Source organism: Colwellia sp. MB02u-9 (assembly GCF_014077085.1).
Lineage (GTDB): Bacteria > Pseudomonadota > Gammaproteobacteria > Enterobacterales > Alteromonadaceae > Cognaticolwellia.
Map to the genome: position 1 here is coordinate 57,672 of NZ_JACGVF010000073.1, position 115,343 is coordinate 173,014.

Below are 115,343 nucleotides of genomic sequence, written 5' to 3' on the forward strand. Positions count from 1 at the left end.
TGATAATTTAGTCATCGTCATTGAACAGTCTTCTTTTGGTGGCATGTTAGCTATGGTAGGTGGCACTGAAGCACTACAACCTATGCGAGAGCCCTTTATTGAAAAAATGCGCGCATCGGTCATTGAAATTAGCCAAAGTGAAGAATTTAATGCCATTCTTCGGGAAGAGTTAGAACAACCTAGTATCATGGCTGGCATGCGCGATAAGGTAAGCGATATTATTGAAAAGCGCCTTAATGAATTAACGCCACAACTCGTCAAAGAAATTGTGCAAAAAATGATCCAAGAGCACTTAGGTTGGTTAGTGGTTTGGGGTGGCGTATTTGGGGGTATTATTGGCTTTATTGCCGCCATAGCAACCAAGTTCTAAAGCATGTGCTTTGCTCATCAGCAGTCAGTAACCAGATAATTGTTACTGACTGTTTTACTCTAACCTGCTGATTTATTACTCAGGTCGCTTGCAAGCTCATTCACCCGTTTCGTCAAGAAGTTAATGTCGCTAATGACATAGCTTAATTACAAGCTTAAAAAAGTAACTCATAAAGTAACTCATAAAGTCACTAAAACTTTCATTATATGAAATTTTAGCTCGTCTAGCGTTTAAATCTAAACCAATAAATAGACAGCTAAAATCTTGCCGTAATCACAACCGATTCAATCCCCTAGCTATATTTGTTTATTAATTAACCGGCGATAACTATCCGTTATCAACGAGACTTTTTTCGGCTATTTACGGTGGAAATTTTTAATCTTTATGCTTTAATTTTCACCTGATAGCCGTTATGCTAGCGCTTTAATAACAGGGATTAATGCCACAACTCCAAGCTCGGAGTTCAACCGCTCAGCTCCCTCTCTTGTAAAAGGTACACCCAAAATGTTTGGTCGCTTATCAGCGTTGCCTGCCGATCCTATTTTAGGCTTGTTGGCTAAATATCGTGAAGATTCAAATCCTAAAAAAATTGACTTAGGTGTTGGCGTTTACAAAAATGAAGCCGGTCACACGGCAGTTTTACAATGTGTAAAAGCCGCTGAAAAACATCGACTCGATACTGAAGATACCAAGGTTTATATTGGTCCAACAGGTTCAGCACTTTTTAACGAAGAAATGGCTAAATTAATTTTTGGTCATCATAAAGTGTTGCTAGAAAATCGTACACGCACCATTTCTACTCCGGGTGGCACAGGGGCATTACGTGTAGCAGCTGAATTTATTAATTCATGTAAAGCGGGTGCAACTATTTGGGTAAGTAACCCAACATGGGCGAATCATACTGGTGTATTTCAAGCCGCAGGGTTAAATGTTAAAACTTATCCTTATTATGACTATGAAAACAAAACCCTTGATTTTGATGGCATGCTAGCGGCATTAAAAGAAGTTAAAGCCGATGATACGGTATTACTACATGCTTGTTGTCATAACCCAAGTGGTATGGATTTAAGCAACGAGCAATGGCAACAAATTGTTGAAGTGGCAAAAGATATTGGCTTTTTACCGCTGATTGATATGGCTTACCAAGGTTTTGGTGAAGGCTTAGACGAAGACGCTTACGGTCTACGATTAATGGCTGAAAGCGTTAAAGAAATGATCGTTTGTAGCTCATGTTCAAAAAACTTTGGTTTGTATCGTGAGCGTATTGGCGCTTGTTCTATTATTGGTGAAAGCTCACACAGTGTTGATATCGCTAATTCAGTATTGCTCAGTGTTGTGCGCTGTATTTATTCAATGCCGCCAGCACATGGTGCGGCCTTAGTAGAAACTATTCTGCATTCAGACGAGTTACGCGCCCAATGGCACAGTGAACTACAAGAAATGCGTGACCGCATTAACGGCAATCGTCAGCTACTAGTAGATAAACTTATTGAAAATGGCGTAACGCGCGACTTTAGCTTTATTCCACGTCAAAAAGGCATGTTTTCTTTCTTAGGCATAACCCCTGAGCAAGTACAACAATTGCAAGACGAATACAGTATTTATATGGTGGGTTCAAGCCGTATGAGTATTGCTGGCATTGCTAATCGCAACGTTGACTACTTAGCGCAATCAATCGCGAAAGTGCTATAAGTTATGATTAAAGCACTCCATGCATTAAGATAATGTGTGGAGTTCTTTTCGATTTTATTCGCAACCGACCACTCTCAACCGGCCACTCTCAACCGAGCACTAGCATAACGCCCAAAGATAACTGCATTTTTAAACATTGCTTGCCAAGTATTTTTCAGATTCACCTCATCTCCATAACAAACCATTTCACTAAGCTAAAGTTAACTCCAGCAGCAGTATATTTAAAAAAGAAAAACAAGAAAGAGAATGCGTATATAATATGTTGAGCTAGAAATTTATCGCGTCATGAAAAACCTAACATGAGTCTAAGGTAATGAGTGCCGCAAGTTTTATCAAAGGATATATGGATGATTAAACCCAAAGCAATAGATCATATCGTATTACGCACAGTACAATATCAGGCGCTTATTGACTTCTACTGCGAGGTTTTAGGTTGTGTTGTAGAGCGCACATTGCCAGACGATATCGGTTTAACTCAACTCCGTGCTGGCTCTGCTCTTATCGATATAGTTGATGTAAATGCCGCCTTAGGTAAAGCTGGCGGTCAAGCGCCACAAGCCACCGGCAACAACCTTGAGCACTTCTGCCTGCAAATAGAAAAATTTGATGAAAACGAATTAAAATCTTATCTCCAAGGTAAGGGAGTTGAGGTGGGTGAATTTGAAGAAAGATATGGCGCGCAAGGTATGGGCCGTTCACTCTATTTAAAAGATATTGCCGGCAATAACATTGAACTGTGTGCCGCTAGATAAAATAAAGCGTTAAGAGGGATTAAGGTGCTAGCCTCTGTTGTATTGACGTTTCATCACCAATGAACAACGGCAAGATTAACGCTAAGACTGTCACTTTTATTATTGCAGCACGCGTTACTTTGTTAAATTTAGCGGCCAGACAAAAGTCGCGTACTCATCAAAGTAAAATGATGACAGATTAAATTTCGGCATCATTAAGACCCTTCTCTTTATATCGATATAACTAATAACAATGCAGTTTTTTCACCTTCGATGACTCATTCGTCTGTACATTGAATATCCCAGTGCTAAGCTCATTACATAACGAATGATGAGCTCATACCTGAGCGATTAACTGATTGTAGAAGGTTGAGGTTGAGGTTTAGTCGCGAGTTGAGCACAAACAATAAAAGCAAATTAAGTATTTGAAACCAGGTGAAGTAAGGCTTGAACATTTGCCATTCCAAGCCTAGCTGATGATAAATCAAATACTATGATAAGTTTGCATGCTGTTTATCCCAAATTAGCAACATTTGAATATGTCTTACATGTAACCAACTTGGTATAGTGCAAATGATAAATTTTCAAGGCTACAAGGTTGTAAAGGAACAGCAAGAGGTTTCAAGCTCTGTACAAGTATTTATTGTAAAAAATGATAAAGAACAAAAATTTTTAGTTAAGTGCTTAAAAAAAACAACGAATAACCAAGCGCTTGTTCGTTTTAAACATTGTTTAGCTTTACAAAGTCAATTGCCCGTCGAGCAACTAATCGCGCCGCTTGAAATTTACGACGAAGCACAATATTGCTACGCGTTACTACCTTTCTCGCCTCACACACGAACGCTGGCGGAATTGTCATTAACCCCCCTTTCATTAGCCAGTAAGTTACAGATTTCTATCAATATTTGTCAGCTTTATGCCCAGTTACATCAACTCGGTTTTATTGTGAATAACATTTGCCCTGAACATATTTATATCGATGAAAATTTTCAGCCGCTATTATACGATTTAAGTTTTGCGACAAAAATTTCTGCACTGCATAAAAAGACCGCTAACCTTAGTGTTGAACGACCTTATTTAGCCACATTAGCGCCTGAAGCTAGTGGCAGAATGAATCATGTTATTGAAGTTTACTCTGACTTTTACTCTATCGGTGCGAGCTTATTCAACTTATTTACTGGTCGCTTACCTTTTATTTATGCGGATGAAATGGAGCTGGTGCATGCCCATATTGCCAAAACCCCCGCACTTGCCAACCAATACAATCAAGACCTACCCGCAGCCATCGCCAAGATATTAGCGCGCTTATTAGAAAAAGAACCTTCTCAACGTTATCAAAGCGCGATTGGGCTTAAAGCAGATTTTGTTCATTGCGCTACCGACTTAAAAAAATTGGCCAAGGTTCGAGAGTTTACGTTGGGTGAAAAAGACTTCAGCAATAAACTCATTTTTTCAGCGGCTATTTTTGGCCGTGAACAAGAACAAGCTAGGTTACTACAAGCTTTTAACTTTGTTGAGCAACATAAAAGTAGTCAAGTCTGTTTGATCAGCGGCCACTCTGGATCAGGAAAGTCACGTCTTATTAAAGAGTTACATCGACCTATTATTGAAAGAAAAGGCTATTGTGTTCAAGGTAAATACGAACAATATAAAAAAAACATTCCCTATTTTGCACTGATTCAAGCAACGACAGAACTTATCGAGCAACTGCTGGGCGAGAGTGCAGCCAGCCTAAGCAACTGGAAAAAGATCTTTCTTAGCGCTTTACAAGGTAAGGGGCAATTATTGGTAGAATTGGTGCCAGAACTAGCACTTATTATTGGCGTGCAACCCACTCTTGCGGAATTGCCAGCAGAAGAAACTCGCAACCGTTTTAACGCGACACTGGTCAATTTTTTACAAGCCTTTGGCCAGCAAAATAGCATTGTGACTATTTTTATTGATGATATGCAATGGGCTGATATCGCCAGTATCCAATTATTGCAGCATCTAGTCAGGGCTAAATATAGTACTAATTTACTGCTGATTATTGCGTTTCGAGACAATGAGATAATTGCTACCCAACCATTAAATTCACTGTTAGAAGCGATAAAGCAAACACAGGCTTTTAATACCCAGGTTAATTTATTAGCACTCGATGCTAACGCAATCAAAAAATTTATTGCCGCGTCGCTGGCACTTAAGCCTGAAAAAACACAACAGTTAGTTGATATCGTTATTGAAAAAACGGCCGGTAATCCTTTCTATATTAAAGAATTTATTAAGTCTTTAAATCAACAAGGCATATTAACTAAAAATAAACAAAATTATTGGCATTGGGATGAGCAACTAACACACACACTTGCGGCAACCGACAACGTGATTGAAATAATGGCGTTGCGGTTAACCCATGTTTCAAAAGCAGGTCAAAATATATTATACCATGCGGCATGTATTGGTAACCTTGTCCCTGTGAGGTTATTAACCCAAGTGCTTGACGTAACCGAGCAAGAGATTGAACGAGAGTTACGGCCTTTAATTGCCGATGGTTTATTCATTGCTTATTCACAAGACCTGCAAATCGAAAGCTTAGAACAAGTTAAGTTTTCGCATGATAAAATACAACAAAGCGCTTATTTGCTCACCAACCCGGTCGAAAAAGCACTGATCCATTACAAAGTTGCCCAGTATTTTATCGCAGAGATAGCGACCAAAGCGTCAAAAAAATTAACCACTGAAGAGAACATTTTTGCTTACATTGAGCATCTAAACTTAGCCTCATCTTTGTATATTGAACAGGGTAATGAAAAGTTATTAGCGCATTTTAATAATATTGCTGGCGAAAAATCTTTAGAAATAAACGACTACAATAGTGCACTTTATTACTTTGATCAGGCTGAAGACTATTTAGGTAAACTGCATTGGCAGCAAGCATATGCTTTAAGCCTTCGCATCGTATTAGGCAAAGCTAATGCGCTATACTTCCTGCAAGCTTATGCCCAAGGTAATTTACATTTTCAACAACAGCATACGCTGATTCACGACGTGATTGATCAAGCAGGTTTTGCCAACATTCAAGTGCTATCACTGATTGCACAAAACGAAATGCAAAAAGCCTTAGATTTAGGTATGAGCACATTAGCAAGTATCGCTATTACACTGCCTCAAGCTAGCGAACCGCTGAATTACTTAGCCATAGAGCAACAATATCAAGATGGCAAGATTCCTGACCTGATTAACTTGCCCGCCATGACCGACAAGCGTAAGTTGTTGGCCTTAGATATCCTTAACGCCATTCAAACACCGGCTTATTTATTAAGCCCTGTAGCCTATATGCGTATGGCTTATACGGCACTTGAGCTATGTTTAACAGCGGGGATTTCTGCGCTAAGTGCGAAAGTATTTGCTAGCCATGGTTTAATATTATGTGGTGTATTCAGTCGTTTTGAAGCCGGCTCAGCTTTTGCCGCTTTAGCAAAAGAGGTTAATCAACAATATCCTTCTGAGCCTATTTATGTCGAGGTTGAATTCATCCATAAAGTCTCTATTGCTCATTGGACATCGCCACTGAGTATGACCTTAAAGCCATTAGAGGAAAACTTTTATCGTGGTATTGAGTGTGGCAGCATTGAGTATGCTTTTCACAGTGCATTACTGTATAGCATGCACTGTTTATTCAGTGGTAAAAACCTTGTTACCTGTCAAAAAACAATGGCGCGATATGCTGAGTTAATGCAAAGTAAACAACAGCATTATCAACGGGTGATAATGCAAGTGTGGCGACAGTTAATTAGCAATTTACAAGATGAAAATGCCGAGGTGAAAAACTTACAAGGTGAGCACTTTGATGAGGCATTACAACTACCGATTTTAATGGCAACGCAAAATATTACCACGCTGTTTTGCTATCATTTAGCGGTGATGATCCAAGCTTATTTATTTAATAATATGACTCAAGCGCATGCACAAATGCTGCGGGCACAAGCTTATCTACATTCAGTTATTTCTTTATATCATTTTGGTGAGTTTCATTTTTATGCTGCCTTAATTCGTGCTCAATATTGTCGTAATAAAACCACTGAGCAACAAGACAGTAGTTATCATGAAAATATCGTAGAGATTAATACTAGCCTTGATTTAATGGCGCAATGGGCCAACAGTAGCCCAGACAATTATCGCCATAAAGAAAAACTTATCCGTGCTGAATTACAGTTTTTGTTACAAGACAGTGCTGCATGGCAAAGTTATGATCAAGCTATTGCGCTGGCCAAGCAGTACTTAGCGCCTCATCATATTGCCTTAGCTAATGAACTGGCCGGCAATTACTGGTTAGCCGCCAATAAAAAGTCGCTAGCAACAGAATATTATCAGCAAGCTTTTAATGGTTATCAAGTTTGGGGAGCCAAGCATAAAGCGCAACAATTATTAACCTTGCGCCAATCACTGTTAAGTGCACAAGGTTATGACCGCGATAACCTGCCCAGTGCTCAACAGCACAATAGTGCCCAAGTGTTTGATCTGGCCTCAGTGCTAAAAGCCTCTGAAACCTTAAGTGGTGAAGTCGACTTATCCGCATTTTTACATCGAATGATGGCTATCATTATTGAAAACGCTGGCGCACAAAGTGGCGCTTTATTATTGCAAAGTGATGGTATTTTAAATATCGAAGTCGCCTTGTCTCGTGATGGTATTGCCAATACCCAACAGCAACTGTTGCCTTACTCGATTATTAACTTGGTTTCTCGCACCCTAAAAGCGCAAGTATTAACGCATCTCAATGTTCAAGAGCATTTTTTATCGGATCCTTACTTTACAGCGCATCAGCCAAAATCAATGCTCTGTTTTCCCAGTATAGTCAAAGGCAATTTACAAGGTATTGTCTACCTTGAACATTACGATATTGCAGGTGTATTTAATGATGAACGGGTTAATGTCCTGCAGCTGCTTGCTAATCAAACCGCTATTTCGTTTGATAATGCCAAACTGTACCAGCTAATACTCAATTACAGTCGCAATCTTGAAGATCAAATTTATCAACGTACCAAAGAATTGGCCGCAGAAAAAATTAAAGCAGAACAAGCCAGCCAGGCTAAATCTAATTTTTTAGCCAATATGAGCCACGAGATCAGAACACCCATGAACGCGGTCATTGGTTTAAGTCAATTAGCTTTGCGCACCCAACTGTCAGTAACACAACAAGATTATTTAGAGAAAATACAAGACTCCTCCACATCATTATTAGCTTTAATTAACGACATTTTAGATTTTTCAAAAATAGAAGCCGAAAAACTCACCCTAGAGTGCATTGCGTTTTCTCTACCCGAAATACTGCAACGTGTGGTTAATATTTGTAGCCTAAAAGTACATGAAAAAGGTGTAGAGTTTGTTATTGATATCGCCGCCAACGTCCCAAAAATAGTTAAAGGTGATCCACTGCGTTTACAACAGGTGATCGTTAATTTGGCTAATAATGCTTTGAAGTTTACTCATGTGGGCTCTATTAATATCTGCATTGAAAAGCACAGTGAAAATAGTCAAACAACCTGCCTAAAATTTTCGGTACACGACACAGGCATAGGCATGAGCCAACAACAGCAACAAGGCTTATTTCAATCATTTAGCCAAGCCGACGATTCAGTCACCCGTAAATACGGTGGTACAGGTTTAGGTTTAGCTATAAGTAAACAATTAACTGAGCTAATGCATGGCGAAATTTCACTGAAGAGTGAACTCAATGTTGGCTCAACCTTCAGCTTTACCGCACGCTTTGAACATGCTCAACAAGTGGCTGACATTATGCCAACCATCAATCGACAAGTGCTATCTAAGTTAAAAGTTTTAGTGGCCGATGATAACGATATCGCCAGAAAAGTATTAATCAAAGCGTTAGCTGATATTGAAATTGCTGCCGATGGGGTCGAAAACGGTGCACAAGCATTAGCGGCGGTATGCTCTGCACAACAAACTAACACCCCCTATGATATGGTAATGATGGATTGGAAGATGCCTAATATGGACGGCATCCAAGCAGCAAAGCATATTCAAGCACAAATAAAGAAAAAATTGCCTCATATATTAATGGTTTCTGCCTTTGATAAAGACGAAGCAAAAGCTTTAGCCGTTAATACGGGGATTGAACAATTTCTTGAAAAACCGATTAATCCATCGGCATTAACTAAGGTCATTGTTGAATTATTAAACACAGAGAGCGAACATATTCTTGTGGAAAAAATCCAGCCAGAACTCATAGTCCCCAATTTAAGTGCCTATAGCGTCTTATTGGTTGAAGATAATATGATCAACCAACAAGTGGCAAAAGAGTTTCTAGCCGACACAAAAATCACCGTAGCATGTGCCGAAAATGGTCTTGTTGCCTTAGAAAAAGTGGCTACTCAAAGATTTGACTTAATCTTGATGGATATTCAAATGCCAGAAATGGATGGTTTAACCGCAACGAAAGAAATTCGTCGAACGCTAACATTACAAGACTTGCCGATTATTGCGATGACCGCACACGCGATGAAAGGCGATATAGAAAAAAGTATCGCTGCCGGCATGAACCTACACCTGACCAAACCTATTGATCCTGAATTATTATACCAAACACTCAAGCAGTATTTAGTTAAGCCAAACGCTGCTATCAAGCATAAGCTGGCTAACTCAGTGCAATCGAGTAACACTCAGGAAAAATTAGCTAAACTTCGTCAAACTACTATTTTAGCGGTTGATGACGCGGTTAAAAAGCTGCAAGGCAAAGAAAGTCTTTATACTGAATTGATCTATGACTTTTGGTTAAATTATCAAGTACTGGCAAAAGTCATGGTGCAATTTTATCACTTGGAGCAAACAGACGTTCTTTATCGCAGTGCGCACTCGTTAAAATCAACCGCACGATATATTGGTGCGGTTGCATTGGCGGCAAGTGCTAATGCCTTGGAAAACGAAATTCATCATCAAGGCCAAGATATTAAATTAAAGCTCAACCAAGTTACTGCAGATTTAGACGTTATTATTGGACAATTAAATGGTATTTATCATCCGTTAATATTAGCGAAAAATGACCAGCCCCTTAATCACCAAAAAGTGAAGGAAATTATAGTAAAATTAAAGCCTTACTTAATATCTGCTAACATTAAATCACAAGACATTAGCCAACAGTTAATGGAGCTTAGCGATCAAACACCTTACTATCAGCAGACAGTTAACATTCAAACATTAGTCAACAACTTTGACTTTGATGAAGCTTTAGCGGCATTATTAACATTAGAGCAAAAAATAAGCAACGCCAACTAGCTTAGGTATAGAAATATAATGCAATCACTCAACAAGGAAGAAGGCCGTAGGGCGCATGAACAAAGCTATACGCTATTGTGTATTGACGATGAGAGCGTTAACTTAAAAGTATTAGCATCAATCTTCAAAGATCACTACAACGTGGTGGCTTGCAAAAGTGCTAAACAAGGTTTTCAACTCGCTTTGCAGGAAAACCCTGATATTATTTTGCTTGATGTACTGATGCCAGAAGAAAACGGTTTTGAGCTCATGGCAAAGCTAAAAAAACACCCTCAGTTAGCCAGTATTCCCGTTATTTTTATTACCGGTTTACAAGAGGTAGAAGATGAAGAAAAAGCTTTAATGCTCGGCGCTTGTGACTATATTCAAAAGCCCTTTAACTACAGTATTGTGAGGGCAAGGGTTAACACGCATTTAGAAATTATTCGTCAACGTAATTTATTGCAAAGATTTGCATTATTCGACAGTTTGACCGAGTTACCCAATCGCCGAAAATGGCTGCAAGACAGCACTGAAAGTTGGCTAACTGCTCAGCATGCTCAAACTGCTATGGTGTATGGCATTATCGATGTTGACCACTTTAAAAAATACAATGATCATTATGGTCACCAACAAGGTGATGTGGTTTTACGTAAAATTGCTCAAACCATTAAACGCAACTTATACCATTATAATGGCGCTATTTTTCGCTGTGGTGGTGAAGAGTTTTATTTTTATTTTCCTGTGGTTCTAAACTGTAAAGCCTCAACCGTGCTGGCTGTTTGTCTTAACAGCATAACTGAGCTCGCTATTGAACATCTTGCGGTGAACACGATTGGCCATGTTTCGGTAAGTATTGGCGCTATACAAGTCATTCCTCATAAAAATACCAGCATTGAGCAAATTATGCAGCAAGCTGATGAAAGGCTATATTTAGTTAAAAAAGACACTCGAAATGCTTTTAACCTGCTCGCACTTGATCAAAGCAATTAGTAAATACCGCTCGACATTGCCTGATTCAAGCAAAAAACATCAGGCATTGCCAAGACAAATTAATGGGCAACCCGCCAGATTTTAGTTATAGTGCGCGTCATTAACACTGACTACGCCAATTGAAATAGTGCGCAATTCATGACAGTAATTGGCCTTACTAGTAGCTGTTACTTACTCAGCTACCAAGGATAAATTGTGACAACTAAAGGCAACCTTTTCATTCTATCTGCCCCTAGTGGCGCAGGTAAATCGAGTTTAATCTCCGCTTTACTTAAACAAACATCAGCAAGACCCATGCAAGTGTCTGTTTCACACACAACACGCGATCCTCGTCCCGGTGAAGTCGATGGTCAACACTATCACTTTGTGAGCGAAGAGCAATTTAAAGGTGCTATTGCGGATAAACACTTTTACGAATACGCCGCCGTGTTTGGTAACTGCTATGGCACCAGTGAAATAGCGATAGATCAACAGCTTGCACAAGGCATTGATGTTTTTCTTGATATTGACTGGCAAGGTGCACAGCAAGTTAGAATAAAGAAACCAGACGTAACCACCATCTTTATTAGCCCACCATCAAAACAAGCATTAGAAGAGCGCTTGCGTGGCCGTGGCCAAGACAGTGAAGAGGTTATTCAAGCACGTATGGCGCAAGCAAAAGCAGAATGTTCACACTATCAAGAATTTGACTACATTATTATCAATGATGATTTTCAGCAAGCCTTAACGGACCTGACTACAGTAGTAAACAATCAGCGTTTAAAGCGCAGTCAACAAGTTTGCCAGCATCAAGGCTTATTTGCAGAATTATTAGCGTAGAGCGCTTGCTTACTTACCATTAGATCAAGTAAACTACGCGACTATTTTATAAATTTAATTGCTGGAGTGACCAAATGGCTCGCGTAACTGTTGAAGATGCCGTAGAAAAAGTCGGTAACCGTTTTGATTTGGTGCTAATTGCATCTCGTCGTGCTCGTCAAATTGCTACGGGCGGAAAAGACCCATTGGTTGATCCTGAAAATGACAAACCAACAGTAATAGCTTTGCGTGAAATCGAAGCCGGTCTTATCACCACTGCAGTAATGGACAAGTCTGATCGTCATGAACAAGTACAACAAGATGATGAAGAATTAGACAAGATTGCAGCCATTGTTGGTGGCAATCAATAATATTCGCTTACGTTTAACGTTAATTGCGACATAAAAAACGCGTAAATTACCTCACAGTAATTTACGCGTTTTTTATTATCTGTTAAGTTTGAGTAAATTAATAATAAAAATTCGTGCTAGCGCGCTTAAACATTGGCATAGCGGCAAAATAATCGTATTCTAAACCTATTGCTAAAAGCTGAGCCACTCTCATCATTAAGGAATTACTGAGTGTACCTTTTTGAACCACTAAAAAAACACGTATCAAGTTATCTATCCAAGGTACAAATTGACCTACTAAAGCAGGCCTATATTGTTGCGCGTGAAGCACATGACGGTCAAATGCGCTCAAGTGGTGAACCCTATATAACGCACCCAGTGGCCGTTGCCCTTAATCTTGCGAAAATGCATTTAGACCACGAAACCTTAATGGCTGCTTTGCTACATGACGTGATTGAAGATACCGCGACCACTAAAGACCAGTTAGCTGAATTATTTGGCCATACGGTGGCAGAGCTGGTTGAAGGTGTGAGTAAACTCGACAAGCTCAAATTTGATAATAAAGAAGAAATGCAAGCGGAAAACTTTCGCAAAATGGTTTTGGCCATGGTGCAAGATATTCGTGTTATTTTAATCAAACTTGCCGATCGCACCCACAATATGCGAACTTTAGGGGCATTGCGACCTGATAAACGTCGACGAATAGCCCGTGAAACATTAGATATCTATGCGCCAATCGCCAATCGCTTGGGTATTCATGATATTAAAAATGAACTGGAGACTTTAGGTTTTGAAGCCCTCTATCCTATGCGGTCACGAGCATTAAAGTCAGCGGTAAAACAAGCACGTGGCAACCGTAAAGAAATTATCAACAATATCCAAGCAGAGTTGACCAGCCGCCTAGCGGAAAATGGTATTAAAGCTCAAGTTATTGGCCGAGAAAAACACCTTTATTCCATCTATAAAAAAATGCAAAATAAAGAATTAATGTTCAATGAAGTCATGGACATTTATGCCTTTAGAATTATTGTTGGTGACAAAATTGATGACTGCTATCGCGCTTTAGGCGCCGCCCATAATTTGTATAAGCCGATTGAATCACGCTTTAAAGACTATGTGGCGATTCCAAAAACTAACGGCTATCAATCACTGCATACGTCTTTAATTGGCCCTCATGGTATTCCTGTTGAAATTCAAATTCGTACCCACGATATGGATCAAATGGCCGATAAAGGTGTTGCCGCTCACTGGTTATATAAACAAGACGGCAAAGACACCGGCACTACAGCGCAAATGAAAGCCCGTCGCTGGATGCAAAGTTTATTAGAATTACAACAAAGTGCGGGTAGCTCATTTGAGTTTATCGAAAATGTAAAATCAGATCTTTTTCCAGAAGAAATTTACGTTTTTACTCCCGACGGCCGTATTATCGAATTGCCTATGGGGGCAACAGCGGTCGATTTTGCTTATGCAGTGCATACCGACGTTGGTAACGCATGCGTGGGCGTAAAAGTTGAACGTAAACCTTATCCATTAAGCCAACCCTTAGATTCAGGCCAGACTATCGAAGTGGTGACCTCTTCTGCTGCCCGACCTAACGCGACTTGGCTTAACTTTGTCGTTACCGCAAAAGCGCGCTTGCAAATTCGTACCTACTTGCGCTCACAAGAAAAAACTGAGTCTCTTGCTTTAGGTCGACGCTTACTAAGCCACGCGCTTGGGGCAACAAAACTCGCAGACATTGCCGAAGAAAAATTGTGCCAAGTGGTTAAAGACACCGGCAATAAAACCACTGAAGAATTACTGATCAATATAGGTCTTGGTAATGCATTAAGCATAGGTATCGCTAAACGTTTAAAAGACGAATTTACTGACGAGTCTGATATACAACCAAAGACTAAAAATAAAATGCCGATTAAGGGCACCGAAGGTATGATGGTCAGTTATGGTAAATGCTGTAGACCTATTCCTGGTGATTCTATTCTGGCTTATTTAAGTCCTGGTAAAGGCTTAATGGTACACCAACATGGCTGTAGAAATAATAAAGGTCATGAACAAGGTAGTTTGTTCCCGGTTCGATGGGATACAGATATTGACCGCGATTTTATTGCCAAATTACGTATCGATATTCTCAATCATAAAGGTGCTCTTGCCGCCTTAACCAGTGTGGTTGCCCGTTGTGGCTCAAATGTTCACACACTAAATTCTGGTGAGAAAGAGTCCGGACTGTACCTGATTGATATAGAAATTACCTGTCGGAACAGGGTTCACCTTGCCAAAATCATCCGAAAAATTAAAGTCATGGGCGACGTTCAACGCGTTGTGCGTAACAAATAGGAAAGCTTAGGAACACTATGAAAACAATTATTAATACAGAAAACGCGCCCAGTGCAATCGGTACTTATAGCCAAGCGGTAAAAGTCAATAATACCGTCTATCTATCAGGCCAAATTCCCTTAGTACCTGAAACAATGGAAATTATTTCTGAAGATTTTGCTGAGCAAACACAACAGGTATTTAAAAATATTGTCGCCGTATGCGAAGCGGCCGGCGGCAATATCAATGACATGGTAAAAGTGAATATATTTTTACAAGATTTAGCCAACTTCGCTACGGTTAACGAAATTATGAGCCAATATTTTCAACAACCTTATCCAGCAAGAGCCGCGGTACAGGTAGCACGTTTGCCAAAAGACGTTGCCATCGAAATTGACGGTATTATGGAATTACCCAATTACAGTTAACATTAAGCCATAACACTACTTGCCGGCAAGCAACACTGATAAAAGCTTGCCAATATTTTACTCAACGTTAGAACCAGTATATGACTCCGGATAGACTACAAAGAATTAACAGCATGTTAGATCAACGCCAACCTGATTTAACCGTATGTATGGAAGGTGTGCACAAAACTCATAACCTAGCTGCTGTAGTTCGCACAGCAGATGCGGTTGGTGTTAGCGATGTACATGCCGTATGGAAAAATGAAACCATGCGTATCTCTGGCGGCAGTGCGGCAGGTAGTCAAAACTGGATAGAAGTGCATAATTATAACCGCACCGAAGACGCAATTACCGAGTTAAAAAAGCAAGGTATGCAGGTGCTGGTAACTAACTTGTCAGCTACAGCTGTCGACTTTCGTGAGATTGACTATACCAAGCCAACCGCTATTATTCTTGGACAAGAAAAGTTTGGCGCCTCGGCTAAAGCACTTGAAATGGCTGACCAAGACATTGTGATTCCTATGGTAGGCATGGTGCAGTCATTAAATGTTTCTGTTGCTTGTTCAGTGGTGTTATATGAAGCCCAACGCCAGCGTCAAGCGGCGGGGTTATATCAACAACCCAGAATAAGCCAACAACGCCGTCAACGGATATTATTTGAAGGTGGCCATCCTATTTTTGCTACCGCCTGCCAACGTAAAGGCTTAGCCTATCCAGAGATTGATGAAGCTGGACAAATTGTGGCATCAGAGCAATGGTGGCAGCAAATGCAAATGACCCAAGCTGCTTGGCAAGATATTGATAACGAATAAATTTCAAACTGATATCAAAGGAGTCAGCGGTGCCTCGCGCAATGGAAGCCTTAACTAATTTAGCCCAAATCCCGGTCACTACCCTCAAAGGTGTCGGACCCGGTATGGCGACTAAGTTGGAAAAAATTGGTCTAGTGTCACTACAAGACTTACTTTTTCATTTACCGTTGCGTTATGAAGACCGCACACGTGTTACCGCGGTGCGTGATCTTATGCCCGGTCTCTTCACCAATATTATTGGCGAAGTTACCCAAAATGAGATAATACAAGGCAAGCGTAGAATGATGTTAGTCACCATCAATGATGGCACTGGCAGTATTAATCTACGTTTTTTTCACTTTTCAGCTAGTCAAAAAAATAGCCTAGCTGTCGGGCTCAATATCCGCTGCTATGGTGAAATTAATCGTGGCATGCGTGGCTTTGAAATAGTACACCCAGAATATAAAGCCCTAGATCAAGATCAGGCCTTAACCGCCGCTGAAGAAACCCTAACACCGGTTTATTCTACCACCGACGGTTTGCGACAAATTTCTTTACGCAACCTAACCGAACAAGCATTAAAGCACTTGCAGAGCGGCAAAGTAGAAGAATTATTGCCGGTTGAAATTAGTCATCAACAATATAGCTTAGCTGAAGCACTCGCCTTAATTCACCGGCCACCCCCAGAGACCTCAGTGGTTTTAATGGAAGATGGCAAACACCCAGCACAGCTTAGGCTGATCAAAGAAGAATTATTAGCCCATAACCTCAGCATGTTAAAATTACGTGCCGCCAATGATCATCACCCCGCGGTTGTTCTGGCTATAGATACTCAACTAGAGAAAAACTTTTTAGCGTCACTGCCTTTTTCACCGACAGGCGCACAAGCAAAAGTGACGGCAGAAATACGCACTGACCTGTTAAAACCTATGCCCATGATGCGTCTAGTACAAGGTGACGTAGGCTCAGGCAAAACACTCGTTGCCGCATTAGCTGCATTAACCGCGATTGGCCAAGGTTTTCAGGTGGCCTTAATGGCGCCAACAGAAATATTGGCAGAGCAACATGCGATTAATTTTGAAAAATGGTTTGGGCCACTGAGTATTTCAGTTGGCTGGCTGGTAGGTAAAACCAAAGCCAAAGCAAGACGCCATGCCTTAGAGCAGATCGAAAATGGTAATATGCAAATGGTTATTGGCACGCATGCTTTGTTTCAAGAGCAAGTGATATTTAACAAACTAGCCCTGATTATTATTGATGAACAACATAAGTTTGGCGTCCACCAGCGTTTATCTTTACGTGAAAAAGGCGCATGGCAAGGCCATTACCCCCATCAGTTAATCATGACAGCTACGCCTATTCCGCGTACTTTAGCCATGACAGCTTATGCAGATTTAGACACTTCAGTGATTGACGAATTGCCACCGGGACGAACCCCTATTACCACAGTCGCCTTGCCGGACAGTCGCCGAGATGATGTTGTTGAACGCATTCGTCAAGGTTGCACCAAGGATAACCGTCAAGTTTATTGGGTGTGTACGCTCATTGAAGAGTCCGAGGTATTACAATGCCAAGCCGCGGAAGATACGGCGGTGTATTTGCAAGCACAATTATCCGCCTTAAAAATTGGTTTAGTGCATGGCCGAATGAAAGCAGATGAAAAACAAGCCGTGATGGAGCGTTTTAAGCTTGGCGAACTGGACGTCTTAGTAGCAACAACCGTTATTGAGGTGGGTGTGGATGTGCCAAATGCGAGCTTAATGGTGATTGAAAATCCCGAACGTTTAGGCTTAGCACAACTACATCAATTACGCGGCCGTGTTGGCCGTGGCTTAGTGGCTTCTCATTGTGTATTAATGTACAAAGCACCTTTGACTAAAACCGCCACCAAGCGCTTAAAAGTACTCAGAGAAAGTAACGATGGCTTTGTTATCGCACAAAAAGATCTCGAAATTCGCGGGCCGGGTGAATTACTTGGCACCAAACAAACCGGTTTGGCGGATCTAAAAATTGCTGACCTGCAACGCGATGCCCACTTAATACCAGAAGTACAACAAGATGCTCACCTGATATGGCAAAAATACCCAGACCAAGCCAACGCGCTCATTAATCGCTGGTTAGCCAACCGTGAAAAATATTCTAATGCCTAAGACTTAGAGCTGATCACTTGGGTAAATGACACTATTTACTCATGACCTTTGAACAGCAAAAAATAGCGGTAAAAATCACTTCTTGATAAGCTTCTTTGAGCCTGATTTATCTTCTATCCATTCGGTTAACTCAGTGTGCTACTTTTTCCTGCAAAAAAAGGGCTCAATTTAAGCCATACAATTCAATCAGTCGTCATGTGACGTATCAAGTTTATAACGCCGTATTTTTTGATTTTAACCGTTAAAAATGAACAGCTAATTAATCAACTTGCTATTAATAACTGCTGCCGTGATCTCAAGTGTTAATTAATCTAAAAAAATGCGGTAAACTAAGTCTAATTATAGTTAACAGCGAAATCATGATGTCTTCACACGATCAAAATCATCCGATTAATAATGACACTAGTGACGAAAACACGACCCATTTTGGCTTTCAAACGGTCGAAAAAAATGAAAAAGAGTCGAAAGTTGCCAGCGTGTTTCATTCTGTTGCTCAGCAATATGACGTGATGAATGATTTAATGTCATTTGGCATTCATCGCTTATGGAAACGTTTTACTATCGATGCCAGTGGCGTACGCCCGGGTAATAAAGTACTAGACTTAGCCGGTGGTACCGGCGATTTAACGGCAAAGTTTTCTCAACTTGTTGGCCGTGAAGGTAAAGTCATCTTAGCCGATATCAATAGCTCAATGCTCAATGTTGGACGCGATAAATTGCGTGACCTGGGTTTAGTGCAAAATATTGAATACGTGCAAGCCAACGCGCAATATTTACCGTTTGAAGATAATACCTTTGATATTATCACGATAGCGTTTGGTTTACGTAATGTGACCGATAAAGACATGGCATTGCGCTCTATGTATCGTGTGCTCAAACCAGGTGGCCGTTTATTAGTTTTAGAGTTTTCAAAACCAGAACATGAGTTAGTCAATAAGGCCTACGATTTCTATTCTTTTAACATCTTACCTAAAATAGGTGAGATAGTGGCAAAAGACGGTGATAGTTACCAATATTTAGCCGAGTCTATTCGCATGCACCCTGATCAAGAAACCCTGAAAACCATGATGGATACCGCTGGCTTTGAACAAACCAGTTTCAAAAATTTAACCGGTGGGGTAGTGGCACTGCATAAAGGTTATAAGTTTTAGCCTTATGCCTCAAACTATTAGTCAGCAACTCATGTTTGCTCAAGCCCTAAGTGCGATACTTGAAACCGTTATCAATCAGTTTCTGGGCTATAATTTGCACGGTATTCGGGCTTTAAAGCCATTGTCTGAGAAAACACTCACCATTAAATTGGCAGAATTACCGTTTCCTTTAAGCTTTACCGTTAGTGATGAAAAAATTCATGTTAGCAGTAATGATGCACATAACGATTGCTGTTTAATCACCAGTATCAGCAGCTTAATTGAGTTAAAAAAAGAGCAACAACTGACGGATTTAATTAAAAAAGATAAACTCGATATTCAAGGTGATTTAAAAGTAGCTCAGCGCTTTGCTGACATTGCTCAAACACTTGATATTGATTGGCAAAGTGAGTTAGCCAAACGTATTGGTGATATTCCTGCTTACAAATTAGGCCAACTGGGTCGCAAGCTATTAAAGACCTTAAACTTTGCGGGGACAAAAATTCAAGCAGATGCCAGCGAGTGGCTCATACATCAGAAGCGACTAATCATAACAGCCACTGAAATGTCTTATTTTAATCAGGATGTTGAAGATGTAGAACAACAAGTTAGTGCTTTAAGCCAACGACTTGAACAATTAACTAAACACATAAGCAAATTATCATAAGGGTCTGTGGTGAGTAGTAAACGTTTATACAAAATAGTAAAAACCTTTCTTCAGTTTGGGCTTGATGAGCTTCTACCTGAAAAGTACCTGCCATGGTATATAAAAATATTGCGCAGCTCATTGTTTTGGCTGAAAAACAAACACCAAGACAAAACTCAGGCGCAGCGCTTTCGCATGGCGATAGAGTCATTGGGCCCGGTATTTGTTAAGTTTGGCCAAATGCTCTCCACCCGTCGAGATTTATTGTCAGACGACTTCGCCAATGAATTAACTTTATTGCAAGATAAAGTGGCTGCGTTTGCTGGTGAAGATGCCGAAAAAATTATTATCGCGGCCATTGGCGCCGAAATTTTTGCAGAACAATTTAAAGATTTTGATCTAACGCCTTTAGCATCAGCCTCTATTGCCCAAGTGCACACGGCTACCTTGTTACAACCAGAGGGCGAGCAAGAGGTGGTGTTAAAAGTATTACGACCTAATATTACAGCAACCATCATCGCTGACCTGAACGTCATGTCACTTTTTGCCAACATTGTTGCTCGTTGGTTACCCGATGGCAAACGTTTACATCCTCTAGAAGTTGTCGCTGAATATAAAAAAACCATGTTAGAAGAATTAGATTTAAACCGTGAAGCGGCTAATGCGATGCAATTAAAGCGTAATTTTAGTCAAGGGCGAGATAGCGACAAGGTGCTTTATGTGCCTGAAGTCTACAGCGAATATTGTTCGAAAAATGTTATGGTAATGGAACGTATTTATGGCGTAGGTGTTGGGGAAGTTGAGACTTTACTAGCAAAAAACGTTAACATGAAGTTACTCGCTGAACGTGGTGTTGAAGTCTTTTTCACTCAAGTATTTCGAGACAGTTTTTTTCATGCTGACATGCACCCAGGCAATGTATTTGTTGATGCAACAAAGCCAAATGACCCCACTTGGATTGCCATTGATTACGGTATTGTTGGTACCTTAAACCGCGAAGATAAACGCTATTTAGCGGAAAATTTTGTGGCTTTTTTTAACCGTGACTACCGTAAAGTGGCACAATTACATGTCGATTCAGGCTGGGTACCCAGTGACACTAGTGTTGATGAATTTGAGTTTGCCATACGAACCGTATGTGAGCCCATCTTCAACAAACCTTTGTCTGAAATTTCTTTTGGTCAGGTATTAGTCAATCTTTTTAATACCGCACGTCGCTTTAATATGGAATTACAACCCCAGCTAGTTTTACTGCAAAAAACCCTACTTTATATCGAGGGCTTAGGCCGACAGCTTTACCCGGCTTTAGATCTTTGGCAAACCGCCAAGCCATTTTTAGAAAAATGGGTCAAAGAACAAATGGGCATCAAAGCGGTTATTAAGAAAGTAAAAGACAACTTACCCTTTTGGAACGAAAAACTGCCCGAGATACCTGACTTAGTCTACGATTACTTAAAAACTAATCGAGCAGCACAACGTCAACAATTAATAACATTGAAACAAATACAGTTGCAACAACAGCAACACAGCAAGCAAATAACCAAACTGGTCGTTATAGCCACGCTGGTTATTTGCTTGACCATTAGCTTTACTTAATAACCATTTAAGAGTGACTAGATACATGGCTAGAACCCAGTACTTTAGGTTAAGTCTTAAGTCTAAGTAATAAAAAACAAATTAATTCAACAGGATCAAACATGACTAACAACGAAGTTTTACATCACATTCGTTATATCTTTAGCTTAAACAATGAAAAAATATCCGCTATTTTTCAATTGGCCTCATGCCCACAAAGCGATGAAGAAATTAATAATTTTTTCCGCAAAAATGGTGAACAAGCCTTTGCTCGTATTGCTGATAATATCTTAGCGAGTTTTCTTGATGGCTTAATAATAGAATGTCGAGGAGCAAAAGAGGGTGCGCAAGCGCAGTTGGATCAGCCAATAAATAACAATATTGTCTTTAACAAAGTAAAAATCGCTCTGGCGTTAAAAGCTGAAGATATTATTGCCTTGCTTGACTCTGCTGAATTAACCTTAAGTAAACATGAACTCAGTGCTTTTTTCCGTAAACCTGAGCACAAACACTTCCGCGGTTGTAACGATGACACCTTATTGAAATTTTTTAATGGCTTACACTTAAAAAATCATCAAGCTATTGTAGAAATAAAAGAGTAATAGGACTTAATAACACTAGCTAGGCTATCTATGGTCTAGCTAGCCTTCTCTGCCACTATTTTCTCTACCACCACACAATTACGGCCATTATCTTTTGCTAGATATAACGCCGCATCTGCTCGACTGATCCAAGCTTCAGCGGTTTCACCCTGTCGATATTGTGCGATACCAATAGACACAGTCACGGGTATGTCATCAGAAAAAGTAGTTTTTTCGACTAAAGCCCGTAACTTTTCCGCCACTTGTTTAGCCTCGGTAACGTCAACTTTTAAGGGTAAAATAATAAACTCTTCACCACCATAACGATATAAAGCATCCATTGATCTACTATGTTTTTGAATCAAGGCGACCAACTCAACCAATACTATATCGCCATTAGCATGACCATAATCATCATTAATTTTCTTAAAATGATCTAGATCTAATAACAATAATGAGACGTTAGAAGCCGCTCTCTTTTGATCAGCAATAATATTTTCTAGTGTTTGGTCTAAGGCCCGGCGATTGCCCGACGAGGTTAAGGGATCAATACTGGCTAATAAGGCCAACTTACTATTGGTTTTATCGTAGTTATCAAATATTATATAAGAAAACACTGCGGTTAAAGATAAGGTAAGGCTGATGGTTAAAAACTCTAAGGTACCGGTAATCGGTAATAATGTAATAGCAATGACCATAATAGCGATAAAACATATTATGCTAGCTGGCCGCACGGGCAATATATAGTAAAATGAGATTATAGCGGGGTACAACCAAAATAAATGTGATTGTCCACGTATAACCACGATAGTCACAATAGCAAGAGAAAGGAAGATGGTGAATGCCAGTTTTGCAGTATTGACCTTACGGGTAAAATAAACAAATACAAAGAAAACAGCGGTCACAACCACAAGTGCGGCATCTATAGAGGCCATAACTATATCACCATCAAGCCAGCGCAAATAAACAAATGGCGAAATGGCAATAGCCGCCAACGCACTGAATGTTAGTAGCATTTTTTCTGCTGCTGAACGTTTTGTCATTTAACTTCCCTTTATTCCACTGGTTATTTTCTTGAAGATATTAACTGAGCCATCAACTTTTAAGATAAAAAAGTGATATAAATAATTCATATAGATGATGCAAATTGCTAAATAAGAGTCATAGCAGTGTATATTATTTTTTATTTTTTAACATCTCTCGTAAACCCGCTACGCCCATTTGTGCCGTGGCTTGCTTTTTTTCAATGCTTTGCTTAGTTTGCGTTAATTCCCAGCTTAAATCATCTTGTGGTAATTCATGTAAAAACCGACTGGCTTCTGTACGAGAAACTTCGCCATACTGTCGCCGTTCTCGCGCATAAGTAAATATTAACTCTCGCTTGGCCCGTGTAATGCCCACATAGGCTAAACGACGCTCTTCTTCTACATTACCCTCATCCATACTGGTTTGATGAGGCAATAAACCTTCTTCCATGCCAATGAGAAAAACATAAGGAAATTCTAGGCCTTTTGAACCATGCAAGGTCATTAACTGAACTTGGTCAGTATCTTCTTCATCCTCATTGCGCTCCATCATGTCACGCAAGGTTAAGCGTGTAACTACTTGCGCTAAGGTCATGGGTTCTTCATCTTCTACACCTTCGAGCATTTGCGTTACCCAACTAAACAACTGGGTCACGTTTTTCATACGCATTTCAGCCGCTTTTGCGCTCGGTGAGCTATCGTATAACCAATCTTCATAGTTAATTTCACGCACCATTGAGCGCAATACCACCGAGGTATCGCCACGCTCGGCATGATCGGCGGTTTCGACTAACCAACGGGTAAATTTTTGCACACTGATCAGACCGCGACCACCCAGATGTTGCTCTAAGCCTAATTCGAAACTAGCGGTAAACATACTAATTTGACGCATATTAGCGTAGCTACCCAGTTTTTCTAGCGTGGTTGGGCCAATCTCTCGGCGCGGAACATTCACAATCCGTAAAAAGGCATTATCATCGTCTGGATTTACTAGCAGCCTTAAAAACGCCATCATGTCTTTGATTTCAGCACGAGAGAAAAACGAGGTGCCACCGTTGATTTTATAAGGTATACGGTTGGTCATTAGCGCTTTTTCAAGTAAGCGCGCCTGATGATTACCACGATATAAAATCGCATAATCTTTATATTTACTCTTATTTAAAAAGCGGTGGCCAATTAATTCACCTACCACGCGCTCAACCTCGTGGTCTTCATTTTTAGTTTGTAGCACACGTAACGCCACGCCGTAATTGAGCTCACTAAATAGCGCTTTGTCATAAACATGCGGGTTATTAGCAATCAGCGTATTGGCACATTTTAAAATACGGCCACTGGAACGGTAGTTTTGCTCAAGCTTAATCAGCTTAAGATTGGGATAGTCTTTGCCTAATAGCACTAAATTTTGCGGTTTAGCGCCACGCCATGAGTATATTGATTGGTCATCATCACCCACTACGGTCAACAAGCCTTGCTCACCGGTGATCTGCTTGATTAATTCATATTGACTGGCATTAGTATCTTGATATTCGTCTACTAACATATATTGAATTTTTTGCTGCCAACGCGTTCGTACTTCTGGGTAATTTCGCATTAACAGTGTTGGAATTAAGATCAAGTCATCAAAGTCTAGCGCGTTATAGGCTTTCATATGCTTTTGATACAGGGCATAAAATTCGGCAAAAAGTTGGGCATCAGCATCACTAGCATGTTTCATCGCGGCGTCTGGCAGTAACAATTCATTTTTCCAATGGGAAATCATCGTCTGTAATTTATTTAATAAATCTTTATCGCCCTCAAGTTGCTCTTGGGTAAGCTCCTTTAATAATGCCAGGCTGTCTTGATCATCAAACAAGGTAAAGCCGGGCTTGTAACCTAAGGTTTTTAATTCTTTACGAATAATGTCTAAGCCCAATGAGTGGAAGGTAGAAACAGTTAAGCCACGGGTCAGTGACTTATCCATCATCTTAACCACCCGCTCTTTCATTTCACGCGCCGCTTTATTGGTAAAGGTTACCGCCGCAATATGTTTAGCTTTATAACCGCAATTTTGAATTAAGTACGCAATTTTCTGACAAATAACCCCAGTTTTACCACTGCCTGCGCCCGCTAATACTAAGCATGGACCTTCAACATATTTTTTTGCTTCATTTTGACCTGGGTTTAATTTCATTGCTGGGCTTTAACTCAATTGATGAATAAGATAGTCGCCGTCGATTTTACCTGTTTTTATAACAAGACAACATCAACTTTATCTCTAGTTAGGTAATTTTTTAGCAGCTTTAATGCAGATATTATGATGAAAAGCGCTTACAATAACTTTACTATTGACCAAAAAAGAACTTTCTCATGATTAGTGCTAAAAAAATAGAAGAACTCGCCAAACAAGTCACTGATTCAATGCCTGACGGATTAAAAGATTTTGCCAATGATATGGAAGATCGCACTAAAATGGTTTTGCAGCGTAAACTATCACAACTTGACGTAGTAACCCGTGAAGAATTCGATGTGCAAACCCAAGTGTTAATTAAAACCCGCGCTAAATTGACCGATCTTGAAGCAAAAGTTACGGCCTTAGAAGTAAAGTTAGCCGAAAAATAGCCCTGTGTTTACCGCCTTAAAGTAATAATAGGCCTAACAAAATAGTGCATTTATTATAGGCGCATAGTTTGTATTTTTTTATAAGATAAACAGCGCCATAGCCATTCTAATGGCCCAAAGGCGTAGTGAGTTAACCACCAGCGTGACAACCGCAGTTGCAGCACAATAATAGCGAAAGCAATTAACATTTGTGGTGCCCGAGATATTTCACCAAAATACCCGCCAGCATAACCATAAAATATTGTCGTTAAAATCACTGAATGCATAATGTAATTGGTTAATGCCATTCTGCCCATAGGAATGAATGCGGCTAAACGCTTGCGCCATTTCTGAGCAGTTAATAAAGCCATGATCAAGCCAAAATAGCCCGCCGTCATGACAAACTGGCCAATAAAAAATAATGTTTCACCGACCACTTGTAATAACATCACTTGCTTCGCCACCGGATGTTGTTCGACTAACAAGCCAGCGACTTCCAATACAGTTCCTAACCCAAGACCGAGATAGGCCATAATTTTGAAAGCGAGCGCGTGCTCTTGATAGTGTTTCATTATCGAGCTAGACACTAACCAATAACCTAAAATAAATATTGGCAGCAGCATGGTAAAAGCAAAGGGTAGGGTAAACGTCAGCATAAATAAGGCGAAATTAAGACGAAATGCGGTTGCCTGCCAGTAGCTACCGTTAGTAAAAGCGTTAATTTCTCTCAGTTCATCTGCTTGCATTTCGGCTTGCTGAGTTACTATTTCTTGCGCCTGTCGTTCTATTGATGCTTGAGGAAAAAGTTCCAGTGCAGTTTCAACGCTGTCAGTGATAGCGGTTGTCGGTTTTACTGGCGCTGAGGTTGTAGCTAGCGCTGGGCTTGAGCTTGGATCTGAAGCTAAGCTTGATGACTCAATATCTCCTTTGATATCAGGTATTGTGCTTGCTGCTATTAATGCTTGCGTTGTTGTTAGCGCTTCACTGTTTTGTTGAGCGGATGTTGTCTGGGCTAAATTTATCGCTTCAACACGTTCAGCTACTTTTATTTGTTCATGCCATTGGGCTGTTAAATCTTCAGTACTATGGCTTAACCCAAAGCCAATACCGCTGATTACAGAAAGTAAAATAGGCACCGACAGCCACACCAGGGCTAATTTTAAAAATGATGTCGGATTATCATAGGGCTTAAATAGCGGCTTTTTAAGTAAGGTCACCCAAGCCAATAGTAACAAGCCGGTAAAACCGTAATCATGAAGAATATCACCCCCCCATAAAAACACCATATGTAGAAAACCAAAGACCATTAACACTAGCATACGGCGCGAAAACCAAGCGCCAAAGGGTCGCTTAGCGGCTTTCGCTCTAATCAACATCACCGCAAACCCCATGCCGAATAATAAAGCAAATAAGGTATAAAACTTACCTTCAACAAAACAACGAATGAGCCAGCCAATGGCATGATCTAGACCGGTTAAACTGGTGTCTTGGCTGCCTAAACTACTAATGGCACGGTTAAACCACTCAATGTTCATTAACAGAATGCCAATCAGCGCCAAGCCCCTAAGAATGTCCATGGCATCAATACGTTCGCTGATGGTAATCGGTGTTAAGTTTTCAATTCTTGGACTTAAAGAGGCACTCGACTCAGGCACATTGGCTTGAATGTTTGACATAAAATTTCCTTTTTTATTAAGATTTTTAGCTTTAAATTTGTCTAAGTATTATAAAAAACTTTATAAAAAACTTTTAAAAAAAAGCAGCTTTACGCTGCTTTTTTTACAAAAATAACATCAACAAAAAATCAGGTAAGAAAGGCTTGATAAGCCTGGTTGTCAGTTTCTTCTTGCCACTCATAATCGAGCGCTTTTAAGTGCGCAAAAAAATCAGTTTCCTGGGTTTTTTGTACTTCAAAGCCGGCTAACACTTGGCCAAAAGCTGCACCGTGGTTACGATAATGGAACAAGGTAATGTTGTAATGCTCACCCAAAGTATCGAGAAACTTCTCTAACGCGCCCGGATATTCAGGAAATTGAAAGCGAAAAATACGTTCTTGCGCTGACAATTCATTTTTACCGCCAATCATGTATCTGACATGCAGTTTAGCTAATTCATTTTCCGTAAAGTCAGCTAATTCATAATCTTGTTGCTGCAAGCTTTGTATTAAATTTTTTCGGTCAGTAGCTTCACCACTTAGGCGCACACCAACAAAAATATTGGCACGTTGCGCTTGGTTTGTTAGCTCAGCGTTGTCGGCATAACGGTAATTAAATTCAGTGATCACTCGTCCAGCAAGTGCCTTACAAAAGTTTCTAAAACTGCCTTTTTCTTCTGGTATTTTGACCGCAAACACCGCTTCTTTTTGCTCACTTAATTCACAACGTTCTGAGATATAGCGCAAGGTATGAAAGTTCATATTGGCGCCAGAAAGAATCGCTACCAAAGACTCGTTACCTTGACTAGTGTGACAATATTTTTGTAATCCTGCTAAGGATAATGCGCCAGCGGGTTCTGCAATAACTCGCGTTTGTTCAAAAATATCTTTTATCGACGCACAAATTTCATCGGTCGTCACTGTTATGACATCGTCACAGTAATGCTTAATTAAATCAAAGGTATGCTCACCAATACGCTTAACGGCAACCCCATCAGCAAATAAGCCAACTTGGTCCAAATCAACCGGTTTGCCGGCGGCAAATGCTGCTTTTAAACAGGCAGAATCTTCGGCCTCAACACCAATAACTTTAATATGGGGTTGTAATTGTTTTAGGTAAACTGACATACCTGCTAATAAACCACCACCACCGACAGGAATAAACACCGCATCTGTGTGAGGGTGTTGTTGTAATAACTCTTTTGCCACCGTACCTTGACCAGCAATAATGTCAACATCATCAAACGGCGGTACTACAGTTTTATTTTCAGCTTGGGCATAGGCTATAGCGGCTTGTTGTGCCTCATTAAAGTTCTTACCCACTAAGCGCACATCGGCACCAAAACGCCGTACATTATCCACCTTGATATCAGGTGTGGTAATGGGCATGACAATGGTGGCTTTAACACCTAATTTATTCGCCGCTAATGCTAAGCCTTGTGCGTGATTACCTGCAGATGCAGCAATAACGCCGTCTAAGCATTGCTGCTCAGACAAGTTGACTAATTTGTTATAAGCACCACGTAATTTAAAAGAATGTACCGGTTGTTGATCTTCTCGTTTAAGAAAAATTTCATTACCTAAACGTGCTGATAATTTAGTTAATGGCGTTAGCGGTGATTCAATCGCTACATCATAAACTGGCGCAAGCAATATCTTGCGTAAATAGTCTAAACCTTGCCCTTGTATAGCCTGGGCTTTTACTAATTCTACTTGTTCTGCATCAGTCATTGTTGTCACCATTAAAATTGCCATCCAGTAATTCACGATTACGCACTGCGCCTTGGATCATGGCGTCAACTAAATCCAGTTTGATAATTTGATCAGAGAGCTTAGTTTTACCCGCTTCCATTGGGTCACAGTTTGAAATACAGACCATGGCATCAGCACAGTGAGCGCTGATCATGTAGTCCACTGAATCGGCAATTAAATCGCGTGATGGCAAGCTATAAAGCATGCCGCTATGACCCATATCTTTCAAATGCACATGGCCGGGTACCAATTGGGTAAAAGAGTTCACGACCGCAATAATAGGTTTACCAAAATCACCATCTGTCATCCCCGTAGCGCGCCAAAGCGCCCGAGCTCCGGCCATATTTCGGCCTTGAGTAGAAGTTGCTGATCTTAATCTTGGCATGACCTTAGTTCCTGTATATATATGGCTATTAATAAGCGCGATAAATGTTAAAAATTATGTTAAAAATTCACTCGATAATGCGCTTTTAACATAACTATTATTTTTTGGATTTGTTCAGCGTTCATCAATCGAAAAACGCTGAACATTTAAGTGACTTACATCAAGTTAATATCGGCATATCGCCAAACTAACTAAAGCCCCGAACAGAGATGTTACGGGGGCGAAATCAGCGAGCACTAAATATAGATTGAGTCTATTTAGCGTTGAAAACTGAGCTTTACTCTACCTTGTCTAACCAGCCTTCAGGCACTTTGGTACTGCCATCAAAAATACCAAAAAATGCTTCTTGTAGTGCTTTAGTGATAGGGCCACGCGAACCATTACCCACAGGCAAACCGTCGACTGACTTTACAGGAACCACTTCAGTTGCGGTGCCACACATGAAAAATTCATCGGCGAGGTATAAAGATTCACGAGAAATTGATTCTTCACGCACTTCGTAGCCTAATTGCTTGGCAAGGACGAATACGGTGTCACGGGTCAAACCTTGTAAAATCGACGCGGTACCTGGCGGGGTATAAATAATTCCTTTGCGAATTAAAAATAAATTTTGCCCTGCGCCTTCACTGACCATGTTATTAACATCTAAAGCCACGCCCTCGGCATAGCCATGGCGAGCGGCTTCAGTAGAAATTAACTGTGAAGACAAATAGTTACCACCGGCTTTTGCTGCGGTTGGCATAGTATTAGGAGCAAGTCTGTTCCAACTGGACACCCCCACTTCAACACCATTTTCAATGGCATCAGCGCCTAAGTAGGCTTCCCAGCTAAAGGCGGCAATCATAACATCCGCTACGGCGTCAATCGGTGGACGAAGACCCATACCAATATCACCTAAAAAGGCTAAGGGTCTTAAGTAGGCTGATTTCAAATTATTTTTTACGACGGCATCTTTACACGCTTGAATGATTTCTGCTTTCGTGAAAGGGATGTTCATGCGATAAATTTTTGCTGAATCAAATAAACGGTCGATATGCTCTTCTAAGCGAAAAATACAAGTGCCTTTATGGGTATTATAAGCACGAATACCTTCAAATACTGATGAGCCGTAATGTAAAGCATGGCTCATGACATGCACCGTAGCATTTTGCCACGGCATAAGTTCTCCATTAAACCAAATTAATTCTGCGTTAACTTTTGCCATTTTTATTCCTAAATTTTATGCGTATTGATCAGCCAACCACTAATAAAGCTTAATTGATTAAGCTGTATTAGTGGTTGTGATTAGTTTTAATCTAGCGATGTGCGTTGCACTGCTATGATGCGCTATTGTCTACCTTGACTTCTTTGATGTCGATTAGTTTATTAATTTGATCAACCAAAAGTTCAATCGGACGTTCGCTTCTGACCAATAATTCAATAGTGCCTATGTTAGTACCCGTGTTAACTTTTGCGTTTATACCACTGATTAAAAAACCGCGATAGCGAGTCACTTGTAAAATGCGTTCAAGTACCACTTGCTTATCATCCGCTGTGATCATTAATTGATAGTTATTCATTTAGGTACTCTCCATCATTTTATCGTTAGCGGTGTTCGGCGGTACAAGCGGCCAGACATTTTCTTGTGCATCAATTTTAACTTGTAAAAGGTAAGGTCCGTCATGCTCAAGCATTTCTTCGATGGCGGCGCTTACTTCTGACTTTTTGGTGATCATTTTTGCTTTAATATCAAAGGCATTGGCTAGCATAATAAAGTCAGGGTTATCGGCTAAATCAGTTTCACTTAATCGGCCATTGAAAAATAGGTCTTGCCATTGGCGCACCATGCCTAACTTGGCATTATCAATAAGTACGATTTTAACGGGCAATTGAAAACGCTTAATCGTTGACAGCTCTTGCACATTCATCATAAAAGAGCCATCACCGGAAACGGCAATAATACAGTCTGTTGGCCGACTCACTTGTGCACCCACTGCTGCGGGTATACCAAAGCCCATAGTGCCCATGCCGGCACTGGTTAAAAAGTTACTGGGGTCATCAAACACCATGTGTTGTGCTGCCCACATTTGATGCTGTCCAACATCTGTGGTTACGCAGCTATTTTCTGGCATTTTATCGCTAATTTCTTTTAACACAGCAGGCGCAAAAATTGACTCCCCTGGATGGTTATAATCCCAAGCAAAGTTGTTATTCATTTCATGACAGACGGCTTGCCAAGGTTTGATGGCTAATGGAATAGCGAGTGCAGGTAAATTAACCTTTAAGTCGCCTAATATTGAGGCATCGGCAATTCTGCGTTTATTAATTTCTGAGGTATCAATATCAAAATGAATCACTTTCGCATGTGGCGCAAATTCATTTAACTTACCGGTAACGCGATCATCAAAACGTGCTCCTACGGCAATCAACAAATCACATTCTTGTACCGCGATATTCGCCGCCTTAGTACCATGCATACCCAACATGCCAAGGTAATTTTCATCTTCAGGGTCAATGGCGCCTAAACCTTTGAGGGTGGAAACGCTCGGCAAACCTGTTATTTTAGCAAAATCGCGTAACTCGTCGATAGCATTGGCCATACCAACACCACCGCCAACATAGAGAATAGGTTGCTTGGCTTGATTTAATAAGGCGATAGCACTACCCACATTCGCGGGCGGTAATTTCACTTTGTTTTCTAAGTTGACTAATTCATCTAAAGAGCGGTTAACTTCTGTGATTTGAATATCTTTAGGAATATCAACTAATACCGGTCCTTGTCTGCCTTCTAACGCAATAGCAAAGGCTTGGTGTAGCACTTTTGCTAAATCATTAATATCGGTAACTTGAAAAGAGTGCTTGGTACAGGCAAGTGATAAACCAAAAATATCAATCTCTTGAAAGGCATCAGAGCCCATAGCAGCCGTGGCTACCTGTCCAGTAATGGCAACAACAGGAATTGAATCTGCCAAGGCATCCGCCAGGCCGGTGATCAAGTTAGTCGCGCCTGGGCCTGATGTGGCAAAGCAGACACCCACTTTACCGGATGCTCTGGCATACCCTACGGCAGAAAATGCCGCACCTTGCTCATGTCGACATAAAAAGTGCTCCACTTTACTATCGTAAAGCGCATCGTAGATTGGCATTATTGCGCCACCAGGATAGCCAAAAACATGCTCAACGCCATGCTGTTCTAGCACATTAAATAATAAGCCTGCGCCGGTTAATTTTTTTTCAGTTGTCATGTCTTTGTTTTACTATGCGATCACATTTTATGCACGGGTGATATATTTTCATAATACCCTGTAACTATGTTGTGATGTACAAGTATACTCCTAAAAGTTAATAATGCTTGTGCGCTACGCGCGGTTTAATAACGACAAACCCCCCGGTCCTTGCGGAGCGGGGGGTTTGTTATTTTAAGATTTTTTATTTTCTTTAGCTCAACAATTACCCCCGCAGCGATTTAAGAATCACCACGATGAGGACGTTAATAATCATTGAGTTATAATGTTTCATGTTAATCTGTATTTTCTTCAGTTAATCAATTTCAAGGCTAGTAATGTCTAGCCTATTTAAATTAGTACCATAGCTCTAATAACAAGCGCAAGTATTTTTGTTAGAGCTTTTTAGTTAAAACTATCTTCTTAGTTATAACTGTCATTTTTTCTCTGCGTTATTAGTAGTTTTATTTAGTAGTTTTATTTTTAGCGAAAACGATATTATTTAGCTACACTTGCGAAAAGCAATCGTTAAAATAAAAATGGATTTTTATGGCTTTAGCCTGTGTTTTCAGTCGAGCTCGTGTTGGACTTGAGTCGCCCTTAGTCACGGTAGAAGTGCATTTAGCCAATGGCTTGCCAGCCTTTAATATTGTTGGCTTACCTGAAACATCGGTCAGAGAAGCCAAAGACCGCGTGCGTAGCGCCATTCTTAATTGCGGTTATGAATTTCCCGCTAAGCGTATTACGGTAAATTTAGCGCCGGCTGATCTGCCCAAAGAGGGCGGTCGCTTCGATTTGCCCATTGCCATAGGTATTCTTGCCGCCGCTGCCCAGCTTCCTGAAGCAGATTTAAACCAATATGAATTTGCTGGTGAATTAGCCTTGTCGGGTGAGCTTCGCGCTATTATTGGTGAAATACCTATGGCAATGGCTTGCAAAGAAAGTGGCCGAACACTGGTAATACCGACGGTAAACGCCGAACAAGCGAGTTGGGTACAACAAGTAAAAATATTAAGCCTGTCACATTTAAAGCAACTCTTTCCACATTTTCTAAAACAACAAAGCTTGCCACTTGTGCAAACAAGAGTGTTAGAAACCTATATAACCAAGAGTGTGCATGATATTGCCGACGTTGTGGGTCAACCATTGGCTAAGCGAGCGCTAGAAATTGCCGCTAGTGGCCGTCATAACCTACTATTTATTGGACCTCCTGGTACAGGGAAAACTATGCTCGCCAGTCGTTTGCCTGGCATTTTACCTCCTATGACCGAGCAGGAGGCGTTATCCAGTGCCGCTATTCAATCGATTTGCCATGAAAATATAAGTCCTGAGTCATGGTTGACACGGCCGTTTCGCGCGCCGCATCATACGGCATCTTCAGCTGCCCTCGTTGGTGGCGGCAGTTATCCGCAGCCAGGTGAAATATCATTAGCCCATAACGGCGTACTCTTTCTCGACGAATTACCTGAATTTGAGCGCAAAGTACTCGACGTGTTACGCGAACCGATGGAATCTGGCGAAGTCACCATTTCACGTGCATTGGTTAAACAAACTTTCCCCGCACAGTTTCAACTCGTCGCGGCTATGAACCCAAGCCCAACCGGATTTTACAATGACAAGCGCAGTACACCAGAGCAGGTTTTACGTTACCTCAATCGACTTTCTGGGCCATTTTTAGATCGTATTGATATTCAAATTGAAGTCACTAGGTTACCGCGAGGCATGTGGGCGAACGATGATGGCAAAGGTGAGTCGAGTAGCACTATTCAAAAACGGGTCAGCATTTGTCACCAAAAACAAATTTTACGCCAAGGCAAAGCAAACGCACAACTCAGTAGTGCTGAAGTTAGAAGCTTCTGCCAACTGGTTCCGGATGATAATGAATTTTTAGAATTAGCGATTGAAAAACTCAATTTATCGACCAGAGCACATCATAAAATACTAAAAATTGCTAGAACACTGGCCGATATGGAAGCGCTCGAGCTTATCGAACGCAAACACTTAATCGAAGCCTTATCGTACCGCGCTATGGATAGAATATTACGCCATTTAACCGACGCTATTGCGCTATAGCAGGGCATTTTTAATCTTTAAGGTGCAACGATGTGCATATGGCCACCTTTGTAATCAAGGGTAACAATGAAATGTTTAAGTACATCATAACCCAGTAATCCTTTAATGCTTTTCCCTTTTATACGGCTGCCAAGCTGACTACCTTGAGAAGAAAGGTTAGCGGATTGGTTTTTACCGGGCACACTAGTGAGTACATTTTCTAATTCATAGGGGCCAATTTTGATGACTGGCAGGCGAAATACTTGATGAATACCTGCAGCATTGATGCCATTAGAGATGCCACTCTTTATCTCAAACTTACTCAACCAATCAAAATGCTCGGCTGTTGATCTTTTTAACATTAGCCCTCCAGAATTACCGGTATCTAGGACTAACCAGACAGACTTCTCATTATTAAGTCGCACATTGACAATAGGTTGTCGTGAATATTTGTCAAATTTCATTTTCACGTTGGCGAGTTTTTGCATGTCAATTGCGTCATGGGTAATTAGCCGTATTTTTTTCTTGGGGTAATCAAGTTGCACAACAAAGTTGCTGAAAAAACCAGCGCCGAGCAATAACTGATTACTATGATGACCGATAAAACTCTCAACGACATTATCCAACGAAAAATCTGCGCCCAGTAAATTAACCGGCACGTTATTATAAGTTTTTCTGGTTTCAGTGTCATAAACCCCCTGCACTTTAATTTTTGTTCCTGTATTAAATTCAAGGCCATTTTTTTGCATAAAGGCACTATTAATACTATTAATTTGTGCTCCGGTGTCAAGTATGGCGTAACCGTCAATACCTGATACGACGACTGGAATTTTGACATGGCCATCAACTAACTTAAAATCGATCCATTCGGTGACCCCAGAGAAAGAGAGAGGTGAAAAAAAACATAAAAAACCTAGGCATAAACATCTCAACTTGAACATTGTTATTATTTCCTTATAAAATTTGTCTCACGAGATCAAAAACCAATAATACAATCACTGAATTTATTTTTATATGATGATGTTATTTTATCGCATCAAAAAATGCCTGAATCAGCGGTTTTTCCTTGCTCTGGTTTAAACAGCAAATACCTAGGTCAAAGGGCTCAATTTCACCGACATCGGCTAAATATTGCACTCGGTCTTTCACCGGACTATTTTCTACTACCACTCTTGGCACAATACCGACACCACACCCTAAAGCCACCATACTGACCAAGGCTTCATGACCAGAAACCGTGGCGTAAATATAGGCTTTACCTTGTTGTTTCTTACGAAACCAATATTCAAAACGTTTTCGTGCTGGGCCGTGCTCGGGCAAAATAATCGGTATGTCAGACCAAACAAAGTCGTGCTGAATTTGCTGCTGAACTTGACACACCATAGTGGGCGCAATTACTGATAAGGGTATTTTTGCCAGATGGTGAAAAGTAAAAATGCGCGACAGCTGCTCAGGTTTAGCGGCAATGGCAAAATCAACCGCTTGCTTTTCAACTTGCTCTAATGCGTCGGCGGCGTCACCCGTTGTTAGCATAATTTCAACCAGCGGGTGCTGTTGTCGAAAACGTTCAAGTAATGGTGGCAAGTGACTATAGGCGGCGGTGACAGAACAATAAATATGCAACTTGCCTTGTAATTCTGCTTGTTTTTGATTTAGTGAAAGCTGTAGTAACTGCCACTGCTCAAGTTGTTGCTCAGCAAATTGTAAAAACTGTTTCCCTGCCTCACTTAACACCACAGTGCGGTTATCTCGGTGTAATAATGCACTGCCGAGTTCAAGCTCTAAGCGCTGGACTACTCGGCTTAATGTTGAAGGGCTGACGTGATGAAGTTCAGCGGTTTTGCCAAAATGTAATGATTTCGCTAAATCAACAAACATCCGCAATGACTTTAATTCCACAAAAATCCTTAAAGGTAAATAGCGTTGAGAAACTGTATTGCAAATATTGCAACACTGCAATGCAAATATATCATTTTAAGCAACGATATATTTTCGCTATGATAGCGCTAAGGTCAACAAATTGACCACTTAACTAATTTTCTTGGTCAATAACCAAGTACAGGAGAGCAAAATGGCTAATTATTTCAATACATTGAGTTTACGCGAAAAACTAGCACAGTTAGGTAAATGTCGCTTCATGAATCGTGAAGAGTTTAGTGATGGTTGTAATTTCATTAAAGATTGGAATATTGTTATTGTTGGTTGTGGCGCTCAAGGCCTTAACCAAGGCCTGAATATGCGCGACTCCGGTTTAAACATCTCTTATGCCTTACGTGATGCTGCCATTGCAGAAAAACGTCAATCTTATCAGTGGGCAAGCGACAATGGTTTTACTGTAGGCACTTATCAAGAATTAATTCCACAAGCCGATTTAGTGTTAAATCTTACACCAGATAAGCAACATACGTCAGCGGTTAGTGCCGTTATGCCACTGATGAAAGAAGGTTCTTCTTTAGCTTACTCTCACGGTTTCAACATTGTTGAAGAAGGCATGCAGATTCGCTCTGACATTACTGTGGTGATGGTTGCCCCTAAATGTCCTGGTACTGAAGTGCGTGAAGAATACAAACGTGGTTTTGGTGTGCCAACACTTATCGCTGTTCATCCTGAGAACGATCCTCAAGGTAATGGTTGGGCTATCGCAAAAGCCTATGCTTCAGCAACGGGTGGCGATCGCGCCGGTGTTTTAGCCTCTTCATTCATTGCAGAAGTTAAATCAGATCTGATGGGCGAACAAACTATCCTATGTGGTATGTTGCAAACAGCCGCTATTTTAGGTCACAAGCAATTGTTGGCTCAGGGTGTTGAAGCAGGTTATGCACGTAAATTATTACAATACGGCATCGAAGGGGTTACTGAAGGCTTAAAGTATGGCGGCATTACTAACATGATGGACCGTTTATCTAACCCAGCTAAAATTAAAGCCTTTGATATGTCGTTAGAATTAAAAGAGATTTTACGTCCTTTATTCCAAAAGCATATGGATGACATCATCGAAGGTCGTTTCTCTGCCGGTATGATGGCAGACTGGGACAACGGTGATGCTAACCTATTAAAATGGCGTGAAGAAACCGCTGAAACGTCTTTTGAAAAAGCACCCACATGTGATACTGAAATTTCTGAGCAAGAATATTACGACAAAGGTATTTTCGTTGTCGCTATGGTAAAAGCGGGTGTTGAATTAGCCTTTGATGCTATGGTTGACTCAGGCATTATCAATGCTTCTGCATACTACGAGTCGCTACATGAAACGCCGTTAATTGCTAACACTATCGCCCGCAACATGTTATACGAAATGAACGTGGTTATTTCTGATACGGCAGAGTACGGTAACTACCTATTCTCGCACGCTGCTGTACCTTTATTGGAAGGCTTTGCGAGCAAATTAAGCTTAGAAGAATTGGGTGAAGGTTTAAAATCTAGCTCTAATGGTGTTGATAACGCGCGTTTAATCGAAGTTAACGACGCTATTCGCAGCCATGGTGTAGAAGCTATTGGTAAAGAATTACGCGGCTACATGACTGATATGAAGCGAATAGTTGAAGCGAATAGTTAATAGTTAACGTATTTATTACCAGCGGTGTTGGCACAATTGGCAACACCGCTTTTTTTATCCAGCGCGAACGTGCTGTTTTAGTAAGAATAAAAGGGAAGATTAATGACACAATTTAATAACGTCAGTATTTCATCAGTGGCCAGTATTTATTTTGATGGCCAAGTGACGAGCAGAAAAGTCACTTTTGCAGATGGCTCGACTAAAACCTTAGGCATTATGATGCCGGGTGAATATACTTTTGCCACTGCAGAAAAAGAACTAATGGAAATTCAACAAGGTACGCTTAGTGTACTATTGCCAGGCAGTGATACGTGGCAAACCATTACCGCCAATCAAGCCTTCAATGTGCCTGCCAATGCATCCTTTGATGTTAAAGTAAGTGAATTAACCGACTATTGCTGTTCGTATATTGCTGAGTAATATGCATTAGCAGTTAAAAGCGAATAACGATTAAATAAGGGTCTTTGACCCTTATTTTGATCTCACCTAAAATATCCTATTGTTCTGCGCTTAACACCACCATATCGTCACGGTGAATAACCACCTTACTGGGACAACAACCAAGCAAAGCCGCAATATTGTCACTTTTACTGCCTTTAATTCGCTGTAAATCTCGCGCATTATATTGGCTGATACCTTTGGCGATCTGTTGAGCATTTTTAGCATCATAAATATCAATACAGTCGCCGGCTTGAAAGTCGCCGCTAACCTCAGCCACTCCGGATGGTAACAAAGAGGCTCCTTGCTTGGTTAACGCACTGACAGCGCCAGCGTCTAATAACACCTTGCCATTACTTTTTAAGGTGTGCTTCAACCAATGTTTACGGGCCCGTGTTGCACCTTGTTGAGCGATAAAGTGCGTACCTGGGTTATCACCACGTAAAATTTGTTCAAATACTTCGCCACGACTGCCGTTTAAGATATAAGTGTCAATACCATTTTCTACCGCTTTTTCTGCCGCTTGAATTTTTGTTTTCATGCCGCCGGTAGCCAAAGGATTGTTGGTGGCGCCAGCCATGGCATAAACTGCCTCGTCAATTTTGGCGATAACAGGAATTAATTTAGCTTGTGGATTTAAGCGGGGATCTGCTTCAAAAACACCATCAACATCACTTAAAATAAATAAACTGTCTGCTTCACTGACTAAGGCAACTAATGCCGCTAAGTTATCATTATCACCGACTTTTAACTCTTCTGTGGCCACGGTATCGTTTTCGTTAACAATAGGAATAATGCCATTGGCTAGTAATATTCTTAAGGTGTTTTTAATATTAATATAACGTTGGCGATCTTTTAAATCGCCATGAGTTATCAAGAGCTGACTGCATGGCACATCAAAAAAACGTTGCCAATTTGCCATCATTTTCATTTGTCCAACAGCAGCCATTGCCTGTTTAGTAGGAATTGAGGGGTTGGGAGAGCCGTGCACAATCAAACTTCTGCCCGCGGCAACACTGCCAGATGAAACCAAAATAACTTCTTTACCTGCTTGCTGGCATTGAGTAATAAAGCGAGCAATACCAAGGATATATTTACCGCTACAGCCATTGGCATCTGGAGCCACTAAAGCACTGCCAACCTTTATCACCACACGTTTAAACTTCATGATAACCCCCTATTTTGTATTTGCTTAGCTTGCCTTGAAAAGTAGTTGATATGCAATTAATTTATATCTATATCTGCTATTTTCTCATGCTTTATAGCATTAGCTCTCTTAAACCATTATTTTGCTATGTTAAAATTGTCATTTACTCGGAAAAAACCCGTAGTAATAAATTTATGATGCGTTTTTAGCCAACTAGCTTGTTCTATGCTAACACCAAGGAGTATTGAAGCTAGCGTCAACCTTACGTTGAAAAACTAATGACAAATATCATTTTTTTAGCTTTCATTACCATTTCAAGCTGCACGACAAATAAAGCCAACCTAAGTTTTTTGTCGCCTATCACATAAGTTTTTAACGATTTTTACTGAAAATAAGACTAAAACCCATTAAGATTATAAGCAGTAATTATCATCTTGAAAGTTTTGGTTTTTTATATGTTACATTTTTTACCTGGCCCAGTTATTGGCTGTATCTCTGTTATTTTGTATATTGCCAACACTATACTCTGGCTTATACCCATACTTATATGCTCGCTACTAAAGGCATTAGTGCCCTTGAGTCAATGGCAAAAATTCTTCAGTTATTTACTGGATCAGTTGGCGAGCAATTGGGTGCTCTGCAATACCTTTATTCAAAAAGTATTCACCAAAACAAAAATAAATGTCACGGGTTTAGAAAAGTTAAAAATGAAAGACTGGTACCTGGTGATTAGTAATCATCAGAGCTGGATTGATATCCTAGTATTACAACGCGTTTTACACGGTAAAATACCCTTCTTAAAGTTTTTTTTAAAGAAAGAGTTAATTTATGTCCCTTTGCTGGGCTTGGCTTGGTGGGCGCTCGATTTTCCTTTTATGAAACGTTATAGCCAACATTTTTTAAAGAAAAACCCGCACCTAATAGGTAAGGATATCGACACGACAAAAAAGGCTTGTGAAAAATTTAAACACAAACCCGTGAGTGTGATGAATTTTATAGAAGGCACACGCTTTACAGCAGAGAAACATCAACAACAGCACTCGCCTTTTCAACGACTATTAAAACCAAAAGCGGGCGGTATTGGTTTTGTCCTGCAAGCAATGAAAGGTAATCTAAGTAAAGTGGTTAACGTCACTATTTACTATCCTGATGGCACACCAAAATTGTTTGATTTTTTGTCAGGAAAAATTAAACAGATAAATATTGCCATTGAAACTCAAGATATTGATGAGTCACTCAAGGGGGATTATGTTAATGATCGGGCTTATAAAATTCAGTTTCAAAAGTGGGTTAACCAACTTTGGCTTGATAAAGATAAAAAAATGCTCCAACTTGAAGCACAAGCTAAGAAGGATATGTAATGCAGGTTATAATCACCTCATGGTTAACTGAACAAGGTATTCAGGCGCCATACATAACCTTAAGTAGTGTTGTTATTGGTTGTTTGTTAATTTTACTATTCTGCAGTGTTAGTTTTTATATTGCGAAAAACTATGTACTTGCGGTTATTCATAAATTAATTAGCACATCAAAAAATACTTGGGATGATCACTTATTTGATCATCAAGTATTTTCACGTATCTCCTTGCTGGTGCCTTTTGTCTTATTGTTATTACTGACGCCATTTTTCTTAGAGGCAGAGTCTTTGCTTGCCGTTGTTCTCATGGTATTTGCAAAAGTTGGCATTTGCTTTCAGGTTGCGCGCAGCATTAGTGCATTACTCAATGTGATCAATAGTCTTTATCAACAAAAAGCTAGCGAACGCTATTTACCATTAAACTCAACCTTGCAAGTGATTAAACTTGTGGTGTATTTAGTGGCAACAATACTGGCAACTTCGCTACTATTAGACCGTTCACCACTCTACTTACTCAGTGGTTTAGGTGCGTTAACTGCGGTGTTAATTTTAGTATTTCAAGATACGATTAAAGGTTTAGTGGCGAGTATTCAAATTTCAGCTAACAAAATGGTCGCCCCGGGCGATTGGATTGAGTTACCCAAATATGGCGCTGATGGCGATGTTATTGAGATAGGGTTAAACACAGTAAAAGTGAAGAATTTTGATAATACCGTTACAACAGTGCCTACTTATGCATTAACTAGCGACTCATTTAAAAACTGGCGCGGTATGCTAAATTCAGGCGGTAGAAGAATTAAACGCGCTATTGTTATTGATCTTAGTAGTATTAAATTTTATAACTCAGAACAGCTTGAAACGTTAAAGTCAGTTCAACTAATTGCGGGCTACCTTGCTGACAAGCAAACTGAAATTCGCCAACAAGCGGCACAAGAAGTCACAGGTAATGCCAATACTGCCGCCATAATAAACACTCGACAGTTAACCAATATTGGCACCTTTCGAGCTTACATCAACGCTTATTTAAAACAACATCCTAAGGTGCATCATGAGATGACCTGTATGGTCAGGCAACTACACGCAACAGAGGTTGGCTTGCCGCTGGAGTTATACTTTTTCAGTAGCGATCAAGATTGGGTTAATTATGAAGCGATACAAGCAGATATATTCGACCATTTATATGCTGCCGCGCCACTTTTTGATTTAAGAGTGTTTCAACACCCCAGTGGCTACGACTGGCAAAATGCTAAAGCTAACGCATAACGCCAAGGCTAACGCTGACGCATAACGCCTTCTTGCATAGTTGAGGCAACTAATAAACCTGCACGGTTAAATATTTGTCCTCTTACTAGGCCACGGCCACTACTCGCTGACGGGCTATCAATACAGTAAAGTAGCCATTCATCTATACGAAATGGGCGGTGAAACCACATGGAGTGATCTATCGTGGCCAGTTGAAAATTTGGCTGCCAGTAGCTTACACCATGTGGAAATAAAGCCGTTGGCAAAAAAGAAAAGTCTGAAGAATAAGCTAATAAATAGGTATGGATACGAAGATCATCAGGTAAGTTACCATTAGACTTTATCCACATATGACACTTAGCGTCCGTTCTTTCTGGTTTTAGCCAGTTATACTGCTCCACTGGTCTTGTTTCGATCGGTTTTTCAGATAAAAATTTACCACGGATTTCTTCTGGAATAGACGCTTGATGGTCGAAAATAAAATCTGTATATGACTTTAACTCTTCAGGACCCGGCACCAGTGGCATAACATCTTGGTGATCAAAACCCTGCTCATGCTGTTGAAATGAGGCGGTCATGTAAAAAATAGCCTGACCATTTTGAATAGCGTTGACACGTCGAGTGCTAAAACTGCGGCCATCACGAATATTTTCTACTTGGTAAACCACAGGTTTAGTGGCATCGCCCGGTCTTAAAAAATAGGAATGGAATGAGTGCACATTATGAGTTACTGCCACAGTCTCTTGTGCTGCTGACAATGCTTGCCCCATCACTTGGCCACCAAATAAGGCTTTAAAGCCTAAATCCTGGCTTTCACCGCGATAAATACCTTGCTCTATTACTTCTAGTTTCAACAACGTAGAAAGATCTTTTAATACCTGACTCATAAAAATATAACTCTAATTAATCGTGACCAATTAAAAGCATTATAACCTGCTATAGCTTTAAACATAACGTACTAAATTTTTAAACCCGCACTTTTGAAACAATATTAGTAATAAATCATCTCAGGCCATTAACAAAATGGTTAGCAAGTAGTAACAACTTAACTATTGATATTGACAAAAATCTCAGCTATGTTGTTATCATCTAAGCTATGTTTTTATCAATAGAGACATGATATTTATAATATTATGTCGTAGTAATGTATCGCAACAATGTATCGTAAGAATGTAAAAAAAGAGGCTATTGTGCACGCAGTTTTTGAACGAGAAGCATTACTAGAAAGACGTCAATATACGCCGCAGCAATCAAACTTGTGGGATAAATTGTCGCTGGCACAAAAATTTGCCACCAATAGTCTGGCACAATTTGGCTATGACCTATCTTTTATTCGTCATAGTAAATCTGGCAATATCGCCATTTTGTTATGTGATAATAATGCCGCAACGATTGCTGATGATGGTGAAATTAGTACCTTGCCCAGTATTGTCATTAGAGCCTAGTTCAAACCGTTATCCAAATATCCAATAGCGGCTCTTAAAAGTGGCTTTTTTGTTGGGATTAAAAATAAATGCGTAATGATCTGCTAATAGCATTTATTAAATTAACTTCTACCGCCAGCAAGTATCATTCCTATCCTGCTATTTTTCAATATCAGCACACTCACTCAATCGAGAAAGAAAAACATAGGGATCAATATCCTGAATACTGGGTGCTGCAATTGAAAAAATAACGTTAACGGAATAATCGCCTAAGTTAGCAAAAAACCGGGTTTTTATTGCCTGCTTTATACGGGTAAATTTAATCAGTACTTGCTCCGGCGTTTGATGTGGACACAAAAACAAGTATTCCCCATCACTAATAACACCCGCATAGTCTTCTGCATCAAGATTTTCGTTAATAATAGTGGCCAGTACCTGGCTAACATCAGCCAACACTTTACGGTTAAAGCGAAAACTGAGCTCTTGCCAGTTTTCAACTTTTAAATAGGCGACTGAAATATTATATTGATACTTTCTTGCCATTTTATATTGCTGTTGATACCAACGTTTAGTTTGCACCGCTTGGGTTAAATGAGTTTGGGGCAACTCTATTTCATCGTAATTATGATTAAGCTGTTTGCGATACGCTTGAAAAAAGCAATAAATAATAAAAAGTAAGCTACAACTTAGCATGCTAGCAAGCAATATAATCCATAGCTGTTGGCGATGATACTTCTCACTAAACGCTAAACTCAGTTGGCTTTGTTCCGCTAAATTCAAGGCTAATTTTTTGGCTTTATTACTGGCCGATGTAGCGATGGCCGCTAATGAATTTTTTACACTGACATTTGGATACAATGCTTGATACAGGGTGAGATAATGCTTTTGTGTCTCGATTGCCTGCTCAAATAGCTTTTGTTCGCTGTAGTAGTCTGTGAGCAATAAAAACAAAACTATTTGTTGCGGCGACAAGACGACATTTTCGGCTAAAGACTGAGCAGAGAGCAGCATAGTATCAGCTTCTGTAGGCTTATCTAAAGCATACAGCACTCTTACTAAAGCAATTTTCGCCGATAAATTAAACCGTACTAAGTTATGCTGATTAAAAACTGCGTGGGCATTTAGCAAGCGCACTTCTGCCAACGTAAACTGCTGCTGTTGATACAGCACTTGCCCTAAACCAAGTTCTGCATAGGCGGCGCGAATAGGTAAATTATACTGCTTGGCAAATTGTAGCGACTGCCAAAAAGCATTATAAGCGTCATCATATTGCTGTAATTGGTAATAGGCATTCGCCACTAAATGATAGCTGCGGGCAATACCTGCTGTTCTTGACATAGTTGTACGTAATTGTAATACGTGATTAAGCAATTCTACCGCGTTGTTATATTCTGATAAATAAAAATGCGCTTCAGCAATAATTTCTAAGAGGGTGATCTGGTCAACACTTTGCTGGTGCTGGCTCAGTATACTTTCCACTTTAGTTAACGCTTTTACTGCCAAAGCGTAGTCATCATTTAAGGCATAAGCCACCACTGAATAAGCCAGTGCCTGCAAATGATAATTCATATTACTGGCTTGATCAGCCAACCATGCCGCTGTTTGTGAGGTTTCTCTTAACTGAATATATTTGCCTTGAGCATAATAACCACGGGCAATTTTCAATAATAAGTCTAATTGTAAATCGACATCAGTCGGCTCTGTTTCGCTACCATATTGGGCAAATTGCAATGCTACTGACAAGTCACCGCGATTAAAGGCAACATCTGACAACAAGGAAAATGCCTTGGCAACCCTATTATGACTGTATTGATCTGGGTTATTTACCACGGCTTGTGCAACGTCAGCCACATCTTGACTAATCAATACCTCTTTATCTTGCAGATAATAAGCATCAAGCAATTGCCGATAGTTTTTATCCTTGCTTATTGAGTCGGCTTGAGCCGTAAGCAAAAGGCAAAAATTTATTAAAATACCCAACAGCATTCGTTTCATTGAACCTTGACTTCCTATTCTGGGTGAGAGACTGTTTATCTTTCAAGGTTAAAATTTATACCATGTCATAGTTCAAATGCAAGCCTAGCTTTGTGGCAATTTTGTGCTCGGCTTGTCGCTTTATTCGCTTGGCTAATCACTTAATGAAATGGGCATAATACTGGCGCCTATAAAAACCTTCCTAGCTTGTCTGAATATCAAATAAAGTAGCTTAGCTATAATCGCACTTGACGTTATAAAGCTCAAAATAAGCACAAAGCCAGTAAAAATCCGAGACGAGAAATGACGAATAAAAGCGCCGAAACGGCCCAATGTAGATACAAGCATAGCTTATCTTAAACTATCACTTCGTCATCACAATCTCTAGAAACTGTGTCTGCTATGTTATCTTTTGTTGCGGATTAATTTACGCTTGATAGCTCTTCCTGCTGTTTAGCCTTTTTGTTGGCAACATATGCAATCATCACATTTTCTAACATGGATAAGGGCATCGAGCCATTTTTCAACACTTGATCATGAAACTCTCTCAAATCAAAGTCTTGACCTAAGGCTTGCTCAGCCATTTTACGAAGCTTTTTAATGGTTAATTCACCCATTTTATAAGACAAGGCTTGGCCCGGCCAAGAAATATAGCGGTCAATTTCAGTTTTAACGTTGTGCAGTGATAATGCCGTGTTATTCGCTAAATAGTTCATCGCTCGCTCGCGGCTCCAACCCTTCGCATGCATGCCCGTATCAACCACCAGTCGACAAGCTCGCCACATTTCATAAGTTAATCGGCCAAAGTTACTATAAGGGCTTTTATAAAAGCCCACTTCTAGGCCCAAATACTCAGAATAAAGCCCCCAACCTTCGCCAAACGCTGAGATATAAGTATTATTTCTAAATTTAGGCACATTTTGCATTTCTCGGGCAATGGAGCCTTGTAGATGATGACCGGGGACCGCTTCATGTAAGGTTAACGCCTCTAAAACATATAAGGGTCGACGGTCTAAGCGATAAGTGTTGACCCAATAGTTACCGGCCTGATCATCTCGTGATGGTCCAGAGTATCGTCCCGTGGTGTATTTAGGGGCAATGTTAGCGGGCACCTCAATAACGCCGTAAGGTGTGCGCGGTAAGGTTTTAAATAATTTAGGTAATTGAGCATCCATTTTTTTCGCTATAAATGAAGCTTCTTTTAACAAGCCTTCTGGGCTTGTGGCATAAAATTGTTTATCGGTACGCAAAAAATGGACAAAATCAGCAAAGCTGCCGGTAAAGTTTAATTGCTGAATAATATTGTCCATCTCGCCTCTGATCCGCTTCACCTCGGCTAAACCTGTGTTATGCACTTCATCAACGGAAAGCGGCAAAGTAGTGTAATGCTGTAACCGATTTAGATAATAATTTTCGCCATTAGGTAAAGAGCTAGCGGCAATATTGCTTCTCGCATTGGGTTGGTAATGTTGCACCATATAATCATAGTACTTTTGATAGCTTGGCATAACACTGCCTAAAATAATGTCGGCGGCCTGTGCTTGCAGTTCCAATTTAAGTGCTGGGGGGAAATACGCCGGTAGGGTTAAAAATGGCTGATAATAGCTGCTTAATGTCGCATCTGTTTTTATAAAAGCTTGAATCGATTCTTCAAAACCTTGTAAGACTATTTTAGGTTGGGTGATACCCGCTTCAATGCCTTTATCCATCCAGTACATTTGCTGAGAAAAATATTTTGCTAAAGCGCCTAGTCGAGTGAGGTAGTCACGATAATCTTGTTCAGTTTTAAAACTTACTTGGCTTTTTATACGGCTGATCCAAACATGAAAGCCTGACTCCGCTGTTAGCGGCATGTAATGTTCTTTGTTGGTATAACTATCCAATTGATTTTTAATGGTATAGGACAACACCGCATGATTAATGACCTCATCTTGCTGAAGACCTTGAACGGCAACCTGCGCTAAACGTTGATCAATAGCAAGTAACGCTTGATGCTGCTGCTTAAGGGTGTCGGGTGATAAATCAGGTAATTGGCGGTTAGTTTCGCCAGCAATATCTTGATTAAATGGGCTTTGCAGATCATTAAAGCGCTGATAGTCTTTAATGATCTCTGCAAGATCATGGTTCACTAAGCTCACTTGAAGCTTGGGTGACTGACACGCCATAACAAAAAAAAATACAAATAGGGTGATTGAAAATACTTTCATGACAAGATCTCAAAGATTAATTTACACAGGAAACTCAATAACTAAATACCATAACAAAAGATAAGTATTTATAAAGAAAAGTTTTCTCTGACAGGATAATTTTCTTGTTGTGCTTATATACAAAACTTAACGGCTTGCGACAACATCTCAAGATAGCTGTTTGTGTCAGTTGACAAAGGCTGAGTTGCACAGATTATTGTTGCTGATTAAACACATCTGTGCAGGCAATACTATATTAAAAACAACACGATAGACGGCTAAGATAGAACAAAGACAAGGCTAGCGCTTTATTACCAAAAGAGTTAAGTTATAAATAAGCCTTTAATAGCTTACCTGCTGCGAGTTAAGTGAACAATAAACCAGTATAATTAGCTTTATTGTTGTTTTTAATACTTTTTATTGTGGTATTTTCACTAAAATTATTACAGAATAGCTTTCCAGCTATTATTAGCGAATGCCGTAGATCAAAGGTTGGAATAATGAAGTACCATGATTCTATAGTAACAGCCGAAAAAAAAATGCACGCCGCCATCAAGCAATTGCAGCTATGGCATATAGCAGCGACGCCAATTAATTACGCGGTGAGTTACGGCTACCTCAATAAACATTCAAAAGCACTTAATGCCGCCATTGAAAAACAATTAGCCGCGGTTAAAAAGCTTGATAACTTCTTTTTAGAACAAATATATAGCCAATATATTTTAGTGCAAAGTGCCTTTCGAGGTGAGTTAATTGACGATCTTGATGAAGTATTAATCGATTTACAAGCCAATAGTCAACAGTCTTCCTCTTGCACAAAACGATTAGTGACTCAATTAGATGATAATATGGTGCGTTTAAACTCGACGGATAAAGACGAAATATTTATTGCGATTAAAAAAATCCGCCAAACAACTCAAGAGTTCAAACTTGCACAAGAAAAAATTGTTGAGCAATTACTGGTCTCAAAACAGTCAACTGAGGCATTGCGCTCAGAATTAGAAGATGTAAAAAAAGAAATTTATTTAGACCCTTTAACTAGATTATATAATCGTAAAGCTATGGCAAAGCATTTAGAGCTTTGGTGCTCTGCTGATCCTGATCAGCAGGTGGCGGCGATAGTCATTAATATCGATCAATTTTCTCAGATGAATGAAAGTTTGGGGCCACTGATCAGTGACGTGTTATTAACAAAAATAGCTAATAAAATTAGCAGTTACGTCGATGAAAGTGGCTTACCGATAAGATCGGCTGGCGATGAGTTTTTGATCCTACTGCCGGATGTTGAACGCAGCATGGCGGGCGAAATTGCTGAAAAAATTCGACAAAGTGTAGAGAAGCTAAGATTTATCAGCAGTAAATCAGGTACTCGTTTGCCACAAATAACCCTCAGTATGGGGGTCAGTGATTATAATGTCGCCACGAGTGCTCATAACATCATTAACCAGACCCGTGCACTGATTAACCAGCAGGCTAATCGCCGAACTAATTTCGTTAGTATCGCCAATAGTTAACTCAGTGTTAGCTCGCTAATGAGTTCGGCGAGGTTTTTCTCTGAAAATACTTTTATGCCGTTTGCTCTTAAGATAGTAGTGGTAACACCTTGCCCCGGTATCTTCTGTTGATTGAACTGGCCATTGTAAATACTGGAACTGCCACATGACGGACTAGATTCTTTTAATAGTGCATAACGAATATTATGTTTTTGGCAGAGCAATAACGCCTGATTAGCACCTTGTTCAAAAGCATGGCTGACATCATGACCCATAATAGTTTTCACGATTATTTTTTCGCCAATAATGCGAATCTCAGCGGGCGCTCTTGGTGTAGTTAATCCGCCAGCTAACTCCGGACAAATAACCACCAAGCGTTGCTCTTTTTTCCAAGCTGTCAGCGTGGTGTGAGTTAATAAATTATCTCCACCATCATATCTGACTTTATTGCCTAAAAAGCAGCTACTGATGAGGATTTTTTCCATTAATTTTTAACCCTATATTTTTAAATTACTATCATGCTGTGATTAAATAATATCGATTGAAAGTCTACTAAGATCCTGATGACAACAGCAGCTTAATTTCCTGCAGTCCAGTGCGGTCTTGCGCTGTAATACACTCGAGCCAACATGCATGACTGTACTCTTCAAAGTTGAGTAAAAACTCATAGTTACTATATTTTATTCTTAAACAATACAGGTCTGCACCTTGTAAAACCTCCAACACTGTTGCCGACACACTGAGTAAAACATGATCAATAACGGCTGTTTTATCATCCATTGTCCATTCAAGATTAAAACTAAGCTGTAAAGTACTCGGATTTATTTCCTCAACATTGATGATTTCTATATTATTTTTTATCTGCATACCATTTTCTTCTTAGTTTAAGTTTAGTTAAGTTAACCGTAATCAGTTGCTTAAAACTTGTCTTAGCGCCACAAAATATTAGATAAACTTTCATCCTGATACGATCGTAAAAAAAGCCACGACAACAGTATACTTTTTACATATAATCAACTGAGGATCCTTTAAAAATTATTGACCAAAGAGAGATAATATTTATGAAAAAATTTACTTTAGCCATTGCTGCTACTGTTATGATGGCTTCACCTGCATTCGCTGGTGACGCAGCTGCGGGCAAAGCAAAAACTGCCATGTGTTCAGCTTGTCATGGTGCTGCGGGTATTTCCGCTATTCCAATGTATCCGAACCTTGCCGGCCAAAAAGAAGCTTACCTAGCTCAGCAATTAAAAAACTTTAGATCAGGCCAACGTAAAAACGCAGTAATGGGCCCTATGGCGATGGCATTATCTGACGACGATATTGCTAACATTTCAGCATACTACTCAAGCCTTAAATAAGCTTAATTTTTGAGGTTAAAAAAGCGCTATTAGGCGCTTTTTTTGTGTCTGCCTTTTCTCGCCGCTTGTTCTCGCTTAGGTTTTAGTTTTGGTGCTGTTTAATCAAAGAGAGAAACGGTTCACCATAGCGTGCAAGCTTAGTGTCACCTATACCACTGACATTAAGCATTTGTCTTGACGTTAAAGGTTTTACTCTGGCCAATTCAGCTAATGTGGCATCGTTAAAGACAATAAACGGCGCTATGTCTTCAAGACTCGCTATTTCTTTACGCAATGATCTTAGCTTAGCAAATAAGGCTCTATCGTAGACTTTATCGCGTTTATTGCCTTGCCAATAGCTCGCTTTTTGTAAACGAGGCGTGGCCAACATCAGCGGCTGTTGTCCTTTTAAAACCCCACCGGACGCTTGTGTTAGACATAAGTTCGACTGAGCAGCGATATCTTGTTGTAAATAGCCTAAATGAATCAATTGCCGTACGATTGAAAACCAATAGCTGGGCGTTTTGTCGCTGCCAATACCAAAAGTTGATACTTTGTCATGACCCAAGGCAATAATTTTATCATTAAGTTCAGCCCGTAAAACTGCCACCACATGCTCAATATCACCATTGCCTTCAATTCTATAGACACAAGAAAGCACCATTTGTGCCGCTTTTGTCGCGTCAAATTGACTCGGAGGATCCAAGCAAATATCACAGTTACCGCAACTTTTTTCAGTAAACTCGGCAAAGTAGTTTAATACCACTCTACGCCGACAGGTTTGCGCATCAATAAAACCTCGCATGGCTTGAAAACGCTGTAATTCAACGTTAACGCGTTGTTCATTTTCACCTTCTGCAATACGTTTGCTAATACGTTCAACATCTTTTTCATCATAAAGAAAAAGCGCCTCTGCGGGTAAGCCATCACGCCCTGCACGACCTATTTCTTGATAGTATGACTCTACTGTTCTTGGGGGCTCAAAGTGAATAACAAAACGGACGTTGGATTTATTAATGCCAAGCCCAAAAGCCACTGTTGCTACCACTATCTGAATATCATCTTTGGCGAATTTATCTTGAATAATATTACGAATGTCAGACTCTAATCCGGCATGGTAAGCCGCACAATTAATGCCCGTTTGTGCTAAATTTTTCGCTAGTTTTTCAACTTGCCAACGGCTATTGCAATAAATGATGCCACATTCGTCTTTACGCTTGTTGATATAACCCATAACTTGTTGCTCACCTTGATATTTATCTGCCAAGGTAAAACGAATATTAGGTCGGTCAAAACTATCAAGGTGAATGTAGGGATCATGCAAAGCCAATTGTTGTAAAATATCTCGGCGTGTTGTCACATCCGCTGTTGCGGTTAACGCCATCACAGGCACATGCGGAAAGTTTTGCTTTAGCAGATGCAATTGTGTGTACGCGGGGCGAAAATCATGTCCCCATTGCGATATACAATGAGCTTCATCAATCGCAAATAAACTTATGTTGAGTTGTGATAAACCTTGAATAAAATAATAATTTTTTAGCCGTTCAGGGGCAACATAAAGTAGCTTTATTTCACCTTGACCTAAACGTCTAAATATATCGTTAATGGTCTCATTGTCGAGTGAGGAATTTACATAAGCCGCTGATATCCCTTGGTTAACTAGGCCATCAACTTGATCTTTCATTAATGCAATTAAGGGGGAAACAACAATAGTGATACCCGGCATTAAGGTTGCTGGCAGCTGATAGCACATTGATTTGCCGCCACCGGTGGGCATTAATACTAAGCTGTCACGGCCCTGAAGTGCATAATTAATAATGTCTTCTTGGCCGGCACGGAAGCTCTGATAACCAAAATGATGTTTAAGAGCTTCAGTTAATGTTGTAGGGGAAGTGGCTTGCAACAGACAGTCTTCATTGGGTGAAATCGACCGACATTTTAACGTAGTAACAGCTTTGTGCGGAGATTTATTTTCAATATCAGCATAATTATTGTTATTCTTTTATCTCATCGGACCAAAAGGAAACTTTATGACACATGAAGAGACGTTTATGCAGCTTGCTCAATATTGGAACCAAGCCATGCCATTTAACAAGCTATTGGGCTTAGAAATCACCCAATTTAATAGCCAAGAGTCAGTTGTTAGTATTGTCTGGGACGACAAGCTAATTGGTAATCCGGAACAAAAAATACTGCATGGCGGCGTTACGGCTTCAGCGCTTGATCTGGCCGGTAGCGTTGTTGCTGCCGCCAATATCCTCACTCAGTTAGCTGAATTATCACCCGAAATAATTACACAAAGCTTAAGTCGTTTGAGCACTATTGATTTACGGACCGATTTTTTAAGACCCGGACGGGGAGAAAAATTTATTGCGACAGCGAAAATCATTCGTAGTGGCAGTAAGGTGGCAGTTGCCCGCATGGAGATGCATAACGAGAAAGGTGACCATATTGCCTTTGGCACGGGCACTTATATGGTGGGATAAAAGCAGCCATCATGAGTATTAACATGGGTTGTTTAGCCCAATAATGCTATTATGGTCATTATCTCACCAACCTTAACTCATAACTTACTCCATGCCAATATCTGAAAAAACCGCCTTACGTGGCGGTATTATTAGTGCCGTTAGTGCCTATACTATGTGGGGTATCGCGCCACTATATTTTAAACTAATAGACCATATTAACGCCGATGAAATTTTAGTACATCGCGTGGTTTGGTCAACTGTTTTATTAATCTTAGTCGTGCTGCTGACCAAAAGATCGCGCAATTTTATTGCCACTATTACTCAGCCCAAAATAGTCATGCGATTAACCATTTCAGCGACACTGCTTGCCATGAATTGGTTTATGTTTATTTGGGCGGTTAATAATGGCCATTTACTTGATGCCAGCCTAGGCTATTACATTAATCCACTTTTCAGTGTGGCGTTAGGGGTTATATTTCTAGGTGAACGCTTGCGACCTTGGCAGCTATTTGCCGTTGGACTCGCCTTTATAGGTGTGATGATTCAACTCTTTATGGTTGGGTCACTACCGATGATTTCATTAGCACTGGCTGCCACTTTTGGTACTTATGGCTTATTACGTAAAACCATGCCGTTAGACTCATTTGTCGGCTTACTGATCGAGTCTCTGATGATGTTACCGATTGCCTTGATTTATTGGTTAGTGTTTTTAAAAACAAGTACAACCAATATGTTAGACAATGATATGTCATTAAATATGCTCTTGGTTTGTACCGGCATTGTTACTACTGCGCCCTTGTTATGCTTTTCTGCTGCAACAAAACGTATGACCTTAACGGCTTTAGGATTTTTTCAATACATTGGCCCAAGCATCATGTTTATTTTGGCAACGTTTTATTACCAAGAGCCATTATATTTTGCTAAATTAATTACGTTCGCCTGCATCTGGACCGCATTAGCGATATTTAGTTTTGATTCAGTAAAAGCGAGAAGACAGGCGATAAAAACAGCCACAACATAGCGAGAAGAAATAGTGCAAAAGTGTGACAGATTAGAAATTTTTATCTGCCAGAGGTGTTTAAAGCAGGGTTAATCGCCGCGCTAGCGTTAGGCCGTTACAACAGATGTTAAACCCGTTGCAACGGTTAGCCAGTGTACTGTCTTGGAAATTTACAGTGTTTCTAAGTTCGCATAAGCAACAACAAGCCACTTGCAACCCACGTCAGCAAAGTTAACTTGAATACGACTTTGCGGACCACTACCTTCGTAGTTTAATACCACACCATCACCAAACTTTTTATGACGAACATTTTGGCCGAGTTTAAAGCCCGAATTACCAAATGTTTCTAGGGTCAGGGCCGATGAAAATTTCCCTGTTGTGACGGGTTTCTTCACTTGATTTTGCAGACGAATTGCCTCTGTACAATCGTCAGGTAGTTCTCTCAAAAAGCGACTCGGCTTGTGATTTTTTTCCTGACCATACAATCGACGGCTTTCTGCATGGCATAAATATAATTTTTTCATTGCCCGGGTCATACCGACATAGCACAAACGTCGCTCTTCTTCTAAGCGACCATGGTCTTCAACCGACTGCTGCGAAGGAAACATGCCTTCTTCTAAACCGGCAATAAAAACCAATGGAAACTCTAAGCCTTTAGCCGAGTGCATGGTCATTAACTGTACCGCAGGTTCATGATCATCAGCTTGTGACTGACCAGATTCTAGCGCTGCATGGGTTAAAAAAGCGGTAAGTGGGCTTTGTTCTTCTTCAAGCTCTGGGTCAACCTCAAAAGTTTGACAAGCGTTCACTAGCTCATTTAAGTTTTCAATACGAGCTTCGGCACGCTCACCTTTTTCGGCTTGATACATCGCCTTTAAGCCTGAGTGTTGAATAACATAGTTGGCTTGCTGATCAAGATTTAACTTGCTTGAGTCGTCTTCTAGCTGATCAATAACATTGATAAACTGTTGAATAACCTTGGCACTTCGGCCTTTGAGTTCCTTATTTTGCACCATATGTTGGCAGGCTTGCCACAAGGTACATTCTAAGTTTCTTGCGCCATCACGGACTAGACTTAAGGTTTGATTACCAATGCCACGGGTTGGGGTATTGATAACACGTTCAAAGGCTGCATCGTCATCACGATTATTTAATAAGCGTAAGTAAGCCAGCGCATCTTTAATTTCTTGACGTTCAAAAAATCGTAAACCACCATATATGCGGTAAGGTAATTTCGCTTGAATTAAGGCTTCTTCCATTAAACGTGACTGCGCATTACTGCGATATAAAATCGCCACGTCATCAAGTGAGCCATCATCTTTTTGCCAATCAGCAATGCGTCCGGCAATAAAACGTGCTTCATCTATCTCATTGAATGCAGTATAAATAGATATTTTTTCACCGGCATCATCTTCGGTCCATAAATCTTTGCCTAGACGATTATTATTGTTGTCAATCAGCTGATTAGCGGCCTTGAGAATATTGGCAGATGAACGGTAATTTTGCTCAAGTTTAATCGTTTTTGCGCCATCAAAGTCTTGCAAAAAACGTTGGATATTTTCAATTTTTGCGCCACGCCAGCCATAAATAGATTGATCGTCGTCACCAACAATCATGACCTTGCCACTTTTTTGACCTAATAAGGTTAACCAAGCATATTGAATCGCGTTAGTGTCTTGAAACTCATCAACTAAGACATGAGCAAAGCGCTGTTGATAATGCTGTAATAGCTCTGGATTATTTAACCAAAGCTCATGGGCGCGAAGTAATAATTCGGCGAAGTCGACTAAGCCTGCACGGTCACAAGTGTCTTGATAAACCCGATAAACTTTAACAAAAAGTTCTTCTGTTACGTCATGTTGGGCATCAATATGTTGCGGGCGTAAGCCTTCATCTTTTTTACCATTGATATACCAAAGAAATTGTTTGGGAGGCCAGCGTTTTTCATCAAGTTCTAACGAGCGCACAATGCGTTTAATCATGCGTAGCTGATCGTCTGAGTCAAGCACTTGAAAACTTTGTGGCAATTTCGCTTCTTGAAAATGCATACGCAATAAACGATGCGCTAAGCCATGAAAAGTACCCACCCACATGCCTTGTACATTACCATCAACGGTTTGTTCAACACGGGCTCGCATTTCAGCTGCCGCTTTATTGGTAAAAGTAACCGCTAAAATACTATGAGGAGATGCGTGTTCAACCTTCATTAACCAAGCAATACGTTGCACTAAAACCCGGGTTTTACCGCTACCGGCACCGGCAAGCACCAGCATATTTTGTAGTGGTGCAGCAACAACATCTCGTTGTTTATCGTTCAACGACTCAAGTAATTCAGAAACATCCATAGCGAGGTAAAATCAAAAAGCGAAAATATAACCCTATCATAGCAAGTTCAGCACTATTTTGATAACGCTATCCTTAGCCAAGCTAACTAATAAAGTGATCAACTTGGCATTAATTCATCTTCAGGCTAGCTTTTGACTGTATTGTTTGAAATTTATTAGTTAAAAGTAATAAATACAATAATTTATGTCAATATTTTGGCGAGCTGCTCAATATGGTCAAGCGCAAGGGTTGGGAGAACTTTTAGGGGTTTACCGACTTTATATGGGTTTAACCAGACGGTTTGACAGCCAGCATTAATAGCACCAAAAACATCATTTTTACCACAATCGCCAACATGTAGTAGTTGGTCAGGGCGAATTTGCAAAGCCGTACAGGTTTTATCAAACATATCGCGGTCAGGTTTTAATTTATTGTCAATCGAGGCATGAAAGTGTTCAGTAAAGTACTTGGCGATACCTATTTTTTGGGTATCAACATTACCGTTAGAAATCGCCACTAGTGGCATCTTGCGCTGAAGAAAGTTCAGAAAATCATGGGTCTGTTGCGGTAAAGTAAAGTTACTACGTTGTTCAACAAAATAAGCTAAAGCGGTAGCGGCAAAAATATTAGCCTCTATACTGGTTAAGCCAAGTGACAGAGCACCTAGGTAATAAGTTTTTTCTCGCAATAAGCCAACGTCATGCTGTAGTTCTGGTGATTGTGCGATAACCTGCTGGCGAAAAGGCCACCAAAAGCTAAAATCAAAACGATATAAGTGGCTATCAATACCATAGTCACTCAAGCTTTTGTGTAAATAAGCGACCATCTTTTTATCGGTCGCCACCATAATCGGTTGATTGCTGTATAGGGTATCGTCTAAATCAAAGCTAATCGCATGAAAGGGGTGTAATCGGCGATAAAATCTCACAATGTTTCTACCTAATAGAGATGTTGATGTAAAAGTTTTGCCACCAATTTTTTAAATTGGTTTAGCAATAAGGTATCCATACGCGGATCAAAATGCTCAGCATCTCGGCTACTAATGGCTAAAAAACCGATATCTTCTTGGTTGTGCGTCAGTCGTACTAAAACCACTGATCCAGTGCTTGCTTGAGCAAAAATTAATGCTTGTTCACTTTGTTGTAAGCGGCCAAAATAGTATTGATCTTTACTTAATCGGCTGGCCATTATTTCTGCGCAATCATCAGTAATTAAAGCACTGTGATTGACCTTGACCGGTTTTATTAACCATACTTTAAAGGCGTCAAACGATAACAACTCAGTGGTCGCCTGATGCAAACAATCCAGTAATTCTGCTGCGGTTGTGCAATCGAGTAAACGTAAATAAAGATCACTGTATAAGGCAAATAATTGTTCATTTTGGCTTGCGATCACCATGAGTTGGGTGATTTCTTCTTCCAAATTATGAATTTTTTCGCGTTGTTGTAACAATTGACGCTCAACTAAAGAAATAGCGCCACGTTGATGATCTGGCAACCTTAAGCCGGTAACAAACTCGGCTTGACGATTAAAAAATTCAGGATGCTGTTGCAGATAGCTGACAATTAATTCATCGGTTAACTGTATTTCATCAGCTGATTTTAGGGTCTGTTCACTTGCTTGCATCACTTTATTTTTATCTTTATTCATAGATTTATTTGCCCATCGAAGACATGCACAGCGGGACCTGTCATTTTGACCGAATTACCTGGGCCTTTCCAAAAAATCTTCAATTGCCCCCCAGGTAAATCAACCAAGACTTGTCGATTAAGTTTCTTTTGCATCTGGCCAACAACAACAGCAGCACATGCGCCACTACCACAAGCGAGTGTTTCAGCAGCACCACGTTCATAAACCCGCAGTTTAATATATTCAGCTGACACCACTTCCATAAAGCTAATATTTGCTTGTTGAGGAAAACGTTCATGCAATGACAAAGCTTTACCCAATTGCTCTACGGGTGCTTCTTTGACATTATCTACCGTTAAAACGCAGTGCGGGTTGCCCATTGACACAACACCACAAAGCACGGTTTCGTCATCGCTACGCAGAATATAAGTGCCTTCTGCTTTTTGTGCTGTAAAGGGAATTTTTGCTGGTTCAAATTGTGGTACCGGCATATTGACCGACACATTGCCGTCACGCTCAATAAACAAGGTCATTTTGCCTGATTGCGTTGACACTTTTATTTTATGTTTATTCGTTAAACCTTTTAAGCGGACAAATTTCGCAAAACAACGTGCGCCATTGCCACATTGCCCAACTTCACTGCCATCAGCATTAAAAATTCGATAATGAAAATCTAAATCTGGATCATAAGGAGGTTCAACAATGAGCACTTGATCAAAACCAATACCAAAATTTCGATCGGCCAGCTGTTTAATCTGCTCATTCGATAAAAAAACATTTTGGGTGACATTATCGATGACGATAAAATCGTTACCTAAACCGTGCATTTTAGAAAAATTGATTAACATTTACATCCAATCTCACACTATAAAGGTAGTAAGCTTTCACCTAGCCACAATTGGCTTAAGGTTTCGCGTTTTCTGACTAAATAACTTGCGCTGTCGTCCACCATCACTTCAGCAGCACGTGGCCGACTGTTGTAATTTGAACTCATGGTAAAACCATAGGCACCGGCACTGCGTATGGCGAGTAAGTCGCCAGCACTTATTGCCAGCGCTCGATCCTTACCCAGAAAATCACCGGTTTCACATATTGGGCCAACCACATCGTATTGCGCACTGGTCACATCATCACGTTGTTCAACCGGAATAATCGCCTGCCATGCTTGATATAATGCCGGTCTGATCAAATCATTCATTGCGGCATCAACAATCGCAAAATTACGCTCTTCACTGACTTTGATATATTCTACTTCGGTCACTAAAATACCGGCATTGGCCATGATGGCTCGGCCCGGTTCATAAATAAGGGTGAGATCACGACCCGTTAACTTTTGTGCAATCGCTTGGGCATATTCTTTAGGGTGAGGCGGCTGCTCGTCGTCGTAACAAACACCTAAACCACCACCGACATCGATATGCGATAATGTAATACCTTGTTCGGCTAAGGTGTCAACTAACTTTAATACTCGATCGAGTGCGTCTAAAAATGGGGCAATTTCGGTCAGCTGTGAACCAATATGGCAATCAACCCCTTGAATATTAATATGAGACAAGGTGGCGGCGTATTGATACAACTTAGGCGCTTGCTCAATACTAATACCAAACTTATTCTCTTTTAAACCCGTTGAAATATAAGGGTGTGTGCCAGCATCAACATCAGGATTAACCCGTAATGAAATGGGCGCCATTTTGTTTAACCCTAGCGCAACAGCTTGGATACGGTCTAATTCTGCCGCTGATTCAACATTAAAACAGTAAATACCTAAATTTAGCGCGTAAGTTATTTCTTCTGAGGTTTTACCAACACCTGAAAATACAACCTTTTTTGCATCGCCACCTGCTTCAATCACCCGCATCAATTCGCCTTTTGAGACGATATCAAAGCCTGATCCTAACCGCGCCATGACATTTAGCACCGCAAGATTACTATTAGCTTTAACGGCATAACAAACCAGATGTGGGCGCTCTCCAGCCGCTTGGTCAAAAGCATGCCAATGGCGCTCAATAGTCGCTCGAGAATAGATATAAAGTGGTGTTCCGTATTGCTTTGCTAACTCAGCAACCGAACAGTGCTCAGCGTATAATGAATGTTCTTTACGATTAAAAAAGTCCAATGCCGTTATTCCTATGGTTCTAAATTGCTTTTATCACTGCTTTTATCAGTTTCTGGGCTTGTTTTTGGTAAGTTCTCTTGCTGTTGCTCAGGAGTTTGATATAAAGGGCCTTTAATGCCGCAGCCTGTTATGGTGACTAAACTAAGCAAACAAAAGAAAGTAATTGTAATTTCTTTACGCATAATTGATTTATTCGATTTTTTTCCCATGATAGACGTTTTATAATGCCATGACCAACAAATACCAAGCAAAGATTAAACAATCTTAAGGCGCAGGTAAAAAGGAACAGTTAATGAATGATAGTCAGTACAACTTAGCCGCTGAGAACATCTTACTAGCGATAGAAGAAGCCATCGAAAATTGTGGTTGTGATATCGATTATGAAGGTGTTGGCGGGATGTTAACCCTCACCTTTAAAAATGCCAGTAAAATCATCATCAACAAACAAGCACCCTTACATGAAATTTGGGTAGCAACGAAATTTAATGGCCACCATTTTCACTTTGAAAATGATCAGTGGTTTGATAAGCGTGGCGGCGGAGAGCTATGGCAGTTTCTGTCTACTGCAGTCAGCAAACAAGCAGAAGAAACTATTGTCATTGCTGAACAATAAATATTGAATAAGGTAACTGAAATGACCCAAAAAACCGTACGTATTGCAACGCGTAAAAGCGCGCTGGCGTTATGGCAAGCAGAATATGTTAAGGCAAAACTTGAGCATTTTCATCCGGGTATCCAGGTTGAATTAGTGCCCATGACCACCAAAGGTGACATTATTCTTGATACGCCACTCGCCAAGGTTGGCGGAAAAGGCTTATTTGTTAAAGAACTTGAAGTGGCCATATTAGAAGATCGTGCTGATATTGCCGTGCATTCAATGAAAGATGTACCGGTTGAGTTTCCAGAAGGCTTAGGGTTAGATATTATTTGTCCGCGCGAAGACCCGCGAGACGCTTTTGTTTCTAACACTATTGATAGCTTGGCTGATTTACCCCAAGGTGCGATTGTTGGTACCTCAAGTTTACGTCGTCAATGTCAAATTAAAGCCCTGCGGCCCGACTTAACTATTCGCGACCTACGTGGTAACGTCAATACTCGGCTTAAAAAGCTCGACAATGGTGAATATGACGCCATTATTTTAGCTGCAGCTGGGCTTATTCGTTTGGAAATGCCAGAACGTATTCGAGAATATATTGCGCCAGAGGTAATGTTACCGGCGAATGGCCAAGGTGCAGTGGGTATCGAATGTCGCATTGACGATGTCACCATTAAAGCACTGTTAGCGCCACTAAGCTGTGAAGAAACTCGTCTTCGCGTATTGGCAGAACGTGCGATGAATCGCGCGCTTGAAGGCGGTTGTCAGGTACCCATTGGCAGTTATGCCGTACTTAATAATCAAGAGATATATTTACGCGGTTTAGTTGGCTCGGTTGATGGCAGTGAAATATTAACCAGTGAAATTCGTGGCCACATTAACCAAGCTGCGCAATTAGGTAACCAGCTAGCTGAGCAATTATTGGCTAAAGGTGCTGGCAAAATTCTTCGTCAGGTGTATGACCAAGCATAAGCTTAAAATATTAATCACGCGCCCTGAAAAAGCTGGGCGCGATCTACAAGATTGCCTGCAACAACAGGGTTATCAAAGCTATTGTCAGCCGTGCTTTGATTATCAAGACGGTGCCAGCCTTGAGCAATTACAAGTATTACAAAGTCAATTGACGCGTCCACTGGTCATATTTATTAGCGTCGCAGCAGTAGAGTTTGCTAATAAACTGATGCCAATATCCTTATGGTCGACCAAAGAGGTTATTGCGGTTGGGGCCGCTACTGAGCAAGCATTAAAAACCTTAGGCATCAGCGCCTTAGTCCCTGCAAAACATGATAGCGAGGGGCTGTTGGTGTTGCAGCCATTACAAAACGTACAGGCAAAAGACGTACTCATTGTCCGTGGCGATGGTGGCCGAGAACTTATTGCAGAAGATTTGCGACAGCGTGGCGCCTCGGTACATTATTTTGAAAGTTATCGGCGTGTTTGGCGAAATTGCTCGCCAGAAGTTATCAAAACATGGCATCAACAGCAGATAAATTGTATCTTAATCACTAGTAACGCTTTGCTAGAATTCATAGTAAACTTAATTGATAACTCAGACAATTACTGGCAAGAGCAATGTTTGTGGATTGTGGCAAGTAATAGAATTGCGCTCAAAGCCAAAGCAATGGGTATTAGCCGAATAATAAATGCCAATGGTGCCAATACCACTGCTATTATTAATGCGCTAGCCTATGAGCAGAAATTAAGTTATATCAAGTAGTATAAACAGCATATTAGCCTAATATATTTAATGTGCGTAGCGCCAACATGTAAGATGGGATCAGTTCATGAGCGATAAAAAACCACCCGAGCAAACCAAAGCCGATAATAATACTTCAGCGGTTGACAACCAGGTTGAACATCAAGCCGACTTATCTGCGTCTTCGAATAAACCGGCAACGGCTGATAATCCAGAAAAATCTCCAGATAAAGCTGATGATATAACTGAAGCTAAAACAAAGGCCACTGCTGCACAAAGCAGCAGGGAGACTCAGCCATCATCAAATAAAAACCATGATAAGAGCACTGCATCTGTGAAAAATACCGCATCTAGCACATCAAGTAAGTCGACAACTGCCGGTACGGCAACGCTGGCAGAAAAAAGCACAGCAAGCCATGCTAAGCAAAGTACGCAGAAAACTTCAAAAACGGCAGTGGTAGCATTAATTATTGCATTATTGGCTATTGCCGCCAGTGCGGGTCACTATTATTGGAGTGAACAACAAAAAGCTCAATATAGCTTGCAACTTAATGAGCTTGTAAAACGCCAATTAGTCGAAAATCAGCAGCAAATTACCCAACAACTGTTAGAAAACAAACAGCGTATTGCTCAGCAATTCTCACAAAGTAAACAAGCAAGTACTGCTGAGCTAAACGCGCTGCGTAAAAACCTTGAACAAGGTGATAATCTGACAAAAAATCACAGTGAAACGCTGGCACAATTACAGCAGCAAGTGGCAAGTTTAGGTAACAATCAACCTAGTGATTGGTTGTTACAAGAAGCGGAATACCTTATTCGAGTAGCGTCAAGAAGCTTGTGGTTAGAAAAAGAAACCAGTGCCGCTATTAGTTTACTTAATGACGCCGACTTACGTATTAAACAATTAAATGACCCCCAGTTTTTCGCCTTGCGTCAAATTATTCAGCAGGATATCGCCAAACTAGCATTACTACCGACACTAACCACAGATAACGCTATTTTAAAACTGATGACACTGGCTCAACAAACTCAGCAATTAGCGTTAATAAAGACTCATACTTCAGCAAATAATGACCCAGAAATCGATGATGAATTAAGCGAAAATGCGAGTGATTGGCGGGAAAATCTGGCTAAAACATGGCACAGTATCACGGCTAAATTTCTTACTATTAGTAAAAAATCAGCAGATTCTAAGCCATTAATGTCTCCCGAGTTTACACAAAACTTACGTGAAAATTTAAACTTGAAGTTACAAACTGCCATATGGGCGGCCAGTAAAATGAATCAAGAAATTTATCAACAAGCGCTAATTGAAATTAATCATTGGCTCAAAGATTATTTTGATATGAGCGATATTGGTAACCAGAATTTCTCAAATACTATTCTAAAGTTGCAAAACGAAGTTATTAGCGCTGAATACCCGAATAGATTAGATTCTCTAGCAGCCGTTAGACAGTTATTATCTACTAAAAAGCAGCTTGTGATACCTTCGAAAGCAAAGCCTAGTGCGGCTGAAGTATCAATAGAAACCGTCACTGAGCCGGTTGCTGTTGATCAGCAAGAGGGCGCGTAATGCTAAAAATAATTATACTGATCGTTTTCATCATCGCATTAGTCGCGGTTGCTCCAACACTTATTAGTGACCCTGGTTATATGCAAATATCCTTTGGTGGAACTGTAATAGAATCGACTGTGGTTGCTGGCGTTATCATGCTAACGCTGATTTTTATTACCTTACTGCTTAGCCTTAAATTCTTCCGTGGCGGGCTAAATTTTAGCTTCGCCGCTTGGAATAAAATTGCTTTTGCTAGTCGTCGACGTGCGCTTAAAGATTTTAACCAAGGCATTGCAGCCTATGTGTTAGGTGACTATAAACAAGCAGAGCACTTATTAGCTAAATCATCAGCTAAGGCATCATCTTTTGAGCAAATCGCTTACCTTGTTGCCGCAGATGCTGCGCAAAAACAAGCGTTAAAACCAAACACCGACCACTATTTATCCTTGCTAGAACAAACCACTAGCAGCTTAAAAGACCCAGGGTTAGAAGTGGTATTAATTAAAATTAAATTACTGATCGGTCAGCATAATTATCCACAAGCACGTACTGTGATCGATCAATACCATAAGCATATCGGGCATGACGCAAGGCTGTTATCGTTAGAAATAGAGTTAAGCTTAATTGAACAGCGTTTTGACTATGTTATTAAGCAGTTAAACACAGCGGAAAAACAAAAGTCGATTAGTACAAAAACTATCACGCAATGGCAACAGCAAGCTTTTTACGGCGCTTTTAATAGCCAAATTAAACAACATGATAATAATGCTTTGATGGATTATTATCAGCAACTGCCGAAGAAAGTGAAGCAATCAGAAACAGTCGTGCTTGCTTATTGTCAGGTCTTAGCAGAAAACCAAGTTAATGCACCTTTAGCCAAATTATTATTACCAATAATAAAGAAAGGGGCGGCAATTAACCTGTTAAAAGCGGTCAGAACATTACCTATTACCCAAGCTGATGAGTTAATGGCGGCGGCACAGAAACACTTACACAGTGCGCCACAAAATGCTCTTTGGTTGTCATTGGTTGCCCACTTTGCCAAGGTTTCACAGCAATGGCTGTTAGCAGAAAAGGCATTTAATAGCTTAGTTAACTTGGAAGAGAAGCATTATGATAAAGTCGATTTACTGGCTTTCTCACAAGTTCTTGAACACCAAGGCCAACTTGAAAAGGCGAATCAAGTCCTGAGAAAAATTCACGCATAATCACTCGCGCCTAACACACACTGATCAGCAGTAGGTAAATGTATAAAGCTTAAAAGCCCTATTTAATAATGGTTACAACCTAAGGGCTTAAACCGCTATTAAATAGGACTCTTGTCCTTTATGTTTTTGTGTTCTTTGATAAGCACCCTTACCTTTTTTAGCGGTAACTATTTGCTGTTTATACAATCTTGACGTAACAACAGCGGCTAAAAAATTATCTTTAATAACCCCACGGCCTAATTCACAACCACCTTGATTTTCTTGGTGTTTTTTTACTTTAGTCTTTGTCATATTCGTTTACCTTTTACTTGGTTTATTAAGTTAAATTACTACAAAATTATTGCTTCGCAGCCAAAACGCGCAGAGTATATACGAATCAAAAAATTATGCACAAATTTTAAACAAGATTAATTAATTACCATCATAAAAATTTATGAAAAATAATAATGTAATAAAAATTAAAGCCGTCGCCCGTCATCATGGTTTATTTATCACCTTAACTGGGTTTATAGCTTTACTTATTATGGCTTGGCTATGCAGCTATTATTGGCAGCAAGCCCGCTTTCCTTTGATGTTTATGGTCCTCGCTTGCTTAGTGACGATATTTATCGGTTTACTAAAGTTAGCTGAACCAGCACACAGCTTGATCCTGACAGCTGAAACCTTAACTTTTCATCATCGTCATGGTCGTTGGCAACTTAATTGGCAACAGATCCGCAACATACATTGCGTGACCAATACGGTCGGCCTCAGCCGTGAAGAATTAAATTACGTTGGCATAAAACTAAGTTCGATAGATAGCCTAGCAGACAATATTTCTCTGCGTTTAGCCAACCGGATGATCCACGAACAAAAGCCCCTAATTCACTATTGTATTAAGCATCAATTACTAACTTTTGAGCAAGGTATTTTAAATTTTGAACCTTACATTTTAAAAGATGGTAGCATAATTAAAGGGCCATTAGCCGCTTTTTTGCATCATAGTGAGATATTGCATCATGCACTTGGCGCGCACCTATTTATTGCCGCAAGCAATTTAAATGGCTCAATTGACGACTTTGTATTTTTGGCAAATACATACTTAGCTAATGCGAAAGAAGCCTATAGTTAATATCAGCGTTGTTTCAGTTCCAACTGGCTGGGACTCTATTGTATTTCAACCAGATCTGTTTGTTCCTACGATGGACTCGTTGATTGCTCGCCCTAAGTGATTTACTTATGCCTTAAGACACCTTATCTGGGTTAAGTGTCATGTTTGAATGGCTAGGAAGTACCACAAGAGCAGACGCTATTAAGTTTGAAATTATTGATGTGGCGACTTTTGAAGTACTCCATTCTGGAAATATCACACTTGGTATAACTGCTGTACCAGAGCCATCAACAATTGTGCTGTTTCTTTTTAGCTTGTTGCTAATAACAAGATCTAAAATCACTCAAATAAAGGGGAAGCAACATGTTTAAAAACATCAGATTGACGGTGTTTTTTGCCGCAATAATGGTAAGTATGTTAGCGATTTCCATGCCAATTGACACCATTGAAGTGGTAAAAGTAGAACGGGTAGCGAAAACAAGGGTAACTAGAACAATATTTGAGTTGGAATATAAAGTGATAATTAAAAATAATGGTCAGGCACTTACTGACGTAGAAGGCATTTATTCTAGCGCGGCAGCAGCAACCACAATATCAGACGCTCAACTTATTATCGGTGACATAGGTGCCAATGAAACACTCACACCATTAGATACAGCGAAATTCCAGCATGATAGAAGAAGCCCTTTTAATCCAGACGATTTGTCATGGAGTTTTACAGGAGAGATCACTAATCTTAATCTACCACCAGATCCAGGCGCTGCAGGAAAAATATCGATTGCCGGCATAGATTCTGATAATGACGGTATAAGAGATGATATCCAACGTTTTATTTTTCTCAACTACTTAAATGCAGAAATAACACAAAACGCGTTAATTGATGTCGCAATAATTTTGCAAAATAGCCTGACTTCTACAACCAAAAACCAAGCAATACAAACTGCTGAGTTACTCGATAGAGCTACAGAATGCCTGATTTATGCCACTAGCATGCGTGTGGGTGAGAACCAAATCAGTCTCGAAACCATAGAAGATGCTCAAGACATTCACAATGCATTACTGTCTCAAGTGGTTAATACAGAAGACAGATTAAACGCCTACTTAAATCATCAAGAATTTTTAGGTGGAGAAACATTTTCATCAGCAGCAATGACACAAGAATCGCTAAAAGAATCTTGTACGTTCAATGTTAATCAAGGATGATCATGATGAAAAAGGTTATATGATTACTAACACTTATGACAAGTGGGCTAGTGTTATTGTCCGCAACTGCTCAAGCGCAAGAAACTAACACTTGTCGTGTTGGTGGCACTGTTATTGTATTTGGTAATGGCATTAATACGAGTAAACCTGATGCAAAGTTCGCGCTTGCTATGCTTGAAACCAAAATAAGATTATCAGATATCCTCACCGATGAAGAAGTAAATAGCGAATACATTTTTGACTTGTCTTATAACCCCACCGATGGTTTTTCGGGTGACTTATGGGAGTCAACGAAACAAGATCTTGCCGGCGACGTAAGTCAGTTTTTACGATACCTTTCAGGTCTTGATATTATGCCGGCCTGGTTCGCACAAAAGTATGCTGATAGCGCGGCAGATCTAGACGACATATTGCCTATTAACACACCCGCGGCAAAAGCCCACGCTGATAAATACAAAGACTATATTCAACAAGGTAGGCGGGTTATCCCGATTGTACACTCACAAGGCAACTTTTATTTAATGAAATTGTTATTAAATAAAAGCAAAGGCATCAGCATACATATGTTCAATTAATGCACCTTGTTTAACAAAGTCTTCACGCACGGCAGCGACCATTTCAAAACGGCCAGCTAAGTAAATGTCATAATCGACTAAGTTGTTAACTTCTGCCATCACCACTTTATGTACCATGCCTGTACGACCTTGCCAATCATCATTAGGCGCTTCAATTACAGGGGTAAATTTACCATTGGGTAACTTATTAATGATGGCCGCTGTTTGCTCTAGCTCATAACACGCACTTGGGTCACGTAAGCCCCAGTAAACGATAACTTCACGTTCAGAATGCTGTAATGCTAAATATTCAAACATAGATTTTATGTATGAGAATCCTGTACCACCGGCAATAAGTAATAATGGGCGTGTACTTTCTTCGCGTAATTGCGCATTACCTAACGGCATTTCGATGGTAACTTCAGTGTTGGCTTTAATGTGCTCAATAACTTGCATTGGATAACTGTCTGAGCCAAAAGCACCAATTTGTAATTCAATTAATTGTGCACCTGGGGCACTAGCAATTGAAAAAGGGCGTTTATCATCGTCACTCATTACAAAATTTAAATATTGTCCGGCAGAAAAATCAACAGGCTGACTTGGCTTTAAAAGCGCCTTATAAACATGCTCTGTTAATGGTGTTAACGACGCTACCTGACATGTAATCACTTTCATTTATTTTGTACCTTATTACTGCCTGCTGGTTATTTTGCTACAGTATTATTAGTGTATGAGTTACAGCAATTAGACGAACTAAATACTGTTTTTAAATGGTCTGACTAAGAGATTTTAATTCTGCTAATTTCTCTAATGGATTGATGAAATCTTTTAAACTACTCTATTAGAATTGAACCAAAAATTTGTCGGTATTATAACGGTTGAAAGATAAAATCCCTAATTGATAGTAATATGATGTAAATTATTTTTTGACTCTGATCGTTATTGCAATACTAAAGCTGCTTTATACCCGCTCGATTGATGCTGAGATGTTCGTTCCTAGCGACCTCGGTAATGACTCCCATACAACTCGACTAATTTACAGCCATCTAAGAACATCACTTCTCGACATGAATAAATCCTCATACTTGGAGGTAGAATCACAAAAGAAACAAAGCAGGAGCATATTATTGAGCAATAGCGTGCAAGCGTGATTGAAAGGAAAACGGATATCAAATTTTTAGGCCAGCTTAGCTGCAGCCATTATTTTTTCAATTACTTTTCAATTGTATAAGCAGGTGATTTTATTGCTGATATAAAAATGCCAGCAAATGCTGGCATTTTTAAGCAATATTTATCTTGGTATTACTGGCGTTTCATCGAATCAAAAAACTCATTATTAGTTTTTGTCATCGCCAGTTTATCAATCATGAATTCCATCGCGTCAATTTCACCCATTTCATGGACGATTTTACGTAATATCCACATTTTTTGTAATTCATCAGGCTTAGTTAATAGCTCTTCGCGACGTGTGCCACTGCGGTTGAAATGAATGGCTGGGAAAACACGTTTTTCCGCAATTTTGCGTGATAAGTGTAGTTCCATATTACCTGTGCCTTTAAACTCTTCGTAGATAACTTCATCCATTTTAGAGCCAGTATCAACAAGGGCTGTTGCTATGATGGTTAAGCTACCACCTTCTTCAATATTACGCGCTGCACCGAAAAAGCGTTTTGGACGATGTAAGGCATTAGCATCAACACCACCGGTTAATATTTTACCTGATGATGGAATGACCGTATTGTACGCACGTGCTAGTCGAGTAATTGAATCTAGTAAAATAACTACATCTTTTTTATGTTCAACTAAACGTTTTGCCTTTTCAATAACCATTTCTGCTACTTGAACATGACGACTCGCTGGCTCATCAAAGGTAGAAGCAATAACTTCACCTTTAACTAAGCGCTGCATTTCTGTTACTTCTTCCGGGCGCTCATCAATAAGTAATACCATTAATTCAGCATCAGGATGATTATGGGCAATGCTTTGGGCAATATTTTGTAGTAATAAAGTTTTACCCGCTTTTGGTGGCGCAACGATCAAACCACGTTGTCCTTTACCAATCGGTGAAGCTAAATCTAACACACGTGCGGTAATATCTTCAGTCGAACCGTTACCGCGTTCCATCGTCATACGGTTGGTTGGGTGAATAGGTGTTAGGTTTTCAAAAAGAATTTTATTACGAGAATTTTCAGGTCGATCAAAGTTAACTTCATTAACTTTTAATAGTGCAAAATAACGTTCGCCATCTTTTGGTGGGCGAATTTTACCGTTAATAGTATCGCCGGTACGCATGCTAAATCGGCGTATTTGGCTTGGTGATACATAAATATCATCAGGGCCGGCTAAATAAGAAGAATCTGCTGAGCGCAAAAAGCCAAAGCCATCTTGTAGAATTTCTAAAACACCACTACCAAAAATATCTTCACCACTTTTAGCATGGGCTTTTAAAATGGCAAAAATAATGTCTTGCTTGCGATTACGAGCCAAATGCTCCAATTTCATTGATTCTGCGAGCTGAATTAGTTCGCTGATCGACTTTTCTTTAAGTTCATTAAGATTCATAGTGGTGGGTTCTTAGACTATTTAGGTTGTTATGCTGCGCCGTTTGGCGATTTAGGATGTTTGAGTATGGTGTTGAGATGTTCTTTTGTTCGAAATCTAAATTTAGCATTAAAAAGCAAAGCCGTAAAGGATCACTTAGTTGATCTTTAGCTAAAAAACAAAAAGGCCCGATTATTCGGGCCTTTTTTTATAAATTCTTATCAATAAACTCTTTTAATTGAGTTTTTGATAACGCACCAACTTTAGTGTCAGCGACAACGCCATCTTTAAATAGTAACAGCGTAGGAATACCACGAATGCCATATTTAGGTGGAGTGTTAGAATTTTGATCAATGTTTAATTTACCGATAGTTAATTTACCAGCATATTCTTCAGCAACGTCATTTAACAACGGCGCGATCATTTTACATGGACCACACCATTCAGCCCAAAAATCAACTAGGACTAAACCAGATGCATTGATTACATCAGTATCGAAACTATCATCTGTTAACTGAACAATTTTATCGCTCATTTATATCTCCATTAAAGGTGGCCTATCGCCAATTGGTTAAGATTATACCTTCATCACCATTAATTACCAACATTGATATATAACAGTTATCGACATTTTATTTCAAAATCAACTAATGCTATCAATTTATTAAGGCTTTTATGTGAATCTAATTTTTATTAATAGCGTAACCTGTTAAGCTAGCGGTATGAAAAAAACACACTTAACAGAAATAAAGTTCTCCGAACTTAAGCTCGAGCCTACCGTGGTAAACGGCCTCGAATCAATGGGCTTTGAATATTGTACTGCAATTCAAGCAAAGTCTCTTCCTATACTCATGACGGGCAAAGATATTGCCGGTCAAGCGCAAACTGGTGAAGGTAAAACTATTGCCTTTTTAGCGGCAACATTTCATCATTTATTACAGAAAAAAGATGTTAGCCACAATCAACCGCGTGCCTTAATTATGGCGCCAACACGTGAGCTTGCAATTCAAATTCATCGCGATGCCATTGAAATGGCAAAAAGTACCGGGTTACGCCTTGGTATTGTATATGGTGGTGAAGGTTACGAAAGTCAACGCCAAGAACTTGAACAAGGTGTAGATATTTTAATCGGCACTTGTGGCCGCTTACTTGATTACTTAAAACAAGGTATTTATAACCTTAGTAATATCGAAGTTGTGGTACTTGATGAAGCGGATCGTATGTTCGATTTAGGCTTTATTAAAGACATTCGTTATATGTTTGGAAAAATGCCAACAGCGACTGAGCGTTTAAGCATGCTATTTTCTGCTACCTTATCTTTTCGGGTTAAAGAATTAGCTTTTGAACACATGAACGATCCTGACAGTGTTGAAGTAGAACCTGACCAGAAAACCAATGTTCGTATTTCTGAAGAGCTATTTTATCCTTCTAACGAAGATAAAATGTCTTTACTACAAACATTGATTGAAGAAGATTGGCCAGACAAAGCGATTATTTTTGCCAATACTAAACATGTTTGTGAAAAAATATATGCCCACCTTGAAGCGGATAATATTCGCGTTGGTATGCTTACCGGTGACGTTATTCAAAAGAAACGTCTGAAAATTTTAGAGCAGTTTACCGCGGGGCAACTTGATGTTTTAGTCGCTACCGATGTAGCAGCACGTGGTTTACATATTGAAGCCGTGACTCATGTATTTAATTACGACTTACCTGATGACTGTGAAGATTATGTACATCGTATTGGCCGTACAGGCCGAGCGGGTGCTACTGGCCATGCCATTAGTTTAGCATGCGAGCAATATGTTTTTAATTTACCCGCAATTGAAAGCTACATTGATCATTCATTACCTGTCAGTAAATATAATCATGATGCGCTATTGACCGACTTACCAAGACCTAAACCGCGCCCGCGTCGTCATAAGCCTCACAATGGTGGCCAAAATCGAAGCCGCAATCCAGGTACTAGGCCTCAAAGGAACAGCTAATTAATGACGACCACTTCAATGGAGACTTTATCACCTCTGTATGCCGTGGTCGATTTAGGCTCCAATAGCTTCCATATGTTGCTCACTCGACAACTTGCCGATAGTGTGCAGGTTGTTGACAAAGTAAAGCGTAAAGTGCGCCTTGCTGCTGGCCTGAGTGCAGAAAACATATTGTCTGAGCAAGCCATGGCAAAAGGCTTAGAATGTTTAAGTTTTTTTGCCGAGCGCCTGCAAGATATCCCCAAAGAAAATATTCGAATTGTTGCCACCGCCACCTTAAGGTTAGCGCATAATCGTGCTGATTTTATGGCCAAAGCTGAGAAGGTTTTGGGGCATAAAGTCACCTTGTTAAGTGGCATTGCTGAAGCTAAGCATATATACCTTGGCGTAGCTCATACCAGTTATAGCGCAGATAAACGCTTAGTTTTAGATATTGGCGGTGCTAGTACAGAGATTATTGTTGGCCGAGGCTTTAGGGTCAAACAAGCCCATAGCCTTAACTTGGGTTGCGTCACTTATAATCAACAATATTTTCCTGATGGTACGCTTACAGCTGAAAACTTCGCTCATGCAATATCCGCAGCTGAACAGACTATTGCCACGGTAAAAGCTAGTTTTTGTGCTATTGGTTGGCAATGCGTACTAGGGGGTTCAGGTACTATGCAAGCATTAGCTGAAATGTTGATTTATCAACATAAGCCCAGTGTGCTTTCATTGGACTTTCTTTATCAGGTTCAAAAACAATTACAAACCTTTGAGTATATCAAGGATATTAATTTACCTGGTTTATCAACAGAGAGAAGCCCTGTGATTGCCAGTGGCTTAGCTATTCTCATTGCCTTATTTCAACAATTTTCTATTCAACAATTAACACTCTCTAGTGGTGCCTTACGTGAAGGCTTATTATATGAAATGTTACCCAATAGCCACACCACTAATATTCGCCAGCGTACTATCCAGGCGTTAAGCCAACGTTTTCATATTGATCAACAACATGCCGATAGTGTTAAGCGGCAAATTCGCACGCTGTTTACTCAATTGAAAAGCACATGGCATTTACCTGAGGGTAATGCATTAGAGTTATTATTGGCCAGTGGGGACTTGCATGAAATAGGTTTATTGCTTGAATACAAATACCATCAACAGCACAGTGCCTATATTCTTACTCATGCAGACCTTGCGGGCTTTAGTCAGCCAGATCGGCAATTATTGGTGAGTTTGGTCACACTTTATAAAGGTGATATCAACCAAGTGCTTATTGAACAACAATCAGCGATAGACGCTGAAAGTGCGACAAAATTATTAATTATTCTTCGCTTAGCGGTCAAGTTGTGCCGTCGCCGCAAAGACGATAAATTACCAAACTACCACATAAGGCTCAATGAGAAAGCTTTGTTCTTGTCCTTACCCAAAGCTTGGCTCATGCAACACGCGCTAATTCATGATGAATTAAAGCAAGAAAATGACCATATTGCCCGCCTAGGTTATCGCTTGCACATTGACTGTGAAAATGAATTAAGTGTCTTGGCCACGCCAGACTGAAAAATCATCAAACTCGTATCCTTAACTCTTCTGATTATTATCGTCTGGAAGAAAAATCGCCCCTTGTTCCTGAGCATAAAAAAGTCGTGCTATATAGCACGACTATTAACTGACAGTAAATTCAGCACAGCTTTGAGTATTTCAACGGCTGTTTAGGCTTTTTGTTCTTCTTTTAACCAACGCGCTACTCGCTTAGCAAAATAGGTAAGAATGCCATCTGCTCCGGCTCGTTTAAAGGCCAACAAACCTTCCATTACACAAGGTTTTTCTGCTAACCAGCCATTTTGAATTGCGGCCATGTGCATCGCATATTCACCACTGACTTGATAAGCATAAGTCGGTACTTGAAAATTATCTTTTACTCGGCGCACAATATCTAAATATGGCATACCTGGTTTAACCATCACCATATCTGCCCCTTCATGAATATCTTGTGCGACTTCATGCAAGGCTTCATTACTATTGGCGGGATCCATTTGATAAGAAAATTTATTACCCCCTTTGATATTACCTGCAGAGCCTACCGCATCACGAAATGGACCATAGTAGCTAGAGGCGAATTTGGCAGAATAAGCCAATATTTTCGTATTAACAAAATGGTGCAGCTCTAACTCCTGACGAATGGCGCCGATACGACCATCCATCATATCTGAAGGAGCAACAACATCAGCACCCGCTTGTGCATGAGATAAGGCTTGTTTAACTAAAATATCCTTAGTCACCTCATTCAGAACATAACCGTTATCATCGATAATGCCATCTTGACCATGGGTAGTGAATGGGTCTAAGGCAACATCAGTTATTACACCTAAGCTTGGGAACTTTGCCTTCACTGCTCGCACGGTGCGTTGAGCCAAACCATCAATGTTATAAGCTTCTTCAGCCAACAATGACTTTTTATCAGCTGGGGTAACTGGAAAAATGGCAATCGCAGGTATGCCTAAAGCGACCAGTTCCTGACATTCTTCTAATAACAGATCGATACTCTTACGTTCGACACCCGGCATTGAGGCAATAGCTTCACACTGGTTTTCACCTTCTAAGACAAAAACAGGGTAAATCAGATCATTTACACTCAGTTGATGTTCTGACATTAAACGTCGTGAAAAGTCATCAGAGCGCATACGACGCATACGACGGGCGGGATATTGGCCAAAGACGTTGTTCATACTTATTTCCTATAATAATTTAATTTTACTTTTCTATACGTATAGCCACATCCAATGAATTAATGCACTGACAACTTTGCCTATAGCTTTTTAAACTGGCCCCTAGTGAGCTCACTAGCCATTAAATGGAGGCTAAAAATGCATGATAAAGAACTATACTTAACATGTTTTTCTTTTTATCAAATCGCTATTGAAGCACTAAGTTGACAGATTCATTATTTCAATGGGCATTACTTGTACTTGATCTCGACCCGCTTGCTTAGCTTTATAGAGGGCTTTATCTGCCTTATCAAAGATAATTTCAGGTGTCACACCTTGCTCTTGCTGATACGTTGTCAGACCACAACTGACGGTTAAATGAATAACATTTTCATGATTGAAAATATGTTGTTGGCGCGCACGTTGACAAATATCTTCTGCCAAAGCTAAAGCCCATTTTTCATCTGTTTCAGGCAGGATCAAGCAAAACTCTTCACCACCATAGCGACAAGCAACATCCGTACTGAATTACGCATTGCGAGTACTTAAATTGAAAACGCGTTCACTATTAAGGGTTGTTTGTTTGATAATTTCCTGTTCACTATAACCCATTAATTCGGCTAACACAGTGACAATATAAGGTAAGTAGCTAGGTTCATTACGGCTACTTTTGGGTTTTGGACGAATGTTTCTTGGCGTTAAATAAGGCGCATCTGTTTCGATCATTAGTCGATCTAGTGGAATAAAAGGCACAATATCGCGTAACTCTTGACCACGACGCTCATCGCAAAGCCAACCGGTAATGCCAATATACATGTCAGCATCTATACACTGCTGTAACTCTTTTTGATTGCCGGTAAAGCAATGGGAAACCATGGCGGGAATACGAGCAATATAAGGTTTTAAAATTTCAAACCAAGGTTCGAAGGCATCACGTTGATGTAAGAATAAGGGTAATTGAAGTTGCTCTGCTAACGCCACTTGCTGAGTAAAAACATTTTTCTGATTGACGGCACTTGAGAAATTACGATTAAAGTCTAGCCCGCACTCACCAATCGCTTTAACGCAGCTATTTTCAGCTAAATCAGCCAGTTGTTGTTGAAAATTTGTCTCAGCATGGTCTGCGTCGTGCGGATGAATACCGGCAGTACTATATAAGTAGTCTGGATAGTGTTGGCAAAGCTCAATCGCTTGCTTACTTGCAAAAATATTAGTGCCAGTAACCAGTAAGGCATTAATATTTTTTGCTTTAGCGCGGGTAATAACAGCAGAAAGATCTTTGTCAAACCGTGTGTTGGTTAAGTTGACACCAATATCAATCAAGGGACTATAAACTCGTTATTTCATGCGTTTAACACGAATCTTTCGATTGGAATCTGGGAGGTTTTTCTTCAAATAAACCGCACTCATAAAGCCTTTTTTAAGTAAGACACTATCGCCGACTTCAATTTTAAGAAAGTCATTATCAGTTTGCTGCCATTGTTGACCGTTGGTAAAGGTGAAGCGCCATTTATCGTAGTGATCTTTACTTAACTGCTCAACAATCAACACAACTTGTTGGTCTTCTTCAGCTACTTTGTATGTGGTTAAATGTTCTGCACCAAAGTCTGCTACTTTTGTCGACGTAGGAGCCATGGTAGTTTCATCTTTAACCTCGGGCGTATTTTTTACCATTTTAGCCTTCACATTGACGGCTGGCACAGCTTGCTCAGCTAAGTCATCAAAACAAACCAAACGCGCTAAACTGTCTTGAATTTTTAGACATTGGGCTAAGCTAACATTAAGTGTTTCTGCTTTTGTTGTTAATGATAACAAGGTCAAAATAGTAAGCGTTATAATAGAATTATTTTTCATTATTGTTCTTCCTTTGATGCTGTTTCTTCTTCTGTTCGATAATAAACAGAGGCGATAATAATACCTAACTCAAATAGCAATAGCATGGGTAATGCCAGCATGGTTTGAGAAATAATATCTGGTGGTGTTAACAACATACCAACGACAAATGCACCCACCACAATATAAGGGCGTTTAGTGCGTAAGCTAGCTGGAGTTGTTACGCCAGTCCAACACAGTAATATAATGGCAATAGGGATTTCAAATGCGGCACCAAAAGCAAAAAATAGTTTTAAAACAAAATCCAAGTAGCTGCTAATGTCTGTTGCAATGGTAACGCCATCGGGTGCTACCGAAGAAAAGAAGGCGAAAGCAACTGGAAACACCACATAGTAAGCAAACGCAATACCGCCATAAAACAATAAGGTACTACCTAGCATTAAGGGGGCCATTAAACGTTTTTCATGCTTATACAAACCAGGCGCAATAAACGACCACAATTGATATAAAATGTATGGCATGGCAAGAAATATCGATAAGACAATGGTGAGTTTAAATGGCGTAAAGAAGGGGGATGCTACATCAGTCGCGATCATTTGCGTACCCTCTGGCATAACGGCCAAAAGTGGCTTTGCGACATATTGGTAAATATCTTGGGCAAAGTAAATCAACGAACAGAAAATAACTAACACACCTAACACTGCATGCAATAATCGTGTTCTCAGTTCTAATAAGTGATCAAATAATGTGTGATTTTGTTTAGCGGCTGAACTCATTTACCCTGCTTTTCATTTTTATTATCATCGAGCTGTTCGACTTTTTCAGACGAGTCTGTTGTGTTTTCAGCTGTTTGATAAGGATTATTGACCATTGCTGCCGCTTCTTCTAGTGACTTCACTGACGCGGCAACTTCTGGTGATAAGTCTTTCATGCCAGCTTGTTCAGCTTTCTTTAAATTAGCATGCAGTTCATGAATACGTAGCTCTTCAGTGAGTTCATTTTTAACGCCCTCACTAAAATTACGCATGCTATTTATCCAGCTACGCACAGAACGAATTGCTACGGGTAATCGCTCGGGCCCTAGTACGACTAGGCCAATAATAGCAATTAATAGCAGTTCCCAAAAACCTATATCAAACATTAGACTTGGTCTTTCTCTTTTTCAGCCACAGTACTTTCTTTGGCTGTTTTATCACCTAAACTGTCGTTATTAGCTAAATCTTCTTGGCTAGCGTCTTCTTTTTTTGCTGTATCGTCAGTTACTGCACTTTTAAATCCTTTCACTGCTGATCCTAAATCAGTACCCAAATTACGTATTTTTTTTGTGCCAAACAACAATACGACAATGACCGCAATAATTAATAATTGCCAAATACTTATACCGCCCATAAAAAACTCCAATAATTTATTTGATTTCATTATAAAGTTTATAGAAAAAAAATCACCAACTGATATGATAAATAGTGAGGTAAAACAAATTTTGATAAGAATGTATTGTAAAAACCAGTGTTATTGGCATTTTTGCCTAGTGTTATTTTACTTTGCATTTGCAAGTGCAGCACAAGCTTATGCTTCAGCAGAAGTAAAAGCGCCCGCTGAACAAAAAGATGAACACTGGATGCAAGGATTGCATGAAACGGTTTCTGACTCCGTTTATCAATCTGCGCAATGGTTTGATAGTTTTTTTATTGCAAATGATAGTGAACAACAAAGTCCAAAAACAACCGCAAAAATTAGTTTTGCTTGGTTGCCAAAAAGTCGTGACTGGAGTGAAATCAAGCCACGCTTTCGATTGCGTGTTAAATTGCCGCATTTTCAAGACAGAGTTAGTGTGGTGTTATCTGACGAAACAGATGATGAACTCAACAATCTACCGCTAGAGTCAGTCAACACCAATTCGAGCACTGAAGAAGAAAAATTTTCTTTAGCACTAAACTATACACAAGATAAAAAAAATGACCGGTTAATGAATTATCGTTTGGGTATTTCAGGTGGCGATATATTTGCTAGAGCAAAACATAAACGTCGCTTAACTATTAATACCAAGCAAGGTTTTTTAGTTGAACCGTCAATGTATTACTACCTTAATGATGGCCTTGGCGCTAAATTATTGTTGGAGTACGATTATCAATTAAGTAGCAAATCACTTTTTCGTCTAAATTATAGTATTCGAGGCTCCGCGGCCTTTAGTGGTATTCGCTGGAAGCATGGTTTTTATAAACTAGAGCAAATAAATCACACCACGGCATCAGTGCTGAGCTTACAAGCTGAAGGTGAACGCAACGGGGCACGAGGCTTTGTTATTGATAAGTACACCTTAAGTTATCGATACCGCTTTAATGCTGTGCGCGATTGGTTGTTTTTTGAAATAGAGCCTTTTGTCGAGTTCCCCGAGCAAGAAAATTACAACACAACCCCGGGTATCGCCTTACGCATTGAAGGCTTTTTTCACAAGGGTTAGCGCTAACTTGTTCGAGCGTTAAACTAGGCCTGAATAATGGCTACCGCATTACTGTTAGTATCAAGATAACTTTCATTTTCATTTTCAGTATCAGTTTCAGCATTATTGCCCACTATTTTTCCTGGCCGGTTAATATAATAACCTTGGCCAAATTGACAACCTACGGTTTGTAGCTTCTTGAACATGACTTCAGATTCAATGCCTTCCGCCACTAGTTGGTAGCCAAATTTTGTCCCCAGCTCATGCAAGGCCTTAATTAAAGATAAGTTTTTATCATTGTAATTTAAAGCATGGATAAAACTGCGATCGAGTTTAATAAATTCAAACGGGTAATTATGTAAAAAATTTAAAGACGATAAACCAGCACCATAATCATCTAAAGCTAACTTAACGCCAAACTCTTTCAAGCTCTTTAAGCCTTTAAGTGCGAGTTCGGTATGTCGAGCAAAAGCAGATTCATTAAACTCAAGTATCAGTCGTTCAGGCTCAACTGTATTAGCACTGATTAAGGCCATTAATTTTGCTAATTGGTTCGCTTGAATTAAGTGACGGCCTGATAGGTTGACACCAATATAAGTGTGCTCATATTCTTTTGACTGTTGCCATCGTTTTAATTGCAAACAAACTTGTTCAATCACCCAGATTTCTATATCCAAAATCATACCTGTTTCTTCTGCCATAAAAAGAAACTCACTCGGGGTTAACAAGCCCTTGGTTGGATGCTGCCAACGTAAAAGTACTTCAAAGCCTATAGTTTTAGTTGAGGTTAAATCTAAAATTTGCTGATAATGTAATTCAAACTGTTTGCTTTGAATGGCTTGCCTTAATTCTTGCTCAAGCGTCATGCTGGCAATAATTTTTTCCCGCATGCTGTCCTCAAAGAAAACGTATCGACCGCGGCCTAAACTTTTTGCTTCATACATGGCGGCATCAGCATCACGTAATATTTCGCTGGCATCTTTATAGCCAACCCGACTTTGAGCAATGCCCATACTGGCATTTGAATACAAGGTATGACCCTCAAGTTCAAAGGGTTGCGCAATTGATGTAATGATACGAGATGCAATTTCTTCAATATCTTCACGTGCTTGTAATGAGTCTAATAACACCACAAACTCATCACCACCTAACCTGGCTAAAGTGTCATTGTCGCGCACACAATAGCCTAGGCGACGCGCAATTTCGATTAAAAATTGATCGCCAGCGTGATGTCCTAGGGTGTCGTTGATCATTTTAAAGCGATCTAAATCAATAAACAAAACGGCAAACCTATGGCTAGGATGGCGCTTTAAATGTCGAATAGCATAGGTTAAACGCTCTGAAAACATCGATCTATTGGGTAGTTGTGTCAAAGCATCATGATGCGCGTCATGATACAAACGTGCCTCTGCTTTTCGACGTTCTTCAATTTGCATACGTAAATTGAGATTGGTTGCTTGGAGCTCTTGGGTGCGTTTATTGACTCTTTCTTCAAGCACTTCATGGTTTTTTCTTGCTTGTTGTTGCGTTTTTTGTCGTAAAATTTCAATGGCAATATGGTGACTAACAAAACGCATAAGCTCGAGATCTTTACTGTGATAAGCATTTTTGTCTTGATAATGCTGGATAGCAATAACCCCAAAAATCTCACCCTGATTAGATAAAGGGGCGGCCAGCCATGCCTGTGTTAAGGCGAAATCAGGAGATGGCGAGCTAAAGTCACATTGTGTTACTTCGCCTTCTGCCGCTAACGTGTACATTATGCTATCGCTCAAAAGAATAGGTTTACCCTTTCTTATGACCATTTCAGACAGGCCGCTACTGAGCTTTCTCGTCGCGGGCTGTGTAAATTTCTCATCACAATAGTAAGGAAATTCTAATTGGCTTTTATTTTCAGATAATAAGGCGATATAAAAATTTTTTGCGGGTAATAGCTTATTGATTTCGTCATGCAAGGCTTGATAAAGTTCGGAGATAGCTTGCGATTTTGTTGTTAGTTCAGAAATATTAAGCAGCACTTGATGTGTTTTAACTGCCAATTGCCTTTCAACAATTTCACGCTGTAACTCTTGATTGGTTTGCGTTAATTTAATGGTACGTTGTTGAATACTAGACTCTAATAACTCTCTACTTCGAACGCGATCTATAGCTGTGACTAAATGTTCAGCAATAAACTCTAAAATTTGGCAATTTTCCTCAGAAAAATAGCGTTTTTTATCATAACTTTGTAGAGAAATAACACCGATAACCTGTTCGCCACGTTTTAATGGTACACCAAGCCAATCTGTCCATACTGAGCCATACAAGACAATTTTATCCGCTTTGGCCAGTGCCATTCTTTCTTTGGCAGAACAATGTATTGGTGCTTGGCTTTCTAAAACTAGGCCGGTTAGACTTTTTCGTCCTTTAGCTACATCAAGATCTTCATGTAAACGCTTTTCTACAGGATTATGGCAGTAAGTGAATTGTAATTCGTTAGAGGGGGTTAACAAGGCTATATTGAAACTGTCAGTAGCTAGTAAAGTTTTAATTACGGATTCAAGACCTTGATAAAACGCATCTAGATCGGTTATTGAACTGGATAATTCAGACAGTTGTAACAAACTCGATTGTTTGTTTTTAAGCTGTCGATACTTTTTAAGTAGCGATTTTAACTTAGGAAGTTGGCGTATCGCATGAGTATTTTCCGTCGCCATCAAGTCCACTTATAAATTCCGTTTTATCATTAGTATTATTTTTGTACGGCTAGTCTAACAAAATAAATAGGCTTAGCGAGAGCTTAGCGTCATTTATTCTTTAATTATCATCAGATAAGTTCAGTTCTGGCTAAAAATGTCACGATTTCAAATAAATAGACGGTGACACAGCCTGCATAAACGATAAAAAAAGCATAGTTTAACTATGCTTTTTTTATGAGTAATTATGCACTATTACATGGTAAAGATGCAAGTTGCTTGATATAACTAGATGTTTTAATAAGGATGCTTTTAATATGATTTCATTATCCGCAGTGCAATGCCGCATTATCGGCGTGATGCTAGAAAAAGAAACGACAACACCAGAGCAATGTCCTCTTTCTATCAACAGCATAACCTTAGGCTGCAATCAAAAAAGTAACCGTGAACCTGTGATGTCACTGGCAGAAAATGAGGTGCAAAACGTTGTTGATGAACTGGTACAAATGCATCAGTTAATGATAGATCAAAAAGCTTCCAGCCGAGTAAATAAATACTTTCATCGCTTTTGTAATACTGAATTTGGCAATCTACAATTTTCAGCTCAGCAAAGAGCCATTATTTGCGTGTTATTCCTCAGAGGGCCACAAACACCAGGAGAGTTAAGAATACGTACCAACCGTCTAGCTGACTTTACTGATGTCAGCGAAGTTGAAGCGGCCTTAAATCAATTACAAAACCTTAACAACCAAACGCTAGTCAAAAAACTCGAGCGAGAGCCAGGAAAGCGCGAATCCCGCTATGCACATTTACTTTCTGACCTTGATGCAGGGGACTTAGCTCAAAGGGACTCAGCTAAAGGGAACTTAGCTGAGCCGAGTGTCACTCAAACAGAAAATATTGCCTTGGCAAGTGATGATAAACTAGCTCAGCGAGTAACCGTGTTAGAGCAACAAGTGGCGGCATTAACAGAACAACTGGCTTGTTTAACTGAGCTATTGGAAGACAATGACGATTAATTTACTCGCTGTGTGGAGCCAGTTTAGGTAACACTTATACTGGATTGAATTGTTTTGATTACTCTTTTGATTACTCTTTTGATCATTATTGCAGATGGACTAATCCGCTATCATCACGTTCAAAACCATGGCAGATATAACCACTTTGTGGACGTTTTTTCTTGGCGATTTGATGGAAATGCTCAAAGCCGACTGAAAAGGCAAATGGGTTGGCGTTGTAGTCGGCATAAGCTTGATCACTGCCGTTCTTCGCTTCTCTGACGCCAGCAGCGAATGAGCTTAAAAAGTCATCTCTGTTATTGAGCAAAATGGTGCTGGGGCCATTTACATCTTCAACGAGTTCAAATGCGCCGAGTGCAATATACTTATCAACCACTAGGTTATTGAATACGCCACAGTATTGTTCAGTTTCTTGATCATAAGCCACGGGTGAGTCATCGCTTGCTTCCATTAAAGAGACAAATAACTCTCTTACTTTTTTTGAAATCATAAACTATTCCTTTTCAAGCGGTATTTTCATCGTCAGCTTAAGCTTAAACGCTTGTTTGCCATTATAAAGCTTTGATTAATTTATAGGGCAATACTGCGTTCTGCTATAGCGTAAGATGAGCTTTAGCGGGTTAAGTTGATAACATCAATTGCCAGCCAACTTAGCCCGCGTCAGCTTAACTACTGACTATGTGAACTGACAAATGTTAACTGCCTAATATTTTAAGTGGTAGCGACAATGCGTCATTGCCTGTTTGGCCCACTAGCCAAATAATGGCAGATAAACCCCCTACGGTAACGACATACCATAATGCGGAGACAATTTGTGCATAGCGATTAAGGGGCAGTAACTGGCTTAAATGTCGGCGTTTATATTCAAAAAATATTTCTATGCTACCAATAGCCAGTAAAAAGCCTAACAGCGCTAAACCAAAGTAATAACTGATATAAATACCCAGCGCTGCGCCTAAGGCACAAGCGACTAAACCTACTTTAGAGTTGATTGAAAAAGCGATGCTTTTCAGCACATGGCCACCGTCTAACGGCAATATGGGCAATAAGTTAAATAAATTGAGCAGGGCATTAAATACGGCCAAACCGGCGAGTATTTCTATATCGGTCAGCCAATAACCCACTAAGCAAGCGATAGAAAGTATTAAGCCGAAAAAGGGCCCCATAATTGAAATAACAATGTCTTGCCAGCGGGTATTAATTTTATCATCGCTCAGCGCTAAACCGCCAACAAAGGGGATGAGATATATGCCTTTAGTTTTCAAGCCAAAGTATTTCATCGCTCGAATATGACCATATTCATGAAAAACGAGGCAAAGAATCAGTGCGATGGCAAACTCAATAGAGAATAACCAGCTATAAGCCGCTAAACTGCCGGCAGCAAATAGCACTTTAACCACCTTGGCACTTTTCAATAGCTTCAAGCCAAGGCCAGCCATACCGACTAAACTAAATTTAATTGGTTGCTTTTCCCCTTTGACAATTTGGCGTTGCTCTATGTCTTTTTCATTGAGGGTATTATCGTGTAATAGCTCGTTATTGACTAACAGTTGAAATTGCAGCGCAAAAGGTTGCCATTGCAGTGAACCCTTGAGTTCTACGGGTAATTCGCCATGCTCATTTTGTAGGGTAAATTTATGTGTAAATGACTCACTGTCGGCATGAGCATTAATTTGTGAGACACATTGCTCATCCCAAAATACTTGCTGCCATCCAGCCATTGACCCTTCTAATCTTAGTGTTTTTCCTAGACATTCTACTTCTAATAATTGCAATTAATTAACTCAGCATATAAAACCTTGCCCGATTATCGCTATATTTGCAGCCGCATCAAGGTTTATTGATAAAACATTAAGGACAGTTAATATTTTAAAATATGTTGGACCTCATTTATTTGGCCCTGTTGACGTTAATTGTTGCCGCCTTAGACAGCATTAACTTGGCTATGCATATTGTGCCCATCAGGTTGATTTCCTGTGTAACGCTTGACGGACTCAAGTGTGAGCGACAAAAAAAATCTTAAAGCTATATGACGATCTGTAAAAGTAAGCTTAGCTAAAAGACTTACTTTCTCTCTAAGCTATCAAGCGTGCTGTGAAAAAGCGCCATTTATTGGTTATTGCTCAACTCGTGTGACCGCTAAAACGCTGGCGACTAGGTAATCCATATGTTGCTCTGGAATTGATGCCAGATTAATGCGTCCGTTATTCAAGCCGTATATGGCATATTGATCTCTGAGTATTTCCATTTGCTCTGCGGTTGCTGGCAACATAGAAAACATGCCTTCTTGAGATAAAATATAATCAAAATAATTATCGCCTGAGTGTTGACGAAAGGCAGCGCAAAGTTTTGCTCTGATGGCTTTAATTTTAATATTTATCTGTGTCAGTTCATCTGACCACACTTTTCTCAGTTCAGGGGTTTTAACAATGGTTTTTACAATTTCAGCGCCATTAGACGGTGGTACCCAATAAGTGGTTTTACTCATAATAGCAAGTTGAGCTTGCGCTTTGTCTGCCTCTTCTTGTGTTGGACTTAAAATATAAGCCGCACCGACTCGATCACTGTATAAACCAAAGTTTTTTGAACAACTCACGCACAGTGCTAGGCGTTCAACCGTATTGGCGATAGTCAGTAAACCGGCCGCATCTTCATTTAATCCGTCGGCAAAGCCTTGATACGCAGTGTCAATTAAGGGTAAAAAGCCGGTAGATTTTGAGAGCTGAGCAATTTGCTGCCAATGTGGCAATGTTAAGCGTAATCCTGAAGGGTTATGACAAGAGCCGTGTAATAGCACAACATCATTTTCGCCTAATTTTTCAAGGGTATTGAACATGCCAATTTCATCAAGCCTCATGGTTTTTTTGTTAATAAAAGCGTATTCCTCATAAGCCAAACCGGCGGCTATAATGGTGGGAATATGGTTGGCATAGGTGGGATCACTTACCCAAATTTTGGCATCAGGGTTGGCGAGCTTAATTAAATCTAATATGGCGCGTAAGCCGCCACTGCCACCGGCGGTTTGAATGCCATTGACGTAGCCATTCACTGTTTGGTTTGCAAACACCATTGCTTGTAGTAATTGCACATATTCAAGATCACCTTTTGAACCGACATAGCTTTTATTTCGCCCGGCATTGGCGAGCTGTTGGTCGGCTTGCTTTACTGCTTGCATTAGCACGACCTTGTCATGGCTATCTTTATAAACGCCTACGGTTAAATCAACTTTAAAAGGCCTTTCATCTTGAGATGAACGTGCCATTAAATCTATAATTTCGTCAGTAGCAGGTAAGGGGATATTGGCAAACATGAGTTCTCTTTAATTAACTAATCAATAAGTAAGGTAATCGAATATATTCAAGACCAGAGTATACGCTATTATTTGCCATGATTTTTAGCCGAATTATTTAGCAGTATGATAAGGCAAAAAATATTTAAGGCCTTATTTTCGATACTGGCATAGGTTAATCTCAGACAAAAAACAGTCAGTAACATTATTTAAAATGTTACTGACTTAAATAATTTAACTAAAGAGCCAATAAAAAAGGCCGATACGTTAAGTAGCGGCCGTTAAATTCAGCTAAATCACATTAAGGTTTATCGGCACTTAGCCTTACTAAACCTTTAAGCTATTCATCTTCAGCATATCCGGCCCAAATATCGGCATTGACGGTCGGCTTCTTTTTGCGTTTTTTCTTACCGCTGCCTTCAGGTGCAGCCATCGGCTTTTCTGCGGCTAAAATTGAATCATCGCTAATTTCATCGGCCTCAAAACCTTCGACTTGCTCGCGTTCAAGCCAAATTTTATTCTTTTTCTCAATCACTTTAAAGTGATGATAATCTTCATGATCGATAAGCGATATCGCCAAGCCTACTTCGCCAGCACGGCCACTTCTGCCAATACGATGCATGTAGTCTGATGGACTTCTGGGTAAGTTAAAATTGATCACCACGGGTAGTTTTTCAATGTCTAGGCCACGAGCCGCAATATCAGTGGCAATTAACACGGCAATCTCGCCAGCTTTAAAGCCGTCAAGCACTCGACTACGTTCGCCTTGGCCTTTATCGCCATGAAACACGGCAGCAGTAATGCCATGTTTAGCCAATTTTTCAGCCAAATGTTCACAGTGGTGTTTGGCATTGACGAAAATAAGCGCTTGTCGCCATTGCTGTTGCTGAATTAAATGCGCTAATACCGCTGTTTTTTCGCCCTTGTTAACAGTAAAAACCCGCTGTACCAAGGTGCTGGCGTCGCTACTTTGTAATTGTATTTCAATCGGGTTATTAAGCAGTTCTTGGGTTAATGCCTTGACTTGCTCAGGGAAGGTCGCTGAAAACAATAAGGTTTGTTTTTTCTTGGGCAATAAGGCTAACAGCGCAGAGAGTTCTTCAGTAAAACCGAGACTTAACATTCTATCGGCTTCATCAAGCACTAAGGTGTTGACCTTATCGAGCTTAATGGCATTACTTGAAATTAAATCCAGTAATCGACCTGGCGTTGCCACTAAAATATCGCTACCGCCACGTAAGGCCAGCATTTGCGTATTAGCTGATACACCACCAAAAACCGCCACGGTTTTTATTTTGCCGTTAAAGTGCACGGCATAAGACTTAATGCTGTCCGCTACTTGCTTGGCAAGTTCACGGGTAGGCACCAAAATTAGGCCAGTAACATAGTTACCTTTAGTACTACTCGCTAATGATTTTTCAGCCTGTGGTGGCAAAGTAAGTTGCTGTGCTTGTATTTTTTGCAATAGCGGCAGTGCAAAGGTAGCTGTCTTACCTGAGCCAGTATTTGCCCCGGCAATTAAATCACGTCCGGCTAATACACTTGGAATAGCTTGCGCTTGAATGGGCGTGGGCTGTTGATATTCCAGTTCAGTTAGTCGAGCTAACAAAGGTGGAATAAGGCCAAGTTCTGTAAAGTTGGCTGGCGTTGTGACAGAGGTCATTAATATAAAGGGCTCAAAGCTAGGGTAATAACTGCCTATTTTAGCGTATTTATGCCCAGCTGAGTTAGTGAAATCGATCATATCTTGGCGTAATCTTATGCCATCTTATTTCAGGTAAGCATACGGCGTACTATACATTGGTATCATCAGGAGCATTGAAGGTTTTAAGTCTCAGTGGTATTATTCGTATGAAACATGAGTAATCCGCAATCAGCAGTTAACCCTGAAAGTTCTATTACTATACTTAATACTTTTATCCTGTTGAGAAGATATAATGACTTAACTTTTCAACTTACCCATCTATTTGAGTTCTTAATAATTAAAACCTTATGGCTAAAAATACGTTTACACCTGAGTTACTTGAACAACACTTTACCAAAAATGAATGGAAAAAAGGCACGAGAATTTTTCAGGCTAAAGGTATTAAAACCTGTGCTCTTGACGGTGAAACAATTCGTGGCGTAGTTTTTAGTGAGCGCTCTCGCCAAGTAGGGTATTTAACACGGTTAGTTTTTGAAGAGAAACAGGGTGATATTACCAGTTATTGTGACTGTTATATTGGTCGCGATTGTAAACATGGCGCTGCTTTAGCGCAGTATTTTGTTGATGAACATTTTGATCACAATAGTATCGCCTCATCTGAAAAAATAGTGGATAAATGGCTGACCCGCTTTCAAGCTCAGCCTAGTAGATACCAACCCAATAGCCAACAAAAGTCATTATTATACTTTTTAAAACCTAACAGCTATAACGAAGATGATTATTTTACCTTAGGGATTAAATCAGCTCGACCAAAAAATAGTGGTGGTTGGAGTCATACCCTTGGTAGTGAATACTCTGCCAGTTCGTTAATTAATAGTGCCTATGCGACGAACGAAGATGTTGGGGTACTAACCGAGCTTATTCGCACAAATCAATATGGCGATAACATTAAATATTTTGATTTATTTGCCCGTATTATAAAAACTAATCGCTGTTTTTGGCAGACAAATTATGACCTGAACGACGCAATTACCTTAGGTGATCCCCTAGAAGCACAATGGCAGTGGTTGGCATTGGGTAACCATTTACACACCTTGCAGCTGGTTTTTATGCAGCCATCAAGCAGTATTCTTATTATCAAAGCACAACCGCTGTGCTATTACGATGAAGAGCAAAATTGCTTTGGGGAAATTAAGACCAATACTCAATGTGATTTTGAAGCCGACTTACTCAATTCACCTATCTTTGAAGAAGATAAATTACCTTGGGTAATGAGCAAGTTGTCAATGTCGTTAGGTGATGCAGTGCAGCGCTTACCAAAACCAAAAACAGAATTTTCCCAAGAGTTAACTAAGCCTGAAGTGCATTTGCACTTTTCTACCCCTGCAGAAGCTAATCCACAGTCAGGTTTTGTGCGAGTTAATTTCTCTTATCAAGGTAATTTAGTTAATCCGCATAATGACAGTGTCACGGTTTCACCTGCTAACTTGACTGACACTGACAGCGCTAGCAAGGTAAAGCTGTATCGAGATTTGTCCTTTGAACAAACGGTCATTGATAAACTCTCGACCTTAAAATTTAATGCTCAGCCTAAGCCTAAGCGTTACACTTTTACCAATGAAGACTATTTAAATAAAGACAAAGTGCCTAAGTTTTCAATGCTGATGCAAGGGCGCTATGCTTGGCATCACTTTTTGCATCAAGAATTACAAGTGCTTAAAGATCTGGGCTGGCATATTAGCTTTGCGGATAATTTTTATTATAAAGCACTCTCCACCGACAGCATATTTGACGCGGAAGTGATTGAAACCGATGATCATGATTTCTTCTCCTTAGGGTTAAATTTAACCATTGATGGTAAGAAAATGCCGGCGTTTCCTATTTTGCTAGGGGCTATTGAACAACTACCTAAATCGGTATTATTTGATCGTGATAAAGTGGCAGGCGACAAAATCGGTGGCGAAAAAACGCAGCTTATTGCACCCGACTCACCGATTTATGTTGATCTAGATAATGGGGACTTTGTTGCTTTGCGTTATCAAAGCGTACAGCCGATCTTAAAACAATTTATTGAACTGTTTATGCCCAACGCCTTAAATAAAGATGGCAGGATGGAGTTATCACGCTTTCAAGGACATCAAACATTATCAATGTTAGATGACCAAGGCATGATAGCAACAGGTACCAGTAAGTTAAGAGCGCTGGCGGATAAATTGAGCAATTTTCAACAAGTTACCACAGTACCTGTGCCTCTTGGTTTAAACGCTACGTTAAGAACTTATCAGCACCAAGGGTTAAACTGGTTACAGTTTTTACGCGAATATCAATTAAACGGTATTCTGGCGGATGATATGGGCTTAGGTAAAACCATTCAAGCCTTGGCGCACTTACTGGTTGAAAAACAGCAAGGTCGACTTAATAAGCCAGTACTTATTGTGGCGCCCACCAGCGTTATTTTTAACTGGGCAAATGAGATAGAAAAATTTACCCCACAACTTTCATATCAAGTATTACACGGCAGTAAACGTCAGCAACACTTTGATTGTTTTGACCAGAGTGAAGGCAGTGAAAATCAAGTTGATATCATCATTACCAGTTATGCGTTAATTATTAAAGATTTAGAACATTACTGTGAACAACAATTTTATTACCTTATTCTTGATGAAGCGCATTATATAAAAAATACTAAAACTAAGTTATATCAAGCGTTTATGGCACTAAAGGCGCAGCATAAATTATGCTTGACCGGTACGCCTATGGAAAATCATTTAGGCGAGTTTTGGGCGCAATTTAATTTTTTACTGCCAGGATTTTTAGGGGGACAAAGACAATTTACTAAGCTCTTTAGAACCCCAATAGAAAAGCATGGGGATCATGAACGTAAGCAGCTATTAAACCAGCGTATTAAACCGTTTATTTTACGCCGAACCAAAGATAAAATAGCCACAGAGTTACCACCAAAAACTGAGATAATTCAAAAGCTACGTATTGAAGGTAAGCAAGCTGAGCTCTATGAATCAGTACGCTTAGCCATGGACAGTCGCTTAAAAGATATTATTGCCGATAAAGGTTTAAAACGTAGTCAGATAGAAGTTTTAGACGCGTTATTAAAACTAAGACAGGTATGTAACCACCCTAAGTTATTATCACTTGAAGGCGCTAAAAAGGTCAATCAATCGGCTAAGCTTGATTATTTAATGGAAACGCTGCCCGAGCAAATTGATGAAGGCCGTAGAATATTAATATTTTCACAGTTTACCAGTATGCTAGCTTTGATAGAGGCAGAGCTGATTGAAGCGGGTATTGGCTACGTTAAATTAACCGGTTCAACCACTAAAAGACAAGAGGTAGTGGATAAGTTTCAACGCGGTGAAGTGCCGGTGTTTTTAATTAGCTTACGTGCCGGCGGTGTGGGCTTAAACTTAACCGCAGCTGATACCGTTATTCATTTTGATCCTTGGTGGAACCCTGCGGTGGAAAATCAAGCCACAGACAGAGCGTACCGCATTGGCCAAGACAAACCCGTTTTTGTCTACAAATTGATTATTGAAAACTCAATAGAAGAAAAAATTCAAAAAATACAGCAAAACAAAGCCGAGCTTGCAAAAGCCTTATTATCTGAAGAAGTCAGTGACAGCAAATTGAGTTTAACTGATGATATTTTAACCTCACTGCTTGCACCGCTAAGCTAGCCTAGCAGGTATAGCCATTAAATTAATGGCTATACCTGCTGCGAAAACACAGCGACTATATTGTTGCAAACATCGGTTAAGTCAATAACAGAAGATATTGCACACCTGATGACGAATATAGCCAGAATAACAGCGCTAAATTAATCATCACTGTGCTCCAAAAAACCCGTCTGAAGGTTTTTTTAGATGATTTATGCCGAAGAATTTGTTGTGCGAGCGCTGCACCTGGCCACCCCCCTATTAAAGCAAGCATATGCAAAGTGCTTTCTTGAGTGCGCCATGTACCACGTTGTGCTTTTGATTTATCGACAGCATAACTGAGAAAAGTTAAAACACTTAACCCGATATAAATAGACATTAATTTTTGCGGTAAATAGCCTAAAGTAAAAGTGATCATGATGGCGGCTAAAAAGATCAGCGAGAAATAAATAGCGCATTGACTGATTTTTTTAGGTTGCTTTTTCTTGAATTTTTCACCTAAGAAGGTGGCATCACAAGCGCAGTATCGACCGGCTTTATCTTTGGTGATTGAAAAAGTAATAATGTCACTAATTTGCGGTATTCTAGCTTTATTAGCAAAGGCAGATTGATGAATAAAAACCTGGCTGAGGACATCGTTGGGGGCAATAAAGCCAAAAGCTTTATCCGCATGCCATTTTGTTAACTTGCCTTTAAAGCGCATTTCCTTGTATCCCTGCTACTTTGCATCTTCCTGGTGAGAAATATCACTTGGCTAATGAATTGCCTAACTGATATTCAATTTGGTATTCAATTCGGTATTCAATGCGATATGCATCATAACTATCTCATAACATTAAATAAAAAACCAGATAGAAAGCTAGCTTTTAATGGCTGAAATTTCAGCAGAAAAGTTTATTGAACATTATTAAACTCACAGGCTAGCGTCACTTTTAGGATTGTCATACCATGGTGGTCTATTATTTTTAATACCGGCTATTTATGCGCCTTGGTTTATTTTGTTTACTTTTTACACTGGTCACTTTTCACTGTGCAGCCCAAACACCCTTGAGATTTTTTAAGCTCGACAACACGCCTGAATTAGGCAAAATGACCGACTTTAAAGCCAGCGCTTTGTGTGATGTAGCCGAGGCAACTCAGCGCTATTTAACAACATTTTCAGCGGACAAATTTGCCGTGCACTCAGGTAAAGTATTTGATAACAGTGTAACGCTAGTGAGAGTAGAAAAAACCCTAGCATTTATCTGCCAAACTTATCGTGAAGATGTACGGGCAAAGCGTGATAGTCGATTACATGATAAAGGCTTTTTAACCGAAAATTTTGACTTTTATCGCTGGACGCCAGATGTAGCCACAGCAAGAGAAATTGCCTTAAAAAGCACTCATGCCAGAAAAACCAGTATGTTAAATGCTATTTCACGTGACAAAATATTTCTAACTAAATATTACACTAAACTATTAACGGCGAGTGCGGTTAGAACCCCAGTCTATAATCAAGCACTTTATGCACTGCCTTATGATGAATTAGGGTTGACACTCACCCAGGCTAATAACGACCTAACGCTCACTCGTCATCAATATACCCGCCAAGACATTATTGCTGGCGCTCTAGCAGAAAAAAAATTAGCTAGGGCGTTAATCTGGCTCACCGAAGAAGCTTTACATGACGTGTTATTACAAGGTACGGGTGTGGTTGATGTTAATGGCGTGCGGCGTTATTTTAATGTTCATCGTAATAATGGTATTGCTTATGACTATGCCATAGGTAAGCGCGAACAAGCACGCTATTGGTATTTTGCAGAAGTACCTAGCATTATGGGTTATGGCAAAACGCTTGAGAGTAAAATAGCGCTTAAAGCACAGGTTTCTTTTGCGGGCAATGTGGCAGAACTTGGCTTAGGTAAGTTATTTATGGTCAGTTATCCGCAGGCGAATAAAAACATATCACGCTTGGGTGTACTGGCTGATCAAGGCGGCGCCTTTGATAATAATCTTTTTCAACTCGACCTATTAGCCGATAGTTATTATGGTTGGCAAGATTATCATCAAGCCAATAAGCATCTGCCTGATTACGCTAAAGCCTGGTTAATGCTAATGAAACCATAATCAAGCCATAATGACCCAGACACACTAGGCTAGTTTTTTAGCGCTTATAATAAGCTTACCTTAGGCGGTTACCCATATCATATTAAAATAGCGTGTTTGTTATAGTGCGGTGTCAAATAATGTCATAGCTAAAGCGTAAGTACTTTATATCAATTAGTAATGATAAATAATACAAATGATATTGATTCCCATTCAACTGTGTGGTTAAATGCGGGCAATTAAAATCATTGTTTCTTTTATAGGCTTAGCTATGCGAATTTCTTCTCTTTTTCAACCCGCGTTGATCGCTTTATCTGTTGTTAGTGCTATTGCAAATACGGCCGTTGCCGATGATGATATGGAACATTTAACTATTTTTGGTAGTGGCCAAACGGTTAACGATGTACCTGGCAGTGCTCATATGATTTCTCAGGCAGAATTAGAGAAATTCGATTATACCGATATTATGCGTACCTTAACCACGGTGCCGGGTGTTTATGTTTTAGAAGAAGATGGTTACGGTTTGCGTCCAAATATTGGCATGCGCGGTACTGGCCAAAACCGCAGTGAAAAAGTCACTATCATGGAAGATGGTGTTTTAGCCGCACCTGCACCGTATTCAGCACCTGCAGCCTACTACTTTCCAACGGCAGGTCGCATGCAACAAATTGAAGTGCTAAAAGGTACGTCAAGCGCTATGTATGGTCCACGTACTACAGGTGGTGTGATTAATATGCTATCTCGCACTATTCCTGAAGAAGCGCTAGCAGGGCAGGTTAATTTAAGTGCTGGTGAAGACGGTTTTGCTAAAGCCCATGCCTATATCGGTGGCGCAGGTAAAAATGTTTCGTCAGTGGTTGAAATATTTCGTTATCAAGCGGATGGTTTTAAAGAAGTTAATCATACCGGCGATGATACCGGCTTTGTCAAAAATGACATCATGGCAAAAATGATGATCAACAGTGATACCGATGCGAAATATTATCAAGAATTAGAATTTAAATTAAAATATTCAGATGAAAATTCAGATGAAACCTATATGGGTTTAACGGACGCTGATTTTAACACTACCCCTTATTCTCGTTATTCTGCCTCACAGTTCGATAATATGGATACTGAGCATAAACAGTGGCAAATTAACCACCATATTAAGTTATCTGATCGCTTTAACTTAGGCACATCAGCTTATTACAATGAGTTTAGCCGTAACTGGTATAAAACCAGTAAAGTCAACGGTAAGAGCCTAAGTGACGGTGCTATTGACGATGCTGCTGCGTTTGATAATGGTAGCTTTAGCGATGATGAAATTAGTGTTGATGTCAAAGCCAACAGCCGTGCCTATCAATCAAAAGGCCTTCAAACCGTGTTAAATGCTGACTTTGGCGCACACCAAGTCAAATTTGGTGCTCGTTATCATGAAGATGAAATGGACCGTTTTCAATGGGTTGATAACTACACACTCGACACGAGTTATGAAATGAGCTTAATTAATGCCGGAATCCAAGGGTCAGATTCTAACCGTATTGATTCCGCAGAGGCAATAGCCTTATTTGTCCATGATGAATATAGCGTGGGTGATTTCATTATCAATGCTGGCTTACGTTATGAAGATATGACCATTTCCCGTAAAGACTGGGCGAAGGGGGTTATTGATAGAAATGCACCTTTAACTAAAGATGTTAGTAACGATACTCAGGTGTTGTTACCGTCTTTAGCGGTAACTTACCGTGTTAATAATGATTTAATTATTATTGGTGGCATACAAAAAGGCTTTGCGCCACCAGCCCCGGGTAACGATAAAACAGAAAATGAAGAAAGTATTAACTATGAACTAGGCTTTCGTTACAACCAGCAAGCATTCAACGGCGAAGCCTTGGTCTTTTATTCTGATTACGAAAATATGCATGGCAACTGTACCGCGAGCCAAGGTTGTGATGAAGAAAATGTTGGCAATCAATATAATGCTGGTGCAGTAAAAGTTTCAGGTTTAGAAGTTAAAACCGGTTATGAGTTTGCTGCCGGTGCATTGAGCATTCCGGTTGATTTAACTTATACCTTCACGACAACAGAGTTTCAAAACGCTTTTCAATCAGGTTTAGATACTTGGGGCAATGTTTTAACGGGTGACGAATTACCTTACGTACCTGAAAACCAGCTGCAATTTACGGTTGGCGTGGTTGGTGAGCAATGGCGCAGTGATATTTTAGTGCGTTATGTTGACGAAATGCGCACTACCGCAGGCCAAGGGGCAATTGCTGCCGATCAGTCTATTGACAGCCGCACTGTTGTTGATATGGCGGCTCATTATACTCTTGCCGATAACCAAGAAATCACCTTAAATATTGATAATTTACTTGATAAACAATATATCGCGACACGTACACATGGCTCGATTATGGCAGGTAAACCACGCAGTTTAACCTTAGGTTACAAGTACAGCTTTTAAGTTATTGCGACCCTGGTTTTAAAAGCGAGCCACTGAGCTCGCTTTTTGCTTGTGGTTAGGTTACTAGGATTTAGTTTTCACTAGGCTAGGCTATTAATAAACTAGCGCAAATAGTAGATTATGATCTGTTGAGTGCTACCAAACAGACTAACTTTCGCTAAGCGGTGAATAATAAATTCAATTAATCTAGGGGAGTTAATAGCGCTTTAATTTCTTGTTCATAAGCGGATTTTTTTTCTTCATTAAAGCCTACATGTGCGCTGACTATTTGACCTTGTCGGTTAATAATGAAACTGCTGGGCATACCCTTTAATTGATACTTTCTTGCAATGCTGCCTTTAGGATCATAAATAACTGGGAAATTAGCCGGTATTTGCGCTAAAAATTCATCAGCTAATACTCGGCTGTGATCTAGATTAATGCTGAGAATGATTAAGCCTTGAGTTTGATACTGTGCGGCTAAGTTATTCATCCACGGGAATGACTTTCGACAAGGAATGCACCATGAGGCCCAAAAATCAACGTAGACAACCTTGCCTTTTGCCTTGTTAAGCTGCTGATCTAATAACTCAGTAGTACTGAGATCAGTATTTAGATCAGTACTTAGGTTAGTATTTGAATTAGCTGCGATATTAACATCATCAAATGCCCATAGTGGACTAGAAAAAGTTAGTAATGTAATGAAAAAAAAGCCTATTTTAAAATTTTGTCTCACGATATAGTCAACATTATTAGCATCTATTTTAGCTAGTTAACCACGTTAAGCCCGATTAGAAAAGTGTCGCTATTATTTAATGTGCTGCCAAATGGCGACATTGATACATTTTCAATAGTCGAGTGAAGTCGACAAGTTATGGAATACCTTATGAACATCAATCTATTAAGTCAGAAAAATAAAGTTTTTTTCTTTATTAGCCTGCTGGTGAGTGCACCACTGCAAGCGGCGCAGAGCCAAACACTTGAGATGAACCAATGGTTAAAGGCACGTTTTGGCGCGCAACATCAGGCACTTATTCCTATTGTTGCGGTGGCAGATATGCTTTATAGCTGCCAGCAGCAAAAGAAAAAAGCTGACAGTTTAACCATTAAAGCCTTAATTACCCAATTAGATAAAAATACTTTAGCTGAACAACTTATCACTTGTTTGGCGGGCGAGTCACCTAAGTCGGATACAGCATTAAATTATGGTTTGAAGGCTTGTTTTTATGAGCAATTTAGTCATTTATCTCTAGCAGAAAAACAGCAGAAAATGGCTATAGTCACTCAAACTATCGCTACGCTTTCAAGGAGCGAGCGACAAAAAAGTTTTACTCAATGTGTTACTGATCAAGCGATTCACTATTTACGCTAGTGAGGGGCTAATAGGCTTATCGCGGTGGTTTTTTACCATCAACAAATGAGCTGGGTAGTATTTCGACGCCAACCCAGCGGCCAATTTTTATCATCAGAGGTATAGTAATAGGGGCAAAGGGCAGAATAGCGACAACACCAACGCCAAGGCCTTTTAAAATATCAATAAATTGTTGGTTGGCAATGCGCATTTCTTCAGCACTTGCATCACGCTTAGTGTAGCGCTTATAAATACTTAGCATGGCTCTTGTTTCTACTTTCTCTTGAGCTAAAGCTATTTTTATTTTAACCATACTGCGCTTAAGCTGGACGATATTACGCCTTTTACTGATGCGTAAAACACGAAGTGGTACTTTGTGAAAATGGAGCCAAATTTTCATTTGCGTATTCTCCCACAATAATTAGTCAAAGTAAGTAATTCAATTAAGGATATGTGGGCCTTAGTTATGTTACTCAGTGATGTTACTCAGTAACAGGGCAACTCACTCATTAAGTCGCTACTCGCGTTGCCTTAATAGGAAGTATTGTCGCTACTCGCGTTGCCTTAATAGGAAGTATTATGGTCAATTGTTTATTTAAATGATAAAATTTACATAATTTACACTTCATGTAAACTATATTGCAACATAGGCTTGTGGCAAATGTGGCAAATGTGGCAAATGGGTCGAAGTTGAGACAGCACAGGTTTTTATATTTCAAGTAAGATGATTTATAGCCGACCTTTATTAAAATAAAAAATGGAATCAGTATAATGGGATATGAAACACCGAAAATTTTGGTAGTTGATGATGATATGCGTTTACGTGCCTTACTCGAGCGGTATTTAGTTGAACAAGGATTTGTCGTTCGCAGTGCGGCAAACTCAGAGCAAATGGATAGATTGCTTGAGCGTGAAAATTTTCATCTGTTGGTACTCGACTTAATGTTGCCAGGTGAAGATGGCTTATCTGTTTGTCGCCGCTTACGCCAAAACTGCAATGATATCCCTATTGTTATGTTAACAGCCAAAGGTGATGAAATAGACCGTATTATTGGCTTGGAGCTTGGCGCAGATGACTATATGCCAAAACCTTTTAATCCACGTGAATTATCAGCCCGTATTAAAGCGGTGTTACGCCGCCGAGTTCAAGAAGCTCCAGGTGCGCCTTCACAAGAAGAAAATGTTATTGCCTTTGGTGACTATAAGCTAAATCTTGCTACTCGCGAAATGCTTAAAGGCGATGTTAATATGCCATTAACCAGTGGAGAATTTGCAGTATTAAAGGCACTGATCACCCATCCTAGAGTGCCATTATCACGTGACAAGTTAATGAACTTAGCACGTGGCAGAGACTATTCTGCTTTAGAGCGTAGCATTGATGTGCAAGTATCCCGCTTGCGTCGTATGTTAGAAGAAGACCCAGCAAAGCCACGTTATATTCAAACTGTTTGGGGTCTAGGATATGTATTTGTTCCCGAAGGAAGAACTGTGGTATAAATTTGTTCAAATGCATTGAAAACAACACTAACCTAGTAGAAGTCTATGAAAATATTGCCACGCAGTGCCTTTGGTCAAACGGTACTCTTAATTGGTGTGTTGCTGTTAATAAATCAAGTCGTGTCATTTATATCGATGTCGATATATATTATCCAACCCAATGCGCAACAGGTTAATCAGCTGCTGGCAAAGCAGGTGCGTGTTGTATTTATCGATATTGCTGATGAAGCAATAAGTCCTGCTATGGGAGAGGCGTTTCAGCGAGAAACCGGTATTGGTGTTTATCGTGAAGCTGCTGCGATGAAATTAGGTCTACAAGAGGCGGTATATTACGCCTTTCGTTCTGATGAAATGTCTAGCCTATTAGGCGGTCCAGCCGAAGTAAGAATTTCCCAAGGTGATGAATATCTATTTTGGATTCGTCCCCCCCAAGCCCCTGAATACTGGGTTAAAATTCCAATTAATGGCTTAAGAGAAGAAAACTTTTCACCGCTTATTTTTGTGCTAATGATTTTAGGTATTTTAAGTGTGATGGGTGGGTGGTTATTTGTGCGACAACTTAATCGTCCGTTAGCTGCATTACAACATGCGGCTCATGATGTGGGTCGCGGCGACTTTCCTGAGCCATTAACGGAAATAGGTACCACTGAAATTGTTGCGGTAACTCGGGCTTTTAATCATATGTCTAAGGGTATTAAGCAACTAGAAGATGACCGAAATTTATTGATGGCAGGTATATCTCATGATTTACGCACACCCTTAACTCGCATTCGTTTAGCCACTGAAATGATTGCTGAAGATGAATTTTTAAAAGCCGGTATTGAAGGCGATATTCAAGACATGAACACCATCATAGATCAGTTCATTGATTACATTCGCCATGATAGTAAAGACAAAGTTGAGTTGGCTGATATTAATCTCTTGATCGACGAAGTGGTGCAGTCTGAAAGTATGCTAGAGCGAGAAATTATTATTAATGCCCAGCCGCTACCTAAAGTGCCTCTGCGTTATGTTGCTATGAAGCGGGTATTGGCAAATTTAATTCAAAATGCGCTACGCTATTCTGACGGCAAGATCATAGTAACTAGCGCATTCGATAAAGCTACACAGGAGGTTTGTTTTTGTGTTTCTGATGAAGGGCCAGGTATTGCTGAAGTGGATATTGAGCGTTTATTTCAGCCCTTTACGCAAGGTGATGAAGCAAGAGGAACCGGTGGCAGTGGCTTAGGTTTAGCTATTATTAAACGTATTGTCGATACTCATGGTGGCCGAGTGGAATTGTTTAATCGAGTAGAAGGGGGCTTAACAGCGAAAGTTTGCTTACCTATTAGCCACGGCTAATCACATCTTGTAATACTTAATGGTATTGATTTTATTAGCAAAATAGCAGGCATTAAAAAGCCGTCATAGTTACGACGGCTTTTTAGTTTTTTTTAGCTTTTTTAGCTTAGTGCGGTACTTATTTAACTATAGTTTAGGGCCTGCTGCGACTAACGATTTACCGTTGTCAGTATCAGTAAACTTATCAAAATTGTTAACAAAGCGAGTCGCTAAATTTATGGCTTTATCTTGCCATTGTGCTGGCTCAGCATAAGTATTACGTGGGTCTAAAATACCATCATCAACCCCATCAATGCTGGTTGGAATATCTAAATTGAATAAGGGTAAAACTTGTGTTTCTGCATTATCAATTGAGCCATCAAGAATCGCATCTATAATGGCGCGCGTATCTTTAATTGAAATACGTTTGCCTGTGCCATTCCAACCTGTGTTAACCAAATAAGCTTCAGCACCAACCGCTTGCATACGATTACGTAACACTTCAGCGTATTGTGTTGGGTGTAGACTTAAAAATGCGGCGCCAAAACAACTTGAGAATGTTGGTGTTGGCTCTGTTATACCACGTTCAGTACCAGCAAGTTTTGCTGTGAAACCCGACAAGAAGTAATATTCTGTTTGCGCAGGGGTTAATTTAGCCACTGGAGGTAACACACCAAAAGCATCAGCAGTTAAGAAAATAACTTTTTTCGCATGGCCGGCACGAGAGACAGGTTTAACGATATTATCAATATGATGAATCGGGTAAGAAACACGGGTGTTTTCAGTTTTTGAATTATCGTCAAAATCAATTGTGCCCTTTTCGTCAACGGTGACGTTTTCTAGTAAAGCGTCACGACGAATAGCATTATAAATGTCAGGTTCATTCTCTTTGCTTAAGTTGATGGTTTTTGCATAGCAACCGCCTTCAAAGTTAAAGACACCATTTTCATCCCAGCCATGTTCGTCATCACCAATCAGTTGGCGTTTAGGATCAGTCGATAATGTGGTTTTACCGGTACCAGAAAGGCCGAAGAAAATCGCCGTGTCACCATCTTCACCAACGTTAGCACTACAATGCATTGAAGCTATGCCTTTTAGCGGTAAAAAGTAGTTCATCATTGAGAACATACCTTTTTTCATTTCGCCGCCGTACCAAGTACCACCAATAAGTTGCACTTTTTCCGTTAAGTTAAAGGCAACAAAATTTTCTGAATTTAAGCCTTGTGCTTGCCAATTTGGATTGGTGGTTTTTGCGCCATTCATGACAATGAAGTCAGGTTCGTAATGTGCTAATTCTGCATCGGTGGGGCGAATGAACATGTTTTTAACAAAATGTGCTTGCCAAGCCACCTCAGTGATAAAGCGCACTTTTAAGCGGGTGTCATCATCTGCGCCACAAAAGGTATCAACAACAAATAAACGTTTGCCGGATAACTGTTCGGTGACTAAACCTTTTAGGCTAGTCCAAGTCTCTTGAGACATTGGCTTGTTGTCATTTTTACCTTGATCTGACCACCAAACGGTATCACGGGTTGTATCATCACGAACAATATATTTATCTTTAGGTGAGCGACCCGTAAAAATGCCGGTATCAACTGAAACAGCGCCGAGTTCGGTAACCACACCTTTATCAAAACCACTGAGATCGGATCTTGTTTCCTCAGCAAAGAGTAACTCATAAGATGGATTGTAAACTATCTCAGCAACATTACTGATGCCGTATGAAGATAAATCGATTGAGTTTTCTAAAGCTGCCATTGCGAATTCGCTCCTAAAGGTATGACGATTTTTAAATAATTAGTTTCGGTGTTCCGAGTTTGGAGGCCAATTTTAGGCGATCAATGAACAAAACGAAAGTTTTTTTTCTTTCGTTGTGAAAGTTTTCATACTAACTTTCATAATTTTTTAAGTAAAGATGTTTATGATGAAAAAAAATTAATGATAAGGTCATGAATGAATCCCGCAGAATATTCATTTATATTAAATAAAAACAATTACTTATGAATGTTGGTTTATTGACTGATTGGTCAGGAAGTTATCACTTAAAGGGTGTTATAAAAGTAATATAAAATTTAAAAATGTTCTAAAAAATGGCGAACAAAAACAAAATTTTCATCCGCATACTTTCCTAACGAAACTTTTAGTGGCGATTATTGATATTTTCACAAGAAAATATAGTGCGGTAATCGACAGTTCGAAAGTTCAAGACAAGTTATGCTTAATCGAATATTCCCTCTTCACTGACGTTATCTGAACCACCATCGAGGATTTGACTGCTAATGTCTTTGCTAATATATTCAGTAGGTGCTGTGCCTAATTCAAAATACTCAAAGCGACTCGATTTATCTGTTTTTGTGGTTAATTTTCCTGACACTTTGTCTATTCGCACCGACATTAACGCTTCGGGTTGTTCAAAAGGCTCAATAGGAAGTTCTGCAAGTGCCACTTTCATAAAGTTAATCCAAGCGGGTTGAGCTGACTTAGCGCCAAACTCTTTACCTGTCGTTTGCGCTTTACCTAAATTGCTATTGTAGGTTGTTTGGCCAAGCTTACTACTGGGGTTGTCAAAACCTATCCAGGATGTGGTAACTAATCGGCGACTGTAGCCAGAGAACCAAGCGTCTTTTGCTTGATTGGTCGTACCTGTTTTGCCCGCAATATCTCTACGCTTTAGTACCCGTGCACGAAAGCCAGTGCCTTGCCAAAAAGGTTTTACATTCCAGTCAGCACCCCAAATTGCCGAGTTGAGTGCTTCGGTCATTAAAAAGGCATTTTGAGCACTAATAACACGCTTGGCTTTATTGATAGTTTTTGCGGCTAGTGTATTACCTTCAGCAACAGCCAATGGCTCATTTTCAAGGATGTTGGTGCTGTCAGTCTTGTTGTCAAAAGTCTCAATCTCTGCGGCTATAGTCTCTTCGCAACGATCACAGGCAATAGCTGGGTTGGCTTGAAATAAGACCTTACCGAAGGAGTCTTCAATGCGTTCAATTAAGTAGGGCTCAATTAAAAACCCGCCATTGGCAAATGTGGCAAAGCCAGTCGCCACTTCCAATGGCGTCAAAGACGCTGAACCGAGTGCTAAAGACTCGTTACGTGGTAAGTCGTCAGGATCAAAACCAAAAGAGGCTAAATAGGGAATAATTTTATCTAAGCCAACATCTCTAAGCAAGCGCACAGCAATAACGTTTTTAGATTGTGCCAAGGCTAAACGCAGTCGAATTTCGCCGTTATAAACGGGTGGCGAGTTTTTAGGGCGCCAGACTACGCCTGAGCTTCTATCCCACTGGTTAATTGGCGCGTCATTGACTATTGATGCCAAAGTATAGCCGCTGTCTAATGCTGCTGAGTAGATAAAAGGCTTAATGTTAGAGCCCACTTGTCGTTTTGCTTGGGTAACACGGTTGAATTGGCTATGCTCAAAACTAAAACCACCCACGGCCGCTTTTATCGCGCCATTATCCGTTGCTAGCGAAATAAGTGCTGAACTGACATCGGGCAATTGGCTTAAGCGATAACCAGAGTCTGTTGCCGAAACCATAATAATATCACCCAGTGTCAATATATCACCGGCTGTGTTTGGTGGCGGTGCTTGCTTATCATCATTGATATAAGCTCGCGCCCACGATAGGCCATGCCAATCAATTTCTACCTCAGAGCCATCTTGTAGTTTCACTTGTGCAGCACGATCAAATGTTGCCGTAACAACCGCTGGTACCAGTGAGTGATAGCTCGACATTGAAGCAAGTGCTTGTATAACTTCTTCGTCACTTATTGGCGCACTTGCGATTTTGTTTGAGTCATCTGTGCTAATAGTTTGAGCTTGGTTATCAAGGGGGCGTAAGGTACTAATAGGGCCGCGATAACCATGGCGTTCATCATAAGCTAAAATATTATTCACTACCGCTTGTTCAGCGGCATATTGCAAAGTTGAGGTTACGGTAGTAAATACTTTATAACCTCCCGTGTAGGCAGTTTCTTTACCAAAACGGTCGATCATTTCTTGATGGGCCATCTCGGCAATATAAGGCGCGCTTAATTCAATTTCCGCACCATGTTTAATGGCGGTAATAGGTGCCTTATTGGCGACCGACATTTCTTCTGCACTAATATAGCCAGCGCTATGCATACGATGTAATACTACGCTTCGGCGCTGCATTGCTCGATCAGGTCGGCTTATAGGGTTCATGGTTGAAGGCGCTTTTGGTAAACCGGCTAATACCGCAATTTGCGCTAAAGTCAGTTCTTTAGTTTCTTTACCATAATAGACCTGTGCAGCGGCACCAAAGCCGAAAGAGCGATGGCCTAAGGAAATCTTATTCATGTAGAGTGTAAGAATTTCATCTTTTGTTAACAGGCTTTCAATATGGAAAGAAATAAATATTTCGCGAATTTTTCGGACATAGGTTTGTTCACGGCTGAGAAAAAAGTTTCGTGCTACCTGCATAGTGATGGTACTTGCACCCCCTTTGTTTTGTCCGGTGAGTTGACCTAGGATAGCTCGACCCATACCGATAGGGTCAACGCCAAAATGAAGATAAAAGCGGTCGTCTTCGGTAGCTAAAATCGCATTGATTAACTGTTGTGGCATTTCTTCTAAGGTAAGGGGAATACGTTTCTTTTCACCAAATTGAGAAATAAGTTTGCCGTCAGCGCTAAAAATTTGCATTGGCGTTTGCCATTGCAAATCTTTCAGTGATTCAACACTGGGTAAACTTGAACGCATCGACAAGTAAATTCCGGCCAATGCCAGCATGCCGATAAAGACCAATACAGCACCTGTTTTGAACAGGTTTTTTATAGAAAACACAAAAAAAAGCTCGATAAATGTTATAAAATAGGGGTAATAGTACTAGTATATCCTGTAAAAGCATGTGATAAATGATTTTATGCCAATTTTTTTATCTAATCTTATAAAAATAAAATGTTCTAGAAGGATTCTATGTTAAGTAGTTTATGGAAAAAAAAGACCACTTTAATGGTTGGAATTGACATTGGTTCTCACTCTATTAAAGCGGTTTTACTGAACCAAAATGACAACGGATATGTTTTAGAAACTGTCGCCATTGAGCCGATGCCAAGAGGGGCAATTGTTGACAGAGAAATTCAAGACATTGATGCTGTTGGTAAAGTGATAGCAAAAATACGAAAAAAAATTTCCTCGTCTGTACGACAAGCCGCGTCTGCAGTATCTGGACAAACGGTTATCACAAAAATAATTTACATGGATGTAGCCTTAACTGAGCAAGAATTGGCTAGCCAGATAGAAATTGAAGCTGATAGTTTAATTCCCTACCCCCTTGATGAAGTCAGCTTAGACTTTGAATCGCTCGATATTAATGAATCAGACCCGAGTAAAATGAATGTGTTACTTAGCGCCGCGCGAACAGAGTCTGTTGAAGCCAGAGTTGCCGCATTAGAAGCCGGTGGTTTTGAAACTAAAGTTATTGACGTTGAGTCTTACGCTATCAGTCGCGCCTATGATTTAATTTTAAGGCAATTACCTGACGATGCAGCGGACAAAATTATTGCTACCGTAGATTTGGGTGCGACAATGACCCTATTTTCGGTCACTGAATCAGGTACTCATATTTACAGTCGTGATCAACTGTTTGGCGGTGAACAATATACTCGTTCGATTGTCTCCTATTATAATAAGTCTTTTGAAGAAGCAGAGTTAGCGAAATTAACCGATGATCTACCACCTAACTACACCTTTGAAGTTTTAGCGCCCTTTCACACCATATTAGTGCAGCAAATTCGTCGTGCCATTCAAATGTTTCTGACCACCAGTGGTAAAGCAAAAGTTGATTACCTAGTTATTTCAGGTGGTAGTGCTTTAGTGGAAGGCGTTAAGCAACTATTGTCAGAAGAATTGGGTATTCATACCGTCATAGCTGACCCATTTTCCGGCATGGAAATTTCGAGCACTATTAATCAAGAAGTGTTAGCGAAAACAGGACCGCGCTATATGGTGGCAGCTGGATTAGCATTAAGGAGTTTTTCCCCGTGGCATATATAAACCTACTACCATGGCGTGAAGAAGCTGAAAAAGCTCGGCAACGAGAATATTTTACCATGTTAACCCTAGTGGCCGTCGTGGCATTGCTGATCGTATTTTCAGTGAATCAGTTTTATCAAATGCATATTGATGGGCAAAATGCTCGTAATCAATTTTTACAAAATGAAATTCAACTACTGGATTTACGCATTGCAAAAATAAAGTCGCTTAATGAAAAGAAAAAAGAACTTAAAAAACGCACCCGTGTTGTTGAGCAACTGCAACGTAGTCGCAATGTGGTGACTCAAGTGTTAGACGAAATAGCAAAAGTAGTCCCCAATGGTATTTATCTTACACAGCTAGAAAAACAGGATAATAGTTTAAATATTATCGGTAAAAGTGAGTCTAATAATCATCTAGCCAACATGATCAGGGAAATTGAGCGTTCTGATTTATTTGAAGACGCGATACTTGAATCTATCACTTCCAACGATGCAAAAAGTAAATTATTAAGTGATTTTAAAATGCGCGTTCGAATTAAAGGTTTGATTAATTCGACCGAATCGACCGAGCAAGGAGCACCATAATGAATTTTGACTCATCGGAATTTATGGAGCAATTTGAAGGCTTAGAGCTTGATAATATTGGACAATGGCCAAAAGCTGCCAAAATAGTTTTATCAATATTTTTAGTGGTTTTAGTCTTAAGTTTGGGTTATGTCTTAATGATCAGCGATCAAATTAAGCAACTTGAACGTGTGACAGCACAAGAGCTTACCCTTAAGCAAGAATACCAAGCTAAATATCATGTAGCGGCTAATTTAGAAGTATTTGAACAACAAATGATTGAAGCGGAAGCTATGTTTGCCAAACAACTAAAAAGCTTACCAGAAAGCCATGAAACCCCAGGTCTGCTAGATGACATTACCTTTGTCGGTACGACTACCGGACTTGATTTTGTTAAATTAAATTGGCAACCGGAAATAGAACAAGAAATTTATGTCGAATTACCCATAGATATTGAAGTGTTGGGCTCTTATCATGAGTTTGGTGAATTTGTCAGCCGAATTGCTGGCTTACCGCGCATAGTTACCCTGCATAATTTTGACATTAATTTGCAAAAACAAGCTTCAGGAGATTTAACCTTAAAGCTGCAAGCTAAAACCTACCGTTATCGGGAGGCAGACGAATAATGAAAAAATTCATTATATTAAGTGCTGTTTTATTAACCGGCTGTTATAGCAATACGGATGATTTGCAACAACACATTGCCGATGTGCAAGCGAGCACCACTAGTACAATAGAGCCGATGCCTAAAGTGAAAAATTTTGGTCACTTTGATTATTCTGCCAATGTACTTCGTAGCCCGTTTGACGAGCCAAAACCTGAAGCTATTCAAGAAAAAATTCAACAAATGTCAGGCTGTTTAAGTCCTGATCCACGTCGAAGAAAACAACCTTTGGAGAAGTTTTCATTAAGTGATTTAGTGATGCGTGGCACCTTAGGTGAATTAGGTGTTACTTGGGCACTACTCGAGGCGTCTGACAATACCCTACATCGGGTTGCTGTTGGTGGTTATGTCGGCTTATATCATGGGCGAATTACCGCCGTAAGCCAAGATCATGTAAAAGTATTAGAGTTAATCCCAGATGGCGCAGGTTGCTGGGTGGAACGTGAGACTGTCGTTACCATGACACAGGCAAGTGCAGAGGGGCAAAGGAAGTAATGTTGCTATTTAATAAAATAAAAAACGATAATCTTATGACACATTGTAAAAAAATAAAGTTAATTATGGCCGCCTATTTATGCGTGTTATCAACTTTCTCGTGGGCGAACGAACTAACAGGGATCACTTATAACACTATTCAAAGTAATGAAATTGAATTGATATTTGAACTATCAGATAAAATTGTTGCGCCGCCAACCGTAACGACGACAATGACACCGGCACAAGTGAGAATAACCTTCGATGCAGAGCAATTTAACCCTACGATAGCGACAACGCTGATTAAACATGCAGGGGTAAAAAATATTACTGTGCGAAAAATGGCCGGTAAAGTTGTTGCCGATGTTAATTTGCAGAAACTATCAATATTCGATGTTAGCCAAAAAGATAATACTTTTGCCCTAACTTTAAATACCGGTCAGGTAAATAAAGCGATAACACAGTTAATTCCGCTAGGACATGGTTTTATAAATCAGATCGATAATATTGATTTTAAACGTGGTCAGCAAAATGAAGCACAACTTTTGGTTAAGCTTATCGACAGTAAGGTCGCTGTCGATGTCAGCGATAAATTAGGAAAACTTTATATTGAATTTCACAATACTGAAATTCTTGAAGACTATATTTATAAATTAGATGTGACTGACTTTGGCACATTAGTTAACGGGATTGAAACCTTTAAAGAAGGACGCAATGCTCGTTTAGTCGTTGATATTGAAGGGCCGTTTGAATATAAACATCAGCAGTTTAATGATGTTTTTTCATTAACAATAAACCCTAAAGTGAAAGAAGATGGTTACCTAGGAGAAGAAGAAAACTTTAGTGGCAGGGCAATCTCATTAAATTTCCAAGATATTTCGGTGCGTACTGTATTACAAATTATTGCTGATTATAATGGCTTTAATTTAGTGACCAGTGACACTGTGGTTGGCAATATTACCTTGAGACTAGACGGTGTACCTTGGGATCAAGCGCTTGATATTATTTTAAAGGTCAAAGGCTTAGACAAGCGTATGCAAGGCAATATTCTTATGGTGGCGCCTAGTGATGAACTAGCTGCTCGAGAAGCCCGTGACTTGCTGGCCCAACAACAAGTGCAAGAACTCGCACCATTATATTCTGAATACGTGCAAGTTAACTACGCAAAAGCGGCTGAATTTGCGGCATTAATTAAAAATCAAGATAACAGCATTTTATCTACACGCGGCAGTGTTAGCGTTGATGAAAGAACCAATACTTTATTGCTCCGTGATACGGCTAAAAGTATTGAAGATATTAAACGTATGGTCTTGGTATTAGATATCCCTGTTCGCCAAGTTATCATTGAATCTCGTATGGTGACGGTAAAAGATAATATTAATGAAGAGTTGGGTATTCGCTGGGGCGTAACAGACTCTGATGGTGAGTCTTCAATCTCAGGCTCTTTAGCCGGTGCGGGCAGTAGCACTGTGCCGGATTTAAGTGACAGATTGAATGTAAACTTACCCGTCGCAAACCCGGCGGGCAGTATCGCCTTTCAGGTTGCGCGCTTGGCCGATGGCACCATTCTTGATCTTGAATTAAGTGCGATGGAAAAAGAAAACAAAGGTGAAATAATTGCCAGTCCGCGCATTACTACGGCAAACCAAAAAGAAGCGTATATCGAGCAAGGTGTGGAAATTCCATACCAAGAAGCCGCATCGAGTGGCGCTACATCAACACAATTTAAAAAAGCGGTATTAAGTTTAACCGTAACACCGCACATTACCCCTGATGATAGAATTATTTTGGACTTGGTGGTAACGCAAGATACGGTGTCTGATCTTTCAAATGGCATGGCACCTGCTATCGACACACAAAGAATAGGTACGCAAGTTTTAGTTAATAATGGTGAAACCATCGTATTGGGTGGAATCTATCAACAACAAATTATTAGTTCAGTGTCAAAAGTACCTGTTTTGGGTGATATTCCCTATTTTGGTTGGATGTTTAGGAATAGCAGTAACTTTAATGAGAAAAAAGAACTGTTAATATTCGTTACACCACGCATAGTTACCGAAAGATTTTAAGTTAATTTGCATGTAAGTTGGTGTTTTCATCTTACATGCTTGCAATTTGTACCCAACAATTGCGATAATTGCGCCCTTGAAATTTTCGAGAGAGGTTCTCTCTTACCTGTTCACGTAATAAATAAACGAGTATTAATTAATCTAATGGCAGAAAAACGTAATATTTTCCTTGTAGGCCCAATGGGCGCAGGCAAAAGCACCATTGGTAGAGAATTAGCGGATAAGCTACATCTAGAGTTTTTTGATTCCGATCAAGAGATCGAACGTCGTACTGGTGCAGATATCGCGTGGGTTTTTGATCTTGAAGGCGAAGAAGGTTTTCGACTAAGAGAAGAGTCAGTTATTGAAGACTTAAGTGAAAAACAAGGAATTGTTTTGGCTACTGGCGGTGGATCTGTGATCAGCGCTCAAGTACGTAATCACTTATCAGCACGCGGCATTGTAGTTTATCTTGAAACAACGATAGATAAGCAAGTCGCTCGCACTCAAAGAGACCGACGTCGTCCGCTACTACAAACTGATGAAGAACCTAGAACAGTACTTGAAAACTTAGCGATAGAACGTAATCCGTTATATGAAGAAATTGCCGATGTTATCGTGCAGACGGATGACCAAAGTGCGAAAGTTGTTGCAAGTAAAATAGTTGAACGCTTGGACTTTTAAACGACATAATTATGACCACACTTCAGGTTAAACTCGGTAAGCGCAGTTATCCAATCTATATAGACAGCGGACTATTAGCAAATAGTGAACTGCTGTCTAGTCACATCCGCAGTAAGCGTGTTTGCATTGTCAGTAATGATATCGTTGCACCCCTTTATATTGAGCAAATTAAACATAGCCTTAGGGATTTTGACCTTGATGAAGTGATATTACCTGATGGTGAAGCTCAGAAAAGCTTAGCGAATTTTGAACGGATAATGTCACATCTGCTAGCAGGTAATCACGGTAGAGACACGACCTTAATTGCGTTAGGCGGTGGAGTTATTGGCGATATCACGGGTTTTGCCGCGGCGTGTTATCAGCGCGGTATTGATTTTATTCAAATCCCTACTACTGTGTTGTCTCAAGTTGACTCCTCAGTTGGCGGAAAAACAGCCGTTAATCACCCTTTAGGTAAAAATATGATAGGCGCGTTCTATCAACCTAAAGCGGTATTTATTGACCTAGCAAGCTTAGCAACTTTACCGATTAGAGAATTTAATGCCGGTATGGCTGAAGTGATTAAGTACGGTATATTAGGTGATGGTGATTTTTTTACTTGGCTTGAACAGCATATTGATGCAATAAAAGCCGGTGAAAATAAGATTTTAATGCAGATGATCGAACGTTGCTGTCAATGCAAAGCGAATATTGTTGCTGAAGATGAAACAGAAACCGGTGTGCGTGCTTTATTAAACTTAGGACATACCTTTGGCCACGCTATTGAAGCTGACCAAGGTTATGGTAATTGGTTACATGGTGAAGCTGTTGCTACTGGCATGGTACTTGCTGCTAAGTTATCAGTAACAATGAATTTGCTTGAAGTGTCAGATCTTCGTCGTATTGAAACTTTGCTGTCTGCTTTTGATTTACCGTTAATTGCGCCAGAAAATATGGGTTTTGATGAATTTATTTGTCATATGCGTCGTGATAAAAAGAACTTAGCTGGAAAGCTTCGTTTTATTCTTCCAACGGCTATTGGCCAATCTGAAATTAATGACGATGTTAGTGAGGAACACCTTCAACAAATTCTGTAATTTTATTCAGAATAGGTGAAGCATGTCAGCGTTAATGAAAAATATTGGCCTATCTAATGATAACACCAGTGTCACTAAAATTAGTGCCCATGCCCGCATAGACTATATTCTACGTTTTTCAAAACAAGCTATTTTAGTTATCGACGAAAGCGTTGAACAAAGCGCGCCCAGTGCTAGCCAGTTTTTAGCCAGTTTACCCGAGCAGCATAATGCTGCCTATATCTCACTTGCTGCACAGTTTAATAATATTCAAATTCGTTGTCGTATAATCGAGCAGTTATATACCGGTGAGTTATTTGATCCAGAAATATCATTAGCGGTTAGTGTGATTAATTTAGCTAAAAAATCACCGCAGGGCATTAGTATTGTGCTCGACAGTGCTCAGCACTTATCATTACAGATATTTCATGAACTGTCACAATTAGCCGCTATCGCTAAAAAAGCCAATTTGGTGGTTAACATTGTGATGTTTGGCTCAGTACAAGCGGGTAAAACTGTGGCGAATAATAAAAGTTTATTTGACAATAAACTGACATTATTATCGGCACAATCGGGCCAACTTCTGTCAACCACATCAGCAATATTTAAAAATACTCAGCCAAAATGGCAGTTTATTAATCAAAATAAAGGGTTAATTAGCGCATTGGTTTTTTTATTAGGCCTTGGCGTCTTGGTTATTAATTTATTGCAATTAGATAGTTTTAATTTTTCGAAATTAATCAGCGCTAATAAACAAGCAGAAATATCATTAACTGAAGTATTAGCAAAACCACAAACTATGGTGTTAGCCATTAATCGTGAGAATAAAGCTGAGGTTGCTGGGTCAACCACTGAAACTAAAATCGAAAACACTAAGCTTGCTGCCAGACCTAAAGACATTTACTCGTCGTTAATTAATCCATTGTCAGTATTGCCAATAAAAATGCCGAGTTTACCGGCCTCACCTGCCGAGGTTATGTCAGCGATCACAGCAGAAAGTATGAATAGTGCAAAAGCCAATGGTACAGTGCTTAAACCTTCAGCGAGTCGGCGTAAACTACAAGCGATAATTGCGCAGAATAAGCGAGCGAATCAAGTTAGCGTTAACAATGACTACTACAGTAATCACCTTGGCTATGTTATTCAATTTGCCGCTTATAGCGATTTAACATTGCCAAAATCATTACTTGAAGACTTAACAAGGATTGACTACCAAGTTTATCAGCGTTTATTAAATAATAAACCGTCAGTGGTTATCACCAGCTTAGCCTATGCAGAAAAATCAGCAGCACTATCTGCCTTAGCCGCTTTACCAAAATCGTTATTAGCACGGCAACCCTGGATAAAGCCAGTTACGGTTATTAATAACGAAATCAATGCATTTCTGCTCTCCCAATAAAGGTTAATTCAGGATACAATCCCCGCTTACTTTTCAGATGCTAAGTATCTGTTGCTAAATTTTTGGATTTGTAGGTGCTATGAAGAAAAAACATCGAGCTTTTTTAAAATGGGCGGGTGGTAAATACGCGCTTACCGATGTCATAAATTCTATGTTACCAAAAGGAAATCGTCTGATTGAACCTTTTGTTGGCGCCGGCTCTGTGTTTCTAAATAGTGATTATGACGAATACTTACTCAATGATATAAATCAAGATCTGATCAATTTATATCGTATTGTGCAGCGAACACCTGATAAATTTATCGCCGATGCTCGCCGATTGTTTTCACCTGAAAATAATCAGGCAGAAAGCTACTATCAGCTGCGAAAAGACTTTAATGCCAGCTCAGACCCTTATTTTAGATCGCTAGTGTTTCTCTACATGAATCGTCATGGCTATAATGGCTTATGTCGATACAATAAATCTGGTGGTTATAATGTCCCTTTTGGGCAATATAAGCGCCCGTATTTTCCTGAAGCTGAACTGCACTATTTCGCTGAGAAAGCGGCCAAAGCGATTTTTATTTGTGACGGTTATCGACAAACCTTTGCACATGCGAAATCCGGTGATGTTATTTATTGCGATCCTCCTTACGTACCCTTAAGTAAAACCGCCAGCTTTACCAGTTATTCAGGTAACGGCTTTGGGCTAGATGAACAAGCTGATTTAGCCAATGCGGTAGAAGAAGTGACCAAAAATCGTAAAATATCAGTATTGATCAGTAATCACGATACTATCTGGACACGAAAAATATATCAGCATGCGAAAAAACATCACTCAATAGAAGTGTCACGAACGATTAGTCAAAAAGGTAATGCACGCAATAAAGTGTTTGAGTTACTCGCGCTTTATTAAATAACGCCAACTCACAAATCAATGGCTTATATTATCTTGATGAAAGTGGATAACCCAAAGTCAGCAAGCGATGGGGGTAATACCATCTGGTTGTAAGATTGAGCTAGCATCATTGAGTTTTGCGTGACTTATGGCTTTACTTAAGATTTTAGTCGAATTCAGTGGTGTGATACTAAAAATATTAGCTGGGTAAAACGAAACTTACAATGGTAACTAAGGCCGCTATGAATAGCACCACAGCAATTAAACCCGCAATAATGAAATGACTAAATTTGCCATGAGTAAAGTCTCGCTCTCTATTTTTATCACTTTGCACACCAAAAAATGCTGCGCCAACACTTTTGAGGGTTTCTTTAAAGTTACTTGAGGCCATCATTATCCTTAATTGCCAATGCGGCAAATTTGTATATTAGTGTAAAGTTTAGTCAGTATGTTCTAATGCACAGTGTCATTCAAGTGCAGCTAATGTAACCGTATTTTGTCAGGCTCCATCTCACCGGGCACTTTAGTATTGACATTTTAATTAATCTGTTCAATGTTAAGCATAATTATCGATTGTTAACGAACCTGATTGAGCGCTCAAGCATGGGTTGAAAAATTGCATTTTTTTAGCATGTCATTAATCGCATGCATATATTCACTATGTAGTGAGCACAATAGTGATCTACCCTAAGCACAAAAGGCATAAAAGGCATAAAATATAGCTTAATACTTATACACTTTGTTTGTTCTAGGCTAGCTAATTAAGCGTTAGGACGACGGCACTATCATTTTAATAGCTACTACTTATACGAATGGAACTCATGTTGAAAAATTTCTCTGGTGATACTAAGTTTACTACTAAGGTCAAAGTTTTATTAACTAAAATTTACGGACCTAGTCCTTTAAAAGATTCTGTTTTGGAAAGGGCTATAGCATTTTACGATCTAGAGTTGCTCTCTCAAGGCGAAGTTAAGAGCCTTAACAATGAAATAGCCAAGTTAGTACAAATTGATAGTGATAAAAGTAACAGGAAACTTTTAAAGCTTGAACGTGAGCAGCAAAAAAACTTAACAATGTTAAG

At 39.9% G+C, this 115,343-nt stretch carries 98 protein-coding genes and 2 pseudogenes (2 of these 100 cut by a window edge); 55 read left to right on the forward strand and 45 right to left on the reverse strand.

Going from position 1 to position 115,343, the window contains the following annotated elements:
• From H4J65_RS05335 to H4J65_RS05405, 15 genes are all read left to right on the forward strand, one after another.
• Nucleotides 1-370, forward strand: partial view of a DUF445 domain-containing protein gene (locus tag H4J65_RS05335; protein WP_182137128.1) — the 3' portion only. Its footprint begins 341 nt before the window's first position; the window shows 370 of its 711 coding nt (coding positions 342-711); the start codon falls outside the window, past its left edge; its stop codon occupies nucleotides 368-370.
• 504 nt (nucleotides 371-874) lie between these two features.
• A complete protein-coding gene (locus tag H4J65_RS05340) occupies nucleotides 875-2,062 on the forward strand; it encodes an amino acid aminotransferase (protein ID WP_182186508.1) in 1,188 nt (395 codons plus the stop codon).
• 347 nt (nucleotides 2,063-2,409) lie between these two features.
• Nucleotides 2,410-2,814 (forward strand): VOC family protein, encoded by a 405-nt coding sequence (locus H4J65_RS05345; protein WP_182186506.1) that lies wholly within the window; start codon nucleotides 2,410-2,412, stop codon nucleotides 2,812-2,814.
• Between the two features lie 552 nt (nucleotides 2,815-3,366).
• The gene (locus H4J65_RS05350; RefSeq protein ID WP_182196425.1) at nucleotides 3,367-10,065 is read left to right on the forward strand and encodes a response regulator; all 6,699 of its coding nucleotides are present in this window, start codon (nucleotides 3,367-3,369) and stop codon (nucleotides 10,063-10,065) included.
• An 18-nt stretch (nucleotides 10,066-10,083) separates the two neighbouring features.
• Nucleotides 10,084-11,037, forward strand: a complete 954-nt coding sequence (locus H4J65_RS05355) for a diguanylate cyclase domain-containing protein (protein WP_182196441.1) — start codon at nucleotides 10,084-10,086, stop codon at nucleotides 11,035-11,037.
• Nucleotides 11,038-11,232: 195 nt separating this feature from the next.
• Nucleotides 11,233-11,856 (forward strand): guanylate kinase, encoded by a 624-nt coding sequence (gene gmk, locus H4J65_RS05360; RefSeq protein WP_182186493.1) that lies wholly within the window; start codon nucleotides 11,233-11,235, stop codon nucleotides 11,854-11,856.
• Nucleotides 11,857-11,930: 74 nt separating this feature from the next.
• Nucleotides 11,931-12,206, forward strand: a complete 276-nt coding sequence (gene rpoZ / locus H4J65_RS05365; protein ID WP_182137134.1) for a DNA-directed RNA polymerase subunit omega — start codon at nucleotides 11,931-11,933, stop codon at nucleotides 12,204-12,206.
• Nucleotides 12,207-12,416: 210 nt separating this feature from the next.
• On the forward strand, nucleotides 12,417-14,522 hold the full coding sequence (spoT, locus tag H4J65_RS05370) for a bifunctional GTP diphosphokinase/guanosine-3',5'-bis pyrophosphate 3'-pyrophosphohydrolase (RefSeq protein ID WP_182196445.1): 2,106 nt from the start codon (nucleotides 12,417-12,419) through the stop codon (nucleotides 14,520-14,522).
• Between the two features lie 17 nt (nucleotides 14,523-14,539).
• Nucleotides 14,540-14,929 (forward strand): RidA family protein, encoded by a 390-nt coding sequence (locus H4J65_RS05375; RefSeq protein WP_182137136.1) that lies wholly within the window; start codon nucleotides 14,540-14,542, stop codon nucleotides 14,927-14,929.
• An 80-nt stretch (nucleotides 14,930-15,009) separates the two neighbouring features.
• On the forward strand, nucleotides 15,010-15,720 hold the full coding sequence (gene trmH / locus H4J65_RS05380) for a tRNA (guanosine(18)-2'-O)-methyltransferase TrmH (RefSeq protein ID WP_182192387.1): 711 nt from the start codon (nucleotides 15,010-15,012) through the stop codon (nucleotides 15,718-15,720).
• A 41-nt stretch (nucleotides 15,721-15,761) separates the two neighbouring features.
• Nucleotides 15,762-17,849 carry an ATP-dependent DNA helicase RecG gene (gene recG / locus H4J65_RS05385; RefSeq protein WP_182196638.1) on the forward strand — a complete coding sequence of 696 codons (2,088 nt, stop codon included), beginning with the start codon at nucleotides 15,762-15,764 and terminating at the stop codon, nucleotides 17,847-17,849.
• Between the two features lie 362 nt (nucleotides 17,850-18,211).
• The gene (ubiE, locus tag H4J65_RS05390) at nucleotides 18,212-19,000 is read left to right on the forward strand and encodes a bifunctional demethylmenaquinone methyltransferase/2-methoxy-6-polyprenyl-1,4-benzoquinol methylase UbiE (RefSeq protein ID WP_182137380.1); all 789 of its coding nucleotides are present in this window, start codon (nucleotides 18,212-18,214) and stop codon (nucleotides 18,998-19,000) included.
• A gap of 4 nt (nucleotides 19,001-19,004) precedes the next feature.
• Nucleotides 19,005-19,646, forward strand: a complete 642-nt coding sequence (locus H4J65_RS05395) for an SCP2 domain-containing protein (RefSeq protein ID WP_182137138.1) — start codon at nucleotides 19,005-19,007, stop codon at nucleotides 19,644-19,646.
• A gap of 9 nt (nucleotides 19,647-19,655) precedes the next feature.
• Nucleotides 19,656-21,221, forward strand: a complete 1,566-nt coding sequence (ubiB, locus tag H4J65_RS05400; RefSeq protein WP_182196449.1) for a ubiquinone biosynthesis regulatory protein kinase UbiB — start codon at nucleotides 19,656-19,658, stop codon at nucleotides 21,219-21,221.
• A gap of 101 nt (nucleotides 21,222-21,322) precedes the next feature.
• A complete protein-coding gene (locus H4J65_RS05405; RefSeq protein WP_182137140.1) occupies nucleotides 21,323-21,802 on the forward strand; it encodes a DUF1456 family protein in 480 nt (159 codons plus the stop codon).
• 35 nt (nucleotides 21,803-21,837) lie between these two features.
• On the opposite strand, the gene H4J65_RS05410 is transcribed toward H4J65_RS05405, so the two are convergent.
• Together H4J65_RS05410 and rep are read right to left on the reverse strand one after the other, a co-directional pair.
• Nucleotides 21,838-22,824: a GGDEF domain-containing protein gene (locus H4J65_RS05410; protein ID WP_182196452.1), complete on the reverse strand. Its 987-nt coding sequence runs from the start codon at nucleotides 22,822-22,824 to the stop codon at nucleotides 21,838-21,840.
• 133 nt (nucleotides 22,825-22,957) lie between these two features.
• Nucleotides 22,958-24,976, reverse strand: a complete 2,019-nt coding sequence (rep, locus tag H4J65_RS05415) for a DNA helicase Rep (RefSeq protein ID WP_182137142.1) — start codon at nucleotides 24,974-24,976, stop codon at nucleotides 22,958-22,960.
• Between the two features lie 176 nt (nucleotides 24,977-25,152).
• On the opposite strand from rep, the gene H4J65_RS05420 reads away from it, so the two are divergent.
• Nucleotides 25,153-25,404, forward strand: coding sequence for a ubiquinone biosynthesis accessory factor UbiK (locus H4J65_RS05420; RefSeq protein WP_182137143.1), 252 nt, complete (start codon nucleotides 25,153-25,155; stop codon nucleotides 25,402-25,404).
• A gap of 53 nt (nucleotides 25,405-25,457) precedes the next feature.
• Here the strand turns inward: H4J65_RS05420 and H4J65_RS18015 are convergent, their stop codons facing one another.
• From H4J65_RS18015 to ilvG, 6 genes and pseudogenes are all read right to left on the reverse strand, one after another.
• Nucleotides 25,458-27,059: a DUF418 domain-containing protein gene (locus H4J65_RS18015; RefSeq protein WP_259367536.1), complete on the reverse strand. Its 1,602-nt coding sequence runs from the start codon at nucleotides 27,057-27,059 to the stop codon at nucleotides 25,458-25,460.
• Between the two features lie 128 nt (nucleotides 27,060-27,187).
• On the reverse strand, nucleotides 27,188-28,768 hold the full coding sequence (gene ilvA, locus H4J65_RS05430) for a threonine ammonia-lyase, biosynthetic (RefSeq protein ID WP_220460878.1): 1,581 nt from the start codon (nucleotides 28,766-28,768) through the stop codon (nucleotides 27,188-27,190).
• A gap of 37 nt (nucleotides 28,769-28,805) precedes the next feature.
• Nucleotides 28,806-29,174: pseudogene (locus tag H4J65_RS05435) on the reverse strand (dihydroxy-acid dehydratase); the annotation flags it as partial.
• A gap of 277 nt (nucleotides 29,175-29,451) precedes the next feature.
• Nucleotides 29,452-30,378: a branched-chain amino acid transaminase gene (locus H4J65_RS05440; protein WP_182137144.1), complete on the reverse strand. Its 927-nt coding sequence runs from the start codon at nucleotides 30,376-30,378 to the stop codon at nucleotides 29,452-29,454.
• Nucleotides 30,379-30,490: 112 nt separating this feature from the next.
• Nucleotides 30,491-30,733 (reverse strand): acetolactate synthase 2 small subunit, encoded by a 243-nt coding sequence (gene ilvM / locus H4J65_RS05445; RefSeq protein ID WP_182137145.1) that lies wholly within the window; start codon nucleotides 30,731-30,733, stop codon nucleotides 30,491-30,493.
• Entirely contained in the window at nucleotides 30,734-32,398 is a 1,665-nt protein-coding gene (gene ilvG / locus H4J65_RS05450) for an acetolactate synthase 2 catalytic subunit (RefSeq protein WP_182137146.1), read from the reverse strand.
• Between the two features lie 528 nt (nucleotides 32,399-32,926).
• On the opposite strand from ilvG, the gene H4J65_RS05455 reads away from it, so the two are divergent.
• Nucleotides 32,927-34,450, forward strand: coding sequence for a YifB family Mg chelatase-like AAA ATPase (locus tag H4J65_RS05455; protein WP_182196457.1), 1,524 nt, complete (start codon nucleotides 32,927-32,929; stop codon nucleotides 34,448-34,450).
• A gap of 17 nt (nucleotides 34,451-34,467) precedes the next feature.
• Here H4J65_RS05455 and H4J65_RS05460 read toward each other — a convergent pair whose 3' ends face one another.
• Together H4J65_RS05460 and ilvY are read right to left on the reverse strand one after the other, a co-directional pair.
• On the reverse strand, nucleotides 34,468-35,370 hold the full coding sequence (locus H4J65_RS05460) for an aspartyl protease family protein (RefSeq protein WP_259367537.1): 903 nt from the start codon (nucleotides 35,368-35,370) through the stop codon (nucleotides 34,468-34,470).
• A gap of 82 nt (nucleotides 35,371-35,452) precedes the next feature.
• Complete coding sequence (gene ilvY, locus H4J65_RS05465) at nucleotides 35,453-36,328, reverse strand: HTH-type transcriptional activator IlvY (RefSeq protein WP_182186476.1); 876 nt, start codon at nucleotides 36,326-36,328, stop codon at nucleotides 35,453-35,455.
• A gap of 172 nt (nucleotides 36,329-36,500) precedes the next feature.
• Between ilvY and ilvC the strand changes: the two genes are divergently transcribed.
• Together ilvC and H4J65_RS05475 are read left to right on the forward strand one after the other, a co-directional pair.
• Nucleotides 36,501-37,985, forward strand: coding sequence for a ketol-acid reductoisomerase (gene ilvC, locus H4J65_RS05470; protein ID WP_182196460.1), 1,485 nt, complete (start codon nucleotides 36,501-36,503; stop codon nucleotides 37,983-37,985).
• Between the two features lie 102 nt (nucleotides 37,986-38,087).
• The gene (locus H4J65_RS05475) at nucleotides 38,088-38,405 is read left to right on the forward strand and encodes a pyrimidine/purine nucleoside phosphorylase (protein WP_182137150.1); all 318 of its coding nucleotides are present in this window, start codon (nucleotides 38,088-38,090) and stop codon (nucleotides 38,403-38,405) included.
• Between the two features lie 76 nt (nucleotides 38,406-38,481).
• Here H4J65_RS05475 and proB read toward each other — a convergent pair whose 3' ends face one another.
• Nucleotides 38,482-39,591 (reverse strand): glutamate 5-kinase, encoded by a 1,110-nt coding sequence (gene proB, locus H4J65_RS05480; RefSeq protein ID WP_182186474.1) that lies wholly within the window; start codon nucleotides 39,589-39,591, stop codon nucleotides 38,482-38,484.
• Between the two features lie 434 nt (nucleotides 39,592-40,025).
• On the opposite strand from proB, the gene H4J65_RS05485 reads away from it, so the two are divergent.
• The gene (locus H4J65_RS05485; RefSeq protein ID WP_182137152.1) at nucleotides 40,026-40,931 is read left to right on the forward strand and encodes an acyltransferase; all 906 of its coding nucleotides are present in this window, start codon (nucleotides 40,026-40,028) and stop codon (nucleotides 40,929-40,931) included.
• Entirely contained in the window at nucleotides 40,931-42,190 is a 1,260-nt protein-coding gene (locus H4J65_RS05490) for a mechanosensitive ion channel family protein (RefSeq protein ID WP_182196464.1), read from the forward strand. Before H4J65_RS05485 ends, H4J65_RS05490 begins: the two co-directional genes overlap by 1 nt.
• Before the next feature lie 8 nt (nucleotides 42,191-42,198).
• Here H4J65_RS05490 and tesB read toward each other — a convergent pair whose 3' ends face one another.
• Nucleotides 42,199-43,056 carry an acyl-CoA thioesterase II gene (tesB, locus tag H4J65_RS05495; protein WP_182137154.1) on the reverse strand — a complete coding sequence of 286 codons (858 nt, stop codon included), beginning with the start codon at nucleotides 43,054-43,056 and terminating at the stop codon, nucleotides 42,199-42,201.
• Between the two features lie 303 nt (nucleotides 43,057-43,359).
• On the opposite strand from tesB, the gene H4J65_RS05500 reads away from it, so the two are divergent.
• Nucleotides 43,360-43,614: a hypothetical protein gene (locus H4J65_RS05500; RefSeq protein WP_310649813.1), complete on the forward strand. Its 255-nt coding sequence runs from the start codon at nucleotides 43,360-43,362 to the stop codon at nucleotides 43,612-43,614.
• A gap of 138 nt (nucleotides 43,615-43,752) precedes the next feature.
• Here H4J65_RS05500 and H4J65_RS05505 read toward each other — a convergent pair whose 3' ends face one another.
• On the reverse strand, nucleotides 43,753-45,588 hold the full coding sequence (locus H4J65_RS05505; RefSeq protein WP_182196468.1) for a tetratricopeptide repeat protein: 1,836 nt from the start codon (nucleotides 45,586-45,588) through the stop codon (nucleotides 43,753-43,755).
• Between the two features lie 401 nt (nucleotides 45,589-45,989).
• Nucleotides 45,990-47,774, reverse strand: coding sequence for a DUF885 family protein (locus tag H4J65_RS05510; RefSeq protein WP_220465100.1), 1,785 nt, complete (start codon nucleotides 47,772-47,774; stop codon nucleotides 45,990-45,992).
• Nucleotides 47,775-48,253: 479 nt separating this feature from the next.
• Here H4J65_RS05510 and H4J65_RS05515 point away from each other — a divergent pair, with 479 nt between their 5' ends.
• A complete protein-coding gene (locus H4J65_RS05515) occupies nucleotides 48,254-49,267 on the forward strand; it encodes a GGDEF domain-containing protein (RefSeq protein WP_182196471.1) in 1,014 nt (337 codons plus the stop codon).
• On the opposite strand, the gene H4J65_RS05520 is transcribed toward H4J65_RS05515, so the two are convergent.
• On the reverse strand, nucleotides 49,264-49,731 hold the full coding sequence (locus H4J65_RS05520) for a DUF523 domain-containing protein (RefSeq protein ID WP_182196476.1): 468 nt from the start codon (nucleotides 49,729-49,731) through the stop codon (nucleotides 49,264-49,266). The genes H4J65_RS05515 and H4J65_RS05520 overlap by 4 nt on opposite strands.
• A 67-nt stretch (nucleotides 49,732-49,798) precedes the next feature.
• Nucleotides 49,799-50,113 (reverse strand): DUF3630 family protein, encoded by a 315-nt coding sequence (locus H4J65_RS05525; protein WP_182196480.1) that lies wholly within the window; start codon nucleotides 50,111-50,113, stop codon nucleotides 49,799-49,801.
• A 194-nt stretch (nucleotides 50,114-50,307) separates the two neighbouring features.
• Here H4J65_RS05525 and H4J65_RS05530 point away from each other — a divergent pair, with 194 nt between their 5' ends.
• Nucleotides 50,308-50,607 (forward strand): cytochrome c, encoded by a 300-nt coding sequence (locus tag H4J65_RS05530; RefSeq protein ID WP_182137159.1) that lies wholly within the window; start codon nucleotides 50,308-50,310, stop codon nucleotides 50,605-50,607.
• Between the two features lie 82 nt (nucleotides 50,608-50,689).
• Here the strand turns inward: H4J65_RS05530 and recQ are convergent, their stop codons facing one another.
• Complete coding sequence (recQ, locus tag H4J65_RS05535; RefSeq protein ID WP_404851939.1) at nucleotides 50,690-52,492, reverse strand: DNA helicase RecQ; 1,803 nt, start codon at nucleotides 52,490-52,492, stop codon at nucleotides 50,690-50,692.
• Nucleotides 52,493-52,616: 124 nt separating this feature from the next.
• Between recQ and H4J65_RS05540 the strand changes: the two genes are divergently transcribed.
• Both H4J65_RS05540 and rarD read left to right on the forward strand, forming a co-directional pair.
• Entirely contained in the window at nucleotides 52,617-53,072 is a 456-nt protein-coding gene (locus H4J65_RS05540; protein ID WP_182137161.1) for a thioesterase family protein, read from the forward strand.
• A 91-nt stretch (nucleotides 53,073-53,163) separates the two neighbouring features.
• On the forward strand, nucleotides 53,164-54,075 hold the full coding sequence (gene rarD / locus H4J65_RS05545; protein WP_182137162.1) for an EamA family transporter RarD: 912 nt from the start codon (nucleotides 53,164-53,166) through the stop codon (nucleotides 54,073-54,075).
• A 149-nt stretch (nucleotides 54,076-54,224) separates the two neighbouring features.
• Here rarD and uvrD read toward each other — a convergent pair whose 3' ends face one another.
• The 6 genes from uvrD to H4J65_RS05575 form a co-directional block, all read right to left on the reverse strand.
• On the reverse strand, nucleotides 54,225-56,399 hold the full coding sequence (uvrD, locus tag H4J65_RS05550) for a DNA helicase II (RefSeq protein WP_182137163.1): 2,175 nt from the start codon (nucleotides 56,397-56,399) through the stop codon (nucleotides 54,225-54,227).
• A gap of 182 nt (nucleotides 56,400-56,581) precedes the next feature.
• Nucleotides 56,582-57,307, reverse strand: a complete 726-nt coding sequence (locus tag H4J65_RS05555) for an HAD-IA family hydrolase (RefSeq protein WP_182196486.1) — start codon at nucleotides 57,305-57,307, stop codon at nucleotides 56,582-56,584.
• Between the two features lie 11 nt (nucleotides 57,308-57,318).
• Nucleotides 57,319-58,029: a DUF484 family protein gene (locus tag H4J65_RS05560; protein ID WP_259367539.1), complete on the reverse strand. Its 711-nt coding sequence runs from the start codon at nucleotides 58,027-58,029 to the stop codon at nucleotides 57,319-57,321.
• Nucleotides 58,026-58,856, reverse strand: coding sequence for a diaminopimelate epimerase (gene dapF, locus H4J65_RS05565; RefSeq protein ID WP_182192358.1), 831 nt, complete (start codon nucleotides 58,854-58,856; stop codon nucleotides 58,026-58,028). The genes H4J65_RS05560 and dapF overlap by 4 nt, the downstream gene beginning before the upstream one ends.
• A 17-nt stretch (nucleotides 58,857-58,873) precedes the next feature.
• Nucleotides 58,874-60,124: a diaminopimelate decarboxylase gene (gene lysA / locus H4J65_RS05570; RefSeq protein ID WP_182137166.1), complete on the reverse strand. Its 1,251-nt coding sequence runs from the start codon at nucleotides 60,122-60,124 to the stop codon at nucleotides 58,874-58,876.
• A gap of 11 nt (nucleotides 60,125-60,135) precedes the next feature.
• Nucleotides 60,136-60,306, reverse strand: a complete 171-nt coding sequence (locus H4J65_RS05575; RefSeq protein WP_182137167.1) for an LPS translocon maturation chaperone LptM — start codon at nucleotides 60,304-60,306, stop codon at nucleotides 60,136-60,138.
• A gap of 110 nt (nucleotides 60,307-60,416) precedes the next feature.
• Between H4J65_RS05575 and cyaY the strand changes: the two genes are divergently transcribed.
• The 5 genes from cyaY to H4J65_RS05600 all read left to right on the forward strand — a co-directional run bounded on the left by cyaY (nucleotide 60,417) and on the right by H4J65_RS05600 (nucleotide 65,178).
• A complete protein-coding gene (cyaY, locus tag H4J65_RS05580) occupies nucleotides 60,417-60,737 on the forward strand; it encodes an iron donor protein CyaY (RefSeq protein ID WP_182137168.1) in 321 nt (106 codons plus the stop codon).
• A gap of 21 nt (nucleotides 60,738-60,758) precedes the next feature.
• Nucleotides 60,759-61,691, forward strand: coding sequence for a hydroxymethylbilane synthase (gene hemC, locus H4J65_RS05585; protein ID WP_182137169.1), 933 nt, complete (start codon nucleotides 60,759-60,761; stop codon nucleotides 61,689-61,691).
• Nucleotides 61,678-62,436, forward strand: a complete 759-nt coding sequence (locus H4J65_RS05590) for a uroporphyrinogen-III synthase (protein WP_182196489.1) — start codon at nucleotides 61,678-61,680, stop codon at nucleotides 62,434-62,436. The genes hemC and H4J65_RS05590 overlap by 14 nt, the downstream gene beginning before the upstream one ends.
• Nucleotides 62,437-62,503: 67 nt before the next feature.
• Nucleotides 62,504-63,988, forward strand: a complete 1,485-nt coding sequence (locus tag H4J65_RS05595) for a uroporphyrinogen-III C-methyltransferase (protein WP_182196493.1) — start codon at nucleotides 62,504-62,506, stop codon at nucleotides 63,986-63,988.
• Nucleotides 63,988-65,178 carry a heme biosynthesis HemY N-terminal domain-containing protein gene (locus tag H4J65_RS05600; protein ID WP_182196497.1) on the forward strand — a complete coding sequence of 397 codons (1,191 nt, stop codon included), beginning with the start codon at nucleotides 63,988-63,990 and terminating at the stop codon, nucleotides 65,176-65,178. The genes H4J65_RS05595 and H4J65_RS05600 overlap by 1 nt, the downstream gene beginning before the upstream one ends.
• 87 nt (nucleotides 65,179-65,265) lie before the next feature.
• Here H4J65_RS05600 and arfA read toward each other — a convergent pair whose 3' ends face one another.
• Complete coding sequence (arfA, locus tag H4J65_RS05605; RefSeq protein WP_182137173.1) at nucleotides 65,266-65,469, reverse strand: alternative ribosome rescue factor ArfA; 204 nt, start codon at nucleotides 65,467-65,469, stop codon at nucleotides 65,266-65,268.
• 142 nt (nucleotides 65,470-65,611) lie between these two features.
• On the opposite strand from arfA, the gene H4J65_RS05610 reads away from it, so the two are divergent.
• The 4 genes from H4J65_RS05610 (at nucleotide 65,612) to H4J65_RS05625 (ending at nucleotide 68,046) form a co-directional block, all read left to right on the forward strand.
• A complete protein-coding gene (locus tag H4J65_RS05610; RefSeq protein ID WP_182196500.1) occupies nucleotides 65,612-66,289 on the forward strand; it encodes a DUF2982 domain-containing protein in 678 nt (225 codons plus the stop codon).
• A 140-nt stretch (nucleotides 66,290-66,429) separates the two neighbouring features.
• Entirely contained in the window at nucleotides 66,430-66,639 is a 210-nt protein-coding gene (locus H4J65_RS05615; protein WP_182196504.1) for a PEP-CTERM sorting domain-containing protein, read from the forward strand.
• Nucleotides 66,632-67,471, forward strand: coding sequence for a hypothetical protein (locus tag H4J65_RS05620; RefSeq protein WP_182196507.1), 840 nt, complete (start codon nucleotides 66,632-66,634; stop codon nucleotides 67,469-67,471). Before H4J65_RS05615 ends, H4J65_RS05620 begins: the two co-directional genes overlap by 8 nt.
• Nucleotides 67,472-67,527: 56 nt before the next feature.
• The gene (locus tag H4J65_RS05625) at nucleotides 67,528-68,046 is read left to right on the forward strand and encodes a hypothetical protein (RefSeq protein ID WP_182196511.1); all 519 of its coding nucleotides are present in this window, start codon (nucleotides 67,528-67,530) and stop codon (nucleotides 68,044-68,046) included.
• Here H4J65_RS05625 and fre read toward each other — a convergent pair.
• From fre to trxA, 3 genes are all read right to left on the reverse strand, one after another.
• Entirely contained in the window at nucleotides 68,005-68,700 is a 696-nt protein-coding gene (gene fre / locus H4J65_RS05630; protein WP_182196514.1) for an NAD(P)H-flavin reductase, read from the reverse strand. The two genes, H4J65_RS05625 and fre, sit on opposite strands and share 42 nt — an antisense overlap.
• A 627-nt stretch (nucleotides 68,701-69,327) precedes the next feature.
• Nucleotides 69,328-70,587, reverse strand: coding sequence for a transcription termination factor Rho (rho, locus tag H4J65_RS05635; RefSeq protein WP_182137176.1), 1,260 nt, complete (start codon nucleotides 70,585-70,587; stop codon nucleotides 69,328-69,330).
• A 187-nt stretch (nucleotides 70,588-70,774) separates the two neighbouring features.
• Nucleotides 70,775-71,101: a thioredoxin TrxA gene (gene trxA, locus H4J65_RS05640; RefSeq protein WP_126670492.1), complete on the reverse strand. Its 327-nt coding sequence runs from the start codon at nucleotides 71,099-71,101 to the stop codon at nucleotides 70,775-70,777.
• 187 nt (nucleotides 71,102-71,288) lie between these two features.
• On the opposite strand from trxA, the gene rhlB reads away from it, so the two are divergent.
• Nucleotides 71,289-72,554, forward strand: coding sequence for an ATP-dependent RNA helicase RhlB (rhlB, locus tag H4J65_RS05645; RefSeq protein WP_182137177.1), 1,266 nt, complete (start codon nucleotides 71,289-71,291; stop codon nucleotides 72,552-72,554).
• Nucleotides 72,555-72,557: 3 nt separating this feature from the next.
• Nucleotides 72,558-74,096: a guanosine-5'-triphosphate,3'-diphosphate pyrophosphatase gene (locus H4J65_RS05650; RefSeq protein ID WP_259367540.1), complete on the forward strand. Its 1,539-nt coding sequence runs from the start codon at nucleotides 72,558-72,560 to the stop codon at nucleotides 74,094-74,096.
• Between the two features lie 152 nt (nucleotides 74,097-74,248).
• Here the strand turns inward: H4J65_RS05650 and hemB are convergent, their stop codons facing one another.
• The 7 genes and pseudogenes from hemB to tatA all read right to left on the reverse strand — a co-directional run bounded on the left by hemB (nucleotide 74,249) and on the right by tatA (nucleotide 78,466).
• Nucleotides 74,249-75,265, reverse strand: coding sequence for a porphobilinogen synthase (gene hemB, locus H4J65_RS05655; protein WP_182137178.1), 1,017 nt, complete (start codon nucleotides 75,263-75,265; stop codon nucleotides 74,249-74,251).
• Nucleotides 75,266-75,463: 198 nt separating this feature from the next.
• Nucleotides 75,464-75,754 (reverse strand): annotated as a pseudogene (locus tag H4J65_RS05660) (GGDEF domain-containing protein); the annotation flags it as partial.
• Between the two features lie 18 nt (nucleotides 75,755-75,772).
• Entirely contained in the window at nucleotides 75,773-76,567 is a 795-nt protein-coding gene (locus tag H4J65_RS05665; RefSeq protein WP_182196547.1) for a TatD family hydrolase, read from the reverse strand.
• Between the two features lie 15 nt (nucleotides 76,568-76,582).
• Nucleotides 76,583-77,098 (reverse strand): hypothetical protein, encoded by a 516-nt coding sequence (locus H4J65_RS05670; protein WP_182137181.1) that lies wholly within the window; start codon nucleotides 77,096-77,098, stop codon nucleotides 76,583-76,585.
• Nucleotides 77,098-77,853 (reverse strand): twin-arginine translocase subunit TatC, encoded by a 756-nt coding sequence (gene tatC, locus H4J65_RS05675; RefSeq protein WP_182137182.1) that lies wholly within the window; start codon nucleotides 77,851-77,853, stop codon nucleotides 77,098-77,100. The genes H4J65_RS05670 and tatC overlap by 1 nt, the downstream gene beginning before the upstream one ends.
• Nucleotides 77,850-78,218 carry a Sec-independent protein translocase protein TatB gene (tatB, locus tag H4J65_RS05680; RefSeq protein WP_182137183.1) on the reverse strand — a complete coding sequence of 123 codons (369 nt, stop codon included), beginning with the start codon at nucleotides 78,216-78,218 and terminating at the stop codon, nucleotides 77,850-77,852. The genes tatC and tatB overlap by 4 nt, the downstream gene beginning before the upstream one ends.
• Nucleotides 78,218-78,466 (reverse strand): Sec-independent protein translocase subunit TatA, encoded by a 249-nt coding sequence (tatA, locus tag H4J65_RS05685; RefSeq protein ID WP_182137184.1) that lies wholly within the window; start codon nucleotides 78,464-78,466, stop codon nucleotides 78,218-78,220. The genes tatB and tatA overlap by 1 nt, the downstream gene beginning before the upstream one ends.
• A 139-nt stretch (nucleotides 78,467-78,605) precedes the next feature.
• On the opposite strand from tatA, the gene H4J65_RS05690 reads away from it, so the two are divergent.
• Nucleotides 78,606-79,538 (forward strand): hypothetical protein, encoded by a 933-nt coding sequence (locus tag H4J65_RS05690; RefSeq protein ID WP_182196550.1) that lies wholly within the window; start codon nucleotides 78,606-78,608, stop codon nucleotides 79,536-79,538.
• 23 nt (nucleotides 79,539-79,561) lie between these two features.
• On the opposite strand, the gene H4J65_RS05695 is transcribed toward H4J65_RS05690, so the two are convergent.
• Nucleotides 79,562-82,213, reverse strand: coding sequence for an EAL domain-containing protein (locus H4J65_RS05695; RefSeq protein WP_182196553.1), 2,652 nt, complete (start codon nucleotides 82,211-82,213; stop codon nucleotides 79,562-79,564).
• 296 nt (nucleotides 82,214-82,509) lie between these two features.
• On the opposite strand from H4J65_RS05695, the gene H4J65_RS05700 reads away from it, so the two are divergent.
• Nucleotides 82,510-83,211: a YceH family protein gene (locus H4J65_RS05700; RefSeq protein ID WP_182196556.1), complete on the forward strand. Its 702-nt coding sequence runs from the start codon at nucleotides 82,510-82,512 to the stop codon at nucleotides 83,209-83,211.
• An 85-nt stretch (nucleotides 83,212-83,296) separates the two neighbouring features.
• On the opposite strand, the gene H4J65_RS05705 is transcribed toward H4J65_RS05700, so the two are convergent.
• From H4J65_RS05705 to H4J65_RS05720, 4 genes are all read right to left on the reverse strand, one after another.
• On the reverse strand, nucleotides 83,297-83,701 hold the full coding sequence (locus tag H4J65_RS05705) for a hypothetical protein (protein WP_182192338.1): 405 nt from the start codon (nucleotides 83,699-83,701) through the stop codon (nucleotides 83,297-83,299).
• A gap of 205 nt (nucleotides 83,702-83,906) precedes the next feature.
• The gene (locus H4J65_RS05710; protein WP_182137189.1) at nucleotides 83,907-84,986 is read right to left on the reverse strand and encodes a site-2 protease family protein; all 1,080 of its coding nucleotides are present in this window, start codon (nucleotides 84,984-84,986) and stop codon (nucleotides 83,907-83,909) included.
• 341 nt (nucleotides 84,987-85,327) lie between these two features.
• On the reverse strand, nucleotides 85,328-86,521 hold the full coding sequence (locus H4J65_RS05715; RefSeq protein WP_182196559.1) for an aromatic amino acid transaminase: 1,194 nt from the start codon (nucleotides 86,519-86,521) through the stop codon (nucleotides 85,328-85,330).
• A gap of 319 nt (nucleotides 86,522-86,840) precedes the next feature.
• Nucleotides 86,841-88,163, reverse strand: coding sequence for a DEAD/DEAH box helicase (locus tag H4J65_RS05720; protein WP_182137387.1), 1,323 nt, complete (start codon nucleotides 88,161-88,163; stop codon nucleotides 86,841-86,843).
• Between the two features lie 329 nt (nucleotides 88,164-88,492).
• On the opposite strand from H4J65_RS05720, the gene H4J65_RS05725 reads away from it, so the two are divergent.
• Nucleotides 88,493-91,837, forward strand: coding sequence for a DEAD/DEAH box helicase (locus H4J65_RS05725; protein WP_182196563.1), 3,345 nt, complete (start codon nucleotides 88,493-88,495; stop codon nucleotides 91,835-91,837).
• A gap of 76 nt (nucleotides 91,838-91,913) precedes the next feature.
• Here the strand turns inward: H4J65_RS05725 and H4J65_RS05730 are convergent, their stop codons facing one another.
• Nucleotides 91,914-92,519: a cold shock and DUF1294 domain-containing protein gene (locus H4J65_RS05730; protein WP_182196566.1), complete on the reverse strand. Its 606-nt coding sequence runs from the start codon at nucleotides 92,517-92,519 to the stop codon at nucleotides 91,914-91,916.
• 344 nt (nucleotides 92,520-92,863) lie between these two features.
• Here H4J65_RS05730 and H4J65_RS05735 point away from each other — a divergent pair, with 344 nt between their 5' ends.
• Both H4J65_RS05735 and H4J65_RS05740 read left to right on the forward strand, forming a co-directional pair.
• A complete protein-coding gene (locus H4J65_RS05735; protein ID WP_259367541.1) occupies nucleotides 92,864-93,922 on the forward strand; it encodes an MltA domain-containing protein in 1,059 nt (352 codons plus the stop codon).
• Between the two features lie 250 nt (nucleotides 93,923-94,172).
• Nucleotides 94,173-96,347 (forward strand): TonB-dependent receptor domain-containing protein, encoded by a 2,175-nt coding sequence (locus tag H4J65_RS05740; RefSeq protein ID WP_182196574.1) that lies wholly within the window; start codon nucleotides 94,173-94,175, stop codon nucleotides 96,345-96,347.
• A 181-nt stretch (nucleotides 96,348-96,528) separates the two neighbouring features.
• On the opposite strand, the gene H4J65_RS05745 is transcribed toward H4J65_RS05740, so the two are convergent.
• The gene (locus H4J65_RS05745; protein ID WP_310649814.1) at nucleotides 96,529-97,062 is read right to left on the reverse strand and encodes a redoxin family protein; all 534 of its coding nucleotides are present in this window, start codon (nucleotides 97,060-97,062) and stop codon (nucleotides 96,529-96,531) included.
• A 150-nt stretch (nucleotides 97,063-97,212) separates the two neighbouring features.
• Here H4J65_RS05745 and H4J65_RS05750 point away from each other — a divergent pair, with 150 nt between their 5' ends.
• Entirely contained in the window at nucleotides 97,213-97,698 is a 486-nt protein-coding gene (locus H4J65_RS05750) for a hypothetical protein (protein WP_182196577.1), read from the forward strand.
• 16 nt (nucleotides 97,699-97,714) lie between these two features.
• Here the strand turns inward: H4J65_RS05750 and H4J65_RS05755 are convergent, their stop codons facing one another.
• Nucleotides 97,715-98,077: a hypothetical protein gene (locus tag H4J65_RS05755; RefSeq protein ID WP_182137196.1), complete on the reverse strand. Its 363-nt coding sequence runs from the start codon at nucleotides 98,075-98,077 to the stop codon at nucleotides 97,715-97,717.
• A gap of 371 nt (nucleotides 98,078-98,448) precedes the next feature.
• Between H4J65_RS05755 and ompR the strand changes: the two genes are divergently transcribed.
• Together ompR and envZ are read left to right on the forward strand one after the other, a co-directional pair.
• A complete protein-coding gene (gene ompR, locus H4J65_RS05760) occupies nucleotides 98,449-99,174 on the forward strand; it encodes a two-component system response regulator OmpR (RefSeq protein ID WP_182137197.1) in 726 nt (241 codons plus the stop codon).
• A 45-nt stretch (nucleotides 99,175-99,219) separates the two neighbouring features.
• Nucleotides 99,220-100,515 (forward strand): two-component system sensor histidine kinase EnvZ, encoded by a 1,296-nt coding sequence (gene envZ / locus H4J65_RS05765; RefSeq protein WP_182196596.1) that lies wholly within the window; start codon nucleotides 99,220-99,222, stop codon nucleotides 100,513-100,515.
• 126 nt (nucleotides 100,516-100,641) lie between these two features.
• On the opposite strand, the gene pckA is transcribed toward envZ, so the two are convergent.
• Entirely contained in the window at nucleotides 100,642-102,252 is a 1,611-nt protein-coding gene (pckA, locus tag H4J65_RS05770; RefSeq protein WP_182137199.1) for a phosphoenolpyruvate carboxykinase (ATP), read from the reverse strand.
• Between the two features lie 460 nt (nucleotides 102,253-102,712).
• Nucleotides 102,713-105,304: a penicillin-binding protein 1A gene (locus tag H4J65_RS05775; RefSeq protein ID WP_404851938.1), complete on the reverse strand. Its 2,592-nt coding sequence runs from the start codon at nucleotides 105,302-105,304 to the stop codon at nucleotides 102,713-102,715.
• 132 nt (nucleotides 105,305-105,436) lie between these two features.
• Here H4J65_RS05775 and H4J65_RS05780 point away from each other — a divergent pair, with 132 nt between their 5' ends.
• The 9 genes from H4J65_RS05780 to H4J65_RS05820 all read left to right on the forward strand — a co-directional run bounded on the left by H4J65_RS05780 (nucleotide 105,437) and on the right by H4J65_RS05820 (nucleotide 114,280).
• Nucleotides 105,437-106,516: a pilus assembly protein PilM gene (locus tag H4J65_RS05780; protein WP_182137201.1), complete on the forward strand. Its 1,080-nt coding sequence runs from the start codon at nucleotides 105,437-105,439 to the stop codon at nucleotides 106,514-106,516.
• Entirely contained in the window at nucleotides 106,504-107,082 is a 579-nt protein-coding gene (locus tag H4J65_RS05785; protein ID WP_182137202.1) for a PilN domain-containing protein, read from the forward strand. Before H4J65_RS05780 ends, H4J65_RS05785 begins: the two co-directional genes overlap by 13 nt.
• Entirely contained in the window at nucleotides 107,082-107,687 is a 606-nt protein-coding gene (locus H4J65_RS05790) for a type 4a pilus biogenesis protein PilO (RefSeq protein ID WP_182186373.1), read from the forward strand. Before H4J65_RS05785 ends, H4J65_RS05790 begins: the two co-directional genes overlap by 1 nt.
• A complete protein-coding gene (locus tag H4J65_RS05795) occupies nucleotides 107,687-108,220 on the forward strand; it encodes a pilus assembly protein PilP (RefSeq protein WP_182186370.1) in 534 nt (177 codons plus the stop codon). The genes H4J65_RS05790 and H4J65_RS05795 overlap by 1 nt, the downstream gene beginning before the upstream one ends.
• A gap of 35 nt (nucleotides 108,221-108,255) precedes the next feature.
• Nucleotides 108,256-110,268: a type IV pilus secretin PilQ gene (locus H4J65_RS05800; RefSeq protein WP_182196599.1), complete on the forward strand. Its 2,013-nt coding sequence runs from the start codon at nucleotides 108,256-108,258 to the stop codon at nucleotides 110,266-110,268.
• Between the two features lie 144 nt (nucleotides 110,269-110,412).
• Nucleotides 110,413-110,931, forward strand: coding sequence for a shikimate kinase AroK (gene aroK, locus H4J65_RS05805; protein ID WP_182137206.1), 519 nt, complete (start codon nucleotides 110,413-110,415; stop codon nucleotides 110,929-110,931).
• A gap of 8 nt (nucleotides 110,932-110,939) precedes the next feature.
• Nucleotides 110,940-112,007 (forward strand): 3-dehydroquinate synthase, encoded by a 1,068-nt coding sequence (aroB, locus tag H4J65_RS05810; protein WP_182137389.1) that lies wholly within the window; start codon nucleotides 110,940-110,942, stop codon nucleotides 112,005-112,007.
• A 22-nt stretch (nucleotides 112,008-112,029) separates the two neighbouring features.
• Nucleotides 112,030-113,385 (forward strand): hypothetical protein, encoded by a 1,356-nt coding sequence (locus H4J65_RS05815; RefSeq protein WP_182196602.1) that lies wholly within the window; start codon nucleotides 112,030-112,032, stop codon nucleotides 113,383-113,385.
• A 79-nt stretch (nucleotides 113,386-113,464) separates the two neighbouring features.
• A complete protein-coding gene (locus H4J65_RS05820) occupies nucleotides 113,465-114,280 on the forward strand; it encodes a Dam family site-specific DNA-(adenine-N6)-methyltransferase (RefSeq protein ID WP_182137208.1) in 816 nt (271 codons plus the stop codon).
• A gap of 181 nt (nucleotides 114,281-114,461) precedes the next feature.
• Here the strand turns inward: H4J65_RS05820 and H4J65_RS05825 are convergent, their stop codons facing one another.
• Nucleotides 114,462-114,653, reverse strand: coding sequence for a DUF2970 domain-containing protein (locus H4J65_RS05825; protein WP_404842455.1), 192 nt, complete (start codon nucleotides 114,651-114,653; stop codon nucleotides 114,462-114,464).
• Between the two features lie 430 nt (nucleotides 114,654-115,083).
• Between H4J65_RS05825 and H4J65_RS05830 the strand changes: the two genes are divergently transcribed.
• A protein-coding gene (locus H4J65_RS05830; protein WP_182196606.1) for a hypothetical protein crosses the window boundary here: on the forward strand, nucleotides 115,084-115,343 show its start. 1,189 nt of this gene lie beyond the right edge of the window; 260 of the gene's 1,449 nt are visible here — the first part of the coding sequence; the start codon lies at nucleotides 115,084-115,086; its stop codon lies beyond the right edge, outside the window.

Coding starts and splice junctions, on each gene's coding strand:
- H4J65_RS05340 (WP_182186508.1), top strand. CDS start 875: ATGTTTGGTCGCTTATCAGCGTTGCCTGCCGATCCTATTTTAGGCTTG.
- H4J65_RS05345 (WP_182186506.1), top strand. CDS start 2,410: ATGATTAAACCCAAAGCAATAGATCATATCGTATTACGCACAGTACAA.
- H4J65_RS05350 (WP_182196425.1), top strand. CDS start 3,367: ATGATAAATTTTCAAGGCTACAAGGTTGTAAAGGAACAGCAAGAGGTT.
- H4J65_RS05355 (WP_182196441.1), top strand. CDS start 10,084: ATGCAATCACTCAACAAGGAAGAAGGCCGTAGGGCGCATGAACAAAGC.
- rpoZ (WP_182137134.1), top strand. CDS start 11,931: ATGGCTCGCGTAACTGTTGAAGATGCCGTAGAAAAAGTCGGTAACCGT.
- H4J65_RS05375 (WP_182137136.1), top strand. CDS start 14,540: ATGAAAACAATTATTAATACAGAAAACGCGCCCAGTGCAATCGGTACT.
- trmH (WP_182192387.1), top strand. CDS start 15,010: ATGACTCCGGATAGACTACAAAGAATTAACAGCATGTTAGATCAACGC.
- recG (WP_182196638.1), top strand. CDS start 15,762: ATGGAAGCCTTAACTAATTTAGCCCAAATCCCGGTCACTACCCTCAAA.
- ubiE (WP_182137380.1), top strand. CDS start 18,212: ATGTCTTCACACGATCAAAATCATCCGATTAATAATGACACTAGTGAC.
- H4J65_RS05395 (WP_182137138.1), top strand. CDS start 19,005: ATGCCTCAAACTATTAGTCAGCAACTCATGTTTGCTCAAGCCCTAAGT.
- H4J65_RS05405 (WP_182137140.1), top strand. CDS start 21,323: ATGACTAACAACGAAGTTTTACATCACATTCGTTATATCTTTAGCTTA.
- H4J65_RS05410 (WP_182196452.1), bottom strand. CDS start 22,824: ATGACAAAACGTTCAGCAGCAGAAAAAATGCTACTAACATTCAGTGCG.
- rep (WP_182137142.1), bottom strand. CDS start 24,976: ATGAAATTAAACCCAGGTCAAAATGAAGCAAAAAAATATGTTGAAGGT.
- H4J65_RS05420 (WP_182137143.1), top strand. CDS start 25,153: ATGATTAGTGCTAAAAAAATAGAAGAACTCGCCAAACAAGTCACTGAT.
- H4J65_RS18015 (WP_259367536.1), bottom strand. CDS start 27,059: ATGTCAAACATTCAAGCCAATGTGCCTGAGTCGAGTGCCTCTTTAAGT.
- ilvA (WP_220460878.1), bottom strand. CDS start 28,768: ATGACTGATGCAGAACAAGTAGAATTAGTAAAAGCCCAGGCTATACAA.
- H4J65_RS05440 (WP_182137144.1), bottom strand. CDS start 30,378: ATGGCAAAAGTTAACGCAGAATTAATTTGGTTTAATGGAGAACTTATG.
- ilvM (WP_182137145.1), bottom strand. CDS start 30,733: ATGAATAACTATCAATTAATGATCACAGCGGATGATAAGCAAGTGGTA.
- ilvG (WP_182137146.1), bottom strand. CDS start 32,398: ATGACAACTGAAAAAAAATTAACCGGCGCAGGCTTATTATTTAATGTG.
- H4J65_RS05455 (WP_182196457.1), top strand. CDS start 32,927: ATGGCTTTAGCCTGTGTTTTCAGTCGAGCTCGTGTTGGACTTGAGTCG.
- H4J65_RS05460 (WP_259367537.1), bottom strand. CDS start 35,370: ATGTTCAAGTTGAGATGTTTATGCCTAGGTTTTTTATGTTTTTTTTCA.
- ilvC (WP_182196460.1), top strand. CDS start 36,501: ATGGCTAATTATTTCAATACATTGAGTTTACGCGAAAAACTAGCACAG.
- H4J65_RS05475 (WP_182137150.1), top strand. CDS start 38,088: ATGACACAATTTAATAACGTCAGTATTTCATCAGTGGCCAGTATTTAT.
- proB (WP_182186474.1), bottom strand. CDS start 39,591: ATGAAGTTTAAACGTGTGGTGATAAAGGTTGGCAGTGCTTTAGTGGCT.
- H4J65_RS05485 (WP_182137152.1), top strand. CDS start 40,026: ATGTTACATTTTTTACCTGGCCCAGTTATTGGCTGTATCTCTGTTATT.
- H4J65_RS05490 (WP_182196464.1), top strand. CDS start 40,931: ATGCAGGTTATAATCACCTCATGGTTAACTGAACAAGGTATTCAGGCG.
- tesB (WP_182137154.1), bottom strand. CDS start 43,056: ATGAGTCAGGTATTAAAAGATCTTTCTACGTTGTTGAAACTAGAAGTA.
- H4J65_RS05505 (WP_182196468.1), bottom strand. CDS start 45,588: ATGAAACGAATGCTGTTGGGTATTTTAATAAATTTTTGCCTTTTGCTT.
- H4J65_RS05510 (WP_220465100.1), bottom strand. CDS start 47,774: ATGAAAGTATTTTCAATCACCCTATTTGTATTTTTTTTTGTTATGGCG.
- H4J65_RS05515 (WP_182196471.1), top strand. CDS start 48,254: ATGAAGTACCATGATTCTATAGTAACAGCCGAAAAAAAAATGCACGCC.
- H4J65_RS05520 (WP_182196476.1), bottom strand. CDS start 49,731: ATGGAAAAAATCCTCATCAGTAGCTGCTTTTTAGGCAATAAAGTCAGA.
- H4J65_RS05525 (WP_182196480.1), bottom strand. CDS start 50,113: ATGCAGATAAAAAATAATATAGAAATCATCAATGTTGAGGAAATAAAT.
- H4J65_RS05530 (WP_182137159.1), top strand. CDS start 50,308: ATGAAAAAATTTACTTTAGCCATTGCTGCTACTGTTATGATGGCTTCA.
- H4J65_RS05540 (WP_182137161.1), top strand. CDS start 52,617: ATGACACATGAAGAGACGTTTATGCAGCTTGCTCAATATTGGAACCAA.
- rarD (WP_182137162.1), top strand. CDS start 53,164: ATGCCAATATCTGAAAAAACCGCCTTACGTGGCGGTATTATTAGTGCC.
- uvrD (WP_182137163.1), bottom strand. CDS start 56,399: ATGGATGTTTCTGAATTACTTGAGTCGTTGAACGATAAACAACGAGAT.
- H4J65_RS05560 (WP_259367539.1), bottom strand. CDS start 58,029: ATGAATAAAGATAAAAATAAAGTGATGCAAGCAAGTGAACAGACCCTA.
- dapF (WP_182192358.1), bottom strand. CDS start 58,856: ATGTTAATCAATTTTTCTAAAATGCACGGTTTAGGTAACGATTTTATC.
- H4J65_RS05575 (WP_182137167.1), bottom strand. CDS start 60,306: ATGCGTAAAGAAATTACAATTACTTTCTTTTGTTTGCTTAGTTTAGTC.
- cyaY (WP_182137168.1), top strand. CDS start 60,417: ATGAATGATAGTCAGTACAACTTAGCCGCTGAGAACATCTTACTAGCG.
- hemC (WP_182137169.1), top strand. CDS start 60,759: ATGACCCAAAAAACCGTACGTATTGCAACGCGTAAAAGCGCGCTGGCG.
- H4J65_RS05590 (WP_182196489.1), top strand. CDS start 61,678: ATGACCAAGCATAAGCTTAAAATATTAATCACGCGCCCTGAAAAAGCT.
- H4J65_RS05595 (WP_182196493.1), top strand. CDS start 62,504: ATGAGCGATAAAAAACCACCCGAGCAAACCAAAGCCGATAATAATACT.
- H4J65_RS05600 (WP_182196497.1), top strand. CDS start 63,988: ATGCTAAAAATAATTATACTGATCGTTTTCATCATCGCATTAGTCGCG.
- arfA (WP_182137173.1), bottom strand. CDS start 65,469: ATGACAAAGACTAAAGTAAAAAAACACCAAGAAAATCAAGGTGGTTGT.
- H4J65_RS05610 (WP_182196500.1), top strand. CDS start 65,612: ATGAAAAATAATAATGTAATAAAAATTAAAGCCGTCGCCCGTCATCAT.
- H4J65_RS05615 (WP_182196504.1), top strand. CDS start 66,430: ATGTTTGAATGGCTAGGAAGTACCACAAGAGCAGACGCTATTAAGTTT.
- H4J65_RS05620 (WP_182196507.1), top strand. CDS start 66,632: ATGTTTAAAAACATCAGATTGACGGTGTTTTTTGCCGCAATAATGGTA.
- fre (WP_182196514.1), bottom strand. CDS start 68,700: ATGAAAGTGATTACATGTCAGGTAGCGTCGTTAACACCATTAACAGAG.
- rho (WP_182137176.1), bottom strand. CDS start 70,587: ATGAATCTTAATGAACTTAAAGAAAAGTCGATCAGCGAACTAATTCAG.
- trxA (WP_126670492.1), bottom strand. CDS start 71,101: ATGAGCGATAAAATTGTTCAGTTAACAGATGATAGTTTCGATACTGAT.
- rhlB (WP_182137177.1), top strand. CDS start 71,289: ATGAAAAAAACACACTTAACAGAAATAAAGTTCTCCGAACTTAAGCTC.
- H4J65_RS05650 (WP_259367540.1), top strand. CDS start 72,558: ATGACGACCACTTCAATGGAGACTTTATCACCTCTGTATGCCGTGGTC.
- hemB (WP_182137178.1), bottom strand. CDS start 75,265: ATGAACAACGTCTTTGGCCAATATCCCGCCCGTCGTATGCGTCGTATG.
- H4J65_RS05670 (WP_182137181.1), bottom strand. CDS start 77,098: ATGAAAAATAATTCTATTATAACGCTTACTATTTTGACCTTGTTATCA.
- tatC (WP_182137182.1), bottom strand. CDS start 77,853: ATGAGTTCAGCCGCTAAACAAAATCACACATTATTTGATCACTTATTA.
- tatB (WP_182137183.1), bottom strand. CDS start 78,218: ATGTTTGATATAGGTTTTTGGGAACTGCTATTAATTGCTATTATTGGC.
- tatA (WP_182137184.1), bottom strand. CDS start 78,466: ATGGGCGGTATAAGTATTTGGCAATTATTAATTATTGCGGTCATTGTC.
- H4J65_RS05695 (WP_182196553.1), bottom strand. CDS start 82,213: ATGGCGACGGAAAATACTCATGCGATACGCCAACTTCCTAAGTTAAAA.
- H4J65_RS05700 (WP_182196556.1), top strand. CDS start 82,510: ATGATTTCATTATCCGCAGTGCAATGCCGCATTATCGGCGTGATGCTA.
- H4J65_RS05705 (WP_182192338.1), bottom strand. CDS start 83,701: ATGATTTCAAAAAAAGTAAGAGAGTTATTTGTCTCTTTAATGGAAGCA.
- H4J65_RS05715 (WP_182196559.1), bottom strand. CDS start 86,521: ATGTTTGCCAATATCCCCTTACCTGCTACTGACGAAATTATAGATTTA.
- H4J65_RS05720 (WP_182137387.1), bottom strand. CDS start 88,163: ATGACCTCTGTCACAACGCCAGCCAACTTTACAGAACTTGGCCTTATT.
- H4J65_RS05725 (WP_182196563.1), top strand. CDS start 88,493: ATGGCTAAAAATACGTTTACACCTGAGTTACTTGAACAACACTTTACC.
- H4J65_RS05730 (WP_182196566.1), bottom strand. CDS start 92,519: ATGCGCTTTAAAGGCAAGTTAACAAAATGGCATGCGGATAAAGCTTTT.
- H4J65_RS05740 (WP_182196574.1), top strand. CDS start 94,173: ATGCGAATTTCTTCTCTTTTTCAACCCGCGTTGATCGCTTTATCTGTT.
- H4J65_RS05750 (WP_182196577.1), top strand. CDS start 97,213: ATGAACATCAATCTATTAAGTCAGAAAAATAAAGTTTTTTTCTTTATT.
- H4J65_RS05755 (WP_182137196.1), bottom strand. CDS start 98,077: ATGAAAATTTGGCTCCATTTTCACAAAGTACCACTTCGTGTTTTACGC.
- ompR (WP_182137197.1), top strand. CDS start 98,449: ATGGGATATGAAACACCGAAAATTTTGGTAGTTGATGATGATATGCGT.
- envZ (WP_182196596.1), top strand. CDS start 99,220: ATGAAAATATTGCCACGCAGTGCCTTTGGTCAAACGGTACTCTTAATT.
- pckA (WP_182137199.1), bottom strand. CDS start 102,252: ATGGCAGCTTTAGAAAACTCAATCGATTTATCTTCATACGGCATCAGT.
- H4J65_RS05780 (WP_182137201.1), top strand. CDS start 105,437: ATGTTAAGTAGTTTATGGAAAAAAAAGACCACTTTAATGGTTGGAATT.
- H4J65_RS05790 (WP_182186373.1), top strand. CDS start 107,082: ATGAATTTTGACTCATCGGAATTTATGGAGCAATTTGAAGGCTTAGAG.
- H4J65_RS05795 (WP_182186370.1), top strand. CDS start 107,687: ATGAAAAAATTCATTATATTAAGTGCTGTTTTATTAACCGGCTGTTAT.
- H4J65_RS05800 (WP_182196599.1), top strand. CDS start 108,256: ATGACACATTGTAAAAAAATAAAGTTAATTATGGCCGCCTATTTATGC.
- aroK (WP_182137206.1), top strand. CDS start 110,413: ATGGCAGAAAAACGTAATATTTTCCTTGTAGGCCCAATGGGCGCAGGC.
- H4J65_RS05815 (WP_182196602.1), top strand. CDS start 112,030: ATGTCAGCGTTAATGAAAAATATTGGCCTATCTAATGATAACACCAGT.
- H4J65_RS05820 (WP_182137208.1), top strand. CDS start 113,465: ATGAAGAAAAAACATCGAGCTTTTTTAAAATGGGCGGGTGGTAAATAC.
- H4J65_RS05825 (WP_404842455.1), bottom strand. CDS start 114,653: ATGGCCTCAAGTAACTTTAAAGAAACCCTCAAAAGTGTTGGCGCAGCA.